Source organism: Halorientalis pallida, assembly GCF_049605515.1.
Classification (GTDB): domain Archaea; phylum Halobacteriota; class Halobacteria; order Halobacteriales; family Haloarculaceae; genus Halorientalis; species Halorientalis pallida_A.
In genome coordinates this window covers 2,960,411-3,066,988 of sequence record NZ_CP187158.1, presented here as the reverse complement: position 1 = coordinate 3,066,988, position 106,578 = coordinate 2,960,411, and the positions used below count along the sequence as shown (strand labels likewise).

The 106,578-nt window shown below is 67.8% G+C and carries 122 protein-coding genes, 1 tRNA gene and 1 pseudogene (2 of these 124 only partly in view); 65 read left to right on the top strand and 59 right to left on the bottom strand.

Translation table 11 applies throughout. The features are described from left to right. Positions 1-535: the 5' portion of a hypothetical protein gene (locus ACOZ4N_RS17500; RefSeq protein WP_424017640.1), read on the bottom strand. 65 nt of this gene lie to the left of the window's left edge; the window shows 535 of its 600 coding nt (coding positions 1-535); its start codon is at positions 533-535; the stop codon falls past the left edge of the window. Between the two features lie 98 nt (positions 536-633). Between ACOZ4N_RS17500 and ACOZ4N_RS17495 the strand changes: the two genes are divergently transcribed. The 3 genes from ACOZ4N_RS17495 (at position 634) to ACOZ4N_RS17485 (ending at position 3,436) form a co-directional block, all read left to right on the top strand. Next, complete coding sequence (locus ACOZ4N_RS17495; RefSeq protein ID WP_424017639.1) at positions 634-1,953, top strand: glucose-6-phosphate isomerase; 1,320 nt, start codon at positions 634-636, stop codon at positions 1,951-1,953. 53 nt (positions 1,954-2,006) lie between these two features. Next, on the top strand, positions 2,007-3,173 hold the full coding sequence (locus ACOZ4N_RS17490; protein WP_424017638.1) for a lysostaphin resistance A-like protein: 1,167 nt from the start codon (positions 2,007-2,009) through the stop codon (positions 3,171-3,173). Positions 3,174-3,283: 110 nt separating this feature from the next. Next, the gene (locus ACOZ4N_RS17485) at positions 3,284-3,436 is read left to right on the top strand and encodes a CopG family transcriptional regulator (protein ID WP_092691276.1); all 153 of its coding nucleotides are present in this window, start codon (positions 3,284-3,286) and stop codon (positions 3,434-3,436) included. Here ACOZ4N_RS17485 and ACOZ4N_RS17480 read toward each other — a convergent pair. Continuing rightward, positions 3,433-3,891, bottom strand: coding sequence for an NOB1 family endonuclease (locus ACOZ4N_RS17480; RefSeq protein WP_424017637.1), 459 nt, complete (start codon positions 3,889-3,891; stop codon positions 3,433-3,435). The two genes, ACOZ4N_RS17485 and ACOZ4N_RS17480, sit on opposite strands and share 4 nt — an antisense overlap. A 15-nt stretch (positions 3,892-3,906) precedes the next feature. Continuing rightward, a complete protein-coding gene (locus ACOZ4N_RS17475; protein WP_092661531.1) occupies positions 3,907-4,146 on the bottom strand; it encodes a PRC-barrel domain-containing protein in 240 nt (79 codons plus the stop codon). 165 nt (positions 4,147-4,311) lie between these two features. Here ACOZ4N_RS17475 and infB point away from each other — a divergent pair, with 165 nt between their 5' ends. Both infB and ACOZ4N_RS17465 read left to right on the top strand, forming a co-directional pair. Continuing rightward, entirely contained in the window at positions 4,312-6,126 is a 1,815-nt protein-coding gene (infB, locus tag ACOZ4N_RS17470) for a translation initiation factor IF-2 (protein ID WP_424017636.1), read from the top strand. 64 nt (positions 6,127-6,190) lie between these two features. Next, entirely contained in the window at positions 6,191-6,439 is a 249-nt protein-coding gene (locus tag ACOZ4N_RS17465; protein ID WP_424017635.1) for a hypothetical protein, read from the top strand. Here ACOZ4N_RS17465 and ACOZ4N_RS17460 read toward each other — a convergent pair whose 3' ends face one another. Further along, positions 6,440-6,802: a DUF5811 family protein gene (locus tag ACOZ4N_RS17460; protein ID WP_092661541.1), complete on the bottom strand. Its 363-nt coding sequence runs from the start codon at positions 6,800-6,802 to the stop codon at positions 6,440-6,442. It lies immediately after the preceding gene. Between the two features lie 40 nt (positions 6,803-6,842). Further along, positions 6,843-7,319, bottom strand: coding sequence for a pyruvoyl-dependent arginine decarboxylase (locus tag ACOZ4N_RS17455; RefSeq protein WP_424017634.1), 477 nt, complete (start codon positions 7,317-7,319; stop codon positions 6,843-6,845). A 263-nt stretch (positions 7,320-7,582) separates the two neighbouring features. Here ACOZ4N_RS17455 and ACOZ4N_RS17450 point away from each other — a divergent pair, with 263 nt between their 5' ends. Continuing rightward, a complete protein-coding gene (locus ACOZ4N_RS17450) occupies positions 7,583-8,224 on the top strand; it encodes a hypothetical protein (RefSeq protein WP_424017633.1) in 642 nt (213 codons plus the stop codon). A gap of 488 nt (positions 8,225-8,712) precedes the next feature. On the opposite strand, the gene ACOZ4N_RS17445 is transcribed toward ACOZ4N_RS17450, so the two are convergent. The 6 genes from ACOZ4N_RS17445 to ACOZ4N_RS17420 form a co-directional block, all read right to left on the bottom strand. Next, entirely contained in the window at positions 8,713-10,653 is a 1,941-nt protein-coding gene (locus ACOZ4N_RS17445) for a heme-binding protein (protein WP_424017632.1), read from the bottom strand. Between the two features lie 45 nt (positions 10,654-10,698). Beyond that, positions 10,699-12,525, bottom strand: coding sequence for a site-2 protease family protein (locus ACOZ4N_RS17440; protein ID WP_424017631.1), 1,827 nt, complete (start codon positions 12,523-12,525; stop codon positions 10,699-10,701). Positions 12,526-12,617: 92 nt separating this feature from the next. Next, positions 12,618-14,261, bottom strand: a complete 1,644-nt coding sequence (gene lysS / locus ACOZ4N_RS17435) for a lysine--tRNA ligase (RefSeq protein WP_424019969.1) — start codon at positions 14,259-14,261, stop codon at positions 12,618-12,620. 44 nt (positions 14,262-14,305) lie between these two features. Then, entirely contained in the window at positions 14,306-14,998 is a 693-nt protein-coding gene (gene pyrH / locus ACOZ4N_RS17430) for a UMP kinase (protein ID WP_424017630.1), read from the bottom strand. Between the two features lie 26 nt (positions 14,999-15,024). Continuing rightward, positions 15,025-16,101, bottom strand: coding sequence for an ATP-binding protein (locus tag ACOZ4N_RS17425; protein WP_424017629.1), 1,077 nt, complete (start codon positions 16,099-16,101; stop codon positions 15,025-15,027). Next, entirely contained in the window at positions 16,098-17,645 is a 1,548-nt protein-coding gene (locus tag ACOZ4N_RS17420; RefSeq protein ID WP_424017628.1) for a methyl-accepting chemotaxis protein, read from the bottom strand. Before ACOZ4N_RS17420 ends, ACOZ4N_RS17425 begins: the two co-directional genes overlap by 4 nt. A gap of 247 nt (positions 17,646-17,892) precedes the next feature. On the opposite strand from ACOZ4N_RS17420, the gene ACOZ4N_RS17415 reads away from it, so the two are divergent. From ACOZ4N_RS17415 to ACOZ4N_RS17405, 3 genes are all read left to right on the top strand, one after another. Continuing rightward, positions 17,893-18,723 (top strand): molybdopterin synthase, encoded by an 831-nt coding sequence (locus ACOZ4N_RS17415; protein ID WP_424017627.1) that lies wholly within the window; start codon positions 17,893-17,895, stop codon positions 18,721-18,723. A gap of 312 nt (positions 18,724-19,035) precedes the next feature. Continuing rightward, entirely contained in the window at positions 19,036-19,290 is a 255-nt protein-coding gene (locus ACOZ4N_RS17410) for a DUF7123 family protein (protein ID WP_424017626.1), read from the top strand. Positions 19,291-19,467: 177 nt separating this feature from the next. Beyond that, entirely contained in the window at positions 19,468-20,574 is a 1,107-nt protein-coding gene (locus tag ACOZ4N_RS17405) for a site-2 protease family protein (protein WP_424017625.1), read from the top strand. Positions 20,575-20,581: 7 nt separating this feature from the next. Here ACOZ4N_RS17405 and thiL read toward each other — a convergent pair whose 3' ends face one another. Further along, complete coding sequence (thiL, locus tag ACOZ4N_RS17400; protein WP_424017624.1) at positions 20,582-21,460, bottom strand: thiamine-phosphate kinase; 879 nt, start codon at positions 21,458-21,460, stop codon at positions 20,582-20,584. Between the two features lie 87 nt (positions 21,461-21,547). Here thiL and ACOZ4N_RS17395 point away from each other — a divergent pair, with 87 nt between their 5' ends. The 5 genes from ACOZ4N_RS17395 to hisS all read left to right on the top strand — a co-directional run bounded on the left by ACOZ4N_RS17395 (position 21,548) and on the right by hisS (position 25,729). Next, entirely contained in the window at positions 21,548-22,591 is a 1,044-nt protein-coding gene (locus ACOZ4N_RS17395) for a lysylphosphatidylglycerol synthase transmembrane domain-containing protein (RefSeq protein ID WP_424017623.1), read from the top strand. Between the two features lie 60 nt (positions 22,592-22,651). Then, the gene (locus ACOZ4N_RS17390) at positions 22,652-23,113 is read left to right on the top strand and encodes a 30S ribosomal protein S19e (RefSeq protein WP_424017622.1); all 462 of its coding nucleotides are present in this window, start codon (positions 22,652-22,654) and stop codon (positions 23,111-23,113) included. Positions 23,114-23,444: 331 nt separating this feature from the next. Beyond that, positions 23,445-23,795 (top strand): DNA-binding protein, encoded by a 351-nt coding sequence (locus tag ACOZ4N_RS17385; protein WP_424017621.1) that lies wholly within the window; start codon positions 23,445-23,447, stop codon positions 23,793-23,795. Further along, positions 23,796-24,389 (top strand): DUF7411 family protein, encoded by a 594-nt coding sequence (locus tag ACOZ4N_RS17380; protein WP_424017620.1) that lies wholly within the window; start codon positions 23,796-23,798, stop codon positions 24,387-24,389. Positions 24,390-24,427: 38 nt separating this feature from the next. Beyond that, the gene (gene hisS, locus ACOZ4N_RS17375; protein WP_424017619.1) at positions 24,428-25,729 is read left to right on the top strand and encodes a histidine--tRNA ligase; all 1,302 of its coding nucleotides are present in this window, start codon (positions 24,428-24,430) and stop codon (positions 25,727-25,729) included. On the opposite strand, the gene ACOZ4N_RS17370 is transcribed toward hisS, so the two are convergent. From ACOZ4N_RS17370 to ACOZ4N_RS17355, 4 genes are all read right to left on the bottom strand, one after another. Then, entirely contained in the window at positions 25,726-26,877 is a 1,152-nt protein-coding gene (locus tag ACOZ4N_RS17370; protein WP_424017618.1) for a hypothetical protein, read from the bottom strand. The genes hisS and ACOZ4N_RS17370 overlap by 4 nt on opposite strands. Next, positions 26,870-27,940, bottom strand: coding sequence for a helix-turn-helix transcriptional regulator (locus ACOZ4N_RS17365; RefSeq protein WP_424017617.1), 1,071 nt, complete (start codon positions 27,938-27,940; stop codon positions 26,870-26,872). Before ACOZ4N_RS17365 ends, ACOZ4N_RS17370 begins: the two co-directional genes overlap by 8 nt. A 184-nt stretch (positions 27,941-28,124) precedes the next feature. Further along, complete coding sequence (locus ACOZ4N_RS17360) at positions 28,125-28,913, bottom strand: hypothetical protein (RefSeq protein WP_424017616.1); 789 nt, start codon at positions 28,911-28,913, stop codon at positions 28,125-28,127. 174 nt (positions 28,914-29,087) lie between these two features. Continuing rightward, complete coding sequence (locus tag ACOZ4N_RS17355; RefSeq protein WP_424017615.1) at positions 29,088-29,513, bottom strand: universal stress protein; 426 nt, start codon at positions 29,511-29,513, stop codon at positions 29,088-29,090. Between the two features lie 99 nt (positions 29,514-29,612). On the opposite strand from ACOZ4N_RS17355, the gene truA reads away from it, so the two are divergent. Then, complete coding sequence (gene truA, locus ACOZ4N_RS17350) at positions 29,613-30,437, top strand: tRNA pseudouridine(38-40) synthase TruA (RefSeq protein WP_424017614.1); 825 nt, start codon at positions 29,613-29,615, stop codon at positions 30,435-30,437. On the opposite strand, the gene ACOZ4N_RS17345 is transcribed toward truA, so the two are convergent. Next, on the bottom strand, positions 30,438-31,781 hold the full coding sequence (locus tag ACOZ4N_RS17345) for a M28 family peptidase (RefSeq protein WP_424017613.1): 1,344 nt from the start codon (positions 31,779-31,781) through the stop codon (positions 30,438-30,440). Positions 31,782-31,898: 117 nt separating this feature from the next. On the opposite strand from ACOZ4N_RS17345, the gene pepF reads away from it, so the two are divergent. The 3 genes from pepF to ACOZ4N_RS17330 all read left to right on the top strand — a co-directional run bounded on the left by pepF (position 31,899) and on the right by ACOZ4N_RS17330 (position 36,478). Continuing rightward, positions 31,899-33,689 (top strand): oligoendopeptidase F, encoded by a 1,791-nt coding sequence (gene pepF, locus ACOZ4N_RS17340; protein ID WP_424017612.1) that lies wholly within the window; start codon positions 31,899-31,901, stop codon positions 33,687-33,689. A 102-nt stretch (positions 33,690-33,791) separates the two neighbouring features. Then, positions 33,792-35,012 carry a proteasome-activating nucleotidase Pan2 gene (pan2, locus tag ACOZ4N_RS17335; protein ID WP_424017611.1) on the top strand — a complete coding sequence of 407 codons (1,221 nt, stop codon included), beginning with the start codon at positions 33,792-33,794 and terminating at the stop codon, positions 35,010-35,012. A 74-nt stretch (positions 35,013-35,086) separates the two neighbouring features. Further along, positions 35,087-36,478, top strand: a complete 1,392-nt coding sequence (locus ACOZ4N_RS17330) for a PAS domain-containing sensor histidine kinase (protein WP_424017610.1) — start codon at positions 35,087-35,089, stop codon at positions 36,476-36,478. A gap of 146 nt (positions 36,479-36,624) precedes the next feature. On the opposite strand, the pseudogene ACOZ4N_RS17325 reads toward ACOZ4N_RS17330, so the two are convergent. The 5 genes and pseudogenes from ACOZ4N_RS17325 to ACOZ4N_RS17305 form a co-directional block, all read right to left on the bottom strand. Further along, positions 36,625-36,696 (bottom strand): annotated as a pseudogene (locus ACOZ4N_RS17325) (imidazole glycerol phosphate synthase subunit HisH); the annotation flags it as partial. A 105-nt stretch (positions 36,697-36,801) separates the two neighbouring features. Further along, positions 36,802-37,449, bottom strand: coding sequence for an imidazole glycerol phosphate synthase subunit HisH (hisH, locus tag ACOZ4N_RS17320; protein WP_424017609.1), 648 nt, complete (start codon positions 37,447-37,449; stop codon positions 36,802-36,804). Between the two features lie 62 nt (positions 37,450-37,511). Further along, entirely contained in the window at positions 37,512-38,096 is a 585-nt protein-coding gene (locus ACOZ4N_RS17315; RefSeq protein ID WP_424017608.1) for a uracil-DNA glycosylase, read from the bottom strand. Positions 38,097-38,147: 51 nt separating this feature from the next. Beyond that, positions 38,148-38,705, bottom strand: coding sequence for a DUF99 family protein (locus ACOZ4N_RS17310; protein WP_424017607.1), 558 nt, complete (start codon positions 38,703-38,705; stop codon positions 38,148-38,150). After that, positions 38,702-38,893 carry a DUF5786 family protein gene (locus ACOZ4N_RS17305; protein ID WP_092691192.1) on the bottom strand — a complete coding sequence of 64 codons (192 nt, stop codon included), beginning with the start codon at positions 38,891-38,893 and terminating at the stop codon, positions 38,702-38,704. Before ACOZ4N_RS17305 ends, ACOZ4N_RS17310 begins: the two co-directional genes overlap by 4 nt. A 79-nt stretch (positions 38,894-38,972) precedes the next feature. On the opposite strand from ACOZ4N_RS17305, the gene ACOZ4N_RS17300 reads away from it, so the two are divergent. After that, positions 38,973-39,584, top strand: coding sequence for an MBL fold metallo-hydrolase (locus ACOZ4N_RS17300; RefSeq protein WP_424017606.1), 612 nt, complete (start codon positions 38,973-38,975; stop codon positions 39,582-39,584). 86 nt (positions 39,585-39,670) lie between these two features. Next, a complete protein-coding gene (locus tag ACOZ4N_RS17295; protein ID WP_424017605.1) occupies positions 39,671-40,216 on the top strand; it encodes a hypothetical protein in 546 nt (181 codons plus the stop codon). On the opposite strand, the gene ACOZ4N_RS17290 is transcribed toward ACOZ4N_RS17295, so the two are convergent. Further along, a complete protein-coding gene (locus ACOZ4N_RS17290) occupies positions 40,213-40,362 on the bottom strand; it encodes a 50S ribosomal protein L40e (RefSeq protein ID WP_424017604.1) in 150 nt (49 codons plus the stop codon). The genes ACOZ4N_RS17295 and ACOZ4N_RS17290 overlap by 4 nt on opposite strands. An 84-nt stretch (positions 40,363-40,446) precedes the next feature. Here ACOZ4N_RS17290 and ACOZ4N_RS17285 point away from each other — a divergent pair, with 84 nt between their 5' ends. Both ACOZ4N_RS17285 and ACOZ4N_RS17280 read left to right on the top strand, forming a co-directional pair. Beyond that, positions 40,447-41,490 carry a hypothetical protein gene (locus tag ACOZ4N_RS17285; RefSeq protein ID WP_424017603.1) on the top strand — a complete coding sequence of 348 codons (1,044 nt, stop codon included), beginning with the start codon at positions 40,447-40,449 and terminating at the stop codon, positions 41,488-41,490. 64 nt (positions 41,491-41,554) lie between these two features. Further along, positions 41,555-41,725 carry a hypothetical protein gene (locus ACOZ4N_RS17280; protein ID WP_424017602.1) on the top strand — a complete coding sequence of 57 codons (171 nt, stop codon included), beginning with the start codon at positions 41,555-41,557 and terminating at the stop codon, positions 41,723-41,725. 1 nt (position 41,726) lies between these two features. Here the strand turns inward: ACOZ4N_RS17280 and ACOZ4N_RS17275 are convergent, their stop codons facing one another. Beyond that, positions 41,727-42,245, bottom strand: a complete 519-nt coding sequence (locus ACOZ4N_RS17275; protein ID WP_424017601.1) for a DUF367 family protein — start codon at positions 42,243-42,245, stop codon at positions 41,727-41,729. A 52-nt stretch (positions 42,246-42,297) separates the two neighbouring features. Here ACOZ4N_RS17275 and ACOZ4N_RS17270 point away from each other — a divergent pair, with 52 nt between their 5' ends. The 3 genes from ACOZ4N_RS17270 to ACOZ4N_RS17260 all read left to right on the top strand — a co-directional run bounded on the left by ACOZ4N_RS17270 (position 42,298) and on the right by ACOZ4N_RS17260 (position 44,530). Beyond that, on the top strand, positions 42,298-43,584 hold the full coding sequence (locus tag ACOZ4N_RS17270) for a redoxin domain-containing protein (protein ID WP_424017600.1): 1,287 nt from the start codon (positions 42,298-42,300) through the stop codon (positions 43,582-43,584). Between the two features lie 48 nt (positions 43,585-43,632). After that, a complete protein-coding gene (locus ACOZ4N_RS17265; protein WP_424017599.1) occupies positions 43,633-43,974 on the top strand; it encodes a nuclear transport factor 2 family protein in 342 nt (113 codons plus the stop codon). An 85-nt stretch (positions 43,975-44,059) separates the two neighbouring features. Next, on the top strand, positions 44,060-44,530 hold the full coding sequence (locus tag ACOZ4N_RS17260) for a carotenoid biosynthesis protein (protein WP_424017598.1): 471 nt from the start codon (positions 44,060-44,062) through the stop codon (positions 44,528-44,530). A gap of 9 nt (positions 44,531-44,539) precedes the next feature. On the opposite strand, the gene serS is transcribed toward ACOZ4N_RS17260, so the two are convergent. Then, positions 44,540-45,922 carry a serine--tRNA ligase gene (gene serS / locus ACOZ4N_RS17255; RefSeq protein WP_424017597.1) on the bottom strand — a complete coding sequence of 461 codons (1,383 nt, stop codon included), beginning with the start codon at positions 45,920-45,922 and terminating at the stop codon, positions 44,540-44,542. 209 nt (positions 45,923-46,131) lie between these two features. Between serS and ACOZ4N_RS17250 the strand changes: the two genes are divergently transcribed. Next, complete coding sequence (locus ACOZ4N_RS17250) at positions 46,132-46,887, top strand: bacteriorhodopsin (RefSeq protein ID WP_424017596.1); 756 nt, start codon at positions 46,132-46,134, stop codon at positions 46,885-46,887. Positions 46,888-46,969: 82 nt separating this feature from the next. Then, on the top strand, positions 46,970-49,198 hold the full coding sequence (locus ACOZ4N_RS17245) for a methyl-accepting chemotaxis protein (RefSeq protein ID WP_424017595.1): 2,229 nt from the start codon (positions 46,970-46,972) through the stop codon (positions 49,196-49,198). An 80-nt stretch (positions 49,199-49,278) separates the two neighbouring features. Here ACOZ4N_RS17245 and ACOZ4N_RS17240 read toward each other — a convergent pair whose 3' ends face one another. Beyond that, positions 49,279-49,473 carry a cold-shock protein gene (locus ACOZ4N_RS17240; RefSeq protein WP_077206686.1) on the bottom strand — a complete coding sequence of 65 codons (195 nt, stop codon included), beginning with the start codon at positions 49,471-49,473 and terminating at the stop codon, positions 49,279-49,281. Positions 49,474-49,579: 106 nt separating this feature from the next. Between ACOZ4N_RS17240 and ACOZ4N_RS17235 the strand changes: the two genes are divergently transcribed. Beyond that, a complete protein-coding gene (locus ACOZ4N_RS17235; protein WP_424017594.1) occupies positions 49,580-50,491 on the top strand; it encodes an MBL fold metallo-hydrolase in 912 nt (303 codons plus the stop codon). Here ACOZ4N_RS17235 and ACOZ4N_RS17230 read toward each other — a convergent pair whose 3' ends face one another. From ACOZ4N_RS17230 to ACOZ4N_RS17205, 6 genes are all read right to left on the bottom strand, one after another. Then, positions 50,492-50,872: a hypothetical protein gene (locus tag ACOZ4N_RS17230; RefSeq protein ID WP_424017593.1), complete on the bottom strand. Its 381-nt coding sequence runs from the start codon at positions 50,870-50,872 to the stop codon at positions 50,492-50,494. A 3-nt stretch (positions 50,873-50,875) separates the two neighbouring features. Then, positions 50,876-51,259 carry a hypothetical protein gene (locus ACOZ4N_RS17225; protein ID WP_424017592.1) on the bottom strand — a complete coding sequence of 128 codons (384 nt, stop codon included), beginning with the start codon at positions 51,257-51,259 and terminating at the stop codon, positions 50,876-50,878. Positions 51,260-51,341: 82 nt separating this feature from the next. After that, a complete protein-coding gene (locus ACOZ4N_RS17220; RefSeq protein WP_424017591.1) occupies positions 51,342-51,731 on the bottom strand; it encodes a hypothetical protein in 390 nt (129 codons plus the stop codon). 77 nt (positions 51,732-51,808) lie between these two features. Beyond that, positions 51,809-52,195 carry a hypothetical protein gene (locus ACOZ4N_RS17215; protein WP_424017590.1) on the bottom strand — a complete coding sequence of 129 codons (387 nt, stop codon included), beginning with the start codon at positions 52,193-52,195 and terminating at the stop codon, positions 51,809-51,811. An 84-nt stretch (positions 52,196-52,279) separates the two neighbouring features. Further along, positions 52,280-52,666: a hypothetical protein gene (locus tag ACOZ4N_RS17210; RefSeq protein ID WP_424017589.1), complete on the bottom strand. Its 387-nt coding sequence runs from the start codon at positions 52,664-52,666 to the stop codon at positions 52,280-52,282. Between the two features lie 70 nt (positions 52,667-52,736). After that, entirely contained in the window at positions 52,737-54,365 is a 1,629-nt protein-coding gene (locus tag ACOZ4N_RS17205; protein ID WP_424017588.1) for a methyl-accepting chemotaxis protein, read from the bottom strand. A gap of 139 nt (positions 54,366-54,504) precedes the next feature. Here ACOZ4N_RS17205 and ACOZ4N_RS17200 point away from each other — a divergent pair, with 139 nt between their 5' ends. The 8 genes from ACOZ4N_RS17200 (at position 54,505) to ACOZ4N_RS17165 (ending at position 62,847) form a co-directional block, all read left to right on the top strand. Continuing rightward, positions 54,505-56,514 carry an NAD-binding protein gene (locus ACOZ4N_RS17200; protein WP_424017587.1) on the top strand — a complete coding sequence of 670 codons (2,010 nt, stop codon included), beginning with the start codon at positions 54,505-54,507 and terminating at the stop codon, positions 56,512-56,514. 182 nt (positions 56,515-56,696) lie between these two features. Continuing rightward, positions 56,697-56,855, top strand: coding sequence for a DUF7331 family protein (locus ACOZ4N_RS17195; RefSeq protein ID WP_424017586.1), 159 nt, complete (start codon positions 56,697-56,699; stop codon positions 56,853-56,855). 69 nt (positions 56,856-56,924) lie between these two features. Further along, positions 56,925-58,508, top strand: coding sequence for a hypothetical protein (locus tag ACOZ4N_RS17190; RefSeq protein WP_424017585.1), 1,584 nt, complete (start codon positions 56,925-56,927; stop codon positions 58,506-58,508). Between the two features lie 31 nt (positions 58,509-58,539). Further along, the gene (locus tag ACOZ4N_RS17185; RefSeq protein WP_424017584.1) at positions 58,540-59,547 is read left to right on the top strand and encodes a TIGR04024 family LLM class F420-dependent oxidoreductase; all 1,008 of its coding nucleotides are present in this window, start codon (positions 58,540-58,542) and stop codon (positions 59,545-59,547) included. 121 nt (positions 59,548-59,668) lie between these two features. Further along, positions 59,669-61,354, top strand: coding sequence for an aldehyde ferredoxin oxidoreductase C-terminal domain-containing protein (locus tag ACOZ4N_RS17180; RefSeq protein WP_424017583.1), 1,686 nt, complete (start codon positions 59,669-59,671; stop codon positions 61,352-61,354). Next, positions 61,332-61,532 (top strand): hypothetical protein, encoded by a 201-nt coding sequence (locus tag ACOZ4N_RS17175; protein WP_424017582.1) that lies wholly within the window; start codon positions 61,332-61,334, stop codon positions 61,530-61,532. The genes ACOZ4N_RS17180 and ACOZ4N_RS17175 overlap by 23 nt, the downstream gene beginning before the upstream one ends. A gap of 30 nt (positions 61,533-61,562) precedes the next feature. Further along, positions 61,563-61,709: a hypothetical protein gene (locus ACOZ4N_RS17170; protein WP_424017581.1), complete on the top strand. Its 147-nt coding sequence runs from the start codon at positions 61,563-61,565 to the stop codon at positions 61,707-61,709. Between the two features lie 100 nt (positions 61,710-61,809). After that, a complete protein-coding gene (locus ACOZ4N_RS17165) occupies positions 61,810-62,847 on the top strand; it encodes a DUF4352 domain-containing protein (protein ID WP_424017580.1) in 1,038 nt (345 codons plus the stop codon). Here the strand turns inward: ACOZ4N_RS17165 and ACOZ4N_RS17160 are convergent, their stop codons facing one another. Continuing rightward, the gene (locus ACOZ4N_RS17160) at positions 62,848-63,309 is read right to left on the bottom strand and encodes a PaaI family thioesterase (RefSeq protein WP_424017579.1); all 462 of its coding nucleotides are present in this window, start codon (positions 63,307-63,309) and stop codon (positions 62,848-62,850) included. Positions 63,310-63,513: 204 nt separating this feature from the next. Here ACOZ4N_RS17160 and ACOZ4N_RS17155 point away from each other — a divergent pair, with 204 nt between their 5' ends. Both ACOZ4N_RS17155 and ACOZ4N_RS17150 read left to right on the top strand, forming a co-directional pair. Further along, a complete protein-coding gene (locus ACOZ4N_RS17155) occupies positions 63,514-64,176 on the top strand; it encodes a helix-turn-helix domain-containing protein (protein ID WP_424017578.1) in 663 nt (220 codons plus the stop codon). Between the two features lie 71 nt (positions 64,177-64,247). Further along, positions 64,248-65,162, top strand: a complete 915-nt coding sequence (locus tag ACOZ4N_RS17150) for a hypothetical protein (protein ID WP_424017577.1) — start codon at positions 64,248-64,250, stop codon at positions 65,160-65,162. On the opposite strand, the gene ACOZ4N_RS17145 is transcribed toward ACOZ4N_RS17150, so the two are convergent. Continuing rightward, positions 65,163-65,321, bottom strand: a complete 159-nt coding sequence (locus ACOZ4N_RS17145) for a hypothetical protein (protein ID WP_424017576.1) — start codon at positions 65,319-65,321, stop codon at positions 65,163-65,165. A 331-nt stretch (positions 65,322-65,652) separates the two neighbouring features. Next, a complete protein-coding gene (locus tag ACOZ4N_RS17140; RefSeq protein ID WP_424017575.1) occupies positions 65,653-66,939 on the bottom strand; it encodes an NUDIX domain-containing protein in 1,287 nt (428 codons plus the stop codon). A 77-nt stretch (positions 66,940-67,016) separates the two neighbouring features. On the opposite strand from ACOZ4N_RS17140, the gene ACOZ4N_RS17135 reads away from it, so the two are divergent. The 4 genes from ACOZ4N_RS17135 to ACOZ4N_RS17120 all read left to right on the top strand — a co-directional run bounded on the left by ACOZ4N_RS17135 (position 67,017) and on the right by ACOZ4N_RS17120 (position 71,694). Continuing rightward, positions 67,017-67,514: a metallophosphoesterase family protein gene (locus tag ACOZ4N_RS17135; protein WP_424017574.1), complete on the top strand. Its 498-nt coding sequence runs from the start codon at positions 67,017-67,019 to the stop codon at positions 67,512-67,514. Positions 67,515-67,861: 347 nt separating this feature from the next. Then, entirely contained in the window at positions 67,862-68,530 is a 669-nt protein-coding gene (locus tag ACOZ4N_RS17130; RefSeq protein WP_424017573.1) for a hypothetical protein, read from the top strand. 207 nt (positions 68,531-68,737) lie between these two features. Further along, a complete protein-coding gene (locus ACOZ4N_RS17125; RefSeq protein ID WP_424017572.1) occupies positions 68,738-70,054 on the top strand; it encodes a DUF445 domain-containing protein in 1,317 nt (438 codons plus the stop codon). Then, complete coding sequence (locus ACOZ4N_RS17120; RefSeq protein WP_424017571.1) at positions 70,051-71,694, top strand: DUF4393 domain-containing protein; 1,644 nt, start codon at positions 70,051-70,053, stop codon at positions 71,692-71,694. The genes ACOZ4N_RS17125 and ACOZ4N_RS17120 overlap by 4 nt, the downstream gene beginning before the upstream one ends. Positions 71,695-71,841: 147 nt before the next feature. Here ACOZ4N_RS17120 and ACOZ4N_RS17115 read toward each other — a convergent pair whose 3' ends face one another. Next, a complete protein-coding gene (locus ACOZ4N_RS17115; protein WP_424017569.1) occupies positions 71,842-72,168 on the bottom strand; it encodes a hypothetical protein in 327 nt (108 codons plus the stop codon). 327 nt (positions 72,169-72,495) lie between these two features. On the opposite strand from ACOZ4N_RS17115, the gene ACOZ4N_RS17110 reads away from it, so the two are divergent. Together ACOZ4N_RS17110 and ACOZ4N_RS17105 are read left to right on the top strand one after the other, a co-directional pair. Then, positions 72,496-73,248 carry a coenzyme F420-0:L-glutamate ligase gene (locus tag ACOZ4N_RS17110; RefSeq protein ID WP_424017568.1) on the top strand — a complete coding sequence of 251 codons (753 nt, stop codon included), beginning with the start codon at positions 72,496-72,498 and terminating at the stop codon, positions 73,246-73,248. Then, a complete protein-coding gene (locus tag ACOZ4N_RS17105) occupies positions 73,245-74,213 on the top strand; it encodes a 5,10-methylenetetrahydromethanopterin reductase (protein WP_424017567.1) in 969 nt (322 codons plus the stop codon). The genes ACOZ4N_RS17110 and ACOZ4N_RS17105 overlap by 4 nt, the downstream gene beginning before the upstream one ends. Here the strand turns inward: ACOZ4N_RS17105 and ACOZ4N_RS17100 are convergent. Continuing rightward, positions 74,182-74,397: a hypothetical protein gene (locus ACOZ4N_RS17100; protein WP_424017566.1), complete on the bottom strand. Its 216-nt coding sequence runs from the start codon at positions 74,395-74,397 to the stop codon at positions 74,182-74,184. The two genes, ACOZ4N_RS17105 and ACOZ4N_RS17100, sit on opposite strands and share 32 nt — an antisense overlap. A 78-nt stretch (positions 74,398-74,475) precedes the next feature. Between ACOZ4N_RS17100 and ACOZ4N_RS17095 the strand changes: the two genes are divergently transcribed. The 10 genes from ACOZ4N_RS17095 (at position 74,476) to ACOZ4N_RS17050 (ending at position 84,974) form a co-directional block, all read left to right on the top strand. Then, positions 74,476-74,724: a DUF7573 domain-containing protein gene (locus ACOZ4N_RS17095; RefSeq protein WP_424017565.1), complete on the top strand. Its 249-nt coding sequence runs from the start codon at positions 74,476-74,478 to the stop codon at positions 74,722-74,724. A 184-nt stretch (positions 74,725-74,908) separates the two neighbouring features. Continuing rightward, complete coding sequence (locus tag ACOZ4N_RS17090; RefSeq protein ID WP_424017564.1) at positions 74,909-75,871, top strand: AAA family ATPase; 963 nt, start codon at positions 74,909-74,911, stop codon at positions 75,869-75,871. Further along, positions 75,868-76,914, top strand: coding sequence for a DUF58 domain-containing protein (locus ACOZ4N_RS17085; RefSeq protein WP_424017563.1), 1,047 nt, complete (start codon positions 75,868-75,870; stop codon positions 76,912-76,914). The genes ACOZ4N_RS17090 and ACOZ4N_RS17085 overlap by 4 nt, the downstream gene beginning before the upstream one ends. Further along, positions 76,911-79,097, top strand: a complete 2,187-nt coding sequence (locus tag ACOZ4N_RS17080; protein WP_424017562.1) for a transglutaminase TgpA family protein — start codon at positions 76,911-76,913, stop codon at positions 79,095-79,097. Before ACOZ4N_RS17085 ends, ACOZ4N_RS17080 begins: the two co-directional genes overlap by 4 nt. A gap of 80 nt (positions 79,098-79,177) precedes the next feature. Next, complete coding sequence (gene yciH, locus ACOZ4N_RS17075; RefSeq protein WP_092660804.1) at positions 79,178-79,471, top strand: stress response translation initiation inhibitor YciH; 294 nt, start codon at positions 79,178-79,180, stop codon at positions 79,469-79,471. A 191-nt stretch (positions 79,472-79,662) separates the two neighbouring features. Further along, positions 79,663-81,225, top strand: a complete 1,563-nt coding sequence (locus ACOZ4N_RS17070; RefSeq protein WP_424017561.1) for a CARDB domain-containing protein — start codon at positions 79,663-79,665, stop codon at positions 81,223-81,225. A 2-nt stretch (positions 81,226-81,227) separates the two neighbouring features. Further along, complete coding sequence (locus tag ACOZ4N_RS17065) at positions 81,228-81,893, top strand: ABC transporter ATP-binding protein (RefSeq protein WP_424017560.1); 666 nt, start codon at positions 81,228-81,230, stop codon at positions 81,891-81,893. Positions 81,894-81,899: 6 nt separating this feature from the next. Beyond that, a complete protein-coding gene (locus tag ACOZ4N_RS17060) occupies positions 81,900-83,093 on the top strand; it encodes an ABC transporter permease (protein ID WP_424017559.1) in 1,194 nt (397 codons plus the stop codon). Between the two features lie 75 nt (positions 83,094-83,168). Beyond that, complete coding sequence (locus ACOZ4N_RS17055) at positions 83,169-83,405, top strand: hypothetical protein (RefSeq protein ID WP_424017558.1); 237 nt, start codon at positions 83,169-83,171, stop codon at positions 83,403-83,405. A gap of 57 nt (positions 83,406-83,462) precedes the next feature. Further along, positions 83,463-84,974: a hypothetical protein gene (locus ACOZ4N_RS17050; protein WP_424017557.1), complete on the top strand. Its 1,512-nt coding sequence runs from the start codon at positions 83,463-83,465 to the stop codon at positions 84,972-84,974. Here the strand turns inward: ACOZ4N_RS17050 and ACOZ4N_RS17045 are convergent. The 6 genes from ACOZ4N_RS17045 to engB form a co-directional block, all read right to left on the bottom strand. Next, positions 84,971-85,588: an NUDIX hydrolase gene (locus ACOZ4N_RS17045; RefSeq protein ID WP_424017556.1), complete on the bottom strand. Its 618-nt coding sequence runs from the start codon at positions 85,586-85,588 to the stop codon at positions 84,971-84,973. The two genes, ACOZ4N_RS17050 and ACOZ4N_RS17045, sit on opposite strands and share 4 nt — an antisense overlap. Further along, positions 85,585-86,001: a hypothetical protein gene (locus tag ACOZ4N_RS17040; protein WP_424017555.1), complete on the bottom strand. Its 417-nt coding sequence runs from the start codon at positions 85,999-86,001 to the stop codon at positions 85,585-85,587. The genes ACOZ4N_RS17045 and ACOZ4N_RS17040 overlap by 4 nt, the downstream gene beginning before the upstream one ends. Before the next feature lie 41 nt (positions 86,002-86,042). Then, positions 86,043-86,471, bottom strand: coding sequence for a DUF5809 family protein (locus ACOZ4N_RS17035; RefSeq protein WP_424017554.1), 429 nt, complete (start codon positions 86,469-86,471; stop codon positions 86,043-86,045). A gap of 24 nt (positions 86,472-86,495) precedes the next feature. Beyond that, positions 86,496-87,005, bottom strand: a complete 510-nt coding sequence (locus tag ACOZ4N_RS17030) for a DUF5810 domain-containing protein (RefSeq protein ID WP_424017552.1) — start codon at positions 87,003-87,005, stop codon at positions 86,496-86,498. A gap of 32 nt (positions 87,006-87,037) precedes the next feature. Continuing rightward, positions 87,038-87,511, bottom strand: coding sequence for a ribosomal protein S18-alanine N-acetyltransferase (gene rimI, locus ACOZ4N_RS17025; protein WP_424017550.1), 474 nt, complete (start codon positions 87,509-87,511; stop codon positions 87,038-87,040). Positions 87,512-87,825: 314 nt separating this feature from the next. After that, the gene (gene engB / locus ACOZ4N_RS17020; protein ID WP_424017549.1) at positions 87,826-88,443 is read right to left on the bottom strand and encodes a GTP-binding protein EngB; all 618 of its coding nucleotides are present in this window, start codon (positions 88,441-88,443) and stop codon (positions 87,826-87,828) included. A gap of 110 nt (positions 88,444-88,553) precedes the next feature. Between engB and ACOZ4N_RS17015 the strand changes: the two genes are divergently transcribed. Then, complete coding sequence (locus ACOZ4N_RS17015; RefSeq protein ID WP_424017548.1) at positions 88,554-89,849, top strand: TIGR00341 family protein; 1,296 nt, start codon at positions 88,554-88,556, stop codon at positions 89,847-89,849. Position 89,850: 1 nt separating this feature from the next. Here the strand turns inward: ACOZ4N_RS17015 and ACOZ4N_RS17010 are convergent, their stop codons facing one another. Further along, on the bottom strand, positions 89,851-90,813 hold the full coding sequence (locus tag ACOZ4N_RS17010) for an NOG1 family protein (RefSeq protein WP_424019968.1): 963 nt from the start codon (positions 90,811-90,813) through the stop codon (positions 89,851-89,853). 200 nt (positions 90,814-91,013) lie between these two features. Here ACOZ4N_RS17010 and ACOZ4N_RS17005 point away from each other — a divergent pair, with 200 nt between their 5' ends. After that, positions 91,014-92,432, top strand: coding sequence for an ATP-binding protein (locus tag ACOZ4N_RS17005; RefSeq protein ID WP_424017547.1), 1,419 nt, complete (start codon positions 91,014-91,016; stop codon positions 92,430-92,432). Positions 92,433-92,438: 6 nt separating this feature from the next. Here ACOZ4N_RS17005 and hisE read toward each other — a convergent pair whose 3' ends face one another. The 4 genes from hisE to ACOZ4N_RS16985 form a co-directional block, all read right to left on the bottom strand. Beyond that, positions 92,439-92,738 carry a phosphoribosyl-ATP diphosphatase gene (hisE, locus tag ACOZ4N_RS17000; protein ID WP_424017546.1) on the bottom strand — a complete coding sequence of 100 codons (300 nt, stop codon included), beginning with the start codon at positions 92,736-92,738 and terminating at the stop codon, positions 92,439-92,441. A 22-nt stretch (positions 92,739-92,760) separates the two neighbouring features. Next, a complete protein-coding gene (locus ACOZ4N_RS16995; protein ID WP_424017545.1) occupies positions 92,761-93,207 on the bottom strand; it encodes a bifunctional nuclease family protein in 447 nt (148 codons plus the stop codon). Positions 93,208-93,267: 60 nt separating this feature from the next. Beyond that, positions 93,268-93,852 (bottom strand): pyridoxal 5'-phosphate synthase glutaminase subunit PdxT, encoded by a 585-nt coding sequence (pdxT, locus tag ACOZ4N_RS16990; RefSeq protein WP_424017544.1) that lies wholly within the window; start codon positions 93,850-93,852, stop codon positions 93,268-93,270. A gap of 207 nt (positions 93,853-94,059) precedes the next feature. After that, positions 94,060-94,185 carry a hypothetical protein gene (locus ACOZ4N_RS16985; RefSeq protein WP_424017543.1) on the bottom strand — a complete coding sequence of 42 codons (126 nt, stop codon included), beginning with the start codon at positions 94,183-94,185 and terminating at the stop codon, positions 94,060-94,062. Between the two features lie 143 nt (positions 94,186-94,328). Here ACOZ4N_RS16985 and ACOZ4N_RS16980 point away from each other — a divergent pair, with 143 nt between their 5' ends. Together ACOZ4N_RS16980 and ACOZ4N_RS16975 are read left to right on the top strand one after the other, a co-directional pair. Further along, positions 94,329-95,060, top strand: a complete 732-nt coding sequence (locus ACOZ4N_RS16980) for a helix-turn-helix domain-containing protein (RefSeq protein WP_424017542.1) — start codon at positions 94,329-94,331, stop codon at positions 95,058-95,060. Positions 95,061-95,084: 24 nt separating this feature from the next. Then, complete coding sequence (locus tag ACOZ4N_RS16975; RefSeq protein ID WP_424017541.1) at positions 95,085-96,098, top strand: PrsW family intramembrane metalloprotease; 1,014 nt, start codon at positions 95,085-95,087, stop codon at positions 96,096-96,098. Here the strand turns inward: ACOZ4N_RS16975 and ACOZ4N_RS16970 are convergent. Both ACOZ4N_RS16970 and ACOZ4N_RS16965 read right to left on the bottom strand, forming a co-directional pair. Next, the gene (locus ACOZ4N_RS16970) at positions 96,095-96,727 is read right to left on the bottom strand and encodes a riboflavin synthase (RefSeq protein ID WP_424017539.1); all 633 of its coding nucleotides are present in this window, start codon (positions 96,725-96,727) and stop codon (positions 96,095-96,097) included. The two genes, ACOZ4N_RS16975 and ACOZ4N_RS16970, sit on opposite strands and share 4 nt — an antisense overlap. A 34-nt stretch (positions 96,728-96,761) precedes the next feature. Next, on the bottom strand, positions 96,762-97,145 hold the full coding sequence (locus ACOZ4N_RS16965; RefSeq protein WP_424017538.1) for a hypothetical protein: 384 nt from the start codon (positions 97,143-97,145) through the stop codon (positions 96,762-96,764). Between the two features lie 89 nt (positions 97,146-97,234). On the opposite strand from ACOZ4N_RS16965, the gene ACOZ4N_RS16960 reads away from it, so the two are divergent. Continuing rightward, positions 97,235-97,480 (top strand): DUF7533 family protein, encoded by a 246-nt coding sequence (locus ACOZ4N_RS16960; RefSeq protein WP_424017537.1) that lies wholly within the window; start codon positions 97,235-97,237, stop codon positions 97,478-97,480. Here ACOZ4N_RS16960 and ACOZ4N_RS16955 read toward each other — a convergent pair whose 3' ends face one another. The 3 genes from ACOZ4N_RS16955 to ACOZ4N_RS16945 all read right to left on the bottom strand — a co-directional run bounded on the left by ACOZ4N_RS16955 (position 97,481) and on the right by ACOZ4N_RS16945 (position 100,129). Further along, positions 97,481-99,322 carry a UvrD-helicase domain-containing protein gene (locus tag ACOZ4N_RS16955; RefSeq protein ID WP_424017536.1) on the bottom strand — a complete coding sequence of 614 codons (1,842 nt, stop codon included), beginning with the start codon at positions 99,320-99,322 and terminating at the stop codon, positions 97,481-97,483. An 85-nt stretch (positions 99,323-99,407) separates the two neighbouring features. Then, positions 99,408-99,710 (bottom strand): DUF7521 family protein, encoded by a 303-nt coding sequence (locus ACOZ4N_RS16950; RefSeq protein WP_092691045.1) that lies wholly within the window; start codon positions 99,708-99,710, stop codon positions 99,408-99,410. Positions 99,711-99,775: 65 nt separating this feature from the next. Next, positions 99,776-100,129: an ArsR/SmtB family transcription factor gene (locus tag ACOZ4N_RS16945; protein ID WP_424017535.1), complete on the bottom strand. Its 354-nt coding sequence runs from the start codon at positions 100,127-100,129 to the stop codon at positions 99,776-99,778. A 232-nt stretch (positions 100,130-100,361) separates the two neighbouring features. Between ACOZ4N_RS16945 and ACOZ4N_RS16940 the strand changes: the two genes are divergently transcribed. Then, a complete protein-coding gene (locus ACOZ4N_RS16940) occupies positions 100,362-100,835 on the top strand; it encodes a helix-turn-helix transcriptional regulator (protein ID WP_217630129.1) in 474 nt (157 codons plus the stop codon). Between the two features lie 132 nt (positions 100,836-100,967). On the opposite strand, the gene ACOZ4N_RS16935 is transcribed toward ACOZ4N_RS16940, so the two are convergent. Beyond that, positions 100,968-101,147 (bottom strand): HVO_0416 family zinc finger protein, encoded by a 180-nt coding sequence (locus tag ACOZ4N_RS16935; protein WP_092660755.1) that lies wholly within the window; start codon positions 101,145-101,147, stop codon positions 100,968-100,970. A gap of 105 nt (positions 101,148-101,252) precedes the next feature. Between ACOZ4N_RS16935 and ACOZ4N_RS16930 the strand changes: the two genes are divergently transcribed. Next, positions 101,253-101,576 (top strand): rhodanese-like domain-containing protein, encoded by a 324-nt coding sequence (locus tag ACOZ4N_RS16930; protein WP_424017534.1) that lies wholly within the window; start codon positions 101,253-101,255, stop codon positions 101,574-101,576. Here ACOZ4N_RS16930 and ACOZ4N_RS16925 read toward each other — a convergent pair. Next, on the bottom strand, positions 101,573-101,869 hold the full coding sequence (locus ACOZ4N_RS16925; RefSeq protein WP_424017533.1) for a hypothetical protein: 297 nt from the start codon (positions 101,867-101,869) through the stop codon (positions 101,573-101,575). The genes ACOZ4N_RS16930 and ACOZ4N_RS16925 overlap by 4 nt on opposite strands. A 95-nt stretch (positions 101,870-101,964) precedes the next feature. Between ACOZ4N_RS16925 and ACOZ4N_RS16920 the strand changes: the two genes are divergently transcribed. Further along, the gene (locus ACOZ4N_RS16920; protein WP_424017532.1) at positions 101,965-102,129 is read left to right on the top strand and encodes a hypothetical protein; all 165 of its coding nucleotides are present in this window, start codon (positions 101,965-101,967) and stop codon (positions 102,127-102,129) included. A gap of 53 nt (positions 102,130-102,182) precedes the next feature. Here ACOZ4N_RS16920 and ACOZ4N_RS16915 read toward each other — a convergent pair whose 3' ends face one another. After that, positions 102,183-102,518 (bottom strand): hypothetical protein, encoded by a 336-nt coding sequence (locus tag ACOZ4N_RS16915; RefSeq protein ID WP_424017531.1) that lies wholly within the window; start codon positions 102,516-102,518, stop codon positions 102,183-102,185. A gap of 214 nt (positions 102,519-102,732) precedes the next feature. On the opposite strand from ACOZ4N_RS16915, the gene ACOZ4N_RS16910 reads away from it, so the two are divergent. Further along, on the top strand, positions 102,733-104,004 hold the full coding sequence (locus tag ACOZ4N_RS16910) for a saccharopine dehydrogenase family protein (protein WP_424017529.1): 1,272 nt from the start codon (positions 102,733-102,735) through the stop codon (positions 104,002-104,004). 237 nt (positions 104,005-104,241) lie between these two features. On the opposite strand, the gene ACOZ4N_RS16905 is transcribed toward ACOZ4N_RS16910, so the two are convergent. From ACOZ4N_RS16905 to gnd, 3 genes are all read right to left on the bottom strand, one after another. Continuing rightward, positions 104,242-104,314 (bottom strand) — tRNA-Arg (locus ACOZ4N_RS16905). A gap of 51 nt (positions 104,315-104,365) precedes the next feature. Next, a complete protein-coding gene (locus ACOZ4N_RS16900; RefSeq protein WP_424017528.1) occupies positions 104,366-104,947 on the bottom strand; it encodes a 2Fe-2S iron-sulfur cluster-binding protein in 582 nt (193 codons plus the stop codon). A 75-nt stretch (positions 104,948-105,022) separates the two neighbouring features. Then, on the bottom strand, positions 105,023-105,976 hold the full coding sequence (gene gnd / locus ACOZ4N_RS16895) for a phosphogluconate dehydrogenase (NAD(+)-dependent, decarboxylating) (protein ID WP_424017527.1): 954 nt from the start codon (positions 105,974-105,976) through the stop codon (positions 105,023-105,025). Between the two features lie 53 nt (positions 105,977-106,029). Here gnd and ACOZ4N_RS16890 point away from each other — a divergent pair, with 53 nt between their 5' ends. Together ACOZ4N_RS16890 and ACOZ4N_RS16885 are read left to right on the top strand one after the other, a co-directional pair. Continuing rightward, positions 106,030-106,503, top strand: a complete 474-nt coding sequence (locus ACOZ4N_RS16890) for a hypothetical protein (protein ID WP_424017526.1) — start codon at positions 106,030-106,032, stop codon at positions 106,501-106,503. Next, positions 106,503-106,578, top strand: the start of a protein-coding gene (locus ACOZ4N_RS16885) for a hypothetical protein (RefSeq protein ID WP_424017525.1). It continues 416 nt past the right edge of the window; the window shows 76 of its 492 coding nt (coding positions 1-76); the start codon lies at positions 106,503-106,505; its stop codon lies off the right edge, out of view. Before ACOZ4N_RS16890 ends, ACOZ4N_RS16885 begins: the two co-directional genes overlap by 1 nt.

Sequence of the window (106,578 nt, the reverse complement as noted above, 5' to 3'; positions counted from 1 at the left end):
CGATGGCGGGTAGGGCGTAGAACAGTTCGACGAGGGGCGCGTACGCGCCCGAGACGGGCTGTTGCTGTTCCGGCGGCGTCGAGATCAGCAGGGCGAGATACAGGGTCAGCAGGAACAGGTAGCCGGCCGACGCGATGGCGGCGTCGTAGCGGGCGTTCGAGCCGATCCGGCGGTGGCGTCGCGCGACCGAGAGGACCGGAGCCAGCAACGGGAAGACGACGAGCAACCCGACGAAGATGAAGAAGGCTCGCGAGAAGGAGAACACGCCGCCGGCGGTGCCGGTCGTGCTGGCGATCACACCGATCAGTCCGAAGGTGAACAGGAGCGCGATCAGCAGTGCCAGCAGGCCGCCCACGACGGCGTAGGTTTTGAACAGCAGGGAGTCGCTCTTCCGGAAGGCGTAGGGGTAGGAGCCAAAGAGCCCGCTATAGGAGCGCTCCTCCGTGGCCGACTCGGGTTCGACGTGCTCGGGACCGCCCTCGACGGTCGGGGCGTCCTCCGGGTCCGTCCGGTCGTCGACGGATTCGCCGGTCATTGCACACGGGTAGGCGGCCGGGACCGAAAAGCCACGCGATTCCGCCCCCGGTCGGCGCAAACAGTAGCGTTTTGCGCGCCCGGTGTGGACGGACGACCATGCAAGTGGACATCGGCAACGCGCTCGCGGCCGAGGCCGACCCGGGGATCAGCCGCGACGCGCTGGAGCGACTCGACGAGGACGTGGCACGGGCACACGAACGCATCGCGACCGGCCGGGCGGACGACGAGTTCGGCTACGCCGCGCTGAACCTGCCCGAACGGACCGACGCGGCCGCGATCGAGGCCGCCGTCGAACCGCTGTCCGACGCCGAGGCCATCCTGACGGTCGGCATCGGCGGGAGCGCACTCGGCGCGGCCACCGTCTCGGAGGCGCTGGGCGGACTCGATAGCGAGGGCGAGGCCGCCGACGCCCCGCCGCTGTACGTGCTGGACAACGTCGATCCCGCCCACGTCCGAGAGATTCTGGCCGAGGTCCCGCTCGACCGCACCGCGGTCAACGTCGTCTCGCGGTCGGGTACCACCGCCGAGACGCTGTCGAACTTCCTCGTCGTCCGCGAGGCGATGGAGGCGGCTGGCGTCGACTGGACCGAGCGGACCGTCGTGACGACGGGTGCGGAGGGACCGCTCCGCGAGTTGGCCGACCGCCACGACATGCCCGCGCTCGACGTGCCGACGGGCGTGCCGGGTCGGTTCTCCGCGCTCTCGGCGGTCGGGCTGGTGCCCGCGGCGATCCAGGGCCACGACATCGAGGGCCTGCTGGCCGGGGGCCAGCGGGCCGCCGACTCGCTCGCGCCCTCGCTGTTCGACTCGCCCGCCTACGCCTACGGCGCGGTGAGCTACGCGTTGGCCCAGCGCGGGGCCGGTATCAACGCCATGGTCCCCTACGCCGAGCGCCTGGAGTTTTTCGCCGAGTGGTTCGCGCAACTGTGGGCCGAGAGCCTCGGGAAGGACGGGCTGGGCCAGACGCCCGCGCGGGCGCTCGGCGCGACCGACCAGCACTCCCAGCTCCAGCTCTACCGCGCCGGCCCGCGGGACAAGCTCGTGACGATGGTGCGCCCGCGCGAGCGAGCGGACCGGACGATTCCCGAGACCGACATCGAGGGGCTGTCCTACCTCGGCGGATCGACGCTTGGCGACCTGCTCGACGCGGAGTTCGAGGCGACCGAGGCCAGCCTCGCGGCCGCCGGCCGGCCGTCGGTTCGCGTCGAGATCGACCGGCTGGACGCCGAAAGCGTCGGCGATTTGCTGTACGCGATGGAGGCGGCCTGCGTGCTCTACGGCGAGTTGGCCAACGTCTCGACGTTCGACCAGCCGGCCGTCGAGTGGGGCAAGCGGGCGGCCCGTGGCTTGCTGGGCGGCGGGGAGTTCGAGGAGGCCGCGGCGGTCGCGGACAAGACGGAACTCGTCGTCGAGTGAGCGGTGCGCACCGAAGCACAGTCCCTAAACCGCCCGCCGCCGTGGTGCGGGCAATGGCAGCAGTAGATGCAGTCGACGCCCGCGGACCCCGGACGACCGCGGCACCGACGACGGGGCTGGTGCTGGCCGGGATCGCACTGGTCGCGAGTCTCTTCCCCTGGACCGGCGGGACCCCAGTCATCGCAGTGCCGGGCGTCGAGGGAAGCGTCGTAGGCCTCGTCCTCGGGGCCGGTGCGGCACTTACCTTCAGTTTGCGCCGACACGGGACCGTCGACCGCCGGATCGGCGCGCCCGTCGCGGGGTTTCTCTCCGGGGCGCTGTTCGGCTACGCGCTCTACCAGTTGATGCGGCCGGCCATCGGTACCGACGCCGTCCCCGAGGTGGGCATCGGCCTCCCCGTGGCAGCCATCGCAGGGCTGGGCGCGGCTACCGTCGCCATCGCGGACTACGACGCCATCACCGACGACGCGTTCTGGGGGAAGACGAAGGGGTTCGCCGTCGCACTCGTCCTCGGCGGCGGGGCCTTCGCCGGCCTGTTCGTCGGACAGGTCGTCGCTCTGATTCCGGTGTCGGTTGGGGGAGCCCTGTTGGGCGTCTCCGTGGACCCACGGACATCGACGGTCGCCCTGACCGTGTTGACGGCGTTCAGCTATCTCGGGAGCGTCGGCTTCGTGGCGCTGTATTTCTTCGGGCGTGACCTGTCGCTCGACTACCTCGACGTGTCGATGCCGTCGGCGCGTGACGTACTCGTCACGGTCGGCGGCCTGTTCGCGCTCCTCCTGTTGCTCGGGGGAATAACGACGCTGGTCCAGCAACTCGGACTCCCATCGTCGGACTCACAGATCCAGCAGCGAGCCATGGAGAACCCGACGCTGGCGCTGTACTTCGTCGCGCTCTCCTTCCTCGTCATCGCACCCGTCGAGGAACTGGCCTACCGGAACGTCGTTCAGAAGTACCTCTACGAGTACTTCACGAAGCGGTCGGCCGTGGTGCTTGGCGCGGCGGTGTTCGCCGCCGTCCACTTCAGTCAGTACCAGAACGCCAACCCCCTGGCGACGCTGACCACGCTCACCGTGATCTTCTTCCTCTCCTTGCTCCTTGGCTACGTCTACTACCGCACCGAGAACCTCGTCGTTCCCATCCTCGTCCACGGCGCGTTCAACGCCCTCCAGTTCCTCGCGGTCTACCTCCAGGCGACCGGGCATCTCCCCACAGCCTGAGCCCGCCGCCATCCGCTAGTTTCCACGCCGCACAGATAGAAACACCCCGAACGGGCGTGAGACGGTCGTCTGACGGGATTTTATACAGACCCGTGACAAATACGCGAGGTATGCCAACCCGTTTCACCGTGGTCTGTGACGACGATCTCGCCAGCGAGGTCGAGTCACTGGCCCGGGAGTACGACCTCACCGAGGAGGAAGTACTCACCCAGTTGATCGACCTGGGGTTGGACGAGGCCACCCGGACGCGAAACCGGCTCTAGGCCGGGTTCTTCCGGGTGAGATCGCTCCCGCAGACGGGACAGCGGTCGTGGTCGTCGTCGAACTCGCGGCCACAGCCGCTACACTGGAACCGCCAGTCCCGTTGCTCGGTGATCCCCTCGCGGGCGATGACCTCGACGGCCACGTCGAGTTTCTCCGCGACGTTTTGCATCGCGTAGTCGTCGGTGACGAGGTGGCCGTCGAGTTCGAAGGCGGCGGCAACCAGCCGGACGTCCGTCCGGGAGAGTTCGTCGAAGTCGCCGGTCTCGCGGGCGGCCCGCTCGATCCGCTCGACGGTCTCCTCCTCGGGGATGTGGAGGTGCATACCCGAGCCCTCCAGCGCGTCGAACCGATAGGCGCTCTCGTCTTCGAGTTCCTCCCGGACCATCGGGATCGACGCCTTGCGCTCCTGGGTGTGATACTCGTTGATAAACGCCGACGAATCGAGAATATACATCGAAAAGAGAGCGGATTATCGGTCGACGATCATGTGGTCCTTGACGGCCTGGACGCGGGGGACCGGAACCAGCAGGCGGCCGCGTTCGTCGGTGGGGAACTCCGATTCCCGGAGCATCTCGTCGGGTTCGACGACGAGGTTCTCCAGGCGGCCCGATTTGGCGTCCATCGTGATGTTGTACAGCATTCCCAGTTCTTTGCCGTCCGAACCCATGACGGCCTTCCCCGAGAGATTCTCCGCGAGTATCTCTGCCATACACGGCGTAGTGTATTCCACTCACATAAACGCCACGGGGACGTGTGACGCGGGTCTGACGCCGAGGAACCGCGCGTTCCGTGCCAGCGGCGAGGACCGAAATGGAGAAATATAAATGGGCTGGCCGGCTGGTATCGGATACGGATTCTCGAGGGTGATGTGCCAATGTCTGACTCTACAGAAGCCGACGCCGACGCCGACGGGGAGGCCACGCTCCGCACCCCCATCGTCGCGGTCCTCGGCCACGTCGACCACGGAAAGACCACGCTACTTGACAAGATTCGCGGCTCCGCGGTGAGCGAGGGTGAGGCGGGCGCGATCACCCAGCACATCGGCGCGACGGCCGTGCCGCTCTCGACCATCTCCGAGATGGCCGGCGAACTCGTCGACCCCACCGACTTCGACCTGCCCGGCCTGCTGTACATCGACACGCCCGGCCACCACTCCTTCTCGACGCTGCGCTCCCGCGGCGGCGCACTCGCCGACATCGCCGTCCTCGTCGTCGACGTCAACGACGGCTTCCAGCCACAGACCGAGGAGGCCGTCGACATCCTCAAGCGGACCCAGACCCCCTTCATCGTCGCCGCCAACAAGGTCGACACCGTTCCGGGCTGGAACCCCAACGAGGGCGTCCCGATCCAGGAGAGCATGGAGCAGCAATCGGAACGGGTCCAGGGCGACCTGAACGAACGCCTCTACGGCATCATCGGCGAACTCTCCGATCACGGCTTCGCCGCCGACATGTACTGGCGCGTCCAGAACTTCCAGAACAACGTCGGCGTCGTCCCCGTCTCCGCGATGACCGGCGAGGGCGTCCCCGACCTCCTCACGGTCCTGATGGGCCTGTCCCAGCGGTACATGAAAGACGAGATGCAGATCGACGTGGCAGGTCCCGGTGCCGGGACGGTGCTGGAAGTCAAGGAGGCACAGGGCTTCGGGACGACCGTCGACGCCGTCCTCTACGACGGGACCATCCGCGAGGACGACGAGATCGTCGTCGGCGGCCTCGAAGCCCCGATCACCACCGACGTGCGCGCACTGCTCCAGCCCAAACCGCTGGAGGAGATCCGCACCGAGAAGGCCTTCGAGAAAGTGCCCGAAGTCTCGGCCGCCGCAGGGGTGAAAATCGCCGCACCCGACCTCGACGACGCGATGGCCGGCGCACCGATCCGGGTCGTCCGGGATCGGGACCGCGGCAGCGTCATCGCCGACGTGGAACAGGAACTGGCCGAAATCGAGGTCACCACCGAGGAGCAGGGCGTCGTCGTCAAGGCCGACACCCTCGGGAGTCTGGAGGCCATCGCCAGCACCCTCGACGAGGTCGACATCCCCATCGTCCGCGCGGAGGTCGGCGACGTGGCACCCCGCGATATCCGGGTCGCCGAGACCGCCGACGAGGAGAAACACGAGGTCCTGCTTGCCTTCTCCGTCGACGTGCTGGACGACGCCCGCCGGCTGGCCGAACAGGAGGGCGTCCGCATCTTCGAGCACGACGTGATCTACCGGCTCGTCGAGGAGTACGAGGAGTACGTCGAGGAGATGGAACGCGCCCAGCAGACCCAGGTGCTCGAAAACATCACCCGGCCCGCGCGCTTCCAGATCCTCCAGGATCACACCTTCCGGCAGAACGATCCCGCCGTCGTCGGCGTGGAGGTGCTGACCGGTACGGTCAAGCGCAACTCCAACGTCGCGAAGTTCGAGGACGGCGAGTTCGAGCGCGTCGGCCAGCTCAAGTCCATCCAGGACGCCGGCGAGGACATCGACGAGGCCCGCATGGGCGACCAGGTTGCCGTCTCCATCGACGGCCCCACCGTCGGCCGCGACATCGAGGAGGGCGACGAACTCTGGATCTACCTCCCGGAAAAGCACGCCAAGATCCTCGAACAGGAACTGACCGACGAGATCCCCGGCGACGAACGCGAAGCGCTCAACCAGTACCTCGAAAAACAGCGCAATCGGGACCCCTTCTGGGGGAAGTAGCCCCGACACGGCGGGCCATTGCGGGAGTAATAATATTTAATTAGCGGGAGACAGACAGTGTCGGGTGGAGGCAACTATCTCGGAGCACCCGCTCGGATCGGTGTCACGACCCGATCTCGTGTTGTCCGCGATCCCCGGGCCAGTCGCGCTGGCGGCGGTGCTGGGCGTGTTGCTCGGCATCCCGCTGTCGCTGGCGCTGGCCGTCGGGAGCGTGCCGAGCAGTGCGGTCGTCGGGTACGCGCTGTTCTATCGCCCGCCGGTCGACGAGGAGTCGACGACCGAGAAGCCAACGACAGCGGAGAGAAGTCGGTAGCTACTGCGCCGTCGGGGAGTGGTCGGTCCCCATCGCCTGTTTCATCTGGAGTGCCGCGCTGGCCGCGAGACCCTGGGCCAGGTCCGTCTGTTCGTCCTCGCCGATGCGGAGGTCGGCGTCGTCCTCGGGCGTGTAGCCCGCGCTGACGGCGGAGCCGACGGGCGGCTGGACGGCGACGGTCGCTCGCGGGCCGTTGGCACCCTGGGCGAGTTCGAGCCCGACGGCGAACTCGTCGGGGAGGAGATCGCGGGTCTGGGCGGCGACGTTGGCGAGATCGCGGCGCAGATGGCGGCGCTGCTCGGCCGTGAGCCGTGGCGCGGCACCGTCGTCGTCTGCACCCGCGAACGGAGTGTTCCCGTACATTGATCCCCCGATAGGTGCGACCCACGTAAAAATCCGCCGGCTACTGCAGGAGTGACCGGCTCTCCCCGTACGCCGCGATCACCAGCGCCGTCGTGTACGCCTCGGGATCCGGCTCGGCCGCGACGACCAGCGAATCCTCCTCGACGAACGCCCAGTCCCGGAGGTCCTTGCCCGCCGCCAGTCCGTCCGCGATCCGCTCGCGAACGGCCGCCTCGCTCTCGCCGTCGGCCTCGTAGAAGATGCCCCGACCGGACTCGCTGCGCGCCCAGCCGATCCCCGCCGCGCCCGCCTCGCCCGGCGGCGCGGTGTGACGGCCCTGAACCACCGTCAGCCCGTCGCCGACCGCGCCGAGGTCCGGGGCCTCGCCGACGGCTTCGAGTTGCGCCTCCGCCGGAATCACGGAGGACACCTGGATCAGGTTGAAGTTGTGGACGTTGGCCTCGGCCAGGGCCGCGTCGTAGGACGCCGTGGGCGTCGGCCCCGTCGCAGTGGCCCAGACGAGCCGAATCACGCTCATACCAGCAGTAAGACGGATGGGACGGTAGAACGTTTCGAACCCACCTTTTTACTGCGGGGGGTTCGCGGTGCGAACCCCCGCTTGCAAAAACGTGGGCGAAAAAAGGCTGAATCTCGGCCTTCGGCCTCGATTCAGTGAACCGCGCTCGCGATGCTCGGCGCGGATGCTGGCACTCAGTACAGGGGTCCTGTCTATCAGCGGTTACTCGTGTCAGTAGCAAACTCAGCCATAGCATTTTGATTCTATAATCAGAGTGGCCTAATATGGGAAAGTACGAGGAATACAATTTTACGATACGACCAGACGACGAATCCGTTGATCGTGTCGCGGAGACACTCAGAAACATTCCCTCCCTTACAGAGGAAGAGATAACACCTCCCCAACGAATCACAGACGAATATTGGAGGGACGATCCGGAGTACGATTTGGACCGCCTCACTGTCGACACAAACAATGATCACGCCTTCATTGGCGGGAGAACCCACAATCCGACAAACGGTGATTTGTGGCAGTGGTTACTGTTCGATCGGTTGGACTGTGGTGGGATGATAAGTCTCATTCATCTCTTTGAAACGGATGTGACAGCGGCTGGCAGAATATTTGAGTGGAATGGGGAGCGATACGTCGACACGACCGCAGATTTGAGTTCAAAATACGGGGATCCCCTTGTCGAGCATTCACTTGGATCCGGCGCTATCGTCGCTGACAAGATCGCCAGAGAAACCGACATAACTCCCGCTCGGAAGTCTGGGTTGGATGTTTACTGGTATGGCGATGATCGGTTTGTCCCGGTTCAGTACCTCAGAGAAGGGGGAAAGCCGATCTACCAAGATACCAGTGGCCGAAGATGTTGGTGGTTCGAATGTGATCTCTCACACAGAGGCGACGTCCAACCAGTGCAGTGACATTTAAATACGTATTGCGGTAGCAGTGTGGAATATGCGTTCTATTGGAATAGGAATACGAGACTACACTAATCCCGTTCTTTCTGCAAGATGCCCGCGCTTTGTATTCAGCTAGCGCACTGATCACAGGCATCCGCGAGCGAAGCGAGCGGTTCACCGGACGCGAACGAACGCAGTGAGTGAGTCGTCCGGCAGTTTTTCCCCACGTTTTTGCGACCGAGTGGTGGCCCAGGCCACCCGAGGGAGTAAAAAGTGGGCGGGCGCTGTGCATCGGCTATTGCCCATACTCCTCGCCGAAACTAGCATCCGCCGAGCGCCGAAGGCGCGAGGCGGTTCACTCCGAGCGAGCGCGTGCGCTCGCTCGGAGCAGTTTTTCACGCACGTTCACGAGAGCGAAGCTCTCGTGCAGCCCACCAGAAATCTTCGATTTCTGGGGACGTTTTTGCAAGCGGGGGTTCGCGAAGCGAACCCCCCGCAGTAAAAAGGTGCTAGGCGAGGAAAACGTGCCGCGGCCGGTCGTCGAGCACTTCCTGCCCCCACGAGACGGTCTCGGAGAACTCCTCGGAGCGGAAGAATGCCATGGCGTCGTCCTGCGAGCGCCACTGGCTGGCGATGAACATGTCGTTCTCGTCCTCGCGGTTGACCAGCAGGGCCGTCTCGCGGTGGCCCTCCATGTCGGCGAGCAGTTCACCGACGGCGTCGAACCGCTCGGTGAACTCCGCGCGGTAGTCGGGCTTGACGGTGTAGAACATGCCCATCGTCCCGAAGCCGTCGCCCTCGCCGGCGCGGCCGACGACCTCGGGCAGGTCCGAGAGGAAGCCGGCGGCCTTCTCGGCGGCCTTCTCGGTCTCCCAGAGGGAGACGACGGCCGAGCGGTCGCTGTCCTCGGCCCGGGTGTCGTAGACGGCGGTCTTCACGTGGCTGTCGTAGTGGTCGAAGCTGTCCCGGAGGCCGTCGACTTCCTCGAAGAGCGTGTCGGCGTCGGCCTCGGAGTAGAGGACGAGGGCGAACACGTCCTCGCCGCGGGGCTGGCCGGCGTAGATGTCTTCCTCGACCAGCTGGCCGCGGATCTCGTCGTCGGTCCCGGCGGCCTCGGGTTCGTCGTCGGCGTCCTGTTCGCCGAGCGGGCCGCGGTAGCCCTCGACGATGCCCGCCAGATCGTTCAGGAACCCGGCGGCGGTGTCGGCCGCGCTTTCGGTCTGCCAGACGCTGGCGATGGCCGCCCGGCCCTCGTTGGCGCGGACGGTCGTGAGGACGTGGGTGTCGTAGTGGTCGAAGTTGCCCCGGAGGCCGTCGACCTCGTCGGCGAGGTCGCTGGCGTCGGCCTCGGAGTAGAAGACCAGCCCGTAGGTCCCCTCGTCGTAGTCCTGCCCGGGGAACAGGCCGAGGTTGGCGAGTTTGCCTTCGAGTTCGTCGTCTTCGTCGAGGTCGGCGTCGCCCGGGTCGGGGCGGCCGCCCGAGGAACTGCTGGGGTGGTCACCGCTCTCGTCGTCCGAGGCTGGCGGGTGGTCGTCGCCGTCGGCCTGGCCGTGGGCGTGGCCGTGATCGTCCGCGTCACCGTCTCCGTGGCCGTGGCCCTCGCCGTGGTGGTGCCCCGCGTCTGCGTCGGCGGCGTCGCCGTCGGTCGGGACGGGTTCGCCGGCGAGCAGGGCGTCCAGGTCTTCGGGCGGGAAGCGCTTGCCGAAGTAGAAGGGGCCGAAGTCGGCGAACTTCGAGCTGGAGGGGTCGAAGCGCATCTCGTTGAGCAGGTCCTTGATGTCGGTGGGGTCGTCGGCCCACAGCGTGATGCCCCACTCGTAGTCGTCGAAGCCGACGCTGGAGGCGATCATCTGGTTCACCTTGCCGCCGTAGCCCCGCCCGATGTCGCCGTGGCGGGCCATGTGTTCGGCCCGCTCGTCGAAGGGCAGGTCGTACCAGTTCTGCTCGGGCTGGCGGCGCTTGCTCATCGGGTAGAAACAGACGTGGTCGGCGTCGGGGATCTCGGGGTGGAGCCGTTGCTGGATGTACTGAGCGAGCCCGGAGTCGTCGTCGACTTCGCCCTCGAAGTAGTCGCGGGCGCGCTCGGTGTAGCCCGAGGCCTCGGTCACCGAGAGGTAGGAGGTCGGCTGCTCGGTGAACGCGGCGAGTTCCGTCCGCTCGAACCGGCGCTCGGCGGCTTCGAGGTGGCCGACCGTCTGGCGCAGGTGGACGATCATGAGATCGGCCTTGTGGCCGACGACGGTGAACACGGCCGTGTGGCCGCCGCCGAACTCGCCGGGGTCGTCCACGTCGTCCAGCGCGGCGTGGGACTGGAGATAGTCGATCCCTTCCTCGACGGCCCGCTGGCGACGGCGTTCGGGGGCCTCGCGCCAGGCGTCCCAGTCGATGGTTCGGAAGTCGTGCAGTGCGTACCATCCCTCCTCCGTCGGCGGCGGGTCGCGCTGAGTCATACACGCCCGTTAGGACGGCTCCGTAAGGAGGTTTCCGTTCTCCGGTCAGCCCGTGAACAGCTGTGGCCCGAAGATCATCAGGAAGAGTCCAGCGAGCATCAGGAGGCTGATCGAGACGGTGACCGTGGTCGTCAGCCGCCGACCGCCCTCGACGGGGAGCCGGGAGATGATCGCCTCCGAACTGGTCCGGAGGATGTGCCCGCCGTCCAGCGGGAAGGTCGGGACGAGGTTGAACATCCCCAGCTGGAGGTTGACCCAGGCGGTCCAGAACAGCAGGTTGGCCCCGATCAGGACGCCACCGCCCAGCCCGCCGAGCAGGCCGGTCGCCGTGTAGAAGTTGGCGATTTCGGGGACGAACCCGGCGAAGTTGTAGCCGATCTGTGGCTGGAGGACGCCGATGAACGGCATGATCAACACCATGAACACGCGCCCGAGCCACGAGCCGTCGGTCAGGCCGCCGAAGGCCTCCGAGTCACCTTGCAACAGGCCCAGGAAGTCCTCGGCGGGATAGGTCTTGATCCCGAAGTCGTTGACCACGAGACCGCTGACGCCGCGGGCGGGCGCGACGCCGACGAACCCGCCCGGCCCGTTCGGGTGTGCGTCGAGCGTGACGTTGTATCTCTCGCGCTCGAAGTCACCGTTCCGGAGGACGTAGGCCTCCACTGGGACCGTCTCGCCGGGTTGCTCGTCGCGCAGGGCCTCGCTCAGCGTCGCGGGATCGATCACCCGCTCGCCGGCGACCGAGGTGACGATCATGTACCGGTCCGTCGGTGCCGTCGTGTTCCCCAGCGGGCCGTCCTCGAAGACCCGGATGACGAACGCGCCGGTCGGGAACGTCGCGGAGCCGTTCTCTGTCTCGACCGTCGCGACGGTGTGGTTCGCGACCGCCTGCTCGAACTCGCGTTCTGTGCTGACGTTCGTCCCGTTGACCGCAACCACGTCGGTCGGACTCCGCTCGCTCCAGTTGATGCCGCTCTCGTTGCCGCGGCCGTCGATCACCTGCGGGACCGCGGCCGTGATCGTCGGCTCCCGGGTCACCTGGATCGTCCGGTCGCCGCCGTTGAGTTCGACCGCCACCTGCTGGCCCGAGATGTTCCGGAGGACGGTCTCCAGTTCACCGGGCTCGGTGATCTCGGTGCCGTTGACGGCCGTGATGAGATCGCCACGTTCGATGCCCGCATCCTGAGCGGTCGAACCGGGCAGTGACTGGCCGACCGGCGTCCCGTCGGCGACGGCGATGGAGCCGACGACGGGGCCAAAGAGCAGGGCGAACGCGATCACGGTGATCGCGAAGTTGTTCATCACACCCGCGGAGAACATCCGGGTCTGGGACCCCCGGTCGGCCTCGTTGCGGCTCTCCTCGTCGGGTTCGACGAACGCGCCGACGGGAATGAAGGCGAAGAAAGCCAGCCCCATCGAGTCGATGTCGATGTTCTCGACCCGGCAGAGCAGGCCGTGACCGCCCTCGTGGACGACGAGACCGACCAGCAGGCCGAAGACGATGCCGGGGGCGGCCGACAGCGGGAGGAACTCGTTGACACCGGGAATGACGAGGACGTTCTGGGGGTTGCGTACCTCGGAGGGCGTCGCTTCTGGCGAGAGGACGCTCCCAATGGCGGCCGTCAACACGACGAGCAGCATCGCGCCCATCGTGACCAGGGCGATCCCGACGCCGAAGTTACCGTATGCCCGCCAGAACCGCCTGGGTGCGGCGAGCCAGTTCAGGAAGGCCCGCCCGCGCTGGGTATGAACGGTCGTGATCGGCCCCGACACGCGGATGTAGCTCGGAAGCCATCCCTGCGTCCGCAATGCCATCATCGCTAGGGTGTAGAGGAGGATGCCGGCGAGTACCCACAGCCACAGGTCTGCCATCGCCCGGAGTGAGGGGCCTGTCGGTCAAGAGGGTTTGGTTCGGCACAGATGGGACGAGATCGCAGGGCGGGACGGCCAGCCGCGAACGACCCTCAGGCCTCCCGGCGCAACCGGTCGAGGACGAACGCCTCGTCCAGCGCCGCGAGGAAGGGGCCGAGCCGCGGCCCCTGATCCGTGTCGAGAAAGAGCTGGTAGCCCGCGCTGAAGAAGTCACTCACCTCGATCTCGTGGCGCTTGGCCGCCTCGTAGATCTCGCCCTGGATCTCCTCGCCGTCGTCGTGCTCGGCGACGAACTCCGCCAGGTCGTCCAGCGCGGCGGCGGTCGCCGCGTCGAAGTCCACGTCGGGCAGCTCCTCGGCCAGCCGGTAGTTGTACTCGTTGTCGGTCCGCTCGGCCCAGGCGCGGGCCTGCTCGACGCGGGACAGGGCCGCGTGGACCTGCTCGGGCGTCGCGTCGTCGGGGATATGGCCCTCCCTGCGGGCCATCGTCTCACGCAGTTCCAGGTCGTCGGTCATCCCCAGCACCGCGGCGAACGTGTAGGGAATCCGGACGGGCTGTTGTTGCGCCACCGAATCGACGACCTTGGGGTAGGCCCGCTCGACGAGTTCCGCCTCGGTCTCGTCACGGGGCTCGGCGTCGCCAAAGTAGACCCGCTCGAACCGGTCGAACTCGTCGACCAGCTGGTCCAGCGTCTCGACGTTGAAGTCCCGTTGCTTGCGCGGGTTCTTCACGAAGAAGTAGCGGAACACCTCGGGTTCGAGCAGTTCGAGGACCTCCGCGACGGTGACGACGTTGCCCGACGACGAGGAGAGCGCCTCGCCGTTCAGCGTGAACCACTCGTAGACCATCGGCACCGGCGGGGCCACGTCGAGCAGGTTCCGGGCGATGTCCTCGCCGCTGGGCCAGGAGCCCTCGGCGTGGTCCTTCCCGAACGGCTCGAAATCCACACCCAGAATGTCCCACTGCGCGGGCCACTCGAACCGCCAGGGGAGCTTGCCGTCCCGGAGCGTGGCCGTCCCCTCGTGGCCACAGCCCTGGATCGTCCGGTCGCCGGCTTCCAGGTCCGTGCAGGTGTACTCGACTTCCCCCGCGTCGAGGTCGACGCTCGTGACCTCGCCGGTGAGCTTCCCGCACTCACTGCACTGGGGCGTGAAGGGCGTGTAGTCCTCGTCGACGCTGTCCTGGTACTCGCTCAGGAGGTCGCGAGCCTCGTCGGCCCGGGAGAGGAGGTCACGAGTGATGGACTCGAACTCACCGGCCACGTAGAGATCCGTGTTCGAGACGAACTCGATGGGCACGTCCACGAGGTCGGCACTCTCCAGCAGGAGTTCGGTGAAGTGTGCGCCGTAGGAGTCACAGCACCCGAACGGATCGGGGATGTCGGTGTAGGGCTTGCCGAGGTTCTGGCCGACCGCGGCGGAGTCGACGGCGTCGTCGCCGAAGTCGACCACGTTCCAATCGAGGTCCGCGAGCGTCCGGGGAATCTTCCGGAGCGGGTCCTTGTCGTCGGTGGTGAACACCTGCCGGACCTCCCGGCCGCGGTCGCGCAGGGCCTCCGCCACGAAGTAGCTCCGCAGAATCTCGTTGAAGTGACCGATGTGGGGGACGCCGGAGGGGGAGACGCCGCCCTTGATCACGATGGGGTCGTCGGGCTCGGTTTCGAGGATGGCGTCCGCGACGGCGTCGGCCCAGAAGGCCCGCTGATCGCCCGTCCCGACCGCGTAGGGGTCGTAGATCGCGTCCTCGTCCAGATCCACGTCGATCTCGGGCACGTCACCGGTCACGCGCCATCACCCGGGACGATCTCGGTCCCGTCGTGGTGGTCGTCGAGGATCGCGCGCTCGACGGTTTCGGGGTCGGTCCCGTCCAGCACGACGGCCCGGAGGTTGGCCCGCTGGATGACCTTCGCGGCCAGCAGGTCGACGGGGGCGTTGCTCCCGGCGGCCATCTCGATGTCGGCGATCACGTCCACGAGGTCGGTGGCCGAGAGGTCGGTGTACTTCGTCGCGTCGTCGTGTTCGTTGGGGTCGGCGCTGAAGACGCCCGGGACGCTCGTGGCGTACACCAGCAGATCGGCGTTGACGTACTCGGCGAGAGCGGCGCTGACGGCGTCGGTGGTCTGTGCGGCCGCGACGCCGCCCATCACCGGTACGTCGCCACGGTGGAAGGCGGCCCCGGCGTCCTCGTACGTTTCGGGGGGCGTCGGCGCGGCCGCCTCACCGAGCGCGGCGATGAGCAGGCGAGCGTTCAGCCGCGTGACGCCGATGCCCAGCTGGTCGAGCTGCATCTCGTTGGCTCCGAGTTCCCGGGCCGAGTCGATGTAGTCGCGGGCGACCGTGCCACCGCCGACGACGACGCCGACGCGGTGGCCAGCCGCCAGCAGCGACTCGACCACGTCCGCGTAGGCGCGCACCCGCTCGGGATCGAGGTCCGGTGCGAGGACGCTCCCGCCGATAGAGACGACGACTTTCATTACGTCCCGGTTGCCCTGTTGCCGGCTTAAGGGTTGTCAAGCGGGGAGACGGAGGCGTGGTCCGTGTCCGCCGCCGGCGGCTGGCCGTCGGTCCGGGCCGGCCGGAGCCACAGTCTGACGACCGTCAGCCCGTCGTTTCGCTCGTATTCGAGGCGGCCACCAGAGATCTCGGTCACCCAGCGGACGAGCCACAGTCCGATCCCGCGGCCGTGCCGGAGTTCGGTGATCGCACTGTCCTCGAACACGGGGGCTCGTACGTTCTCCGGGATCCCCGGGCCGTCGTCGATCACCTCGACGGCGACCCGATCACCGGACGGTCGGACGGACACGTCGACGCTGTCACCGCCGTGTTTGGCGGCGTTGTCCAGCAGAGCTTCGAGGGCGGCCCGGAGCCGCGGCACGGCCACGACGGACTGCGTGTCGGGCGTGGACACCTGCACCGTCGTGTCCGGATAGGTGTGTGCCAGCGTCCCGGCGACTCTGCGACAGAGCTCCGCCACGTCTATCGGCCCGGGGTCGTGTTCGTCGAGCAGGAGGCGTTCGACGGTTCTGGCCTCCTCGCCGACGCTGGCGAGGCGCTCGGCCCGATCGACGATGGTCTCTGCGAGCGTGACGGTTTCCTCGTCCGTCGTCCGGCCCGCGATCTCGGTGGCAGTCCCCATGATGACCTGCAGATCGGTGCGGAGGTCGTGTCTGAGCAACCGGTGGACCACCTGAATGTGGCGTTCGTACCGGCGCTGATCGCTCAGATCGGTGTAGATGGCGAAGGCGTACTGGCCGCCGTCTCGCTCGTACGGAATACCTCGGTAGAGGAACTCACGTGGCCCCTGCGCCGTAACCCTCGTCACCAGTTCGGTGTTGGGTTTGTTCGCTGCCGTCCGTCGGTCGAACCGCGTCGCCTCCTCGACGCGGCCCTCGGGGACGATGAAGTCGTTGAGCGACTCGCCACGGAGCCGGTCGCGGTCGTAACCGAACACGGTCTCGAACGCGGGGTTGACCGTTCGCACGATGGGCTGGTCGTCGACGAGTTCGATCTCGACGACCGGATCGCCGATGAGTGTGAACAGGTGGCCGAATCGGTCTTCCGGTGTGGTCGCGGTCATGATCGGACGGTGTCGACACCGGGGAGTGAGACGGCGGCCCCGTCCCTGCCGGTCGGGGAGGTACGGACGTGGAGGCGACGTTCACCGGCCGACCGGGACAACTCGAACACCTGATCGGCCGCGCCGGCGTAGAACGCACCGAAGGTGTCGTCGACGGTCCCGTCGTCGACGACGTTCAGGACCGTATCCCGAGCGTCGAAGACGCCGGCGTCGTTCTCGTAGCGAGCCTCGCGTGCCCGTTGTTCGCCCAGCGTCCGGATCTCAGCCGCGACGTTGCCCACGACCAGCAGGGGCGCATCGCGGCGCCGAACGGTCCGCTCGTTGACCGTCGACAGCGAGGACGACGACAGATCGAACACGTTCCGGCGGGAACGCCAGTCGTCGAACGCGTCGAGGACGAACAGCCGGTCGCTTTCGAGTGCAGTTCGTGGCTGGCGTTCGAGCGATTCGGCCAGCGTCGCCTCGTCGAGGCCCGGCGGCGGCGTGAGCGAGACGGCGAGACCGGTATCGAGTGCCGCCGAACACAGTCCCGCGACCAGATCGGCGACCGGCCCCACGTCGTACCGGAGGACGATGCGGCCACCACGGACGAGTCCGTCGACCCGTTCGTCGAGTTCGGGGATTCCGGTCGGCACCGTCTCGACGGTGTCGGGAGCGAGCGGCGGGACGGCATCGCCGATGGCCTCGGAGATTTCACCGAGCATCGCGGTCTGCTCGGTCCGAGCCTCGCGGATGGTGGCGAGTTCTTCTTCGATGGCGTCCGTCCGCTCTGCCGCGCGCTCACACCGGTCGGCGACGCTCTCGCTGACTCTGGCTTGCTCGTCGGTCGTCGCCGACATGGCGGCCACGTCCTCCGACGTGGTCTCGACGGTCTCGGCCACGTCGGCCAGACTGTCGGCCGCTCGTTCGATCTGTCGTGCGCTCGCGGTAATCTCGTCGACGGCCTCGTCGAGGCTGGAGACGGTCGCGTCGGTCGCTTCGCGGACTTCGGTCAGCGTCGTGGCGATATCGTCCGAGAGTTGCTGTGACTCGGCGGCCAGTCCCTTGATCTCGTCGGCGACGACGGCGAACCCGTCGCTGTCACCGTCGGTACGTGCGGCCTCGATGGACGCGTTCAGCGCCAGGATGTTGGTCTGTTCCGCGATATCGTCGATGTTCCCGAGCGCACTCTCGATGCTGTCGATCCGCTGTTGGAGTCGCTGCATCTCCTCGGCGGCGGCGACACCCGTCTCACGGACTGACTCCATCCGCTCCATCGCCGCCCCGGCGGCGGCACGCCCCTCGCTCGCCGCTTCGGCCGCGCGGGTCGTCCGCTCGTCGATCTCCTGTGAACTCGCGGCCATCTCCTCTATCGTCGCACTCAGATCCGAAACGTCCGCGAGGACCGAACGCATCTCCTCGGCCTGCGTCGCCATCCTGTCGTCGATATCACCCAATCCGTCGTCGACGGAGACGGACGCCGTCCGAACGACTTTCAGAGCGCCACGTGCGTTCACGAGCGCACGTCGCTCCGGATCGGCGATGTCGGTCGCCCGTCCGGTCACGCGACACCAACCCCCAGAGCCGAGAAGTTTAGAATATCAAAAAATGATTCGATAAGCGACGTACACCATCTGTAATTATCGACTTTCATAACACGAGCATGGAGTGAGATCGGCGAGGATTAAGTATTGGGTATATTTTCATTTAACGGCCTTAATCATCACAGGCGGACGTGGAGTGGGACCACCCGGGCGGTGGCCGGTCGCTCGGTCCCGAAGGCCTATGCGCCGCGCGACCCGACCAGCAGGTATGCACGTACTCGGGGTCGTCGGGCCCTCGGACTCGGGGAAGACGACGCTGGTCGAACGGCTCGCCGACAGACTGGCCGAGCGCGGCCGCGTGGCGACGGTCAAACACCTCACGCACGCGCCCGACATCGACACAGACGGGAAAGACACCGCACGCCACCGGGCGGCCGGTGCGGAGACGACCTACGGCCTCACCGACGACGACGGGTGGTTCGCCACGGGCGAGGACCGCACGCTCGACGACGCACTGGACGCGCTCGCCCCCGACTACGACTACGCCGTCGTCGAGGGGTTCAGCGACGCCGCCATCCCGCAGGTCGTGCTGGGCGACCGTGACCACGCCGGGCCGGAACTGGCCGCCGCGCCGACGGCCGACGACGTGGATGTCGACGCCGTTCTCGACGGGCTGGCCGGGACCGAACCCCGCGAGACGCTCGAATCGCTGGTCGAGCGGGTCAAGCGTTCCCCACGGGCCGAGCGGGCGGGTGCCATCGCCACCTTCACCGGGCGCGTCCGCGCGAAGGACGCCCCCGACGACGACCCCACGGAGTACCTGGCCTTCGAGAAGTACGAGGGCGTCGCCGACGACCGGATGGAGACCATCGCGGCCGAACTCGAAGACCGGGAGGGCGTCCTCGACGTGGTGCTGCACCACCGCACCGGCGTCATCGAGTACGGCGAAGACATCGTGTTCGTCGTCGTGCTGGCGGGCCACCGCCGCGAGGCTTTCCGGACCGTCGAGGACGGCATCGACCGCCTCAAAGACGAGGTGCCGCTGTTCAAGAAGGAGGTCACCGTCGACGACGAGTTCTGGGTCCACGAACGGGAGTAGCCACCGGTCGTGGCCCGCGCGCTCGCCGGTCACCCTGGCCGCGCGCCACGGTAGTACCGGCAACATGACCCGGTAGAGGGCTGGTGTGAGACGCCCGTCAGACAGTTAGATCGAGGAGTTCGCAAGCCACCTATAACGGATTCTAAGAGCATTATAAAACGTCTCGCGTTCTCTCGAAACGTCCTGAAAAACGCGTTTCACACCGGTTTACGAACGAACAAACGCAAAGCGTCGCTAAAACCGGCGAAGTGATGCGAAGGTTCCTGCCTTTATATGGGGTCGTGGTCGGAAGGGGCGAGTGAGGTGTCAAAGATGAGCGCAACCACACAGCCCTCCACGACGGACGACGAGACCGCGAGCAAGGAAGAACGACTCAAGGCCTTCCTCGCACAGAAGGCAGAAGACGGTGAGCTGTACTTCAAGAGCAAGTTCATCGCGGACGAAGTCGGACTGTCGCCCAAGGAGATCGGTGCGCTGATGGTGAAGCTGAAAGACTCCGCCAGCGAGCTGGAGATCGAGAAGTGGTCGTACACGAGCGCGACCACGTGGCGCATCGAATCCGTCTGATCGGACACCACGCCCGCCCGACGCCCCGCCGCGAAGCCGACCGGCGTCCGGCCGAACTGTGTGAGGCCGGGCTCGGAAGTCGAGTGAAACGAGTCTGCCGGCGGTCGTTCGACGCCCTGCGAACGGCCACCACGTCGACACGAGGTTTTTACAGTACCGACCCGTAACTACTGGTCGATGGCGGCTGCCCGGACGCCGGGGGACGGCCCGCCCATCGAGGAGTTCGCGTCGGTGTTTCGCGTCCACGAGGTCCGAACCGACGGCGATAGGCTCCTCTACGTCGGCCGTCCGACCGTCTCCGCCGACGCCCTGGAACGCGAGGTCCACCCACTGTTTCGCGAGTACGGGTACGAGATCTCCCTCCGACGACACCAGCCGGCCGGCCCGACAGGACCCGGCACGTACGCGCTGGTCGCCGAACCCCAGACGGTCGGCGTCGACGGGATTCCCTGGACGAACGTCGCGCTCGCACTGGCCACAGTGGCGACCACGCTGTTCGTCGGCTCGCTGTGGTACCAAGGCAACGCCTTCGCCGATCCCGCCTCCGCGCTCCGTGCCTGGCCCTTCACCGCGGCCGTCCTCGGCGTGATCGGCACCCACGAACTCGGCCACTACGTCACGAGCCGCTACCACCGCGTGGACGCCAGCCTCCCGTACTTCATCCCCGTTCCCATCCCGCCCTTCGGCACGATGGGCGCGGTCATCCGGATGAAAGGCCGGATTCCGGACCGCGAGGCGCTGTTCGACATCGGCATCGCCGGCCCGCTGGCTGGCCTGGTCGCCACCGTCGTCGTCACCGTGATCGGACTCCACCTCCCGCCGGTCACCAACCCCTTCGGCGTGCAGTTCAACCACCCGCTCCTGTTGCAGGCCATCGCGGCCGCGACCGGCCGACAACTCGTCTACAGCGACCCCCGACTGATCTTCAACCCCGTCGTCTTCGGCGGCTGGCTCGGGGCTTTCCTGACCTTCCTGAACCTGCTCCCGGTGGGGCAACTCGACGGGGGCCACGTCGTCCGCGCGATGTTCGGCGAGCGCACCGAAACCATCGGGGCGGCCGTGCCGGCCGCGCTGTTCGGACTCGGTGCCTTCCAGTTGCTCGGCCGGAGCGGCGAGGTGACGCTGGTCTGGTTCCTCTGGGGGACGCTCGCCCTTGGACTGGCCTACGCCGGGCCGACGACACCCATCAGCGACGAGGGACTCGACCGCAAGCGGTTCGCGCTGGGCGTCGTCACCTTCCTGATCGGGCTGACCTGCTTCACGCCGGTCCCCGTCAGCGCCTGACGCACTCTTACTCCTCGCCGTGCGTGTACCCGCGATCCGGGAGCGGCACGTCGTCGAGCGTGACTTCGGGCCCCTCGGTGACGGTCCCGAGACGGGTGATCGGCACGTCACACACGTCCCGGAGCCCCGGCAGACTGTCGGGTGCCGCGGTGAACACGAGCTCGAAGTCCTCGCCGAAGAACACGCCGAGTTCGCGCCGGTCGGCGGGGTCGTCGGTCACGTCGTCCACGGCGTCGTCGATGGGCAGTGGTGTCTCGACGGCGAAGCCGCAGTCGCTGGCCTCGGCGAGCTGGTGGAGCGACCGGGCCAGCCCGTCGCTGGAGTCGATCATCGCGGTCGCCGAGGAGGAGATCGCCAGTCCGGGGACGACCCGTGGGGTGAACCGAAAGAGATCGTTGGCCCACTCGTAGTCGCCCCGCTCGAACAGGCGGATCGCGGCCCCGCTCCGGCCGAGCGTCCCAGTCACACAGAGGGCGTCGCCGGGTTCGGCACCGGAACGGCGGACGGGGTCGGCCGTGCGGCCGAGAGCGGTGGTCGCGACGGTGAACTCCTCGTGGTCGTCGAGGTCGCCGCCGACGTACTCGGCCTCGACGTAGGCACACACGTCCTGTGCGCCGCGCACGAACGCGCGCAACTCGTCGGGGTCGAATGCGGGGGCGGCGTACACCGCGACGGCGGCGGTGGCCTCGGCACCCATCGCGGCCACGTCGGACAGCGACGCGCCGACGGCCCGCCAGCCGGCGGTGTACCTGGTCGTGCCGTCGGGGAAGTCCGTGCGGTCGTGGAGCATGTCCGTCGTGAGGACCTGCTCACCGACGACGGCGGCGTCGTCGCCCGCGGCGGGGAGGTCGTCGGCCAGCAGCGACAGGGCCGCCCGCTCGTCCATAGGGTGTCATCGCACCCGCTCGTTAAGAAAACAACCCCTCAGACCGGAGTCGGAGGCTTCAAGCGACGACCGGTCCACGGGCGAGATATGGACGGGGAGCGCGGAGCGACGGCCCTCGGGTTCGCCGCCGCCATCGTCGTCCTCGGGGTCGTCTTCTGGATCGTCGGCATCGACAAGACGGTGCAGGCGTTGCGGTCCGCGAGCCTCCCCATCGCACTGCTGGTCGTGCCGGTCGCGGTCTGCTGGCTCACCATGTGGGGGATGGCGCTCCACACAGTTCTGCGGGCGCTGGGTACTCCCGTCAGCGCGCCGACGGCCGTGCTGGTGTTCGTCTCCGCGATGTTCGCGAACAACGTCACGCCGTTCGGGCAGGCCGGCGGCGAACCGCTGTCGGCACTGCTGATCTCCGAGTCGGCCGACACCGAGTACGAGACGGGGCTGGCGGCCATCGCGTCGGTCGACGCGCTCCACTTCGTCCCCTCCATCGGGCTGGCGACGCTCGGACTTGGCTACATCGCCGTCCAGACGGTGACGCTGGGCCGGAACCTGCTGTTGGCGGCGGGGGCCGTCGCCGTCCTCGCGACGGCGGTCCCGCTGGCCGCCTTCCTGGGCTGGCGCTACCGGTACGAACTCGAAGCCGCCGTCGTGCGCGTTCTCACACCGGTCATCCGCGGGGTCGGGAGTCTCGTTCCCGGGCGAGAGCCCATCGAACCCGCGGTCATCGAGCGGCGCATCGAGGGCTTTTTCGAGGCCATCGACCGGGTGGCGGCCAGTCGACGGACGATCATCACGGCGCTCGGGTTCTCGCTGGCGGGCTGGGTCTCGCTCGCCGGTGCGCTGTGGGTGGCCACCTACGCGGTCGGGGTCACCGTCCCGTTCGCCGCCGTGATGGTCGTGGTCCCGATTGGCTCCATCGCGGGGGTGACGCCGCTCCCGGGCGGACTCGGCGGAATCGAGGCCGCCTTCGCCGCGCTGCTCGTGGCGACGACCGGCATCCCCGGGTCGACCGCGTTCGCCGCCGTCTTCATCCACCGCGCCGCGACGTACTGGCTCTCGACGATCACCGGCGGCGGGATCGCGGCCGCGATCTGGACACAGCGGAGCCAGAAACGGCGGGCGAACTCGGAGTGACGCGGCCGCGACGGGACGCTAACGATGCGCTTTTATGACGCCGCGCGGAACGGAGATGCAATGACGACGCTCTACGACGCGCCCGCCGAGGATCTCATCGAGGCGGTCGCCGAGAAGCTCGCCGAGGAAGAAGCAGTGACAGAACCCGACTGGGCCCGCTACACCAAGACCGGTACCGGTCGCGAACTCCCGCCCGAGCAGGAGGACTTCTGGCAGCGCCGCGCCGCCAGCCTGCTCCGGAAGGTCGCCGTCGACGGCCCCGTGGGCGTCGAGCGCCTCCGGACCGAGTACGGCGGTTCCAAGCAGGGCTCGACCCGCTACCGGGTCCGCCCGCCGAACAGCACGGACGGCTCCGGGAAGGTCATCCGGACCGCGCTCCAGCAGCTCGAAGACGCCGGTTACATCGAGATCGCGCAGGGTGAAGGCCGCAAGGTCGCCCCCGACGGCAAGAGCCTGCTCGACGACACCGCGGGCGAGGTTCTGGAAGACCTCGACCGCCCGGAACTCGAACGCTACGCGTAAGCCGATCTTCTCAGTTTTCTCTGGGCGAGTAGCGGAGGCTGTGGCGGTCGCAGTGCGGTAGCTGTGGCGGTACGGATGCGGTGGCTGTGGCGGTAGCAATTAGCGTCCGGCGGCCAGAGGCCGCCGGTTCCTCGCGAGCGCGACCGGTGGTCGCGTCTTCTCGCGGGCTTCGCCCGCTCGAACGGTCCGCGGAACTCCGTTCCGCGCTACTCGCGCCCTTTTTTGGTCCAGCTTTTTTCGAGGAGTGGTGGCGCGCTCCGCGCGCCACCCGACGAAGAAAAAAGGTGGTCCGTTAGGGTTTTGCGGCTGACCGAGCAAGTGTCGGGTAGTCATGAGTGGCGAGCCCGACGACGAGGAACTCGAACGGCTGCGACAGGAGAAAATGGAGAAACTGCGCGAGCAGAAACAGGGGCAGGGCGGCGGAGAGGCCCAAGAGGCCCAGCGCCAGCAGGCCGAGGCCCAGAAGAAGGCCCTGCTCCGCCAGCACCTGACCGACGGGGCGCGCAAGCGGCTGAACACGGTGAAGATGTCCAAGCCCCAGTTCGGCGAGCAGGTCGAAAAACAGGTCATCGCGCTGGCCCGCAGCGGGCGCATCCAGGGCAAGATCGACGAGGAGAAGATGAAAGACCTCCTCTCGGAGCTGAAGCCCGACTCGAAGAGTTTCGACATCGAACGCCGGTAGATGGACGTCGGCGTCCTCTACAGCGGCGGCAAGGACTCGACGCTGGCCGCGCTCGTCCTCGATCCGTTCTACGAGGTTACCCTCGTGTCGGCGACGTTCGGGATCACCGACGCCGCCGATCACGCACGAGAGGCCGCCGAGTCGGTGGGCTTTCCACTGGAGACGGTCGAGCTTGACGAGTCGGTCGCTCGCGACGCCGCCGCGCGGATGGTCGAGGACGGCTTCCCGCGCAACGGGATTCAGGAGGTGCACGATCACGTGCTCGAAGTCGTCGCCGCGGAGTCCTTTTCCGCGGTCGCGGACGGCACGCGCCGTGACGACCGGGTGCCGACGGTCTCGCGGGCCCAGGCCCAGAGTCTCGAAGACCGCCACGACGTGGACTACATCGCGCCGCTGTCGGGGTTCGGTCGCGGTGCGGTCGACGACCTCGTCGACGAGCGGCTGGTCGTCGAGGAGGGACCGAGCGAGGAGATTCAGAAAGGCGACTACGAGGCGGAGTTGCGCGAAGTGATCCGCGAGGAGTTCGAGGACGGGGCCGTCGAGGACGTGTTTCCCGAACACGACCAGACGCGAGTGGTTGGGCTTCGGGAGTAACGAACAGATTCAAGCGCGCGGTGGGCAAAGCGGGGCACATGTACGACGGCCTGAAGGGCTTTCGCGATTTCTACCCCGCGGAGATGGGGCCCCGGCGAGAGGTCATCGACACGCTGGAGGCCACGGCGAAGCGGTACGGCTTCCGCGAGATCGGGACACCCGCGATGGAGCGCACCGAGATGTACGTGGACAAGAGCGGCGAGGGCATCGTCGAGGAACTGTACGCCTTCGAGGACAAGGGCGGCCGCGACGTGTCGCTCACCCCCGAACTGACGCCGACGGTCGCGCGGATGGTCGTCGCCAAGCAACAGGAACTCTCGAAGCCGATCAAGTGGGTCTCGACCCGTCCCTTCTGGCGCTACGAACAGGTCCAGCAGGGCCGGTTCCGGGAGTTCTATCAGACCAACGTCGACATCTTCGGCTCCGCGGAACCCGAGGCCGACGCCGAAGTGCTGGCCTTCGCCGCCGACGCGCTGACCAACCTCGGCCTCACGAACGAGGAGTTCGAGTTCCGCGTCTCCCACCGTGACATCCTCGGGGGCCTGCTGGAGGCGTTCGACGCCGACGTGGACACCCGCGAGGCCATCCGGGCGGTCGACAAATCCGAGAAGATCGACGAGTCGGAGTACCACGACCTGCTGGTCGAGGCCGGCCTCTCCTACGAGCAGGCCGCCGAGTTCGACGACCTGCTCGACACCGGCGAGGAGAATCTCGACGAACTGATCGAGTTCGCCGGGACCGACCGGGTGGAGGCGGCGGTGACGAACCTCCAGAACGTGCTGGCCGTGGCCGACGACTTCGGCGCGCGGGAGTACTGCACGCTCTCGCTGGAGACCGCCCGCGGGCTGGACTACTACACGGGCGTCGTCTTCGAGTGTTTCGACGCCACTGGCGAGGTCTCGCGGTCCGTGTTCGGCGGGGGTCGCTACGACGACCTCATCGAGAGTTTCGGCGGCCAGCCGACGCCCGCCGTGGGGGTCGCGCCCGGTCTCGCGCCGCTGTCCCTGTTGCTCCAGCGGGCGGGCGTCTGGCCCGACGAGGGGTTCACGACCGACTACTACGTGCTGCAGGTCGGTGACACCCGCCAGGTGGCGGCCGACATCACCCGCGCGTTGCGCGAGCGCGGCCACGTGGTCGAGACCGACCTCTCGGACCGGAGTTTCGGCGGCCAGCTGGACTACGCCGACTCCGTGGACGCCGAGACGGTCGTCATCGTCGGCGAGCAGGACCTCGAAGACGACGCCGTGACGGTCAAGGACATGAAATCAGGTGACCAGAAACAGGTTCCGCTGGCGGAGTTCCCGGGCGACCACGACCGGCCGACCTTCGACGACTTCTAGCCGTCGAACAGGCCGTCGTCGGTCGACTCGCCGCCGTCTGCCGCCTCCTCCTCGGCCGTCGCCGTGTCGTCCTCGAACAGGCCGGTGCCGTCGTCACCGGCCGAGTCGTCGGTCGGCGTCCCGGTGTCGTCGAGTAGCCCGTCGTCCGTGCCGTCGATCAGGCCGTCCTCGTCGGAGACGTTCCCGTCGAGGTTGCCCCCGAACGGGTCCTCACTGCCGTCGGAACCGTCATGTTCGGTCCCGGTCCCGTCGAGCAGACCGTCGGAATCGTTCGCGTCGTCTTCGATCACGTCGCCGAGTGCCAGCGACTCGTTGTCCGCGCCCAGTTCGTCGAGCGCGTCGCCGAGCGTCGAGTCGTTTCCTTCGAACGGCCAGTCGGTCCGGTTGGTCGGGGCGACGGTCTCGTTGAGGCCGTCGAGGATGTCCTCGGCGTCGATCCCCTCGTCCTCGTCGATCTCGTCGGCGACCAGGGACCGGCCGAGCGCCCGGAGGTCACTCCCGAGGTCGGCCGACACCGAGTCCGAGCGGTTGGCCAGCGCGCGGAACCGCTCGGCGGAGAGTCCGTACTCGCCCCTGACGGCGGCCGGGAGGGCAGCCGTCGCGCGTTCGCCGCGGTCGGCCAGCCGCCGGTTCACGGCCGCCTCGACGGAGACCGTGGCCGCGAGGTAGGCGTACGCGCCGGCCGAGACCGAGCGGTTGTCGGCCGCCGCCCGGAGGCGTTCGCGGCGCTCGCGGAGCGAGGCGAGGCGGGCGTCGGCGCGCGCTTCCAGCACCGCCAGCACCGCGGCTCGCTCCTCGGGGGAGTCGGCGCGGCCGAGTCTGACGACCAGCGTCCGGGTTTCGAGTTCGCCCGCCGCCTCGGACTGCTGGCTCCCGATGGCCCCGGCGAGTCGGGCCCCGGCCGACGCCGTCGCGTTCGCGCTACTGGCGCTGCCGCCTGCGTCACCGGTCCGGGCGGCGTCGGCACTGGCGGCGTTCTCGGCGGTCGCGGCGGTGGCGCTACCGTCGGTGGCCGCCGTGTCCGCCGTCGGGGAGTCGGCCAGCAGGCCGGCCGCCGGAACGGCGGCTCCGACGACGAGGCAGACGGCCAGCACCGCGGCGACGAGCGGGCGCAGGCGGTTCGAGAGTCGTGATTGGGTGTCAGTCATGGGTTTCCTCCGGGAGTGAGATGACGTTCTCGCGGCCGAGGCGGAACACTTCGATCTCGTCGTCGTCCCTGAGCCGGGAGACGACGCGGCTGGTCTTCGAGTCGCCCCAGTCGCAGGCGTCGGCGAGTTCCTGCTGTTTGATCCGGCCGCCGTGGTCGCGGATGGCCGACAGCGCGCGCTCGTCGTCGCTGAGCAGGTCCGCCGACGGGCCGTCTCCGGCCCCGTCGTCGCCGTCGGATGCGGCCGCCGTCCCGGCCGTCGATCCGGCCGTCGACTCGGCTACTGTCGCGCCGTCGCCGGGGCCGTCGGCCCCGTCGGTCGGCCGTCTGCGGACGTACAGCACGCCGGCGGCGCCGAGAGCGGCGAGGACGAGGACGGCGACGCCGGCCGCCAGGAACGGGAACCCGCCGGCGGTCGCCGGCTCGGAGTCGACCGTTTCGCTGGCGACGATTCGCGGGGCCGTCGAACCGAAGCCGAGTTCGCCCACCCAGGCGACCCGGTCGCTCCTGGTCTCGGTCGGTTCGGGCGTCACCCGGTCGAGGCGGTAGCCCTCGGGCCAGGCGACGGTGAGCCGCGTGTCCGGGCCGAGGTAGAAGCCGCTGATGGCGTCGCCGATCCGGAGCGTCGAGGCGTTGCCGCCGACGAATCCCGACCAGGCGAACCGGTAGGTGACGATGCCGGTCGACTGTGCGAGGCGCTGGCGGCGGACCGTCACCGTGACGTTCGAGAGCGCCATCTCGCGGCCGGTCTCGTTCTCGGCCTGCCGGACCGACGGGCGGATGTCGGCGGCGAACGCCTCGACGTAGGTCGAGCGGTTCGCCTCGATGTCCTGCCGATAGGAGGTGAAGGCCTCCCTCTCGCCGGGCTCGGTCAGGTAGAACTGGTACTGGATCTCCCAGGCGGCGGTCCCGTCGGCACCGGCGTCGATCCGGATGAGCGTGCTGTCGGGCGACAGCGACTCGTTGTCCGCGCCGGCGGACTGGGCCGCCGCCGGACCGGCACAGAGCCAGCAGGCGGCGACGACGGCCACGCCGACGAGCAGCCACCGGGATACTCGTTGCATTCCGTCTGTTGAGGGATAGGTCGAGTGATCGTAATCTATCTTCGGATGCGAACCGCGGACGGGACCCCGGGACACGAAACGCGCCAGCGGGAATGGCAGGGCGGAACATGTGAATGGGGTTCGGGTGGGTCCCGTGGGGAATCGGCTGGATGTCAGTTCGGGTGCTGGAGTTGGAGGAGCGCCGTTAGTCCTCGAGTTCGTCCTGGAGATCGTCGACCTCCCTGCTCAGTTCGTCGTTGGCGTCTGCCATCTCATCGCTGGCCTCCTCGTCGAGTTCGTCGAGCGCCTCGGAGGAGTCCTCGTTGGCGTCGGCGATCTCCTCGCTGGTCTCGTTGTCGAACTCGTCGAGTTCCTCGTTCAGTTCGTCGCGTGCGTTGTCGCGGGCGTCGTCGACGGCGGCGCTGGCGTTCGCGTCCGCCTCGGCGTCGGCTTCGGCCTCGGCGTCAGCCTCTAGGTCGGCCTCGGCGTTGCCCGCCGCGTTGGCGTTCTCGTCGCCCCGGGCGTTGGCTTCGGCCTCCTCGCTGGCGAACAGGCTCAGGACGCTCGCGACGAAGCCCTCGTCGCTGTCCGCACCGTCGTCCGCGCTCGCACTCGCGTCGGTGTTCGCGTCGGCCTGGGCGTTCCCGTCGAACGGGAGGTCGATCACGATGCCGAAGGGCAGCACGACGTTCCCCTCGGTACTCACGTCGGCGGAGCCCTCGGCGGCGGCCTCGCCGCGGTCCGCGCGGGCGTCACCGTTCGCGCTCGCGGAGGCGTCGACGGCCACAGCCGCCGAGCCGCTGGCCCCGCCGTTCGCGTCGGCGCTACCGGAGGCCGTCACCGCGACCTCGGCACCGGCCTCGGCTTCGGCCTCGCCGTCCGTCTCGTTCTCGACCTGTGCGTCCGTGCTCGCGGCCGCCGCTGCGGGCACCGTCGCGGTGAGGACCACCGCGAGCGCCAGCAGCAGCGAACCAGTTCGGGTGTTCAGGCGCATTGCATCCCCAGCTTGTGCCGGGAGGGTCGTATAAAGGGGTGGCCCTGGCGGTGTATTCCACCGGATTGGCGTCACTTGCACCGATTTTCACACCGTTGCTGTCGTGCGGTTACGGTCGGTACGCTCGAACAGCCGCGTTGAACGGTCGAAAGTTTGAAGTTGAGGTTTTCGGAGTCAGTCGTCGTCGCCGGTCGCGACGAAGACCGGTTGCTCGGCGTCGAGGAGGACGGCCTGTGTGACGCTGCCGAACAGGGCTTTGCCGACGGGGGATCGTTTCCGACCGTGGATAGCGATGGCGTCCACGTCGAGTTCGGCCGCGGTCTCCAGGATGACCGTCGCGGGATCGCCGTGTTCGTGGCGGACCCGCGCAGTCACACCGGCAGCTTCGAGCGCGTCGACGGCCGCCGTGACGCTCTCGGGCACGTCGTCTTCGTCGTAGATGGCCTCGGAGGAGACGGCTTCGCCCTCGTCGCGAACCTCGAACTGTTCGAAGACGTTGAGGACGGTGACCTCGACTTCCTCGGGATCGGCGGGGAGGTCGGTGACGGTCTCGACGAGCGGCGCGGGTTCGTCCTCCGTCGCGAGTAACACGTGATACATGGCCCCTGCTTCGAGCGGCCGGTACTTAGTTGGGCTGACCCGTTCAGTCGCGAGGCGCCCGTCGAAACGCTCATCGCGCTCGCCGAACAGCTACGATCCATGCGCGCGTACCGGGCCGCCTACGACGGGCGGCGGTTCCACGGGTTCCAGCGCCAGCCCGACGTGCCCACCGTCTCCGATACCCTGCTGGCGGCGCTCCGCGAACTGGACGTGTTGGCCGACGAGGCGGACGCACCGCCGGGCTACGCGGCCGCGGGCCGGACCGACGCCGGCGTGTCGGCGGTCGCCCAAACCGTCGCCTTCGACGCGCCCGACTGGCTGACCCCGCGGGCCTTCGACAGCGAACTCCCGCCCGACGTGCGGGTGTGGGCCGTCGCGGAGGCACCGCCAGACTTTCACGCGACCCACGACGCGACGTGTCGCGAGTACGTCTACCACCTCCACGCCCCTACGGAGTCCGTCGACGACGAGCGCGCGACGGCCGCGCTCGACGCCCTGCGTGGCGAACACGACTTCCACAACCTGACGCCCGACGACGACGGCACGGTGCGGGACCTCGACGGCGAAATCGACCGGGACGGCGACTACCTCGTGGTGCGGGTCCGGGCCGGGGGGTTCGCCCGCCAGCTCGTCCGCCGGCTCGTGGCCCTGCTCGACGAGATCGCCCGCGGCGAGCGCGATCTCGGGACCGTCGACCGCGTGCTGGCCGCGGAGCCGTTGCCCGGTCCGGCGGGCGTCCCGGCCGCGCCGGCCGAACCGCTGGTGCTGGCCGACGTGACCTACCCCGACCTGAACTTCGAGCGCGATCCAGAGGCCGCCGCGAGCGCCCGTGAGATCTTCCGGGAGCGCCGCGTCAGGCACGCGACCCGGGCGAGAGTGGCCGAGGATCTGGTCGCCGGCGTCGGGAGTGAGTCGGCCGAGTAGTCACCACTCGTCGGGCCAGATGCCCGCGGCGACCATCCCGGGTTTCGCGCCGGTCTCGACCAGTCGCTCGCGGACGGTCGCGGGGTCGACGCGGGGCGGGGCACGGCCGTCACTGGCGAGTTCCCGGACGAGCAGGGCCGTGACCATCGCGTGCTCGCGGATCGTCCGCACGTCGGCCTTCTCGCGCGTGTCGGCGCGGGTGTGGGTCCAGCCCCGTTCCCAGTGGCCCTCGTCGTCGGGGCGCTCGCTGTGGAGCTGGATCGCCGGGACCCCGCGGCGGAGGAACGGCCAGTGGTCGCTGTAGGGATGCGGGCGTTCGCTGACTTCCAGTGGGTGGTTCAGGTCGTCGACGACGCCCGCCGCGAGATCGGTCAGCGCGTCGCTGGTGTGCGTCAGCGCGCGGAGCCTGCGGAACCGACCGACGCCGTCGCAGTTGACGACCGCCCGGAGCCGGTCCGGGTCGAGGTCCGCGGCCAGCGCCTCGCTCCCGAGCAGGCCGAGTTCCTCGCTCCCGACGGCCGCGACCACGACTCGCGTTTCGAGACCGCTCTCGACGTGGCCGAGAATCCGGAGCGCGCCGAGCAGGACCGCGACGCCACAGCCGTTGTCCAGCGCCGCCTCGCCCACGTCGTGGCCGTCGAGGTGCGCCACGAGGAGGATCGCGTCGTCGGTGTCGGGCCCCAGGTGGCCGACGACGTTGCGACTCGTCCCAGGTTCGGTCTCGGCCGCGACCGAGAGCGACACCGACGCGCCCGCGTCGGCGTACTCCCGGAGCCAGTCGCCCGTTTCGGCGCTGACGCCGACGCCCGGGATCGCCGCGGCGTCGCCGAACCGGAGCGCGCCGGTCGGCGGGAGCTGGCCGGGCGCGTGGTTGGCGAAGACGAAGGCCGCCGCGCCCGCGTCCGCGGCCTGTCCGACCTTCTCCATCCGGTGGATTCGTCGGTCGGCCCCCGCCGGCGTGCCCGTACTCGCCAGCGCGACGCGGTCGCGGAGGTCGGCGTCGGCGATCTCCTCGGGTGTCCCGTGGCCCACGTCCACCAGCGGCGCGTCCACCTCGCCGGCCGGCGAGTAGGGGAGCGCGACGGCCTCGAACTGCCGGTCGAGATCGCGGTCGGGGACCCGGACCGTGAGGTCGGTCCGCCCGCGCGTCCACCGAACCATCTCGAAGGGACGCGTCTCGACATCTCTGACCCCCGCGTCACGGAGGGCGTCCCCGACCAGTTCGGCCGCGCGGGCTTCGCCCGGATGCCCGCCCAGCCGGTCGTCGAGTTCACAGAGCCGGGTCAGCAGGTCCCAGGGGGCGTCGTCGCGCCAGGCCCGACCGAGTGCCCGGTCGATGTCCATGGGCCGGCTTCGGCTGGCAACCCCAAAGGCTTGCCGCGGCCGGCACGGGCCGAGGACGAGCCGGCGGTTCCCTCCGGCGCGTAAAGGCTTACTTCGCGCCCGCACGTAGCCGTAGCAATGAGTTCGGTTCCCGAACGAAGCGACATCGACGCGGAACACAAGTGGGATCTGGAAGCACTCTACGCCGACGACGAGGCGTGGGAGGAGGCCTTCGAGGCGGTCCAGGAGCGGCTCGCGGACCTGGAGGCCTACGAGGGGCGGGTGACCGAGGACGCCGAGACGCTGCTGGCGGTGCTGGAACTCCGCGAGGAGATCATGCGAACCGTCTCGAACGTCACCTCCTACGCGCGGATGCGACGCGACGAGGACACGACCGACAGCCACTATCAGGCCCTGCTCGCGCGGGCCCAGTCGCTGTCCTCGGAGGCCCAGAGCGCCGCCTCGTTCATCGAGCCCGAGTTACAGGACCTCGACCGCGAGGAGATCGAGGCGATGGTCGACGAGGAACCCGATCTGGCGGTCTACGACCACTACTTCGACGACGTGTTGCGGATGAAAGCACACACCCGTTCGGCCGAGATCGAGAACCTGCTGGCCGAACTCGGAGAGGTCACGGGCGCGCCCGGAGAGGTGTACAACACGCTCGCCAACGCGGACATGGAGTTCCCGGCGGTCGAGACGCCCGAGGGCGAGACGAAGCGGATCACGCTCAACAACTTCACGACGCTCCAGAAGAATCCGGATCGCGAGTTCCGGCGGGACGTGTACGAGCAGTTCTACGACGAGTGGGAGACGGTCCGCAACGCGGTCGGGACGGCCTACAAGAACAGCGTCAAGACCGACAGCAAGCTGGCGAACGCACGCAACTACGACACCGCCCGCGAGGCCGCCCTCGACGGGCCGAACATCCCCGTCGAGGTCTACGACAACCTCGTCGACACCGTGCGGGACAACCTGGGCAAACTCCACCGCCACGCGGAGTTGAAGCGCGAGAGCATCGGTGCGGACGAACTCCGGATGTGGGACCTCTACGTCCCGATGGTCGAGGGCGAGAGCCCGGAAGTTCCCTACGAGGAGGCCTGCGAGTACGTCGTCGAGGCCGTCGCGCCGCTGGGCGAGGAGTACCAGTCCCGGCTGGCCGAGGGCCTGGACTCACGCTGGGTCGACGTGTACGAGACCGACGGGAAGCAATCGGGCGCCTACAGCGGCGGGACCTACGACTCCCAGCCGTACATCCTCATGAACTACCAGGACGACGTGTCCTCGATGTACACGCTGGCCCACGAACTCGGCCACTCCCTGCACACGCAACTCACCAGCGAGGAACAGCCCTACGTCTATTCGGGCTACGAGATCTTCGTGGCCGAAGTCGCGTCGACGGTCAACGAGACCCTGCTGACCCACCACCTGCTCGACACCGTCTCCGACGAACGGCTCCGCCGGCACGTCCTCAACGAGTACCTCGAACGGTTCCGCTCGACGCTGTACCGCCAGACCATGTTCGCCGAGTTCGAACACCGCGCCCACGAACTCTCGGAGGCCGGCGAGGCGCTGACGCCCGACCGGCTGGACGACCTCTACCGCGAACTGAAAGGCGACTACTACGAACCCGCCGAGATCGACGACCGGATCGCCCGCGAGTGGATGCGTATCCCGCACTTCTACCGGGCCTTCTACGTCTACCAGTACGCGACCGGCATCTCGGCGGCGGTCGCGCTGGTCGACCGGATCCTCGACGAGGGCGAACCGGCGGCCGAGCAGTACGTCGACTTCCTCCGGAAAGGGTCCCGGGAGTACCCCCTGGAACTGCTCCGGGGAGCGGGCGTCGACATGGCCTCGCCCGAACCGGTCGAGTCGGCACTCGGCGTCTACGACGACTACCTCGACGAGTTCGCTGACCTGGCCTGAACCGCCGGAAATCGGCCGGTTCGGTCGGTTCCAGCCGCGGCAGGGTAGGATAGCCGCGACCCAAAGGCCCTTTTACGAGCACCCATTAGCATCGACAGTCAGATGTCCCGGAGTCCGTCGCTCCCGGACCGGCCGCGCCTGGATCTCGATCCGGAGATGTCTCCGGAAGAGCGGCTGGATGCGTTGCGGGAGCACTTTATCAAGCTGGAACAGGTCAACGACGAGCTATCGTCGCAACTCGACTCGGCCCAGGAGCGTCGCGACAACCTCAGCGGCGAGGTCGACCGGCTGGAACGAGAGAACGAGACGCTGAAGACGTCGTCGCTGTACATCGCGACGGCCGAGGAGGTCACCGACGAGGGTGTCATCGTCAAACAGCACGGCAACAACCAGGAGGTCCTGACGGAGGTGTCGCCGAACCTCCGCGAGGAACTGGAGGCGGGCGACCGGGTGGCCATCAACGATTCGTTCTCCGTCCAGACGCTGCTGGACGCCGAGACCGACGCCCGCGCCCAGGCGATGCAGGTCGACCACAGCCCCGACGTGGTCTACGAGGACATCGGCGGCCTCGACGAGCAGATCCGCGAGGTCCGTGAGGCCGTCGAGGAGCCGCTGATCAACGCCGAGCAGTTCCGGGAAGTCGGCATCGATCCGCCCAGCGGCGTCCTCCTGCACGGTCCGCCGGGCACCGGGAAGACGATGCTCGCGAAGGCCGTGGCGAACGAAACCGACGCCACCTTCATCAAGATGGCCGGCTCCGAACTCGTCCGGAAGTTCATCGGCGAGGGCGCGCGGCTGGTCCGGGACCTGTTCGAACTCGCCTCGGAACGCGAACCGGCCATCATCTTCATCGACGAGATCGACGCCATCGCGGCCAAGCGCACGGAATCGAAGACCTCCGGCGACGCCGAGGTCCAGCGGACGATGATGCAACTGCTCTCGGAGATGGACGGCTTCGAGGACCGCGGTGAGATCCGCATCATCGCCGCCACCAACCGCTTCGACATGCTCGACCGGGCCATCCTCCGGCCCGGCCGCTTCGACCGCCTCATCGAGGTTCCCGAACCCGACGCCGAGGGCCGCGAGCGCATCCTGGAGATCCACACGAAGGATCTCAACCTCGCGGAGGAACTCGACCTGGCGGCCATCGCCGCCGAGACCGAGGGCTTCAGCGGTGCCGAGCTCGCCAGCCTCACCACCGAGGCCGGGATGTTCGCCATCCGCGACGGCCGCACCGAGGTCCGCATGGAGGACTTCGAGGACGCCCGGGAGAAGGTCACCGAGGAGGAAGGCTCCGAGACGGGCCCCATCGCGTTCTACTGACCGGGATTTTTTCACGCCGAAACGGCGCGATATTCACACGCACCCTTTTTGCCGTCGCCGGCCACTCTTAAATGATGGACTGGCCCGGCCCGGCCGAGGCGTTGCTCGAACACGCCCGGGACAAGATCGTCGTCCTCGACGAGGAGGGGACCTTCCGGTACCTGAACCGGGTGACAGCGGAGATTCTCGGCTTCGATCCCGAGGAGCTTCGTGGGGAGAACGCCTTCGAGTACATCCACCCCGACGACCGCGAGCGGATCCTGTCGCGGTTCGAGCGGGTCGTCGCGGGCCGGGAGTACGACGGCACTATCGAGTACCGACACCGGACCAGTGACGGCTCGTACGTCTGGCTGGAGAGCCGCATCGCCGAACTCACCGACCCGGAGGAGGGATACATCGTCAGCTCCCGGGACATCACCGAGCGCGTCCAGGCCGAGCGTGAACGGGACGAGACCGCCGAGCGCCTCGAAGAACTCGCCGCCAAGGCCGACGACGTGCTGTGGATGTTCTCGGCCGACTGGTCGGAGTTGCTCTTTCTCAACGCGGCCTACGAGTCGACCTACGGCCAGCCGGCCGAGGAAGTCCGGGGGGACCCCCGGCGCTTCCTCGAGGCGATCCACCCCGAGGACCGCTCGGCGGTTCAGGACGCCATGGCCCGTCTCTCGGCCGGCGAGTCGGTCGATATGGAGTACCGCGTCAACCCACAACAGGACTACAGCCGCTGGGTCTGGGTCCAGGCCGAACCGATCTTCGAGGCGGGCGAAGTCGTCCGGATCGTCGGCTTCACGCGCGACGTGACAGACCGGCGACGCCGGGAGCGACAGTTGCGCGTGATCGACACGATCCTCCGACACAACCTCCGGAACGACCTCAACACCGTCATCGGCCACGCCGAGTACGTGTCCGAACACCCGGAGGACGACCCGCCGGCCCACGCCGAGGCCATCGAGCGAACCGCCCAGGCACTGCTCCGCAAAGCCGAGAAACAGCGCCGGACCATCGAGTTGCTCACCGACCCTGTCGCGCCGTGTCGAATCGACGTGACGACCACCATCGAGGACGCCGTGGCGACGGTCGAAGATCACTACCCCGACGCCGAGATCGAGACCGACCTTCCACCGTCGCTGCCGGTCCGTGCGCTGGGCGAGATCGGGACCGCGTTCCAGGAACTACTCGGCAACGCCGCGAAACACGCGGACGACGCGCCGTGGATCCGGATCACCGCGGCGCAGGTCGACGACCGCGCCGTCGTCGAGATCGAAGACACCTGCCCCCCGATCCCCGAGTACGAGTACCGCGTCCTGACCGGCGAGCAGGAGATGGACGGCGTCACCCACACCAGCGGCCTCGGCCTCTGGCTGGTCTACTGGGTCGTCGACCTCTCGGACGGCACCATCAGCTTCGAGACCGACGAGGACGGCAACACCGTCACCGTCTCACTGCCGCTGGCCACGTCGGAACAGTAGAACGGGCAGATCGGGACGGTCTACCCCTCCGCGCAGATCTCCACGACCACCTTTTTCCCGGTCGGGTCGCCTCCGGCGACCGCTCCCGGCAAAAACGTGGGCGAAAAATGCCGGTCGCTCGCTCCGCTCGCGACCGGGACGACGGACTAGCGCTCCGCACAGATGTCGACGAAGTTCCGTAGAATCCGCAGTCCCGTCTCCCCCGACTTCTCGGGGTGGGACTCCACCTTTTTCCCGGTCGGGTCGCCTCCGGCGACCGCTCCCGGCAAAAACGTGGGCGAAAAATGCCGGTCGCTCGCTCCGCTCGCGACCGGTACGACGGACTAGCGCTCCGCACAGATGTCGACGAAGTTCCGTAGAATCCGCAGTCCCGTCTCCCCCGACTTCTCGGGGTGGAACTGCGTGCCGAAGACCGTCCCGCTCTCGTCGGCGATGATACTCGGGAAGTCGAGTCCGTAGTCGGTCGTCGCGACGACCGCCCCCTCGGCCTCGGGTTCGGCGTAGTAGGAGTGGACGAAGTAGGCGTGTTCCCCGTCAATTCCGTCGACCAGCGGGTGGTCCCGTTGCACGTCGAGTTCGTTCCAGCCCATGTGGGGCACCTTCTGGTCGCCGTGGAACCGCCGGTTGGTCCCGGGGATCAGGTCCAGCCCTTCGGCCTCGCCCTGACCCGCGTGGTCGGCCTCCTCGCTCGTGGTCAGGAGCATCTGCATCCCGAGACAGATTCCAAAGAGCGGCGTGCCCGCGTCGGCGGCGTCGGCCAGCGCCGCCCGGAACGGGCCGGCGTTCTCCATGCCCTCGCTGAACGCGCCGACGCCCGGGAGGACGATGCCGTCGGCGCTGTCGACGGCGGCGGGTTCCTCGATCAGCTCGACCGACGCGCCAGCCCGCTCCAGCCCGCGGGTCACGCTCCGGAGGTTCCCCAGGCCGTAGTCGACGACGACCACTTCGGCGGCCGTCTGGGTCGTACTCATGTGCGAGAGTTGGCGGGTCCCGGTCAAGTCAGTTCCGCTACGGTCGAACGTTGCATCGTCACTCAGAACGAGCCCAGCGTCGACTGCCCGCCCGCGCCGGTCAGGTCGGCGGCCCGCTGGATGGTCTCCTCGAAGGTCGCCTCCTGGCTCCGGTCGTACAGCGTCGCCGCCGGGTGGACCGACACCATGACGGTCCGGGGCTCGCCCGCGACGGGGCAGTCGAACGTGTCGCCGGCCTCGCCGGTCACGCCCACGTCCCGCTCCAGCAGGTGTTCGCTCGGGACCTTCCCGAGCGTGACGATCACCGTCGGATCGACGGCGTCGATCTCCCGTTCGAGGTACTCGCGGCAGTTGGCGAGTTCCTCGACCCGGGGGTCGCGGTTCTCCGGCGGTCGACAGCGGACGCAGTTGGTGATCCGCACGTCGGCCCGCGCCAGTCCGGCGGCCCTGAGCGCGTCGTCCAGCACCGTCCCGCTCCGGCCGACGAACGGTTCGCCCTGGTCGTCCTCGTTCGCGCCGGGTCCCTCGCCGACGAACAGCAGGTCCGCGTCCGCCGGGCCGACGCCGTTGACGATCCGGCTCCGACACTCGGCGAGGTCGGGACAGCGCGTGCACTCGGTCACCGTCAGGTCCTCCATCTCGCCCATGGGGTCGCTCCGGCAGGCGGAACCAAAAGTGAGTCGCCTGCACCGGGTCGGTCAGTCGGTACGGCGGAGGTCGTCGGCCCCGCGGGCGGCCAGCCGTGCGACCCGGAGCGGTTCCGGGCGGCCACCCTCCGGCGTGAAACCGTCGACGACCGCGGCCGCCGCGCCGTCGTCGAGGCCGACGGCGCGGACGAAGACGGTGTCGTCGGCGACGCCGACGCGCTGGCGGTCGGGCTGGTCGCGGTACGTCGCCAGCCGTCGGTCGAGGGCGTCGCCGTCGAACTGTTCGCGGAGTGCGGACTCCAGCCCGTCACTCTCCTCGTAGGTCACCGAAAGAACCGGTCGGTCAGTGTGGTCGGCGACCCGATGCAGGTCGACGACGTTGAACCAGGCGGGAGCGATCCCGGAGACGAGGACGTACCGCACGTCTTCGCGGCCGAGATCGTCGAACAGCGCACAGATGGCGTCCGTGGCGTCGGTCCCGCCGACGGTGCAGGTGGTAAACGCGAAGCCGTCGACGACGCGGCTCGCGCGGGTCACGACACCGGCGAGCGTGCTCCGGTCCTCGCGAAAGGACTCGGCGATCCCGAGGGCACGGACCCCTCGCTTCACGTGTTCTCGTCTTCGTCCTCTTTGATGTGTTTGAGTTTGTCGAGGAGTTCGTCGTTCGACGCGCTGAACTCGTACTCGACGTCGCCGTCGTGGGTGTTCTCGGATGTTGATACGCCGTCGTCGTCCTCAAAATCAGTGTCGTAGTCCTGATTTTCCTGTTCGGACTCGTCGTAGCTCCCGAACCCCATATGCGTTCATTTGAGTTGCAGAGTAAAAAGTATCTCGCCGCCCGGTACCCTGATACGCCCCGCGGCCGACCACGGGAACATGGACGTGTACAACGTCACGGCCGACGCGGAGACGTTCACCTGCAACGCCTACCTGGCGCTGGGCGAGCGCGCCGTCCTGGTCGACGCCGGCGCGATGGACGGCGTGGTCGAGGCGATCCGCGACCACACCCGCGACATCGACGCCGTGGTCCTCACCCACCAGCACGGTGACCACGTCGCCCAGCTGGACCCAGTCCTCGACGAGTTCGACGCCGAGCTGTACGCCTACGCCCCCCACGACCGCCGGACCGTCGAACTGGAAGACGGCGATCAGGTCATGATCGGCGACGAGGCGTTCGACGTGGTGTACACGCCCGGGCACGCCGACGACCACGTCTCGCTGGTCAGCGAGAACACGCTGTTCAGCGGCGACGTTGTCGTCCACGACGACGGCGCGTTCGACTACGGCTCGTTCGGCCGGACCGACATGGCCGGCCAGTCCCGTGAACGGCTGATCGAGAGCATCCGCGACCTCCTGGACCGCATGCCCGAGGGGGTCGAACACATGTACGCCGGCCACGGCGACACGTTCGAGGGTGACGTGCGCGACGTGGTGGCAACGGCACTGGAGCGTGCGGAGAAACGGGAGCCGAAGTACCCGGACGAGTAGGCCGCAGGAAGTTCCGATAAAAAGACGTGTGCATCCGAATCCACACGAGTTATAAGAGATTGGGGTGACACCGCCCAATACCAACCGTGGGACTCCGAGACTGGGTCTTCGGCGGCGACGAGACGCCACTCGAGACGGCCAACCGACTCCGTGGAACCGCCAAGGAATCGCCCGACGAAGTCGACGTGGACCGACTCGTCGGATTGGCCACCGAACCCGAGGAACACGCGGTGTCGCGCGCCGCGGCCGACGGGATCACCGCCTTGGCCGAACAGCGACCGGGCCGCCTGTTCGATCACGTATCGGAACTGATCGAGGCGACGACGGTCCTGGAGGGCGTCGGTTCGAGACAGCGTGGGGTGTTCGCACGGGCGCTCGAACACGTCGCCAGGGAGGACCCGAGCGTCGTCGCGCCCGAGGCGGACCGACTGGTCGCGTCACTGGAGGCCGAACTGGAAGCCGACAAGAAACCGGGGAGTGACGTGTACATCGACCCCGACAAGGCGGCCGGGCTCAGCCACGCCGCGGCCGCCGCCGGGATCGACGACGCGGAGCCGTTGCTGGAGCGACTGCGACGCCACTCCGAGCCGACGGTCAGCGACGCCGCCAGAGAGGCGTTACGAGAACTCTAGGCCGCGTTGCGTTCGCGGTTCTTCGGTCGGAGGTTCCCGTAGCCACACTTCCGGCAGCGGTCCGCCTTGTTCGGGTTGCGCGCGTTACACCGCATGCAGATCATCTTCGCCAGAATGCGGTCTTCCGCTTTCTCGAACGTAGCCATGAGCGCGTGTTTCCCGTCGTCGTGGTTAAGTGTTCCGAGACCACCGCGGACTGGCTTTTTCATCCCGCCCACCGTAGCCGGCGTATGCTCTACGACCGGGTCGCCGACCTGCCCCTTGTCGTCGAAGCTGTCGACCTGACGCTTCAGGAACGAGACACCACCAGCGGGTTCGCTCGCGCCACCACGACCGTCGCGCTCTCGGGGGAGGGCGAGACCGGGCAGGGCGAGGACGTGACCTACGAGACCGACCTCCACCACGACCTCGCCGAGGCCGGCCTGCCCGATCTCACCGGCGAGTACCCGTTCGCCGAGTTCTCCGAGCGAGTGGGCGAACTGGACCTGTTTCCGACGCCGCCCGAACGCGAGGACTTCCGGCACTACCGCCGGTGGAGCGTCGAGAGCGCCGCGCTGGACCTGGCGCTCCGCCAGAACGATCTCGACCTGGCGTCGGCGCTCGACCGGACGTACGATCCAGTCCAGTTCGTCGTCAGCACGCGACTGGGCGAACCACCGACGACGGATCGTCTGGAGCAGGTCCTCGACGTGCGTCCCGACACCGAGTTCAAACTCGATCCGACGACCGACTGGACCGCCGAGTTGGCCGCCGCCGTCGCCGACCTCGCGCCCGTCCGCATCTGTGACCTGAAAGGCCAGTACTCGGGCACCGAGGTCGACGCGCCGCCCGACCCCGACCTCTACGAACTGGTACTGGAGACGTTCCCAGACGCCGTGATCGAAGACCCGAACCTCACCGACGAGACGCGCGCACTGTTCGAGGGCCGCGAGGGTCGGGTCTCCTGGGACGCGCCGATCACCGGCGTCGAGAGCATCGAGGCCCTCCCGTTCGAGCCAGACTGGCTCAACATCAAGCCCTCCCGCTTCGGCAGCGTCGAGTCGCTGTTCGCGAGCGTCGAGTACTGCATGGACCACGATATCCAGATGTACGGCGGCGGCCAGTTCGAGCTCGGGGTGGGTCGTGGCCACATCCAGGCGCTGGCGGCGCTGTTCTATCCCGACAGTCCGAACGACGTGGCACCCGGCGGGTACAACGATCCCGACTTCGAGGGGGACCTGTCGCCGAGCCCGCTCGACCCGCCGACCGATCCCGTCGGCTTCCGGTGGTCGTGAGTCCGGATTCACGGCCGGAAAACGACCACCAGTTTTGAAGTCGGTCGCCCGACTGGACGAGCGTATGGCCCTCCAGGCCCTCCAGCTGATCTGGTTCGCGTTCGGCCTCGTCATCACCGTGAGTATCATCGCCATCGGCGCGTACATCGGTACGCTCCGCGCGCTCGACACGTTCTACGGTGATAGCGACAGTCTGTTCCTCTCCGAGGAGTTCCACGGGCGGCAGGAGCGGTGAGCTACTCCCGGTCGAGGTAGTCGTCCTGTACGTCCAGAATCTCAGCGGAGTTCGTACACTCGGCGTAGCGGCGCAACGGTTCGTCGTTGAGTTCGAGGAAGGTGTGGCCCCAGGTGAACTTCGAGAGGAGTTCCTCGGCGTGGTCGCGCTGGCCGAGGATACACAGTGCGCCGGCGAAGGCTTCGACGGTGTTCAACTCGAAGGGCGTCCCGTAGTTGACGGGATTGCCCGCGACGAGGAAGGGCAACGAGCGGTGGATGCCCTCCAGGTCGAAGGCCTCGCGTTCGGCGGTCTCCCACGAGCAGTCGAGCGCGACGAGGCGGTCGTGCCGTGCGCCGCTCCCGACGCCGTCTTCGGGCGACAGCGCCTGCTCGGCGAAGGGGTTGAGAACGATACCTGGTGGTGTCGACCGGGTGGCCCGGTGTAACTCCGCGAGGTCGAACCGCGCGAGTTTCCGGGCGCTGCACTTGTCGGGATCGTCGTCGCCCTCGTAGCGGACGTGCAGGCCGTATGCGCCCATCGAGTGGACAAACGCAGTCAGGCTTTAAGTCCCTTGCAGTAGAGTTTCGGATGTGCTATCGGAAGGGACGGTGGCCCCGACGTTTACGTTGCCCGGCGTGGTCGACGGCGCGCCGAGAGACGTCTCCCTCGAGGACTACATTGGCGAGGGGATCGTCGTACTGGCGTTCTATCCGGCCGATTTCAACCCCTCGTGTGAGGACGACTCCTGTGACCTGACGGAACTGGACCTGTTCACCATGCAGCGGGACGTGGACATCTTCGCCGTCAGCACCGACAGCGTGTTCAGCCACCGCGCGTACGCCGAGGAGTACTCCCTGTCGATCCCGCTGCTGAGCGACACCCACGGCGAGGCCATCGATGCCTACGACGTGGTGCTGGACAGCGACCAGTTGCTGTCCGAGCGCGCGGTGTTCGTCATCGACCAGGAGGGTGTGATCCAGTACGCGTGGTCGACGGCCGACCTGGCCGAGCGGCCCGACATCGACGCGGTCCGGGAGGCAGTCTCGTCCATCGGCGGCGACTCGACCGCCGTCGGGCGCTACCGCGTCGGCCACGCCCACTACATCGAGGCCCGGCGGGCCTTCACCAGCGCGATGAAGAGCTTCGAGGATCGGGACTGGCTGATCGCGCAGGGTGACTTCCAGCGGGCGATGGAGGAGTTTCAGGAGTCCGCCGACCAGTTCGAGAGCGCCGTCCGGTTCGCCGAGTCCGAACCGCTCGAACAGGGGTTCGAGCGCGCCCAGGAGAAGGCCACGGCGCTCTGGCAGGCCGCCGAGTGGCTGGCCGAATCCGCCAGCGAGTACGCCAGCGGCGACGGGAAGGAGGCCGACGAACTCCGCCAGGACGCCGAGACGCCACTGGAGACCGCCCGCGACATCGGCGAACCGCCGGACCCGGACGACATCACGCTCGACGCGGACGGCGCGGCGACCGAACAGTCCACCACGGACCCCGACGACGACGCGCTGGACGCGCCGACCGACCCCGCCGAGGACGAGGACACGTCCGAACCCGGCGGCGACGCCGACGGCGACCCCGGCGAACAGGACGACGTGGACGCCGCCGTCGAAGACGTGTCCGTCGACGACGAGGACACGACCGAGCGCGACGACGCGGATCGGACCGGCAACGGTGACACCGACGGCGTCTCCAGCGCCGTCGAGTTCGACGTGGCGGACGACGGCGTCGACGAGGGAGCGACCCCACAGGACGGGCACGACGAACCGGCGTCCGAGGAACCAGTGTCGGCGGACACGGGATCCGACGACGCGGACGGCGAGGACGCGGACGGCGAGGACGAGGACATCGAACTCGACCTGAAAGACCCGACGGAGTGAGGAAGCCGGGGCCCACACTTTCTCGGCCCCCGCCGCCCAAGGACGGGCATGGACCGCGAGGCGACCGCCCGAGAGTACTACCGGACGCTCGACGAAGACGACTACGAGACGCTGGCCGACCTGCTGGCCCCCGAGTTCGTCCACTACCGGCCCGACCGCACCATCGAGGGCCGGGACCGGTTCGTGACCTTCATGCGCGACGAGCGGCCGATGAAGGCGACGAGCCATCCGCTGGATGCTGTCTACGCCACTGCTCCCGAACGTGGCGAGAGTGAAATCGCCGTCCGCGGTCGGCTCCTCGACCCTGACGGTGAGCCGGTCGTCTCGTTCGTCGACGTATTTGCCTTCGACGGCGAAAACGTCCAGTCGATCCACACGTATACGCAGTAGCCGAGTTCGGCGGTTACGAACCGTTCTAGAAGCGGTCTAGCGTGTGTATGAAGATACTTGTACGTAAACGGTGATTTCTCGCTGTATGTCGCGCGGTCGGACGTTCGCTCTCACGGCGGTCCTGCTCGGTCTCGTGGCACTCGCGCACGCCCTCGTCACGTGGCCGGTCGCCGCGACGCTCGTCCTGTTCGGCGGGTGTGCGGCGGTCGCGTTCGTCACCGAGGCGGTCGTGATCAACCTCGACTGGCTCGAACACCACATCGGTCCGAAGCTCGGCGGTGTCCCTATCTACGTGCTGTTCGGGTGGAGCGGAGTGGTCTACGTCGCTGTTCGGCTCGCGCTACTCGTGACCCAGGGCTGGACGGGAGTCGTCGTGACCGGTCTCGTCGCGACGACGTACGACGTGGTGACCGACCATCGAGGTGTCGAAGACGGTCACTGGACTTACACCGACGACATCGCTGGTCCGCGGTATCGTGGCGTGCCGTGGTGGAACTACCTCGGGTGGTTTCTCATCAGTAGCGCGACGGCGGCGGTCACCATTCCGTTTCTGTAGTCGCTCGTCCTACTCCTTCTCGCCCGCGCCGACGGCGCTCTCGCCGACGGGTTCGTGGCCTTCGATGACTTCCTGGCCCCCCATGTACTCCCGGAGTGGCTCGGGGACGGTGACGGTGCCGTCCTCGTTCTGGTAGTACTCCATGATGGCGACCATGACCCGCGGGACGGCCAGACCGGAGCCGTTCAGGGTGTGCAGGTACTCCGCGGACTCGTGGCGCTCGGGCCGGTAGCGGATGCCGGCGCGCCGGGCCTGGAAGGCCTCGAAGTTCGACACGGAGGAGACTTCGAGCCAGCGGCCGCCCGCCTCGGGGCCCTCGTCCATGTCGTCGCCGGGGGCCCACACCTCGATGTCGTACTTCTTGGCCTGGGTGAAGCCCATGTCGCCGGTACACATCTCCAGCACGCGGTAGGGCAAGCCGAGTTCTTCGAGGACGGCCTCGGCCTCCCCGCGGAGGTCTTCGAGGCGGTCGTAGCTGTTCTCCGGGCGGACGAAGTTGACGAGTTCGACCTTGTTGAACTGGTGGACGCGGACGATGCCCCGCGTCTCCGTGCCGTGTTCGCCGGCCTCTCGCCGGAAGTTGGGCGTGTAGGCCTGGTGTTTGAGCGGGAGGTCGTCGTCCAGCAGGATCTCGTCGCGGTACATGTTGGTGACCGGGACCTCCGCCGTCGGGAGCAACCAGAGGTCGTCCTCGTCGTAGGGTTCGTCGTTGTCGCCGCCGACCCGGTAGGCGTCCTCGACGAACTTGGGGAACTGGCCGGTCCCCTCCATGGAGGCGCTGTTGACCGGGATCGGCGGGAACACGTCGGTGTACCCCTGGTCGCGGTGGAGATCGAGCATGAACTGGATGAGGGCGTGTTCCAGGCGTGCGCCGTCGCCCTGCAGGAAGTAGAAGCCGCCGCCGGAGACCTTCGCCCCGCGCTCGAAGTTCAGGATGTCCAGTTCCTCACCGAGGTCGTAGTGGGGGATCACCTCGTCGGGGAGATCGCGCAGGTCGTCGAATCCCTCGCGGGCGACCTCGACGTTGTCGCTCTCGTCGTCGCCGACGGGGGCGTCCTCGTGGGGGATCTGCGGGAGTTCCAGCAGGGCATCTTCCAGCTCGGCCTCCAGTTCGTCAGCGCGGTCCTCGACCGCCTCCAGTTCGGCTTTCAGTTCACTCGACCGGTCGATGGCTTCCTGGGCCTGTTCTTCCTTGCCCTCCTGTTTGAGCTGGCCGATCTTCGAGGAGACCTCGTTGCGCTCGTGGCGCAGGTCGTCACCGCGGGCTTTCAGCTCGCGCCACTCCTCGTCGATCTCGAGGATGTGGTCGAGGTCCACGTCGTCGACGCCCTTCGTCTCCAGGGCTTCCCGGACCGTCTCGGGGTTCTCCCGGAGGAACTGCCTGCTGATCATTTGCTCGGAATTTTTCCGTGCCGTGGCAAAACCGTGTCGCTCTCGGCGGCGCTGGCGTGTCGTCCATCGGGGCAGCAGGGGATTCGACGCGTGAAACCGACCGGGAGTTTATACGCTCGTTGATCCTTTGACCGGGCAGACAGCAGTCGACTCGTCGCTACGGACGGTGCTGTGGTCCAGCGGCGGCGACCGTCGACAGGACTGAGACGATGCTATTCGAAGAACAGACACTCTACACGGCAGTTGCCATCGTGGCGCTACTACTGACGGTCGTGCTGGCCGCCTGGGTTCGCCGATTCGAGGGCACGACGCGCCGGCACATGCTACTCGCACCGGCCGCCATGGCGTCGCTCACGGTGAGTTACGTCGGAATGGCGACCGGAATATTGCTGTTTCACGGCCCGGAGGGCGCACCGGTGTACGTCACCCGATTTCTGGACTACGGGATCATATACGCGTTCATCGCGGCGTACACCGGTCAGATGGCGAACGCCGACCGAAGGGTCATCCTCTCCGGGGTCCTCGGCCTGTGGGCGTTCTCCTTCGGGGCGATGATCCGCCATCTCGCGCCGCCGCCGTTCGGCAGCATCGCGAGTCTGCTGGTACTCAGTGGGTTCGCCTACTCGCTGTGGCTGCTACTCCGACCGTACACGCGGGCGGCCGCGTCCGTGTCCGACGACCGACGACTGCTCTTCGGCAAACTCCGGAACGTCCAGCTCATCATGCTGATCACGTATCTGCTGGTCGCGCTGACGACGCGACAGGCGCTGGGCCTGCTCGGTGCGTTCACCGGCATCTACGTCTCCGCCTATCTGGATCTGTTCAGCCACGTCGCGCTGGTCGGCCTGATCGTGCGCTCCGAGCCCGCGATCAGGTCGCTGACCGAGACCCACCCCTCGCCGCTATCGTTCCTGACGGGATCGAACACACAGCGACCCACCGCGGACGCACCAGCCGACGACTGATCATGACACAAGCCACATCGCGACGGGGGCTCGCCGGCCGTCCCGTCACTGACCGTCACGCCCTCACCGGAGGGAGCCACCGATGAACGCAGACCGACTCGTTCCCGACCGGATCAGATCACGCTACAGCCTGAAGATCGCGGCGACGCTCGCCCTGGTGTTCGCCGTCACGCTCGTGTCCGCCGTCTTCTTCTACGGCAACGTCGCGGGCGAACTCGGCGCGTCCGCCGACGCCGCACTCGCGACCGACGCGAACGAGAGCGCCGACACCGCCGCGCTGTGGATCGACGCCAACGCCGACCTGGCGACGAGCGTCGCGGCCACGGACGCCGTCGAAAGCGGCGATACGGCGCGAATCGGCGACTACCTCGCCGCGGCCGCCGCCGGCTCCGACCGGGTCGGCGCGATCCACTACGTCGAGGACGGGCAGATCGCGGCGAGTTCGCGGTCGAGCGCGGTCGGCCAGTCACTCTCGGTGGCGACACCGAGCGGCGGAGATTCGGTCGCCGTCGGTGACTCGCGGACCGCCGTGGCCGGGGACAGTTCGGTGATTCCGGTCGTCGCCCCGGCCGGCGAGAGTCGGTACGTCGTCGTGGCGGGCGCGGCCGAGACGCTCCGTGACCGACTCACGGACGGGCGCTACAACAGGACGCTCGCGGCGGAGGGCGAGGTCGTTCTCGCGACCGACGACGGGGAACGTGCCGCGGGTGCCGCGGCCCTGGCGGTGAACGGCACTGCGACCGGGACTGTCGGCGAGACCGAACTGGTCGCGACGACAGCGGCCGTCCCCGGGACGGGCTGGCACGTCGTGAGCCACGCACCAGCCGGGACGGTCTATGCCGACCGCAACGTCGCGACCGCGGCAATCGTCGCGCTCATGTACATTATCGCGTTGAATCTCGGCATCTTCGGCGTCACCATCGGCGGGAACCTCGCACTGGCGCTCCAGCGGCTGGCCGACCGGGCCAAAGAGATCGGTGCCGGAAACCTCGACGTGGAACTGTCGACCGACCGGGTCGACGAGGTCGGCGTGCTGTACGACGAGTTCGACTCGATGCGGGACTCCCTGGAGGAGTCGCTCGACGAGGCCCAGGACGCCCGCGCCGAGGCCGAGCGCGCACGCGAGGAAGCCGAACAGTCCGAGTTGCAGACCCAGCGACTCAACGAGGCGCTCGAAGCGGAAGCCGAGCGGTACAGCGAGGTCATGGCCGCTTGCGCGGAGGGCGACCTCACCGAACGCCTCGATCCCGACGCCGACAGCGAGGCGATGCGCGCCATCGCCACGTCGTTCAACGACATGATCGCGTCGCTGGAAGCGACCATCGCCGATGTCGAGGAGTTCACCGACGACGTGGCCGAATCCAGCACCGACGTGGAGGCCAGCGCGGCCGAGGTCCGGGAGGCCAGCGCGGCGGTGAACGACTCGGTCACGCAGATCTCGGCCGGCGCGCGCGAACAGACCGAAGACCTCCAGCGCACGGCCGACGAGGTCAACGACCTGTCGGCGGCCATCGAGGAGGTCGCGGCGACGACCGACGAGATCGCCACGGAGTCGGATCGTGTCGCACGACTCGGCGAAGACGGCCGCGACCAGGCAGAGCGAACCATCGCCGAGATGCGCGAAGTGGAGGGACGGATCGCCGAGGCCGTGACCGCCATCGAGGAGCTGGCCGCCGAGATCGAGCAGGTCAGCGAGGCGACGGCGTTGATCGACGACATCGCCGAGCAGACGAGCATCCTGGCGCTGAACGCCAACATCGAGGCGGCCCGTGCAGGGGACGACAGCGGGGACGCCGGCGACGGGTTCGCCGTCGTCGCCGACCAGGTGAAAGAGCTCGCCAGCGAGACCAAAGACGTCGTCACAGAGATCCAGGCACAGGTCGAGGAGGTCCAGGCCCAGGCCCACGAGAGCGCCGACGACATCCGGGCCACCGAGTCACAGATCACGGACGGCGTCGAGTCGGTCGCGGAGTTGACCGAGGCGCTGGACGAGATCGTCGACGGCGTCGACGAGGTCGACACCGGCCTCAAGAGCATCGCCCGGACGACCGACGATCAGGCCGACTCCGCGGAGGGGATCGTCGCGATGGTCGACGAGGTCGCAAGCGTCTCCGAGCAGACGGCCCAGCAGGCAGAAACCGTTACGGACGCCGCCGGGGAGGCGACCGACTCCATCGACGAGGTCTCGGAGGCTGCGGGGCAACTCGCCGAACGGACCCGAGAACTCCGGCGGATGCTCTCGACGTTCCAGGTCGACACCGCCGAGCGGGCGGCGGACGCGACCGTCGCCGACGGTGGCCGGGAGCAGTGAGCAAGGGGCAGCAGAGCGGCGTCCGGACACAGCCGTCGCTCACCGGAAAGCGTCACTGAAAAATCGCGGTCCGAATCCGTTCAGTTACGAACGAGGTTCGTCGCGCGGGGGCCCTTGTCGGCCTGTTCGATGTCGAATTCGACTTCCTGTCCTTCTTCGAGATCCGGGCCGCCGACGTCTTCCATGTGGAAGAACACGTCCTCGTCCGCGTCGTCAGTCTCGATGAAACCGTAGCCGCCTGTGTCGTTGAAGAAATCGACCGTACCGTTTGCCATTGCCTCTGTATACAACCCGGGTGGATGGATAAAGGTGGCGAGAGTCGGGTTACCACGACCCCCGGCCGCCGGAACGGCTTTGCACCGCGGGCGTCAGACTGTCGCCATGGCAATCGGTGACTCCTTCGACGTGACTGTCGGCGGCGTCGATGGTATCTCCTACGTCGATACGGGCATGTACGGCACCGCGGAGTACGGCGCGGTGTACGTGGTCGAGGGCGAGGACCCGGCCATCGTCGACTCGGGCATCGGCACCAACTACGGGGCGATCCTCGACGGCCTCGCCGAGAAGGGGATCGCACCGGAGGACCTAGGGACCATCGCGCTGACGCACGTCCACCTCGATCACGCCGGCGGCGCGGGCTATCTCGCCGAGGCCTGTCCCAACGCCGACGTGGTGGTCCACGAGCAGGGCGCGCGCCACCTCGTCGACCCCTCGCGGCTGGTCGCGGGGACGAAACAGGCCGTCGGCGACCAGTGGGAGTTCTACGCGGACCCGAAGCCGATCCCCGAGGACCGCATCCGGGAGGTCACCGGAGGCGACACCGTCGACCTCGGCGACCGCGAGCTACGGATCCACCACACGCCCGGGCACGCGCCCCATCAGGTCGTCTTCGAAGAGTCCGACGAGTCGGTCGTGTTCACCGCCGACGCGGCGGGGATCTACGTCCCCGAACTCGACAGCGTCCGCCAGACGACGCCGCCGCCGAACTTCGACCTGGAGCAGTGTCTCGCCGATCTCCACACGATCCGGGACTGTGACCCCGCCGTCCTCTGTTACGCGCACTTCGGTCCGGCCGCAGCCGACGACCGATTGGGCGAGTACGCCGACGCGCTGACGGAGTGGGTCGGGGCGGTCGAGCGGAAACGCGACGAACTCGGCGACGACGACGCCGTGATCGAGTACTTCGGTGAACACACGTCGATGATCGAGACCTGGGGCGAGCGGAAAGCGACCGCAGAAGAGCGGATGAACACGCGTGGCGTGCTGTCCTACCTCGACAGTCGGACGGCGTAGTTACCCGGACCGCCGGCTGTCGAGCAGTTTCTCGGCCTCCTCGACGGAGTCGGCTTTGGCGACCGGATACTCCTCGGCACCCTCGCCGGCCCGGTCGAACTGCATCTGGCCCGTCGCGGACTCGGAGACGACGCGACAGACGGCCGCCACGCCGTTCTCGACGATGCCGCGTTTGCCGCGCTCGATATGTTCCAGCGCCGCCTCGTCGGTCGTCTTGAACGTCCGCATGTCGTTTACCTCGTCGAACCCCGGCTCCAGCCGGCCGGACTTGGCGATCACTTCGTCAGCGGCCGCCTCGGCCTCCGCGACGCTCAACTGACCGTCGAGCGTGAGGTAGAGCCGGTTTTTCGCCTCGTCGATGCGCACCTTCCAGTCGCTCACGAGTCAGGCCTCCTGTGAGCGCTTGTCGAGCAGTTTCTCGGCCTCCTCGACGGATTCTGCCTTCGCGACGGCGTAGGATTCCTCGCCCTCGCCGGCCCGGTCGAACCGCATCTGTCCGGTCGTGGACTCGGAGACGACCCGGACGGCCGCCGCCATACCGCCTTCCGCCAGCGCCCGCTTCCCGCGTTCGGTCTCGCGCATGGCCTCCTCGTCGGACGGCTTGAGCGTCCGCATGTCGTTGATCAGGTCGAATCCCTCGTCGAGTCGTTCGGCGGCCCGCTCACAGGCGTCGGCGGCCTCGGCGTGCCCTTCGGGGCCGAGTTCGCCCGCGAGTGTCAGGTAGGCTCGCTGTTTCTCCTCGTCGATCTCCATGTCCCAATGTGCCATACCCGGAGTTGACACCCAGCGCCGCTTAAGAATTACCGCGGCGTTTTCAGCACTGATAGTCGACTGCGCCGCCAGCGACGGATTACTGCGACGCCTGTTCGCGGCGCTTGTCGAGTAGTTTCTCGGCTTCCTCGACGGACTCGGCTTTGGCGAGTTCGTAGTCTTCGGCGTCTTCGCCGGCCCGGTCGAACTGCATCTGCGTGACCGTCGACTCGGCGACCACGCGGACCGCGGCGCCCATGCCGTTCTCGGCGAGGCCGCGCTTGCCGCGTTCGACTTCCTGCAGGGCCTCCTCGCTCGTGGGCTCGAAGGTTCGCATGTCGTTGATCAGGTCGAACCCGTCGTCGAGTCGCTTCGCCGCGTCGATACAGGCGTCCGACGCCGCGGCCTGTTCCTCGACGGAGAGGCCGCTGCCCAGTTTCAGGTAGACGCGCTGTTTCGCTTCGTCGACTGTTACGTCCCAGTTCGCCATGCCCGTTGATCGTTACCAACCCACAATAAGAATTACCGCACGGTTTTCACGGTTGATAGCCAGGCAGGAACGATCCGTCACTGCGAGGCCGCCCGCTTGTCGAGCAATTTCTCGGCCTGCTCGACGGTATCGGCCACGGCGACGGCGTACTCCTCTTCGTCCTCGCCGACGCGCTCGAAGTGCATCTGACCCGTCGCCGACCCCTCGCCCATCACGCGGACGGCCGCCGCCGCACCGTTCTCCCGGACGGCCTTCTTGCCCTCCTCGATGTACTTGACCGCCTCCTGGTCGCCCGGCATGAACTCCGAGATGTCGGTGATGACCTCGAATCCCGGATCGAGTCGTTCGGCCGCCGCCTTGACCGCCTCCGAGGACTCCTTGGCCATCTCCGGATCGTGACTCCCGACGAGTTCGATGTACAGTCGGTTCTGTGCTTCGTCTACGTCGACACTCCAGTCCGCCATACTTCAGGTTTGTTACCAATCCACAATAAGAGTTGTCGGCTGGTTTTCACGGTTGATAGCCGGGGCGCTCGCGGTCGAACCGTGTTACTGCGAGGCCGCCCGCTTGTCGAGCAGTTTCTCGGCCTCCTCGACGGTGTCTGCCATGGCGACGGCGTACTCCTCTTCGTCCTCGCCGACGCGCTCGAAGTGCATCTGACCCGTCGTCGAGCCCTCGCCCATCACGCGGACGGCGGCGGACGCCCCCGCCTCGCGAACGACCTGTTTGCCCTCCTCGATGTACTTGACGGCGTCCTGATCGCCCGGGACGAACTCCGAGAGGTCCGTGATCACCTCGAACCCCGGATCGAGTCGCTGGACCGCTTCCTTGGTCGCCTCGTTGGCCTTCTTCGCCTCCTCGGGGCCGAAATGGCCACCCAGGTCGAGGTACAGTCGGTTCTCTGCTTCGTCCACGTCGACACTCCAGTCCGCCATGTCGTGAACTGTTCTCACGGACCACGATCAATATTTGCCACCAGTTATCAAAGTTTAGAACAGACGGGTCTCAGGTTCCGTCGTGAACCTGCGCGTCGTCCCAGGACAGTTCGTCGTCACCGTCGTCGTCGCCACCGTCGGTGTCCTGGTCCGCACCGTCGTGGACTTTCGCGTCGTCCCAGGACAGCTCGTCGTCACCGTCGTCGCTCTCGTCGTCCCCACCGTCGTGGACTTGCGCGTCGTCCCAGGACAGTTCGTCGTCACCGTCGTCGCTCTCGTCCTCGTAGCCCGCCAGCAGGTCCCGGAGGGTGTTGGCCTGGTCTGCCAGCCGGTCCATCTGGACGGCCACTTCCGAGAGCATCGTGGTCTGGGTGCCGGTCGCCTTGGAGACGTCTTCGACCTCGGCGGCGGTCTCCTCGCTCAACTCGGCCACGTCCTCGACCATCGCGACGACCTCCTCGGTACTCGCTGCCTGCTCGTCGCTGGCGTCGTTGATCGACTGGACGCCGTCGTTGGCCTCCTCGACGCGGTCGGCGATCTCGTCGAGCGCCGAGAGGGCGTCCTCGACCGTCTCGGTCCCCGTCGAGACGCGGTCGCCCATCTCCCGAACCTCGTCGACGGCCTCGCCCGTCTCCTCTTGCACGTCCTCGATCATGTCGCTGATCTCCTCGGTCGCCTGGCCCGCCTCCTCGGCCAGCTGTTTGACCTCGTCGGCGACGACGGCGAACCCCTCGCCGGCCTCGCCCGCGCGGGCGGCCTCGATTGATGCGTTCAGCGCCAGGATCGAGGTCTGGTCGGCGATGTCGTCGATGACCTCGACGACGCCGCTGATGTCCTCGATCCGGGATTCGAGCGAGGACACCTGATCGATGGTGGTGTCGGCGTGGGACTCGATGTCGTGCATCTCGTCGAGAGCCTCGGTGGCGGCGTCACGGCCCTCTTTCCCGTGTTCGGCCGCCTCCTGGGAGATGGTCGCGACCTCGTCGGCCGAGGAGGCGATCTCCTCGACCGTCGCCGAGAGGTCCGTCATCTCGTTGGCGACGCGTTCGAGCAGTTCCTCCTGCTCGGCGGCGTTCTCGGTGATCTCGTCCATCGAGGAGTCCACGTCCTCGCTGGCGTCCCTGACCTCCCGGGTCGCGGCGCTCATCTCCTCGGTCTTGTCGTCGACCTCGTCGGCGAACTCGTCGAGGTCGTCGACCGTCTCCGAGAGGTCGGCGAGCAGTTCGTTGAACGCGGTCGCGGCCTCGGCCATGGCCTCGTTCTCGCGGTCGGTGTCGAGGCGCTGGCCCAGATCGCCGTCGGCCGCCGCCTGCATCGCGTCCCGGAACTCCCGTGCCGTCGCTTCGAGCGGTGCCGTTGCGGCCTGTGCGCCCCCGTCCGCCGCGACCGACTCGGGTTCCTCCTCGGCAGATTCCGTTTCGGCTCCGCCCGCGTCGGCATCGTCCTCACTGGGTTCTGTTTCGACCCCGCCAGCGTCGGGTTCGCCCTCGCCGGGTTCGGTCGCCGCGTCTCCGTCCTCCGGCGCTGTCAGTACCGACTCGTCGCTCTCGGCCGCCTGTCCGTCCGTCTCCGTTTCCGGATCCCGTTCCGCCGTCTCCGCGCGTCCCGTCGCTCCGTCGGTCGCCCGCCCACCGTCCGGGTCGCCGGATTCGGACGTGACCGACCGGAGGAGCGCCGAGACACGGCTCGCGAGGCTCATTATCGTGTTTTGATACAGAACGGCATAAATAGGTGCGGGTGAAATTATCGTCGCCGATACTGTGGCTCTCGCGGGGCGGGACGGCGGTTTCGGCGGCGGTGAGTGAGTGCGTTTAAGCCCCGTGCGTTCGTCGCCCCGGGTGCATGGAGGGTTGGACGTGGCCGCCGGCGAGATAATTCCGCTGGTCGCCGCTATCATCGGGCTCGGCGTGGGTGCGCAGTTACTCGCGGCCCGGTTTCAGGTCCCGAGTATCATCTTTCTCATCTCCGCGGGCCTGATACTCGGGCCGCTGTCGGGACTGCTGTTCGGGAGCCGGATCCTCTCGGCGGCGACGTTCGGCACGGAGGCGCTCCCGGCCATCGTCGGCCTCTCGGTCGCCATCATCGTCTTCGAGGGGGCCTTCCACCTCCGGATCGACCGCATCAAGGAGGCTCCCGCGGCGACACTCCGACTCGTCACGGTCGGGGCCGCCATCGCCCTCGTCGGAACCGCCGTGACGATCAGGTACGCGCTGGGCCAGCCGTGGGACCTCTCCTTCCTGATCGGCGCGCTGCTGGTCGCGACCGGCCCGACGGTCGTCACCCCGATCCTGCAGGTCGTGCCGGTCCGGGACCGGGTGGCCGCCGCACTCGAAACCGAGGGGATCATCAACGACGTGTCGGCGGCGATCATCGCCGTCGTCATCTTCGAGGTCATCATCCTCGGGGACCAGGCCGGGGTCGCCTTCCTCCGGGATTTCGCCTCCCGGCTGGGGATCGGCCTCCTGGTGGGGCTGGTCGTCGCAGTGATCGTCTACTACCTGCTCCGGTACGTCGACCTCTCCCCCGGCAACGCGCCCCGAAACGCCCGGTTGCTCACCTTCGCGGGCGCACTGGTCGCCTTTGCGGCCGCGGACACCATCGCCAGCGAGGCCGGCGTCGCCGCGGTCGCCACCGCCGGCCTGGTGCTGGGCAACCTCGACGTGCCCTACGAGGACGAGATCGAGGCGTTCAAAGGCGACGTGACGCTGATCGTCCTCTCGTTCGTCTTTATCGCGCTGGCCGCACTCCTGCAGATCGAGGATCTGATCCGACTCGGGCTGGCGGGACTGGTCGTGGTCGCGGCGGTCATCTTCCTGATCCGGCCCCTGCTGGTGTTCGTCTCGGCCCGGGGCGACCGGTTCACGCGCTCGGAGAAACTGTTCATCAGCTTCGTGGGCCCGCGCGGGATCATCCCGGCGTCGGTCGCGACGCTCTTTGCCGTCGAACTGCAGAGCCACGCCAGCGAACTCCGAGCGGAGGCGGCCGAACTGGTCGGCGGCGGGGTGTCTGCCGGGACGGTCTGTGGCCCCGCAGTGACGGGCGAGGCGGCACAGCTCTGTGCCGAAGCGGCGACGTTCAGTAGTCAGGCACAGATCCTGGTCGGGACGGTCTTTCTTGTCATCTTCGCGACGGTCGCCATCGAAGGCGGCTTCGCGCGCTACATCGCGGAATACCTGGATGTGATACCAATGCGAGTCATCATCGTCGGCGGCGGTCAGGTCGGCCGTGCGCTGGCCGAACGGCTCGAGGATCGCGGCGAGAACGTCGTGATCGTCGAGGAGGACGAAGAGGCAATCGAACGCGCCCGCAACGAGGGCTACTCCGTGGTCTGGGGCGACGGCACCGACACCGACGTACTCCGGGAGGCCGGGGCCGCCAACGCCAAGACCGTCGTCGCCGCCACCGGGGACGACGACGCGAACCTACTGATCGCCCAGCTGTCGTCCTCGAAGTTCGACACCAGCCGGGTGATCGCACGCGCGAACAACCCCGACAACGTCGAGGCCTTCGAGGAACTGGGCGTCCGGACCATCTCCTCGGCCATGGCCACCGCGTGGGCGATGGACAACCAGATCGAACGCCCCGCGCTGGCTCACTGGATGACCGACGTGGGCCGCAAAGGCGACGTGCAGGAGGTCGAAGTCTCCCCCGACGGCGAACTCGCGGGCCTGACGGTGAAAGAGATCGGCCCGAAACTGCCCGACACCTGCCTGATCGCCCTCGTGGATCGGGACGGCGAGGTCGAGGTCCCCGGGCCGGACTTCCGCATCGAAGCCGGCGACCGGGTGACCCTCCTCGGCAAGCGCGAGGCCGTCCGGGACGCCATGAAGATGTGCGACCACGAGTAGCGACCGGCGCGCAGTCCCCCGGTTTTACGTCCGTTTCGAGTGCCCGACGACGTTTTACGACGTTTCACGACGTTTCGAACCGGTTCACCGGCAGTTCAGCGACGAACGCGCGTTAAATGGCCTGTAACGAACGATACGGTCTCGGGTTTATACGTGGCTGGGGTGGCAAGAGTGAAGCGAAGATGACCCAGCCTGAAACGGACCCCGCAGACGACCGTGACGAACCGCGGCGCAGATACGGGCAGTTCACCGCGGGCGACGCCCTCGTCGTCTACGACCGCGAGGACACCGCCCGGTGGCTCCAGTCCGAACTCGTCGTCTCGCTGGCCGACATGCGGTGAACGGGTGCCCCGATCTAGACATCCAATAAACACGAAGAACTAACACGTTCTGCAGTCTCGTTCCACCCGATGAGCCGGTGGCGTCCGGAACGAGCAGTCGGGTCGGTCGTGTCCGATCCGCGGCTGTTCGGGTACGCCTGTATGCTGGTCACCGTGGAGACGCTCGTCCTCGTCGCCGCGACGCGCGGACTGGATCTGGGTGGCCTCCCTGGCCCGGCCGAGAGCTGGCGGGTCCCAGCGGTCCTGCTGGGCTGGGCGCTGTTTGCGAGCGTCCCGGCCGCGCTGGTGGCAGAGCAGTTCCGGCAGCAGAGTGTCGACGGGACCCACGAATCCGGGCCGTGCCTGCCGGCACTCCGGCGGACCGTCGCAGCGACGGTCGTCGCCCACCTCGTTCTCGTCGCATGGTGGTTCTCCCTCACCGTAGTGACACTTGTCACCGTGGTCTTGGTCGGCACTGCGGCCGACGTGACGCTCGGCCACGCCTCGCTCGTGATGTGGCGACACGGACTGAAGGCCGTCGCCTGGGTGCCCTTTCTCGGAACCCTCGCCGCGGTTCCCCTCGTTGGATTCGCTGGCCAGTTCGCCCGGACCTGTGACGTTTCGCCGCGTCGAGCCTGGCGCGAGAGCCTCCGATCACGGCTGTCGTCGCGACAACGAACGTTCGCGTACGCGCTGGTACTGTTCTCGGTCCTCTGGCTCCCGCTTCTCCTCGTGGGGCTGGCACTCCTGACTGGGAGCGGGCCGCTGGGCTATCTCGGTGGGGCACTCGTTTTGTTGCTCCCGCGACTGCTCGCAATCTCGCTTCGAGTCACGCAATTCGAAGCAAGGAGGAACGAACGGCAGGACTCCCAGCCGGTGGGAGCGATCCGGGACTGGCTCGCTGGTATCGGGGGCGTGGCCCTGGCCGTCCTCCTCCTGTCGGGAAGCCTCCTCGGCGTCGTTCGCGTGGCCGATGTACACGTGACTGGTGACGAGACGGCAACGGTGGCAGTCGAGGGGAAATCGGCCGACGAACTGATCGTGACCGCCACCGAGACGCTGGATCGCGTCGATCATCGGGTCGTCGTCACCGGTCCCGACGACGACCGGTCGCTCCACCGTTACGACCACGACGACGAGCAGGTGCTGATGGTCCGAAACGGAACCGGACCGGAGGGACGGACCGTCGGCGTGTTCTACGGCGACGAGAACACGTTCGCGTCCTGCTATCAGGAGACGACAGGATTCAACCCGGCTCCCGAGGCCTGCCGGAGTATCGACGTGCAGTCGTTCGACCTCGGGGACGTGACCGGGAACTGGACGGTCGAAACCGGTCCGGGCTACCGACGTATTACCGAGGAGTGGGAACTCCGTCCGCCCGTACTGTCGAATCGAAGTATCGACTGGCGGGTCCAGACCCGTACGGACGAGCGACTGGTGCTCGTCGCGGAGAACCCGTCGGTCCTGCGGTGGACCGAGGGTGCCCGGGTGGTCCTCGACCGCGAGACAGGGTATCTCAGACGACTCGTCACGACCCGACCGGACTCGTTCGTGAACGGGACCGACCGGACCGTCTACCGGTTCCGCGACTACGGCGACGTTGACGTGTCTCGCCCCGTGGACGTGCCCCGGACCGGGCTCGCCAGCCTCTACTGGGACCTCGCCACGTACTGAAGGTTAAGTGCCGACCGGGAGAGTGGCCGGTATGAGCGCACCGACCTGCGACCTCGTGTTGATGAGCCGCGACCACGACAGCGTCGACTCGCTGGCCGACCAGGCCCAGCGCGCCGAGGAGTACGGCTTCAGCCACGTCACGATGGGCGAGACGACCGGCTACAACATCGTGTCCGTCCTCACCGTCCTCGCCGAGCGCACCGACGACATCGGCATCACCGACGACGTGATCTCGCCGTACTCCCGGGCCCCGACCGTGCTGGGCCAGACCGCGCTCACGATGCACGACGTGAGCGACGGCCGGTTCCGCATGAGTCTGGGCACGAGTTCCCCCGCCATCGCCGAGCGCTGGCACGGCCAGGAGTTCGACCGGCCGCTGCGCCGCCTCCGGGAGACCATCGACGTGATCCGGCAGGTGTGCGACGGCGGCGACGTGGACTACGACGGGGAGTTCTACGACCTCGGCGGGATGAGCTACGAAGGGAAGGTGCCGGAGGACCCGCCAGCCATCGACGTGGCGGCGCTGGGCCCCAAGGCCGTCGAACTCGCTGGCCGATTCGCCGACGGGTGGGTCCCCCAACTGTTCACCCTCGACGGCCTCGACGAGCGCATGGACGACCTCCGGCGCGGGGCCGACCTCGGTGATCGGGACCCCGACGAGTTGCGGGTCAGCCCCATCGTGCGCTGCTGTGCGACCGAGGACGGCGACACCGCCCGCACGATGGCCCGCCAGATGATCGCCTTCCTGATCGGCGCGTACGGCCCCTTCTACGGCGACTCCATCGCCGAACAGGGGTACGCCGACGAGGTGGAGGAGATCCGCGCCGCCTGGGAGGACCGGGACACGGCGGCGATGGCCGACGCACTCCCCGACGAGTTGCTCGACGCCGTGGCCGCGGTCGGCACGCCCGAGGAAGTCCGCGAGAAGGTCGAAGCCTTCGCCGCCGTCGACGGCGTCGACGCCGTCCGGGTGGGCTTCGTCTCCGGGATGAGCCAGGACCACAAGGAGACGACGATGGCCGCCGTGACCGAGGACTGATCGACCGGACCGACCGATGTAAGCCAGAAGCAGGATTTCGCTTTCCACACGGAAAGTCGGTTAAAAGCATCCGTGTCCAGTGGCTATTGATTTATTAGGCTGCCAGCCATTGCCACATCCAATGATACACGGGAAGGGTCCACTGCTGACAGTGGACGTGGGAACCCAGGAGACCGAGACGGAGAACATCGACGACGTGCTGGAGTCGTTCATCGGCGGTCGCGGCGTGGGCACGAAACTCGCCCACGAGCGGATTCCGTTCGACGCGGACCCGTTCGGGCCGGAGAACTCGCTGTTTTTCGCCACCGGGCCGCTCCAGACCTCGACGATGAGCTTCACGGGCCGGATGAACTGCACCGGCCTGTCGCCGCTGACCGACGGCCTGCTGTCGAGCAACGCCGGCGGGTTCATGTCCCGGCCGTTCGCGGACACGGGCTACGGTGCCATCGAGATCACCGGCGCGAGCGACGAGTTGGTGGGTGTCCACATCTCCGACGAGGGCGTCACCTTCGAGGCAGTCGATGACCTCGAGGGCGCGACGATCCCCGAGACCATCGAGTACCTGGAGGCGGAGCACGACCTCGGGAACGAGCACGCGGCCATCGCCGGCCCGGCCGGCGAGAACCTCGTGCGGTTCGCCTCGATCATCACCTCCGAGTCCCGCGCGTTCGGCCGCGGCGGCCTCGGCGCGGTGCTGGGCTCGAAGAACGTGAAGTTCCTCACCTTCGACGGCGACTCCCGGCCGGAGATCGAACTCGACGACGAGGTGACACAGGCGATCCACCAGGAGGCCGCGACCTCCGACAGCCCGATGAAAGACGCGGGGACGGTGTCGGTCTCCTCGTTCGCCAACGCCGTGGAGGCCGTCCCGACGAAGTACTTCGAGGAGCTGTCCTACGACAAACTCGAAGACATCGGGTCGTCGGCAGTCATCGACCACAAGTACAAGAAGGGGACCTGCTCGTCGTGTGCGTTCGCGTGCAAGCTCCCCACGAAGGACGAATCGGACGGCTTCACGACCGAAGGCCCCGAGTGGGAGACGGTGATGGCCTTCGGGTCGAACGCGCTGGTCGACAACTTCCGGACGATCATGGAGGCCAACGAACTCTGTGACCGGTACGGGCTCGACACCATCTCCTGTGGGGACACGGTCTCGGCGTACCTCGCCGCGAACGACGAATTCGGCAACGAGGAACTCATGCTGGAACTGGTCGAGAAGATCGCTCGCCGCGAGGAGGAAGGCGACATGCTCGCGGAGGGGATCGACCGCATCCACGACGAACTCGGCGTCGAGAACTGGACGATGAAGGGCATGGAGTTCGCCGCCCACGACGGCCGGACGCTCAACGGGCAGGGCCTCTCCTACGCCACCTCCAACCGCGGGGCCGACCACATGTACTCGGTCGCCTACGACTACGAGTACCCGCTGGTCTCGCCCGCCGAGGCGATGGACAAGGAGGGCGTCGACGGGAAGTCGGAGAAGATCATCGAACTGGAGAACCTGAAAGCCGTCAGGGACAGCGGCGTCCTCTGTCAGTTCTCCTCGTCGTACACCGAGGAGGAACGCTACGAGAAGGTCTTCCAGACCGACTACGAGCAGTTGATGGACGTGGGCAGTCGGATCGTCGAGATGGAGCGGCACTTCCACAACCAGCGCGGGAAGGATCGCAGCGACGACGAGGCGCTGCCCTACGACCTGGACGGGCTCTCGGACGAACTGGACAGCTACTACGAACAGCGCGGCTGGAACGACGACGGGACGGTCCCCGACGAGAACGTCGAAGGTGCCGAAGCCGCTGGGGACTGAGGACGCGACCGGAGGGAGCGTCCTCGAACGAGTGAGCGGCGACGAATGGAGCCGTGAACAGGACGGCGCGACTGTAAGGAGCGCCGTCGAACTGGCGAGCGGGCCAGAGGCCCGCGAGCCTGCTGACGCGACCGGGGCGAGGACGACCGAGGGGAGTCCGCGGACAGTCGAGCGGTGAAACCGCGAGACAGGGAGCGTCCTCGAACGAGTGAGCGGCGACGAATGGAGCCGTGAACAGGACGGCGCGACCGTAAGGAGCGCCGTCGAACTGGCGAGCGGGCCAGAGGCCCGCGAGCCTGCTGACGCGACCGGAGGGAGGACGACCGAAGGGAGTCCGCGGACAGTCGAGCGGTGAAACCGCGAGACAGGGAGCGTCCTCGAACGAGTGAGCGGGCCCTCGTCCTACGGTCCCAGGTCAGGAAGCTTATGCCGGGGGTCGGCGTAGCGCTCCTACCATGACCGACGACCGTCTTTCGCGACGTGCGTTGTTGGGTAGCGGTGTGGCCGCGGGCACGTTCTTGCTCGCCGGTTGTTCCGGCGGTGGCTCGACGACGCCCACGGGACAGTCGACGTTCCCCGGCGGGGCCGTCGGTTCGGGGAGTCCCACCACCGACGACGGTAACACGAACGGCGAGGAACTGGACACCGAACACCCGTCGGTCGTCGTCGGCCAGCGGATTCTACGCGATTCGGTCGGCGTCCTCGTCGAGGGGGCCGCGCGCTACCAGCAACTCGGTGGCCGCGGGGCGGCACCCAGCGGCCGGGAGTACCTCGTCGTGGTGCTGTCGGTCAAGAATCTGGGTGACGACGATCTGGAGATGGAGGACCTGACCGACTTCCGGCTGACCAGCGGCGACGTGACGCGGGAGCGGCTCGATCTGGTCTCACAGACGGGCAGCCAGTTCACCGATGGGTTGCTCGTCCCGGGGGAGACGATCCGGGGGTTCGTCGCCTTCGAGGTCGCGGCCGGGAGCCAGGGCTGGTCGTTCCACTTCGACGTGGACGCCGACGAGACGGAGGTCGAGCGGGTGACGGTCGATCTGGCGGCGGAGCCACAGCAACCCGAGTCCGTGTTCCGACAGTCCTACCGCGTCCCGGTCAACGACGTGGGCGAGAGCGCCAGCGCGGCGGACCTGACGGTGACGGTGACGGACGTGCGAACCGCCGACAGCGTCGGGAACGCCTCGGCCGGCGGGGACCGGGAGTTCGTCCTGCCGACGGTCCGGGTCGACAACGCGAAAGACCGGACGGCCTACCTCGGGCTGACCGGACAGACGCTGTTGACCGGGGGCCGGGGAACGCCCCAGGCCCTCGATCTGGGGGCCCAACAGCAACTCGAGGGCTCGTTCCCGCTGAATCCGAACGTGCCGTCCGGCGAACACGTCGAAGGGGAGATTCCCTACGTCGTCGACGCCGGGGCCAGCCCGCTGTATTTCGCCTTCGATTTCACCTCGAACGGGGCCGAGCAGAAGTCGATCTGGCAGCTCCGCTGATCAGTCGTCGCCGGCGTCCTCGGGGACGTCTTCCGGCGCGTCGTCACCGCTACGGACCCAGGGGGTGCCTTCGCTGTCGCCGCCCGTTTTGTACACGCCACGGGCCGAGGCGACGTGGTGGTCGTCGGCGTCCCAGACCTCGATGTCGGTGACGGCGACGCTCCCGCCCATCCGCATGACCTCCGCTTCGGCGTGGAGGTCGTCGGTCGCGGGCGCGAGGTAGTCCATGCGCATGTCGACGGTGGGAGTCACGTCGTGGGCCAGCGAGATGACGGCCGCGCCGCCGACGGTGTCGGCCAGCGAGTAGGTGACGCCGCCGTGGGCCACGTCGCCGCCCGGGACCGAGGCGAGTTCTTCGCGCATCTCGACGCGTCCTTCGGCGTAGCCGTCCTCGGCCTCGGTCAACTCGATGCCGACGAGGTTCGTAAACGGCATGTACGAGAAGATTTCTGTTACGTCCATACGCCTCCATACAACCACCGCAAAATAAGGGTTCAGAAGCAAAACGACGGGAGTAGATACGCGGTCGGATCCAGATCGCCGCGTCCCGTTAGGGGGGCAGTGCCGAGAGATGATCACGCAACACCTGACATACGACGTTCGACCGCTCGCCGACCACGCAGTAACCGCCCAGGAATCACCGGATCAGACGGGGTGTCACGGCCGATGATGCGCTACTTTACGTTCACGCTCGTCCCGCTTGCCGACCGGTACTTCCACCCGTCGCTGGTCGCTGCGCGGGAACACCCCGACATCACGCTCGAACAGATGAAGTACATCAACCTGTTCGAGGACGATACCGGCGTCGTCCTGCTGGGGGGCCGTGGCGATCGGGAGGCCGCCGCGGAGGTCCTGGACTCCGTCGAAGACGTTATCGACTGGGAGCTGATCCCCGGCAACGACGAGGACGGCTACTACGCCTACATCCACTTCGAGGGGCGCGAACCGGCGGTCGGCCTGCTGAAACTGCTCGACGAGTACCGTCTCGTGCTGGAGCTCCCACTGCGGTTCACCAGCGAGGGGTACCTCCGCGTGACCGTCATCGGGAGCGACGAGAACATCCAGCAGGCGCTCCGGAACGTCCCCGAGACCATCGACGCCCAGGCCACCCAGATGGGCGAGTACAACCCCGACGACGAGCGCGCCATCGCCGGCCTCACCGAGCGCCAGCGCGAGGTCCTGGAGGCGGCCGTCGAGATGGGCTACTACGAGGTCCCGCGACAGGCCACCTACGAGGAGATCGCCGAGGCCTGTGACTGCACCGTCGGGACCGTCGGCGAACACCTCAACCGCATCGAGTCACAGATCATCCACGCCGCGATGGACTGAGCCGGCAGTTCCCGCCGCTTTTCTAGAAGCGTAGTACGAGTGATTATAACCCGTACCGGAGTCGAGAGCGTATGGGATCTGACGATACCCGACGCAGTCTGTTGCGGCGACGAAGTGTTCTCGCGGGCCTCGGTGGGCTCGCACTGACAAGCGGTGTCGCGGGGGCGACTCCCGGACAGGGACGAAACCGAGGTGGTCGAGGGTCGGGGTTCCCGCCGGCGGGAATCACCACATGGGCGACCGACGAGGACGGCGACCGGTACACGGCGTCGGTCGGCGACGGCGAACTCTCGACGTTCGCGTCGGTCACCCCCTCGGGACGGCCGAAGTACCTCGGCGTCCACCTGACGCGGGACGCGCTCTCGGGCCTGCCGTCGGCGGCCGAACTCGAAGCGAGCGGCGAGGGACTGACCGTCCACGGCGCACAGTCCGAGGAGTTTTTCGTGCCGTTCCCCGAGGCCGCGCCCGATCCGTTCACCTTCCTCGGATTCTACTGGAACCCGGAGGGCCACGTGCCGCCGGGAGTCTACGACCTGCCCCACTTCGACGTGCACTTTCACTTCCAGCCCGAGTCGGTCGTGGAAGCGATCCAGCCGGGGACCCCCGAGTACCCGATTCCCGACGCCCGGCTGCCCGAGGGGTACGTCCGCCTGGCCAACCCGGCCGGCGAGTTCGACACCGTGATCCACATGGGCGAACACCTCGGCGATCCGACGGCGCCGGAGCTGAACGGCGAGACGTTCGAGAACACGCTGATCTGGGGTGCCCACGACGTGGACGACGACGGCGTGGGTGAACTCACGTTCGTCGAGCCGATGGTGACCGTCGACTACCTGTCGTCGCTCGGCGGCGTGGATCGGCGAACCATCGCCCAGCCCACGGTCTATCCACAGGACGGCTGGTATCCGACGAGCTACACCGTTCGCGACCTGGGCGCGGACGGCGTCGCGGTCGTGCTGGAGAAGTTCCGGCGGCAGTCGGCCTGATCAGCCGACGAGGCCGGCCCAGTCGCAGTCGGTGCAGGCGAGCAGGCCCTGCCCGTCGACGACGGTCGCGTCGCAGGTCGGGCAGGACGTGACGTGTGTCGACACTGTCTCGTGGTCGCTCCCGAATCGCTCCTCCGGTGTCGGTTTGTGCTGTAGCATGGTTCACTCCGGTCGGGCGGTCGCGCTCGCGGGTGCCCAGATCGCCGGCCGTGACACGCACCCGGTCGCGTCCCTCCCCTCACGCGAGCCGCCTGGCCGTGCGGTTAATTACGACCACTCCCTATATAGAGATAGCCCCTTTTACGTGCGAAATCGCCGGACGGGGTGGGGGCGACAGTAGCACCTTATACACATATCAATGCGAGCGCGATCCGCGGCCGTCGCCGGGCGCGTCGGAACGGGCGGCTCGGAGAAAATCTCTCGTCACACGGGGCTCGGAGGGGGTAACCCTTCGTCACTGCCGCCCGGGCGTGACTACCCGACCCCGCGGCTAAGCCTTTGCGTTCCAGTCGGCGAGGTCGCGGTGCTCGTCCGCGAGCGCGCTCACCTCGTCGGCGTCGAGCAGGCCGTCCTCCGTGACGAGGCCGGCGACGAGATCGGGCGGTGTCACGTCGAACAGCGGGGCCGCGACCGAGAGGGCCGCGTCCCCGTCGTAGACCGTCGCCGGATCGACGGTTTCGAGATGGGGGCTGGAGTCGGGACTGATCTTGTCCCGGGCCGCGACGACGTAGAGGGGCACGTCCTCGCGTGCGGCGGCGAGTGCGAGCGCGCGGGTGCCGACCTTGTTCACCACGCGCCCGTCGGCGAGGACGGTGTCGGCCCCGACCAGCGCGGCGTCGTAGTCCCCGTTGGCCAGGAGCCAGGGGAGCGCCGCGTCCGGGGCCAGCGTCACGTCGTCGCCGGTCTCGACCCGCCGCTCGGCGACACCGACCCCCTCCCCGCCGGGCCGGGATTCGGCGATCAGCAGGCGTTCGGGATCGGCCGACGACAGGGCGCGCTCGACCGTGCCCGACCGGGAGAGCGTGACGATGGCGGCACCGGCCACCCGCTCAGCGGCGCGGTCCGCGGCGGCGGCGTCGGCGTCGAGGGCCGTTTCGATTCCTTCGTGGGCAGCATCTTCGACCGCCGTCGGGGTCCGGTCGTCGGCCCCGGACATGGCCCGGTTGACGCGGTTGCGGACGACGGTCATCGACGGCCGCGCGGCCAGCAGGTCGCGGGCGCGGTCGGCGAGGGTGGCCCAGTCGCCGGCGTCGCGCTCGGCGGCAAGGGCGGCGGCGTCCCGGAGGACTTCGAGGGCACGCACGGAGAGATACGCGGCACCGTGGTCGCGGTCGTCGGCGACGGTTTCGACGGTCGGTCGCACCCGGTCGTAGGAGGTCCATAGTTTCGGGACCGTCGGGCGGCGCAGGATCTCGGTGGGCGACACCCACTCGCACTCGGTCGTCTCGTCGTCGAGGGTCACGTCCCGCGACGAACAGTCGAAGACGTACGGATGGACCAGCCAGCGCCGGTCCAGGTCCGCGTCCTCGACGGGAAACGGGTCGCCGCGGCGGACGAGGGTCACGGCGTCGGCCAGGCCCGTCTCCTCGTCGATCTCGCGGCGCGCGGCCGCGTCGGGCGTCGAGTCGGGATCGGTCGCCGCCGCGGAGTCGCGGGCGACGTGGCCGGCGACGCCACCCCACTGGCCGGTGTAGGAACCGACCGCGTCGCTCCGACGCAGGAGCAACACGTCCCCCCGGTTGCGCAGGAAGCAGGTGACGACTGGCGTCTCGTCCATGGTGTCAGTGGGGTCGGCACGGTCAAAAACCCGCGCCCGACGGGACGGTTTTTGTCGGTGTCGCCGCAAGTCGACCCATGGAGGTCGCCATCGTCAGCGACACACACGTTCCCTCCCGAATCGACCGTATCCCCGACTGGGTCCGCGACCGGATGCGGGCGGCGGACCACGTCGTCCACGCCGGGGACTTCGACTCCGCGGACGCACTCGCGACCGTCGAGGACATCGCCAGCGGCCTGACCGCCGTCTCGGGGAACACGGACGTGGGGCTGGGCCTGTCCGCGGTCGAGACCGTGACGCTGGGCGGCGTCGAGTTCGTCGTCACGCACGGGACCGGCAGTCCGGTCGGGTACGAGGAGCGAGTCGCCGGGACGGTCCGGGAACACGCCGGCGACGGCCCGACGGTCGGCGTCGCCGGCCACACGCACAGAGTCCTCGACACGGTGACCGACGGCGTCAGGCTCCTCAACCCCGGGAGCGCCACCGGCGCACCGCCGGCGACACAGGTGACGATGCTGACCGCGACCGTCGATCGGGGAGCCCTCACCGTCAGAGTTCACGAACGTGAGCGGTGATCTTTTCTTACCTTCGTAGGAACAAAACTCCGCAAATAGCGCATGTGAGCCTCTGACAGGGTATTTAATGGAACGCACATTTATGGCACCAGCTAAATAGGGGAAAGAAACGTAGTTATCCGTGTACAGGGAATGTTGGACGCAGTCGGTGGAACGGAGTGGTGTTCGTCTCGCCCGGGGCGACCGTCAGCGTCGACGTGGACCGACCGACGCCGGGGCGACTGGCGACGGGTCGTCACCCCGGGGCCCTGTGGGGGTAGAGACGGTGGATGGACCACGCGAGGAGACTGTCGGCGACACCAGTCCGACATTCCGGTGGCAACCAGCGACATGATGGAGGTAACACAATGAGCGAAGACGACAACTCACCGATCAGCACGATCTTCGAGGTGCAGCGTCGGACAATCGAGACCGGACAGGACGTCATCGAGCAGACGCTCAAGGTCCCGAAGGCGGCCAACGAGTCGCTCCACGGCACCATCGGCGACCAGAAGAAGGCCCAGCAGGACACCGTCAAGTTCGTCCAGGACACCATCGACCAGCTGCTCGACACCGTCGAGTCGGCCACGCCCGAACAGGGCGAGCAGACTGTCGAGGACATCCGCGAGGCCGTCGACGAGGGCTTCGAGGAACTGCTCGACCAGCACGAGCAGGCACTCGACAGCATCGACGAGAGCTACGAGGACACGCTCGAACTCTACGAGGAACAGCTCGACCAGACCCTCGAGATCATCGACAAGCAGTTCGAGGTCCTGATCGACGCCAACGAGACCGTCGAACAGCAGACCATCGACGCCCTCGACGAACTCATCGACCAGTTCGAGGAACTCCAGGACGAGGTCAGCGAACAGGCCGAGGATCTCGGCGGCCGCTTCGAGGAGCAGGCCGAGGAGTTCGAGGAAGCGCTGGGCGACCAGATCGACCGCTACCGTGAGCAGGTCGACGACCTCCAGGAGCAGTTCGAGGAACTGCCCGACGAGGTCAGCGCCGACGACGACGAGACCGCCGAAGCCTGATCGGCGACCACGCGGCACCGCGCCGCATCGTTTCCGAACTCGAAGGGGGAGTGCGGATGCAGGGGTTTCACATACGTCCACAGAGATGATGCTGGCACGAGACGGATGTGGGGGAGTCACAGACGACGCGGGAGTCGGGCGTGTATCGTGCGGTGGGGGCATCGACGGGACGGCCGGCCGCCCCGAGAGAGCGGCGGGTGACTCGCGATGACGCTATCACTCGACTGGGTGCTGGCGGCGCTCCCGCCGCTCCAGTGGAATCTGGTACTCATCCCGCCGATCACCGGGATCATCGGGTACATCACCAACTGGGTCGGGATCCGGTTGCTCTTTCACCCGCTGGAGTTCCGCGGGTTCAGGATGCCGGGGCTGAAGCAGCTGGCTCCGATGCTCCCGATGAAGATCCAGCAGATCCCGGGCGTCATGGACGGGAAGATCGGCTGGCAGGGGATCATCCCGTCGCGGTCGGCGAAGATGGGCAGTGTCGCCTACGACGCCTCCATCGCGAAGATCGCGAGTCAACAGGAGTTCTACGAACGGCTCGATCCCGACCGGATCGCCCAGCACATGGTCGAGCAGTCCCGAGACAACTTCCACGCGTACGTCGACGACCTGCTGGACCGGGAACAGCCGGTCGTCTGGAACTCCGTTCCGGACGGGGCACGGCAGTTCATCCACGCACGGATCGAACAACAACTCCCGGAGGTCGCCGACCGGATCATGCAGTCGACGGCCAAGAACATCGACGAGGTACTGAGCCTCAAGCTGATGGTCATCGACTACCTCGACAACCACCCCGAGTTGCTCAACCGGATGTTCCTGGAGGTCGGCGAGGAGGAACTGAAGTTCCTCGTCAACTCCGGCTTTTACTTCGGGACGCTGCTGGGCGTGTTCTCGATCCCGCTGTTCCTGTTTTTCAACAAGGCCTGGTGGGTCCTGCCGGTCTCGGGCGTCCTCGTGGGTTATTTCACCAACTACATCGCGATCAAGGCGATCTTCAACCCGCAAGAGCCCGTCGAGATCGGCCCGTTCACGCTCCAGGGCCTGTTCATCCAGCGCCAGGAGGAGGTGGCCGAACGGTACGGCGAGATCGTCGCCGAGGAGATCATCACCGTCGAGAACGTGGCCCAGAACCTGCTGTACGGGAAACGCTCCGACCGGACCCGGCGGATGATCGAGGAGGCGATCCGCCCCTCGCTGGACGAGGCACTGGGGATGGCCGCGCCGGTCATCCGTGTCGCGACGGGTGATCGGCGGTACGAGGAGATCCGCGACGCCCTGGCGACCGAGGGCGTCGAGTACGCCCTGGAGCCGTTACAGGACACCGACTTCAACCGCGAGCGGTCGATTCCCGTCAAGGAACTGATCGCGAGCCGGATGCAGGAGTTACCCCCGCAAGACTTTACCATGACGCTGCGTTCTGCTTTCAAAGAAGACGAGTGGCTGCTCATCGGTATCGGGGCAGCCCTCGGGTTCGTCGCGGGGTGGGTCCAGCTACTGGTGGTGACCACAGTACCAATATGAGCGAGTTCAACGACAGCGAACGGACATCGGGCGACGCCGCGCCGGGCGGGGGCGACAGCGACGACTGGGTGTCGGAGATCGCACGCGAAACGGAGGGGACCGCCGACACCGCAGACGCGCTCGATCCGGAGTCGGTCGTCCGGCTGTTCGACATCCTCGACGTGGCCACGACCGAGCGCGATCTCGGGCAGACCCAGGTGGAGCAACTGCTGGACGTGCTGGAGGCGTCCATCGTCACGCCGACGCCGCTGGACACCGACGAGACCGAACGACTGCTCTCGGTGCTAGAGTCGACGGTCGTCGATCCGGTCGATCCCGACGCCACCGAGGAGGCCCTCTCCGTGCTGAACACGGCCATCGTCGACCCGACGGGTGCCTCGGCGACACGGACCGATGGGGTCCTCTCGGTGATCGAGTCCGCGATGACCGATCCGACCGTCGCCGAGGAGGGCATCGAGGAGGCCTTCACCATGTTCGACGCCGCGCTCGCGACGCTGACCGATCCGTCCGGGGACTCCGAGGAGGTGTTCTCGACGCTGGACTCGACGGTCACGAGCCTGCTGGACCCGTCGGTCGACACCGACGAACTGGTCGGCTCGCTGGACGAGGCCGTCGCCGACATGGCGGACCCGGCGACCGACTCGGGCGACGCGCTCTCGTCGGTCGACAGGGTCATGTCACACCTGCTGAATCCCGGCGAGACCGAGGAGGACAAGTTCTCGCCGCCGGACCTGGAGGAGAGCGATCACCCGTCCCTGTCGACGACGCCGGGTGACCTCGACGATTCCTTCCGGGTCGCCCGGATCGGGGCGGCCGCCCTCCAGCGGTCGACGGGCTACTCCGTCCGGTCGGGCGTCCGCACCGGTCCGCGGCTGGTGCGGGCCGCGGCCACCTCCGAGTCGATGGTCGACATGGTCGAGGAGGTGCGGTCGATCACGCTCGACGAACTGGACCGGCTGGGCATCGAGACGCCCGCTGAGAACGACGAGACGGATGTAGACCGGCCGACGTCCTCGCTCCCGGCCGACAAGGACCGACTGCAACGGCGCGGCGCGCGGCTGATGGAGGCATCCGCCGACGTGGACTACGTCGAGGAAGTCCACCCGGCGTACGCGTCGATCCTCGACCAGGTGGCCCCCGACGAGGTGCGCATCCTCCGCCTGCTGGCCACCGAAGGCCGCCAGCCCTCGATGGACGTGCGCGACGTGGGCTGGGTGCCGATCAACTCCGAACTCGTGGCGGCGGGGCTGACGATGATCGGCAACGAGGCGGGCTGTCAACACCTCGACCGGGTTCACGCGTACCTGAACAACCTCAAGCGACTGGGGCTGATCTGGTTCTCCGACGAACCGGTCGAGGACCTGAACGAGTACCAGATCCTGCAGGCCCAGCCGGACGTGCAGGACGCCATCGAGGAGGCCAAGCGCGCCAAGCTGATTCGCCGGAGCATCCATCTGACGCCCTTCGGCGTCGACTTCTGTCGGGAAGTGCTTCCCATCGAGGTCGTCGTCGAGACGGCCGCCGGCGTCTACGAGACACCGGAAGCGCCCGCGTCGCGGGAGGCACCCGAGCGACCCGAGATGCCCGAGGACGTGCCGAGCCAGGCGCTCGACGAGTCGGAGTCGACCGAACAGGACTGAGCGTCGCTGGGGAGCGGTCGATTCGAGAGTGAGAGACGGGAACGCTTGTGGGGGGAGCGTTCCGTCGGGGGAGCGTCGGTCGTCGTTCCGTGGGGAACGCGTGTGGTGTTGGGAGCGTTCTATGGGAGTGTTGGGGGAGGGGAGTGATCAGGTGGCCGACGACGACCCGAAGACCCGCTTCCCGGCCGCGCTGGTCATGTAGCCGACGATGAGTACGTCGACCGGCGCCATGAACAGCGCGTAGAACAACAGGAAGTTGCTCATGGGGGCCAACAGCAGGAACGGTAGGTAGACGAACCGCGCGAAGAACAGCACCATCCCCACCATCGAGAGCGCGAGCGACTCCTCGACGGCGTACGCCAGCAGGAGCAGGTTCATCGGCGCCATCCAGATGAGCGGGAGGAGTACCGACCGCGCCTGCGTCGCCAGGAACCACACCTCCGCAGCGATGAGCACCACTGTCGGTACGAACACCGTCAGGTCCACCCTCGGCAGCCATCGCCGCGTCCGGGTCGTGGTCGCCATATCGGTCACCCCATCCGTTCGTTTCACGCAATGCCACTTCAAACATTCGCCTCGATCTGATATATCCCCCTGCGTAGATAGCCGGTAGTTTAAGTTAGTATTTAAAAATAGCCGAATATCGGGGTATGTATGTAAACTGGTAGGTTTTCCGGAACACTCCGGCAGTTTAAGTCAGGGCGGCGAGTCGGTGGCGCGGTCGACGACGGGTGCGTCGGCGATGGTGGCCGGCCTTGCCAGTGGCGCGTCCCTTTTTGTCGGCCACCCCACAGTGGGGGTATGGAGGTGTTCGCGGTCCCGGGACTGCCGGAGATTCGGCCGGGCGACGACCTGGCCGGGTTGATCGAGCGCCAGGTCCGGCTCCGGCCCGACGACGTGGTGGTGGTCGCCAGTACCGTCGTCTCGAAGGCGGCAGGGCGGACGGCCGCCCTCTCCGATTTCGAGCCGAGCGCACGCGCCCGGGAAGTCGCCGAGCGCCTGACGGACCTGACCGGCGAGGCGAAAGACCCCCGGTTCGCGCAGGCGGTCATCGAGGAGAGCGAGTCGCTCCTCTTGTCGGCCCCGTTCCTGCTGACGAAGACTCGGTTCGGCCACGTGACGGTCAACGCGGGCATCGACCGCTCGAACGTGCCGGACGCCGATCTCCTCTTGCTGCCCGAGGACCCCGGTGCGAGCGCGCAGGCACTCGCCGAAGCACTGGACCGCCCGGTGATCGTCTCGGACACGTCGGGCAGACCCTTCCGGCACGGCCAGCGCGGGGTCGCGCTCGGCTGGGCCGGGATGCCCGCCAGCCGTGACTGGCGGGGCGAACCCGACCGCGACGGCCGCGAACTCGACGTGACGGTCCAGTCGGTGGTCGACGAACTCGCGGCGGCGAGCAACCTCGTCGCGGGCGAAGGCGGCGGCGGCACGCCGGTGACCGTCGTTCGAAACTGGCAGTTCGGCGACCACGACGGCAGCGACGAACTGTTCCGGAACCGGGCGGACGATCTGGTCCGCCAGGCACTGGAAGCGTGGGACTACGACTCATGAAGGCAATCGAACTCACCCCCGAGCATCCGGTCGAAGAGATTACCGAACTCGCAGTCACCGCCGAACGGGTCGGCTTCGACACCGTTCTGGCGTCGTGTCACTACTTCAACCGCGATCCCTACGTCGCGCTCTCCCGGATCGCGGACGCCACCGACGAGGTGGCGCTGGGTCCCGCGGCGGCCAACCCGTACGACACACACCCCGTCGCGCTGGCCTCCCGGGTCGCGACGATCCAGGAGGTCAGCGACGGCCGGGCCGTCTTCGGCGTCGGCCCCGGCGACCGTTCGACGCTGTCGGCGCTGGGCGTCGAGCGCGACAGCCCGCTCCGGCGCGTGCTGGAGACGTTCAAGGTCGCCCAGGACCTCTGGGCCGGCGAGTCCGTCGACGCCGACGGGACGTTCCGGGCGGCCGACGCCGACCTCGAATACGAGGTCGAGGGGGAGATCCCGGTCTACGTCGGCGCGCAGGGCCCACACATGATCCGGATGAGCGCGAAACACGCCGACGGCGTCCTCTACAACGGCTCACACCCCCGCGACATGGCGTGGGCGGCCGAGCAGGTCGAACAGGGCCTCGAAGACCGGCCCGACGAGCGCGGGGACTTCGACTTCGCGGCCTACGCGAGCGTCAGCGTCGCCGAGGAGGAAGCCGCCGCCCGGGAGGCCGCCCGGCCGCCGGTCGCGTTCATCGCCGGGGGGGCGGCCCCGCCCGTGCTTGATCGCCACGACCTCGACCGGGAGCGCGCCGAGGAGATCGGCGCGGCTATCGAGGCCGGGTCGTTCAGCGAGGCCTTCGGACTCGTGACCGAGGCGATGATCGACGCGTTCTGTATCGCGGGGACACAGGCACAGGTCGAAAACGAGGTCGAGGCGGTGATGGAGTACGCGGACAGTTTCGTCGTCGGTGCGCCGCTGGGCCCGGATCTGGAGCGGGCTATCGAGCTTGCGGGGGCCGTCCTCCGCTGAGGTCCGGGACCACCGCGGAGGCGAGGACGCCCAGCAAGAGATAGCCCGTCAGGCCGACCGTCCCGGCGATCAGGAGGCCGCCCATGGTGATCAGGACGGCGCTGAGCGGGTCGGAGAGGGCGATCTCGCTGATGCTCCGGACGAGTTCCGGGATACTGGTGACGATATCGGCGAGTCCTGCCATACCTCAACGTTGGGGGGCTGGTACTTGTGTGTCGTGGTTTGGCGAAGGTCTAAGACGGCCGAGACCGGACGCGGTCACATGGACGACGCCTCGCTGGACGAGTTCGCGGACGCTGGGGGGGACAGTGATGCCGACGCCAGCGACGGAACGGACGGCGACAGTGCCGCCCCGGCCGAGCCCGCGACCGATTCGGACCCGGTCGACCCGGCCGCCTCGACGTACGCCTGGAGCGAGGCGGGTGCGGTGTGTACGGCCTGTGGCGAGTCGGTTGCGCGGCGCTGGCGGGACGGTGACGACCTGGTCTGTGCCGACTGCAAGGAGTGGTAACTGATCAACTATCCGATACAGCAATATTAGGTGGGACCGGTCCGTACCACGCATGTGAACGCTACCGACGGTCGCGGTCTCGCCGGGTGCAGTGTCCGAGGCCGCGGTTCGGTCGGCCGAGTGGACAAGACACTTGCCGGTCGGCGGTGCAGGACCCGTTACTCGCCCACTACCCCCGCTACCCATGACTGACGCAGACACATCGACGCTAGGATCGGAGTCGGACGAGAGCGTGGACGCGGCTGGCGCCCTCGCTCGCCGCGTCGCCGAGAACGTCGGCGAGGTGATCGTCGGTCACGACGCGGAGATCGAGCACATCCTCACCGCGGTGCTGGGTCGGGGGCACGTCCTGCTTGAGGACGTGCCCGGCGTCGGCAAGACGATGCTCGCCCGCTCCATCGCGGCCTCCTTCGACGGCTCGTTCAAGCGCGTGCAGTTCACGCCGGACCTGTTGCCCTCCGACATCACCGGCGTCAACGTCTACAACCAGAAGACCGGCGAATTCGACTTCCGGCCCGGGCCGGTCTTCGCCAACGTCGTGCTGGGCGACGAGATCAACCGCGCGCCGCCGAAGACCCAGAGCGCCCTGCTCGAAGCGATGGAGGAACAGCAGGTCACGGTCGACGGGGCGACCCACGAGATGCCCGATCCCTTCACCGTCATCGCGACCCAGAACACGGTCGAGCGCGACCGGACCTACGAACTCCCGATGGCCGAACTCGACCGGTTCATGAAGAAACTCCACCTGGGGTATCCCGACTCCGAGGACGAGGCGGAGATGCTCGGGCGCGTGGTCGGGAACCACCCCATCGAGGAACTCTCGCCGGTGGCCACGCTCGCGGACCTCCAGGCCGCGCGGACGGCGGTCAGCGAGATCACCGTCGAGGAGCCGATCCGGGCCTACGTCACCCGGCTGGCGGAGTACACGCGCGAGCAGGCCCAGCTGGGGGTGAGCCCGCGTGGCTCCATCGCCCTGTTGCGGGCCGCCCAGGCGCGGGCGGCGCTCGCGGGTCGGGACTACGTCGTTCCCGACGACGTGCAGACGGAGGCGCGGGCGATCATGCCCCACCGGGTCCGGACGGCGTCGGCCGACCGAACCGGCGAGGAGATCGTCGGCGAGGCACTGGAGACCGTCGCGGTCGAATGAGACCGACCTGGCGCACCGTCGGCGTCGTCGGCGTCGCCGTCGGCTCGATCCTGATGGCCGCCGCGTCGGGCGCTCGCGCGCTGAACGCACTGGCCGCGCCCGCGCTGATCGCACTCCTCGTGAGCGTCGTCCAGGTGTTTCTCGCCGGCCGGCCCGAAATCGACCGCGAGGACCCCGTCCCCGGCCATCCCGGCGAGTCCCGCACCGTCGAGTTGACCGTCGACGGCGGCGCGCTCGCGCGCGTGACCGACGCCGTCCCGCCCGGCGTCGCGGCCGAGGGGTACGACCGCCGGGTGACGCTCCCGGCGACCGTCGCGTACGAGATCGAACTCGGCGCGCGGGGCGCGTGGGATCTCGGTCCGCCCCGCGTCGTCGTGACCGACGTACTCGGCCTGTTCGTCCGATCCTTCGAGCCCGAGGGGACGGCGACGGCGCTGGTCTACCCGCCGCTGGTCGACCTGCGCGAGGACGACGCCGTCGCGCGCCTGCTCGGCTACGACACCGCGACCGACCGGCAGGCCTTCGACACGATCCGCGAGTACGCCCCGGGGGACCCGTTGCGCGATGTACACTGGAAGTCCAGTGCCAAGCGAAGCGACGACGACCTCGTGGTCAAGCAGTTCGTCAGCGAGCAACGGGAGTCGACGCTGACCATCGCGGCGGGAGCCACGCCGGGCCACGACGACGCGATGGCGTCGGCCGCGGCCAGCCTCGCGGTGCTTGCGATGGACGCGGGCCTCTCCGTGGGTATCACCTGCCCCGCCGGCGAGGTGCCGACCGGCCGCGGGCAGGCCCACCGGCGACACGTCCTCGACCTGCTCGCGCGCACCGGCCCGGGACAGCCTGCCCGCCCGGCCCGCGAGGGCGCGGACGTCGTCCTCACCGCCGACGAAGACGGCGTGACCGCGACCATCGACGGCCAGGACCACCACCTCTCCGTCGGTCCGACGCCGCCGGAGCCGCCCGAAGGTGACGGCGAACGGGCGCGGGCAGTCGTCGGGTCCAGCGGGGACGCCTCGGCCGAGCAGGAGGTGTCGCGATGAGTGCCGAAACTGGCGGCCCGGCGGAGCGGGCCGTCGACGCGGCGAGACGGCCCTGGGCGGCGCTGTTCGAGCCGCGCGGACTGGCCCTGCTGTCGGCGGGACTGATGCTGTTTTCCTTCACCTTCCCGCTGTACGGGATCATCGACGTGGTCGGCGATCCCAGTACGTTCCTGCTGGTCGTCGCGGTGACGCTCGTGCTGGCGACGGGGCTGTCGCGGGTCGTCGGCGCGTGGACGGCGCTGCCCGTCGGGCTGGGGCTGCTGGTGCTGGGGCTCTGGATGTACGCCTCTGCACTGCCGGCGGACGTGGTCGCCCAGCAGGACCGCATCCTCGGCGACGTGGTGTCGCTGTTCATGGGCCTGTCGGTGTTGCGCCTCCAGATGATCGAACTGTTCGCGCTGGCGTACACGCCAGCGCCCGTGTTCCTGACGTGGTATCTGGCGCTCCGGCGGCGATACGTCGGGGCGGCGCTCGTCGGCGGGGCCGCGCTGACGTTCTTCGTCCTCACGGGCGACGTGGACACGCTGGTCGCGTTGCTCGGCGCGCTGGGTGCGGTCGGGACGGTCGGATTCGGCCGGCTCGAACGGTTCGGCGGGGCCGACCGGGCCGTCGAGACGATGGCCGTCGTCCTCGCGGCGATGGTGGTCGTGACGATGCTGGTCAGCGTCGTCCCCGGCGGGACCGGGACGCCGTTCGGCCTGTTCGGGACCAGCGGCACCGAGACCATCGAGGGGAGTCTGATCAACTCCGATCAGCGCGTCTCGATCCAGGGATCGATCAGCCTCTCGGAGGAGGTCCGGTTCACCGTCGAGAGCCCGCGCGAGGCCTACTGGCGGACCGGCGCGTACGACCGCTACACGGGCGACGGCTGGGTCCGGACCGGCTCGACGCTCGACTATCGGGGCGAGATGAGCGGGCCGCGGGGCGAGAGCCGGATCGTCGAGCAGGAGGTGACCATCGAGTCGGAACTCGACGCCATGCCCGCGGCCTGGAAGCCGGTCAGCGTCAGCGAGAACGTGGCCGGGGACACGTCGGTGACCTCGCTGGGCGGGCTCCAGCCCGCGGCGGCGTTCGCGCCCGGCGACAGCTACACGGTCGTCAGCCGCCAGCCCGTGGTGTGGCCGGGGCGACTCCAGCGGGCCGGTGACGACTATCCCGGCCGGATCGAGTCGCGGTACACGAACCTCCCTGCGAGTACGCCCGACCGGGTGGCGACGCGCACCCGCCAGATTCAGGACGGGGCCGGGGCCGACACGGCCTACGAGACGGCCAGAGCGGTCGAGTCCTATCTGGAACGGGAGAAGGGGTACTCGCTGGCGGTGGACCGCCCCGACGGCGAGGTCGCCGACAGCTTCCTGTTCGAGATGGACGAGGGGTACTGCACGTACTTCGCGACGACGATGGTGACGATGCTGCGAACCCAGGACATCCCGGCCCGGTTCGTCGTCGGCTACACGACGGGCGAACAGGTCGACAGCGGGACCTATCAGGTCCGCGGACTGGACTCCCACGCCTGGGTCGAGGTCTACTTCCCGGACGTGGGCTGGGTGCAGTTCGACCCGACGCCGGCCGGGCCGCGACAGGACGCCGAGCAGGAACGGATCGAAGGCGGCGGCGGAGACCTCGGGAACGTCGACGACGACCCCGAGCCGACGACCGAACCACCGTCGACGCCGGACCGGACGACGAGGAATCCGACCCCGGAGACGCCAGGGTCGACCGTGGAGACGATCCGGACGCCGACGACCGGCGGGGACGCGGTGCGGACGGCGAACGACGAGAGCGGTGGCATCCCGCTGCCCGAACCGCCCTCGCGCGAGGAGGCGGCGCTCATCCTCGTGGTGCTGGCCGGGGCCGCTGCGGGCGCACGCCGGCTGGGCCTCCACGAGCGTGCCTATCGTGCCGTGTGGGTCCGCTGGCAACCCCGGGCCGACCCGGCGAGCGACGTACAGCGGGCCTTCGAGCGCGTCGAGTACGTCCTCGCGCGCGAGGAACGGCCACGCCGGGACGGCGAGACGCCCCGGCAGTACCTCGCGGCTATCGACGCCGACGAGACCGTCGAACGGGTGTATCGGCTCCACGAGCGGGCCCGGTACGCGGGGGAGGTGACGGGGAGTGTCGCCGACGACGCCGTGGCGGCGGCCGACGAGATCGTCCGGGAGCGGACGGGGCCCCTGAGCTGACCGCCGAGAACGGCTTGCAAGGCTTGCTTCCGCGGGTCCCGAAGGTGTTTAATACGTCGGTTTCGTAGGCCCGACTTGTAATGTCGGAAGTCTGCTCGACGTGCGGGCTGCCCGAGGAGCTCTGCGTCTGCGAGGACGTCGCCAAAGAGTCCCAGGAGATCAGCATCCGCATCGACGAGCGCCGATACGGTAAAGAGGTAACGGTCATCGAAGGGTTCGATCCCAACGACGTGGACATGGACAGTCTGTCCTCGGACCTGAAATCGAAGTTCGCCTGTGGCGGCACGGTCGAGGACGGACAGATCGAGCTCCAGGGCAACCACACCGGACGCGTCGAGGATTTCCTCCGCGACAAAGGCTTCAACGTGGCGTGACACCGAACCCATCCTGACGGAGGTTCGGACGGACCAAGAGCGGCCGTCGGGCCATTCTCCGACCGTCTCACCCGCCAGCCACGCGTCTCGCGTGGCCACCTTCGTTCGCCACCTCGTGCAAAATTTTAACAACGCTTTTAGTTGGAAAGAATAAACGAGTAGATACGCGAACAGCGGGGGATGGAGACCGAATGGTCAACGGGGGACACACACTGGCGGTACTGGTAGTGACGGGCCTGCTCGCGGTCGCAGGCGCATCGGTCGCGGCGGGTGACGCGCCGGCCGCGACACAATCGGACAGCGACGTGCCCGACGCTCGACTCGTCGTCGAGGAGGTGTCGATCTCGCCGACGACGCCGCTGGTCGGCTCGCCGGTGACGGTCAGCGTGTCGGTGAGCAACTCCAGGGGGAGTACGTCGGCGGCCCGGATCGACCGGATCGAGTTACAGTACCGCAACGGGGAGTCGCTGGTCGAGGCCTCGGACGTGGGCTCGCTCTCGGCCGGTGACGACCTCACCGTGCCGCTGACGACGACCTTCGCGGAGCCGGGATCGAAAAACGTCGAGGTGGTCGTCGCGGGCACCGACGCCGACGGCGACGAGGTCCGGATCGCCCGTCCGGTGCGCCTGGTCGTCGAACAGACCGATCCCATCGTGGAGCTGGACGTGACGGACCCGACCGCCGGCGTCCGGACGAACGCGACGGTGACGGTCTCGAACCCGACCCAGGGGCCGATCAGGAACGTCGTGACGACGGTCGCTTCGGGGGGCTTCGAGCGTCTCAGCCGACAGTCCGCGGTCGCCGAGCTCGACGCCGGCGAGTCGACGACGCTCGACGTGGGCGTCAGGCCCGAGCGGGCCGGCGACCAGCGGTTCGCGGTCGACGTGTCCTACACCACGGGGGCCGGCGTCCAGCGGACGAAACGCGTCGGGCGGACCGTCTCGGTCTCGCCGCTCGTGACCGACGTGGGCGTGCAGGTCACCCAGGTCGTCGGGCCGCCGCCCGGCGAGCAGGCACAGGACACGCTCGCGTCGCTCGTGGGGAGCGGGTCCGATTCCGACGAGGAGGAGGGGCCCAAACCGCCGCGGGCGCGGGTCCGCGTGACGAACTTCGGCAACGCGCCGGTCCAGGACGTGGTGGTCGTCCCCAACGCGTCGGGCGCGTCGTTGTCTCGCCAGCGGGTCGCGGCGACGCTCCCGGTCGGCGAGAGTCGGTCGGTGACCGTCGACCTCTCGGCGCTGTCGGGTCCGACGGATCTGGCCGTCGCCGTCGACTACCGGGTCGGCACCGAGTCCGGGACCGAGCGGGCGACCCTTCCCTACCGGCCCGAACGGGGTCGCATCCGGCTCACCGGGATCAACGTCACCCAGACCGGCGAGGACACGGTCACGATCTCGGGCAACGCCGGCAACGTCGGGACGGGGGCCATCGCCGGGCTCGTCGTGCAGGCGGGCAACGGCTCCGGCGTCGTCCCCGCCGACCAGAAGGGGCGGTACTTCGTCGGCCCCATCGAGTCGGGGCAGTTCACGCCCTTCGAGGTGCAGGTGACCGTGACCGACGAGAACCAGACCAGCGTGCCGCTGAACCTGACCTACCGCGTCGACGACCGGCTCCGGACCCGGACGGTTCGACTCGGATTCGACGACCGGATCGTCAACGCCAGCGAGGAGGCGACGGGCGGCGGCTCGGGCTTTTTGCTGGTCGGACTGCTCGCGGTCACGTTCGCGCTGGTCGGCATCTACGTCATCAGGTGACCATGGCGGCGACGACACCCCTGGAACTGGACGGCGCAGTCAAACGCTACGAGGGAGCCAGCGGCACCGTGACCGCGCTCGACGGCGTCGACTTCCGGGTCGGATCGAACGAGTTCGTCTGCCTGTTCGGCCCCAGCGGGAGCGGCAAGAGTACGATGCTCAACGTGCTGGGCCTGCTGGACTCGCTGACCGACGGCACCCTGCGCCTGGACGGCGAGGACGTGACCACGCTGTCTATCGAGGAGCGCACCGAAGTCCGCCGTGAGTATCTGGGCTTCGTCTTCCAGGACTACCACCTCGTCCCGACGCTGACCGCCGTGGAGAACGTCGAACTGCCGACGGTGTTCGACGGCCGCGCCGAGCGCGAGCGAGCCAGAGAATTGCTCGACCGGGTGGGGCTCGGGGACCGACTCGATCACAAACCGCCGGAACTCTCGGGCGGGCAGTGCCAGCGGGTCGCCATCGCCCGGTCGCTGATCAACCGGCCCTCGGTCCTGCTGGCCGACGAACCGACGGGGAACCTCGACCGCGAGACGGGGAAAGTCATCCTCGACGAGTTCCAGCGTATCAGCGACGCGGGGGTCAGCGTCGTCGTCGTCACGCACGATCCGCTGGTCAGCGACTACGCCGACCGACGGCTCGACCTCGTCGACGGCGAACTCGGGTGATCGCGCGTGGGCCTGCTACCAGCACACCGACTGCCGGTCGTCCGGATCGCCGTCCGGAACCTCGGCCGCAACCGATTGCGGACCGGGCTGGCGACGCTGGGCATCGTCATCGGCGTGCTGGCCATCGCGACCCTGGGCATCCTCGGCACCGTGTTACAGCTGTCGGCCACGAACGCGTTCGGCGGCGTCGGCACCCAGGTCGTCGTCACGCCGGGCGGGAGCGGTGGTGGCGGGGACGGCAGTACGCTCGACTCGCTCAGCGCCGTCACCGGCGGCGGGAGTACGGAGGGGTTCTCGCCCCGCGAGGTCCAGCGCATCGACCGCATCGCGGGGAAACACGGGAGGGTCGTCCCGCTGGTCACGGCCGCCGGGACCGTCAGCCGCGGCCAGGGCGAACAGATCGGCGTCCTCGTGGGGACGGACGACCCCCGGACGCTGTTCTCGGCGGCCGAGGGCCGCATCCCCCGGAACCACCGGCAGGGCGCGCTCGTCGGACACGACCTCGCCGAGAACCTCGAACTCCGGGTCGGCAGTACCGTCGAGATCGACGGCAACAGCTACCGCGTCCTCGCGCTGCTGGAGGAGGGCGGCCAGTTCCTCCCCATCGCGACGGGGAACGCCCTCGTCCTGCCCGAAGACGAGTTCACCGAACCCTACAGCCAGATCATCGTCCGGACGGACTCGCCCGAGAGCGCCGCCACGGTCGCGAGCGAACTCAGGTCGGCGTTCAACGGCCGCGGGAACCGCATCACGGTCGTCGAGTTGTCCTCGCTGCTTGACCAGATCCGGGAGTACTTCGGACTCCTCAACGCCGTGTTGCTCGCCATCGGGTCGATCTCGCTGGTCGTCGCCGGCGTCAGCATCGTCAACGTGATGTTGATGAGCACGAGCGAGCGCAGCGAGGAACTCGGGATGCTCCGGGCGGTCGGCGTCGACCGGACGACGGTCATGCGGATGATCGTCGCCGAAGCCCTGCTGTTGGGCGTTCTCGGTGGTCTCGCCGGCGTGGCGTTGAGCCTGCTCGCGGCCGTCGGCCTCTCGCTCGTGACGCCCATCGGCCTGGAGTTGCTCTTGCACCCGCGCAACGTCGGCTTCCTGGTCCTGGCGTTCTGTTTCGGCGTCGGGACGAGCCTCCTCAGCGGCCTCTACCCCGCCTGGAAGACGGCCAACCGACGGCCGGTCGAGGCGCTGAACGGATAGTCACAGCAACTCCAGAGTTAATTCAATACGTTCTCATAGTAAAGTTAATGGGGCTGATCGAACAATTGGCTGACAATGAGCGGGGGATGCTCTGTCAGGTGGGGAATCGGTAGTGCAATCGCAGCGGTGCTGTTGTTGTGGCTCGCCACCGGTCCCGCCCTGGCGGCGCCGGCCGGGGTACTCCAGCTGGGCGGTCTGCTGGGCGGTGACTTCGCCAGTCAGCTGAAGGGACTGGTCGGCACGCTCGAACAGTTCGCGCGACTGCTCGACCTGCTGGTGGCGCTGCTGCAGAACGGCCTCGGTGGGCTGTAACCGCTCGCGGTCGGCCGACCTGCGTGGCGGCCACTGAGCGGATCAGAGGGATACCCGATGGGATCGTTCCGAATCTACGGTGGGGGGCCGACGCTCGCGTATCCGTCGAGTGCCGACGCGGCCTTCGTGGACGCGACGGTGAAGGCACTGCTGGACAGCGACCGGACCACCGCCGTCGTGGTCGACCGCTCGCGCGTGCTGTATCTCTTTCTCGGCCGCGATCCGACCGACGAAGGCGGGGGCTGGCAGCGGTACGTCGCCGAGTACGTCGCCGACGACGAACCACCGGCCGCCGCGCTGGCGGCACTGGAGCGTGAACTCGCGAAACTCCGGCTCGACGACTGGGGCTGGGCGTGTCACCCCCGCGACGAGGCGTGGCTGGACGCGCTCGGTCGCGCGACCGCCGCGTCCAACGACGACGTGGCCGTACTCGCGCGACTCGCGGGCGGCGGCGAACCGCCCCTGTCGTTCGGCGTGACGACGGCCGACCGGGCGGTCGCCGTCGCGACTGCGCTGGCGCGAGCGGACGTGAGCGCCGCCATCGTCGACGGTGACGGGACACCGCCCGCCACGGCCGACGTGATCCTCCGGCCGGGCCACGAGGCCGACTTCGTTCCGCTCTGTGATCGCAGCGAGGAACTGTGGGAGTGGAAACGCGACGACGCCCCGTCCGGGCGCGGGTCCGACACCAGCGAGGGGGCCGGAGCGACCGTCGAACACACTCCCACGCCCGCGGCCGAGACAGATACGACCGGGCGCGGTGGCACCGGATCGGGGGCACTCGCCGACACGGACGAGGGGGTCGCGACCGACGGAGGCGGCCTCGCGGCCGTCCTCGGTCGGACGGGCGCGGGGCGACACCGCCCGTCGATCACCGCCCCGAGCCGGGTGACTGCGACCGCGCTGGGGCTGGCGCTGGTCGTGGTCGCCGGACTGGCCGTGGCGACGACCGCGGTCGTCGGTGCCGGCCCGTTCGCCACCGGGACGGGCGGATCGCTCGACGGTGCTGGGAGTGCTGGCCCGGCCACTGCGACCGAGACGCCCACGGCCGCGGAGTCGGTCGTCACGCTCTCGGCGTCCGTCACCGGCCGGACGGTCACCGTCCGGGGCTGGGGCGCGAGCGACGGGTTGACGGTCGCGCTCGTAGACGGAACCGGCGAGACGGTAGCGAGTCGGCAGGTCGAGGCCGGTACCGGCGGGTTCCGGGCGCGGCTCTCGGCTCCGGGGCCGGGACCGTACCGCGTCGTGGCCCGGAACGACGGGACGACGGTCGAGAAAGACGTTCGGGTCACGGCCGAGGGAACCGCCGACGCGGCGTTCGGACTTGACACGCCGGAACGGGGCGCGACGGTCCGGTCGGGGACGCTCCGGGTCAGCGGCCGGAGTCCGACCGACTCGGTCGTGGTCCGGATCGCCGACGCGACGGGGACGCGCGTCCTGCGGACGAACACCTCGGTGTCCGGCGGCGAGTTCGAGACGTGGATCACGGGTCTGCCGGACGGGCAGTACACGCTGACCGTGGCGGCCGCGGGCGACCGGCGCACGACCCGGACGGTCGCGTTCGACTAGAGCAGATCGTCGGCCTGGGCCAGCAGGATTCCCTCGATAGTGGCGTCGTTGGACGGTTCCTGTCGCGCCACCTCCAGGGCCTCGTCGACGGGGACGGTCGTCACGCTGAGGAACTCGTTGTCGTCGAGGTCTGCGTCGACCGGTTCGAGGCCCTCGGCGAAGACGATGCCCCGGCGGTGCCGGAGGACGCCGGTCGAACACCAGAACTCCTCGATCAGGGAGACGCCGGCGGCGTCGAACCCGGTCTCCTCGCGGAGTTCCCGGCGGCCGGCGTCGGTGTAGCTCTCGCCGTCCTCGACGATGCCCGCGGGGAGTTCGAGACACTGCTCCTGGATCGTCGGCCGGTACTGATCGACCATGACGAGGTGGTCGCCGTCGCCGTCCCCGACGACGTGGCCCGGTGCAACGGCCACGACGACGGCCGCGGCGGGCAGGTCCGCCCAGTAGTAGCGTTTCTCGGAGCCGTCCGGCTGGCCGACGCGGTCGTAGCCGCCGGTGTACCAGCCGGTCTCGTACTCGACCGCCGACTCCAGCACGGGCCAGTCGAACTCCGCGGGTTCGCGGACGGGGTGGCTGTCCGGGTCGAACCGTCGGATCGTCGGATCGTCGGTCATGGGGTCTGTGTCACCTCCAGGCGGTAAACGGTGCCGTTCTCGCGGACGAAGACGGCACTGTCGGTCGCGGCGGACGTGTTGCGCTGTCTGATCGCGTCGAACTCGTCGAACGGCGAGTGGGTGAACGCGCCTTTCAGTCCGACGGGGCCCTTCCAGTACGGCTCCGACCGACCCGTCGCGTTGGCGGTTCCGTCGCCGGCCGCCGCGGTCGCGTTCGCCAGCGCGGCCGCCGTGTAGGGATAGCGGTCGGGCGAGAGCGAGTCGGCCGGGATCGCCGTCCGGTCGTCCGTCGCCGTCGCCGTCATGTAGTAGGGATCGCCGCTTTTCAGGTAGCCCGGGAGGGCACCGAGCGCCAGCAGCAAGACGATGGCGGCGAGGAGGGCGAGCGTGACCCGACGCGTGATCTGTCGCATGGCCACTACTCGGTGGGCCGGCCGAAAAACGATAGCGGATCCTACTGGTCGCCGGTGACGACCTCGCGATAGGCGCTGCCGAATGCCTGCCGGCGGAGGGTGCCGACGGCCGCGTCCTCCCGTTCCTGGAAGGTGGCGGCGACCACCGTCTCGGCGAAGGGGACGGCGTGCCAGACCACCCGGTCGACGTTCTCGCTCCCGATCATCTCGCGCTCGTAGTCCGGATGCGCCTCACACCAGTCCTCGAACTCGGCGTCGGTGCCGACGGTCACTTCGAGCATGGAGGCGAAGATGGCCTCGTGGGCGGTCGCGACGACCGAACCCGTCACCCGGTCCTCGTACTCCTCGCTGTCGAAATCCATGGCCTTCGCGACCTCACGGACGCTCGTCTGTGCGGCCGGGCCGACGGCCGCGTACAGCTCGCCTGCTTCCGCCGCCGTCTCGGGCGCGAACACTCCCTCGGTGTGCATGTCCGGCTCTGCGGGCCGCTCCGGTTACTCGGTTTCGGAGTCTGCCGCGTCGGCGTCGCCCTCGGCGTCTGCATCCGAATCACGTGGCTCGCTCGCGGGTCCATCCTCCCCGCTCACGAAATCCGAGGACTCGCTCCGCTCGCCCTCTCCATCCCGCATCCGCCGGGTCATCTCGCGGGCTTCCTCCAGAATCTCCTCGTCCTCGTCGTCGAGGCCAGTCAACTGACTGGCGCGCTCGCGGCCGCGCTCGACGGCCCGGGCCTCGTCGTCGAACAGCGCACCCGACCGCTCGTGGTCGTGGTCGTGGTCGTGATCCACTGTATCCTCGAAGACCTGCGGGTAGTCGGTCTCCTCGGCGATCTCGGTGACGGTCGCGGCCAGGGCGTCGGCGTCGGCCTGATCCCAGTCGGGGGCGTGTTCGTCGAGCCAGGCCTCGTGGTCGTCGTCGCCGAGCAAGGCCGTGAAGGCGAGGTGGTTCGCCAGGTGTTCGGCGTCGGCCTGTGGGTCCTCACACACCGGGCAGGCGTATCCCATGTCCGGACCAAGCGGGCGCGGACGGATAGACCTTACAGGTCCGCGACCATCACCAGCGCGTTCTCCCCGTCGTCGTAGTAGCGAGGCACCGTTCGCCGGTGATCGAACCCGAACGAGTCGTAGAGGTCCCGGGCCGTCTCGTTGCTCTCCCGGACTTCGAGTTTCACCTCGGCGACCCCCTTGGCGCGCATGACGCCCAGCGCCCGCCGGAGGAGGGTGGACCCGACGCCCTGGCCGCGCTGGTCGGGATGGACGGCCAGGTCCTTGACGTGGCCCAGCGGCCGGCCGTGGTTGGGCACCGAGTCGGCGACGATGTAGCCCGCGACGCCGGCGCCGACCTCCGCGACGAGAAAGCCCGGTTCCCCCACGTACCGCTGGAACGCGGCGAAGGGCCACGGCTGGGGGAAGGAAGCCTTCTCGATGCGATACACCGCGAGCAGGTCCGCCTTGACCGCCTCCCGGACGGTCGGCGCGGGCGTATCGGAGTCCGATGCGGGCGTGGTCACGACTGCCACTTGCGGGCGACCCCACTAAGCCCTTTCACCGCCCCGCACCGAGTCACACCCCGCCTCGACCCGGCCTCCAGTTCGTGTCTGTCTCCTGCCACGAGGATCGCCAGTCGGAAGGTTCATTATTATCAGGCTCTTAAGCTCAGGCGCACCCAATTTTCGGGTGCCACCCCCCAACATCCCCCTCTACCCCCCGTTTTCTACTGTACCACCGATAAACGGCGGTTTCGGCCGCCGGATAGCCACTGGACTCCCCGACCAGTCGGCCCACGGCCGTTTTTCACGGACGATAACCGACTGGAATTAACCTCTCAGAAAAAGGTGAACAGGTCGTCGCGTTGCTGTTCGTGGAGGTGGTGTCGGACCGCCTCGGTCATGGGGTCGATGGAGCCGCGTTTGGCGGTGATCGGGGCGATGGTCTCCTGCCACTGTTTCCAGGGCGGGAGCAGTCCGAGCCGGTCACAGAGCGCGTTCAGGCGCTCGTCGCGGTCGTCGACCTTGTCCATCTTGTTGACCGCGACGACGACGGGGATGCCCATGTCCCGCAGGAAGTGGAACATCTCCACGTCGTGTGGGATCTCGTCGGGGCCGGAGTGGCGGTCGATGATGTCGATCACGGCTTTGCCGTCGACCACCAGCACCGCGACGAGGATCTGCTCGGCGTAGGTCTCCAGATACGCGACGATGTCGTCTTTGATCTCCTCGCGAACCTCGTCGGGGACGCCCTTCATGAACCCGAATCCGGGGAGGTCGGTGAGGACGAAGTCCTCGGCGTTCCAGTCGTAGTGGTTGGGCTGGCGCGTGACGCCCGGCCGCTGGCCCGTATCGAACGTGTGGCCGGTCAGTTCACGCATCAGCGTCGACTTGCCGACGTTCGAGCGCCCCACGAGAACGACCTCGGCGCTCCGGTCCGGCCGCGAATCGAACATGGAGGCGTCTAGACGACTGGGGCGGATAAGCGTCGCTGTTTCCGGCCGCGGCGGGATCGAGCGACGACTGGCCCGCCACGTATTTCCCGGACCCCCGCGGAATGTCCGGTGTGCGACTCCTCCAGGTGACCATCCCGACGGGGAAACGCGAGACGGTCCTCGGTGCCCTCGACGACGAGGGCGTCGACTACGTCGTCACCGACGAGACCAGCGGTCGCGAGTTCACGGCCATCGTCTACGCGCCGCTGCCCAACCCCGCGGTCGAACCCGTCCTCGAACGGCTCCAGGACGCGGGGATCGACGACGAGGCCTACACCGTCGTCGTCGAGGCCAGCACGGTCGTCTCCCGACGGTTCGACGAACTGGAGGAGCGATACGCCGAGCAGGAGGAAGTCGACGAGGGCCGGATCGCCCGCGAGGAACTCCAGAGCCGTGCCGAGGAACTCGCCCCGTCGCTGCGGACCTACGCCACGATGACGGTCATCAGCGCCATCATCGCCACCGCCGGCCTGTTGCTCGACTCGCCGGCGGTCGTCGTCGGCTCGATGGTCATCGCCCCCCTTATCGGCCCGGCGATGGCCGCCAGCGTCGGCACGGTGCTGGACGAAGACGAACTGTTCGTCCGCGGCGTCAAACTGCAGGTGCTGGGCATGACGCTCGCAGTCGTCAGCGCCGCGGCCTTCGCCGTCTTCGTCAGGTACGCCCGGCTCGTCCCGCCGGGCATCGAGATCACCGAGGTCCCCGAGATCCGCGAGCGACTGGCCCCCGACTTCCTCTCGCTGGCGGTCGCGCTCGGGGCCGGCGTGGCCGGCGCGCTCTCGCTGTCCTCGGGCGTCTCGGCGGCCATCGTCGGCGTCATGATCGCCGTCGCGCTGATCCCGCCGGCCGCCACGGTCGGCATCGGCGTCGCCTGGGGCCTCCCGATGGTCAGTGTCGGCTCGGGCGTCCTCGCGCTGGTCAACGGCCTCTCGATCAACGTCGCCGCCATCGCCGTCCTCTGGTACAGCGGCTACCGACCCCACAACTGGTTCCAGCTCGACCAGGCCCGGAGCGCGGTGTTGAAACGCGTCGCCGTCCTCGCGGTCGCCATCGCCGTCCTCTCGGTCTTTCTGGGCGGCGTCACCTACAACTCCTTCCAGAACGCCGCAAGCGAGGAGGACATCCGCCAGGGCGTCGAGGGCGTCGTCGCAGACAGCGAGCGGGCGACCCTGCTGAACACCGAGGTGCAGTTCACCGACGGTATCCTGTTGAGCCAGTCGGATCGCGTGGTCGTGACAGTCGGCGTCCCCCCGGGGAACGGCGAGTCGGTCGGCGGCCTCAGCGAGCGGATCGACACCGCCGTCGACCGCGCGGCCGGCCACGACGTGGAGACACAGGTCCGCTACGTCACCATCGAGGACGCCTGACCTACTCGTCGTAGGGCAGTTCCGGCTCGTAGCCGACCGCCTCGACCGCCGCGTCGAGCGTCTCCTGGACGTTCTCGCCCTCGGTGACGCTCATGTACAGGTCGGCCTCCACGTCGGTCGAGCGGTCGCTCTTGTTACACACCGTGAGGACGGGCACGTCCGCGAACCGGGCCGCCAGCGCGTCCCTGAGTTCGAGTTGCACGTCGAGGGGATACCCACACTCGCCGCTGGCGTCGACCATCACCAGCACGGCGTCGGCGAGGTGTTCCAGCGCGCTGACCGCCTGGGACTCGATCTCGTTGCGGTCCTCCGGCGGCCGGTCGAGCAAGCCAGGCGTGTCCACCAGTTGATAGCGGATGTGGTCGCGCTCGATGTGACCCACCCGAATCTCGGTGGTCGTGAACGGGTAGGACGCGGTCTCGTTGCGGGCGTTGGTGACGGTATTCACGAAGGAGGATTTTCCCACGTTGGGGTAGCCGGCGACGACGATGGTCGGCTCGTCGGGTCGGATGTCCGGCAACTCCCGGAGGGTGTTGCGGGCCTCGTTGACCGCCAGCAGGTCGTCCTCGACCTCCTCGACCACGTCGGCGATGCGGGCGAACGCCTGCTTGCGGAGCTTCTTGGCCCCGTCGGCGTCGACGTTGCGGAACCGGCCCTGGTACTCGTCGCGGATGTCGCTGGCCTTCCGGCTGGCCCAGCCGATCTCCGAGAGGTGCTGGCGCAGGTCGTCGACCCCAACGAGGGCGTCGATCATCTCGCGGTAGAACGGGTCGAGTCCGTCGATGTCGGGCCACGCGGTGACGACGTTCTCGAGGTTGTCCGAGACGACGTTCGCGGCGGTCTGGAGCATCGACTGCTGGGCCTCGAACCCGGATTTGGCCCGGCCCGCGCGGGCCGCCCGGGAGAACGCCTGGTCGATCAGCTCCTCCGACGTGGGCGTCGTCGGGAGGTCCTCGAGAATCATGTTGGCGTCCGTAGACGGTTCGTGCATAAAAACGCGTCCTTTGGCACGCACCCGATCAGCCGGCCGTGCCGTTCCGACCGATCGTAAAAAACCACACCCTGACTACAAAATATATATATATGCTCGCGGGCTCGGTTGGCTTCTGAGCGCGGTCTAAATAATCATAAATTGATAAGTGAGGGAAGTACGTATGGTAGTCAATGGTTGACGGGAGTGGGCCACCGACGTTGCTGGTCGCCCCAGAGCCGGATCCGGACGCGCTACGTGACGAACTGGCCGAGACGGCGGAGGTGTCGTCGGTGGAGACGGCTGAATACGGCGCGACGGCCCTGGAGATGCTGGAGGACGGGCCCGTCGGTGCCGTGCTGAGCGCCGCCGACCTCGCGGACATGGGTGGGGTCGACCTCCTCCAGCAGGCCCGGTGCGAGCGGCCGACGGTCCCGTTCGTGCTGTTCTCCCGTGACGGCGACGAACGCCTCGTCAGCGAGGCCCTCTCGGTCGGCGTGACCGAGTACGTCCCCGTCGAATCGAATCCGGACGCGGACATCCTGGCCGACCGGTTGACCGACGCGCTCGCCCGCGTCCGACCGGACCTGACCGGCGAGGAGGAGTCGGCTGGGCGGTTCGAGCAGCTCGTCGAGTTCTCGACGGACATGCTCACCATCCACCGCCGGGACGGGACGGTCCGCTACGTCAACCCGATCATCGAAGACATCATGGGCTACGCCCCGTCGGAGTTCGTCGGCCACAACCCCATCGACCGCATCCACCCAGAGGACCGGGACGACGTGCTGGAGTTTTTCGCCGATCCGAAGGACTGGCTGGGCGAGCAACGAGAGGTCACGTACCGGATGCAGACCGCGGCCGGTGCGTGGCGAACCCTGGAATCGATCGGCCACAACCGGCTCAAAGACCCCGCGCTGGCCGGCGTGGTCGTCAACTCCCGGGACGTGACCGAGCGCCAGCAGTACCAGCGGGAACTCGAACGGCAGAACGAACGGCTGGAGAAGTTCGCGAGCGTCGTCTCCCACGACCTCCGGAACCCGCTCCAGGTGATCCGCGCCCGCGTCGAGGCCGCCCGGGCCGACAGCCAGAGCGAACACCACGCCCACATCGAAGACGCCGTCGACCGCATGGAGACGTTGATCGACGACGTACTCACACTGGCCCGGGAAGGGCAGGTCATCGGCGACCTCGGGGAGACGGCCCTCGACGACTGTGCCCACGCCGCGTGGGCCCACGTCGACGCTCCAGAGGCCACGTTTGCGTGTCGGACCGACTGTGCCATCGAGGCCGACGCCGACCGACTGGTGGAACTCCTCCAGAACCTCTATTCGAACGCCGTCAGACACGCCGGTCCCGACGTGACCGTCCGGCTCGGCCTGCTCGACGAGGACGGGTTCTACGTCGAAGACGACGGCCCCGGCATCCCGCGCGACGAGCGGGACCTCGTGTTCGAGTACGGCTACACGACCGGCGACGGAACGGGCATGGGGCTGGCCATCGTCAGAGAGATCGCCCAGGCCCACGGCTGGGACGTGACGCTGGCCGACGATGCCGACGGCGCCCGCTTCGAGTTCACCGGCGTCACCGTGTGTCCGGACTCCGCCGGGGAGTGAGAGCGACTACCGTCGCTCGCGCAACTCCGCCCGCAAATCGGCCACGTCCATGTCCTTCATCGCGAGCAGGACCAGCAGGTGGTAGACGATGTCGGCGGCCTCGTGACCGATCTCCTCGTGATCGTCGTCTTTGGCCGCCAGTACGAGCTCGGTCGTCTCCTCGCCGAGTTTTTCGAGGACGGCGTTCTCGCCTTTCTCGTGGGTGAACAGCGAGGCCGTGTAGGAGTCCTCGGGCAACCGTTCCTTGCGGTCCTCGATGACCGCGAACAGTTCGTCGAGGACGGCGTCGGTGTCGGTGTCGTCCATGCCCGCCCTTCTCGCCGGGCGACTAAACTTCCATCACTTCGCGGATGTCGTCCATATCCTCGAACTCGTCGGGGTCGCGCCGCCCCTCCTCGAAGACCGACTCGTCGACCGCCAGTGGCGCGTTCGTCCGGGCGGCCAGCGCCAGCGAATCGCTCGGCCGCGCGTCGATCACTGTCGACTCCCGCGGGGTCGCCAGGTGGAGGTCCGCGATGTACGTGCCGTCCTCGACATCGCTGACGACGACGCGCTCGATCCGCCCGCCGAGTTCCTCGACCAGATCCAGCGTGAGGTCGTGAGTGAGCGGCCGCCCGACGTCCTCGGCGTCGAGCCCACGGGCGATGCTCGCGGCCTCGTCGAACCCGATGAAGATCGGCAGCAGGTCCGGCTCGCCCTCGACCGCGAGCAAGACGACCGGCACCGGTCCCGTCGGCGTGCCAGCGACCCGCACGGCGTCGATAGCTGCGTCCATACCCGGCCCGAGGGCGTGAGTGGGCAAAAACCCCGGTACCGGCGTCCAGACCCACCGGGATCAGTCGTCGGCGAAGAAGGCCAGATCGTGAATCCGCGCATCGTCGGTCAGTTCCGGGTGGAACGAGGTCCCCACGACCGGCCCGTCCTGAATGGCGACGGGCCGCCCGTCCCACTCGGCCAGCACCGCGGCGTCGCCGACCGATTCGATCAGCGGCGCGCGGATGAACACGGCGTGGAATGGCTCGTCCAGCCCGGCCACGTCCAGCGGAGCCTCGAAGCTGTCTTTCTGCCGGCCGAAGGCGTTGCGCTCGACGGTCGCGTCCACCAGACCCAGCGTCTCGACCCGGTCGTCGTTGGCGTCCGTCGAGAGGACGATCAACCCCGCACACGTCGCCAGCACTGGCTTGCCCGCCTCGACGTGGGCCCTGATTTCGGGGGCGATCCCCTCGCGGTGGAGCAACCGCGAGATCGTCGTCGACTCGCCGCCGGGCAACAGGAGCAGGTCACACTCGGGGACGATCCCCGACTCCCGGATCTCCCGCACCTCGGCGTCCCGCCCGTGGGACGCGGCGGCGCGCTCGATGGCCGCGGCGTGTTCGCTCACGTCGCCCTGCACGGCGACGACGCCTGCAGTCACAGTCATTACCCACCGTTGGGACCTGCGCGGAAAAACGTCTGCGTTCGGCGTCCGAGCGGTTCCTTCGTTCTCGCGGGCATTGCCCGCTCGAATCGAGGTCGAAGACCTCGCTCTCCCCGCTCGCATAGACAACGGCTCTCACTTCGTCGCCGGCGCATCGCGGGTCGTTCCTCCCCGCTCACGCGTTCGAGGGCGCTCCCTCCGGTCGCGCCCTCAGTCGTCCGCCGTCGCCGTATCCCCGTTCTCCGCGGCCGTCACCGCCTCGACCGCATCCTCGTCTTCGTCGTCTGTCGGCGGAGCCGAGTACATGATCCCCCGACTGGCGCTGTAGCGTGTCATTACCAGTCAGTGACCGACACGCACGTAAAACGGTGCCCCTTAAACGAAATTATACTGTTTAATCATCGGGGTAGTGGAGGAATTACTCACAGGCATCGTCGCGGTCCGACACGCACATGGGGCGGGGCGGGAATCTGTCGGGCATGGGACTGGTCGCCGAATTCGAAATCGCCTGCGAGGCGCTCCCGCTCGTGGAGGTGTCGAAGGCCGTCCCCGAGGTGCAACTGGACCTGAAGATCCAGTACAATCACGGGAACTGGCCGCTGTTCATCGCGTACGTGACCGGCGGGCAACCCGACGAGATCGAGCGGGCCTTCGAGTCGGCAGCGTTCGTCGCCGACTACACGCTCGTCGGGCAAGCGGGCGAGACACGGCAGTACCAGACGGTGCCCGCGACGAGTCTCGAAGGGACGCTCGGCGACGCCATCGACGACCTGGACGGCCTGCGCGCGCTGGCGACGACCGACGCCCTGATCGAACGGATCGAAGCCACGCCGACCGGCTGGATACAGGCGGGGTGGTTCGCCGACCGCGACGCCTTCGACCAGTTCCGCGAGTTCTGGCAGGAAAACGCCGGCTTTCGGCTCCGGCGGCTCACCCGCGACGGCGAACCCGAGGCCCCGGGCGAGGGCCTGACCGACCGCCAGCAGGAAGCGCTCCGGACTGCCTACGAGATGGGCTACTTCGAGATTCCGCGGACGGCCTCGCTGGAGGACGTAGCGGCGGAACTGGGGATCACCACCTCCTCGCTGTCCGAACGCCTCCGGCGGGCCCAGACCCACGTCATCGAGACGACGGTCGCTTCGACCTGGCCCCCACTACCGGGAAACGAGGGAGGCGAACCGTCGCCCGACGGTCGGGAGGCAAAGCGTTAGGTGCGAGTCACCCGACCCACGGATATGGACGAGGAACGGGACCCGGTCCAGTCGATGGACGACGGGTCGATGGACCTCTACGAGATTTCGGAGTGGGAGACACGGTCGGGACTCGACCGGTTCGCGCAGGGACTCTATCACGCCGCCATCGTCGGAGTACGCTGGACCGTCATCGTCGTCGCGGTTCTCATCCTCGGTCTCCAGCTGGCGCTCGGCGGGTTCGGGCTGCTGATCGACCCGCGTGTCGGCACCTTCGTCGCGCTCTCTATCGTGCCGGCGTTCGTCCTCGCGGCGTACCTCTGGCGCGCCGACGTGACGACCAGCGAACCGCTCGAAATCCTGGTCGTCACCTTCCTGCTCGGGATCCTGTTCGCGAACTTCGCGGGGATCCTCAACGACACGGTCGGCCAGGTCGTGCGCGTGGTCGGCTCCGGGTTCGGTCTCGTCCCGATTTTCGGCCTGCTCGCGCTGTACTTCCTCGTCGTCGGTCCCGTCGAGGAGGCCGTGAAACTGCTCGCCGTCCGGATGTACGCCTACCGCATGCCGGCGTTCGACGCAGTGATCGACGGCGCGGTGTACGGCGCGGTCGCCGGCCTGGGCTTCGCCACCATCGAGAACGCCCTCTACATCACCAACACGCTGGAGACGGTCGCCCCGGGGATGAACCTGATTCGGGCAGGCTCGGACATCGCCACGATCCGGGCGCTGGCCGGCCCCGGTCACGTCATCTACTCGGCCTTCGCCGGCTACTACCTCGGCCTCGCCAAGTTCAACCCCGACGACGCCGGCCCCATCGTCGTGAAGGGGCTCCTCATCGCCACGCTCGTCCACGCCACCTACAACACCTGTGCGACCGTCCTGGTCCCCGTCGTCGCCAGCGTGACCGCCGTCGACACGTTCGTCGTGTTCCTGAGCTTCGTCGTCCTCTACGACGGCCTGTTCGTCTACCTCCTGCTCCGGAAGCTCTCGAAGTACAACGACGCCTACCGGCGAGCCAATCACAGCGACGAGCCGACGGACAGTCCCGACCTGAGTTAGTCCTCGAACCGCTCGGCGTAGGGGGTCTGGGTCGCCGTCAGGTCCGCGTCGGCCGCCAGCAGTCGCTCGACGTATTTCGCCACCACGTCCACCTCCAGGTGGACCGGATCGCCCACCGACTTCTCGGAGAGCGTCGTGATGTCGTAGGTCGCCGGGATGACCGCGACACCGAAGTCCGCATCGGAGAGGCTGGCGACGGTGAGACTGATCCCGTCGACCGTCACCGACCCCTTCTCGACGAGATAGCGCTCCAGCTCGCCGGGAATGGAGAACCGGAACTCCCAGTCGTCGTCGATCTGTTCTACCGCCGTTACCTCGGCGGTGCCGTCGACGTGGCCCTGCACGACGTGGCCGTCGAAGCGCCCGTCGGCGGGCAGTGCCCGCTCGACGTTCACGAGGTCGCCCTCGGTCAACTCGCCGAGGTAGGTCCGGTCGAGCGTCTCCGCGGAGAGAAACAGGGAGAACCACCCGTCGCCGAACTCCTCGACTGTCAGGCACGCGCCGCTGATGGCGATGCTCTGGCCGTGGTGCAGGTCGTCGAGGTCGGCCGCGACCGTCAGCCGGCGGCCCCCTTCGTCCTCGGTCACGTCGGTTATCTCGCCCGTCCGCTCGACGATGCCGGTGAACATACCCCCCCTAGGGAAGGCGGCCGCAAACCCGTTTTCATTCCGCGCTGGCGTCCTCGAACAGCGACGACTCGTAGTAGCCCTGCACGGCCTCGACGACGAACAGCGCGATCAGCAGTCCCACACCGATCACCTGCATCGCCGTCCGGCCCGACGGGTCGACGCCCGCGCCCGCCAGGCAGAGGGTCCCAGCGATCCCGAGCCCGGCACGGAGGTGCCACTTGCGCATGTCCGGATCGTCCGTCCTCCGGGCCAGGTACAGCTGTGGCACGAGCAAAGCGAGCCCGGGGAACGCGATCAGGTACAGGATCGCAGTTCCGGACGGGACCGCTTCGGGGAGGTTCAGGGCGAGACTCACGGCGACGACGACGGCGGCGACCGAGAGGGCGGCGAGGGTGACGCGGCTTTCGCGGGAGACCATACGCGACTGGAGACACGGCGAGACGAAAAACGTGTCGTGGAACCGAACACCCACCGCTTTTGTCCGGTGGCCTCCAAGGCGCACAGGAGATGGGACTGGGCATCCTCGATACGTTCGGGCTGATGGGCGCGGTGATACTGGCCGCACCGGTCGCGCTGTTCGGTCTCGACACGTTCCTCAGCGGCAATCGCCTCGTCGGCGGCGGGTTCATCCTCGTCGCCGTGCTGATGATCGCCGCCGAGGAGTACGTCACCAAGCCGACCGACGTGGCGGCCGACGCCGCACAGGACGTGGCCAGTTCCGTCGTCGAGACGCCCGAGGACGACGAGGAGTAACTACTGCACCGCGACCGCGTTTTTCGCTTCGTCGAGCAACTGGTCGACGGTCTTGTCCGATGGCTTGTTCTCCAGCAACACGTCGATGGGCAGTGTCGGCGCGCCGTCGACGAGGTTCTCCAGCAGGACCAGCCGTTCGCGGGCGCGGGACATCCCGACGTAGAACACGCGGCGCTCGTTGTCCGTCAGCGTCGGGACCGGATCGGTGTGCTTGGTGAACTCCTCGACACCCTCGACCTCGCGGCCCTCCTGTTCGACGGTCGCGGCCATCTGCTCGACGACCTTCTCCGTGAGGTCGGTCGCGAGGAACACGTGGTCGGCCTCGCGACCCTTCGCGGAGTGGATCGTCCCGACCCGCACCGCGTCGGTGTCCATGCCCTGATAGTCGCCCGAGAAGTAGGCGTCGACCGACCGCTCCTGGAAGTTGGTGACCTTCCGGAGCATGTCCGCCGCCGACCGCGGATCGGGCATGAACGGCGCGTACTCGCGGACGAAGTCGGGTTCGACCGTGATCTCGGCGAGGTCGTCGGTGTCCGCTTCCTCCTGGACCTCGTCGATGGCGTCGAAGAAGTCGTCGCGCTCGCCGGTGCCGAAGGCCGAATCCGCGAGCATGTCCGCCAGCCGCCGGGCCTGCAGGGCAGTGACGGGCTCGTCATCCGACAGTCCCTCGACCGCCCGGACGTACTGGGTCAGCCGGTCGGTCCACATGCGCTGGTCGGTCAGACACTGGAAGGGAATCCCCTCGCCGATGAACTCGTCGATGAACTGGAACATCTGGTAGCGCGCCCGGAACAGGATCATCGACGTGCTATCTTCGTCCTCTTCGAGCGTGGCCCGGACGTTCCGGACCAGATCGAGCATCGAGGGGCGAGGCGGGGCCTCGACGCGGCCGCCCTCCTTGCGCGGTTCGAGGTCTTTCTCCTGGCGTTTCTCGATGTGGCTGATCTCCTTGTTGACGACGTTGAGGATCTTCGAGGGAAGTCGGTAGGAGTTGGGCAACACTTCGTCCTCGGTCACGTCCTCGTCCAGCAGGAGGTCCGGGTCGGCACCCTGCCAGGCGTAGACGACCTGGTCGTCGTCGCCCGCGATCAGGACCCGCTTCATGTGGGGTTTCCACTCCTCGTACACGTCGTACTGGAGGGTCGTGATGTCCTGGAACTCGTCGATCACCAGGTACTCCACGTTGGGGAGGAGCGAGCGCTGTTTGACGCGTTCGAGCATGTCGGCGAAGCCGACGAGCCCGTTCTCGCCCTTGTAGGCACGCCAGGCGCGGATGGCCTCGGGCACGTCGATCCGGTCGTCGTCGGAGGGCCAGGTCGGCGTGTACTTGTTGCCGGTCTGGGAGTTGGGGTCTTCCTCCGGAGGGAGTCGGACTTTCTCGACGTTCCACTGGAAGGGCACGTCGTACCAGTCGGCCACGTCCCGGCGGGTGCGCTGGAGCCACTGGCTGGTCGCGATGACCTTGTTGCCGATGGTGGTCGAGCGGGCGCTCCGGCGGCGCGCGCCCTTGTTCTCGTCCTCGTACTCGATGCCGTACTCCTCGCAGAACTCCTCTTTGTCCGATTCGCTCACCACGTCGCCACGCGAGAGGTTGAGGAGTTCGTAGGCCTTCGCGTGCATCGTACAGACGTTGCCCCTGAGGGCCCGGGGCGTGGTGTCCAGTCGTTCTGCGAGGCGTTCGCGAATCTCCGCGGCCGCCGCGCGCGTGTACGAGACGACGAGAATGTCACGGACGTCTGCTCCCTCCTCCTGTAACTGTTCGACCCGGTCCAGCAAGGCCGTGGTCTTCCCGCTCCCCGGCCCCCCGAACAGGCGAACCACTTCGGGCGTCGTGTCGGTCATTAGACCACTAATGGACCTACACACTCATAAGCAACGTGGCTTCGATTCCAGTGCTGGCCCACCCGAATTTTTCCCTCGTCGGCAGTCACCGGTACAGCGAGAGGTAGAGCATGGCGAATCCGATGATGAAGGGGATCGTCTCGGTCATCTGGAGGAAGATGAACTGGAGCGAGGAGGTCCCGCCGCCGGCACCCAGTTGCGTGATGACGTTGGTGATGGCCACGCCCATGCTGATGAAGGCGAAGCCGATGAACGCCGACTGGAGTTTCTCCGACTGCTTTTTTCGGTACGCCTGAAAGCTGATCAGGGTGATCCCCAGCGTCAACCCGAACGTGATGAGCCGCAGCAGAATGAGAACGCCGCGTGCGATAGCTACGGTCTCGACCATGGCCGCCACTGCTCACGCACTGAACATAAAGGTACGTCGGACGATTCGGAGCGGCAGGACGGGACCTACTCCGGATTCAGCTCGTCCCAGAGCTGACTGAACCGGTCGGGGAGGTTCTCCTCGCGGTAGATCCGCACCCGGTACTCCCCTTCTTCCTCCAGCGAGATGACGGTGCTGTCGAAGTTCGACTCGTAGATCTTGTAGTGGTTGCCGTCGTCGGCCACCAGCGTCCGGTCTTTGACGAGTTCGTGTTCCTCGAGGATCTCGATGCGCCGGTAGACAGTGGGAAGCGACAGGTCACACTCCTCGGCCAGTTCCTTGGCCGAGCGCGGCTCGATGCTGATCGCCGCGAGTATCTCCCGCGCGTTCTCGTCCCCGATCGTGTCGAGGACCTCCTCGATACTACGTTCCTCTGCCACTATCCCGTATAGAATCCACCAGTGTAAAAAGATATTGCGGGGAGTATCACCGATGAGAAAGGCCAGTCGGCCACCAGTCGTGCCCGATCCGGAGGGGGTTCTTTCAGCGCGTGAAAACGCCTTTATATACCTATTTTCATTCTCGGAAACCGGGGGAGAGGCATTATATATCCGTGGTAGAGAGGAATGGGTGTGGATCGAGTCCAAGTGATTGCCAATGTCCGGAGATAACGTGAGTACGAGTCCGCTGGTGAATACGTTGATACAAGAACTTTCGGCCGGTGACGACCTGGAGGCGGCCTCACCCGACGCCCCAGGTACCGGTCAAGAAGGCGACCCCGAGCAGGTGTTGTCTTCGGTCATGGAACGGCTGGCAGTCGAGGAGTCGTTCGAATTCGACGACGAGATCGTCAAACAGAATCTGGACGAGATCCTCATCGCGCTGATCGCGTTGCGGGATGGCACCCACGGGAAGGCGCTGATCGACGACCTGTCGCGGCTGTTCGACGCGCAGTTGAGCCCGGGAACGGTATACCCACGACTCCACGATATCGAAGGCGACGACGTGTTGTCGATGCACGAGCTGGTCCGAACGAAGGAGTACTCCGTCGCAGACGAGGACGCCGCCCGGTCGCAGATCGAGCAGGCGATGTACCACCATCTGGCACTGGGACTGTTCCTGCACGACTCGCTGGACGAGCTGTAGCCGACCACCCGTTCACCCACCGACCCGAGCAGGGCTCCTCACTCCTGCCGGACGCTCTCTTTCGAACGGTTTAGCGGCCACTACTCTACCGAAACGTCGAGAAAAATCTCTGCGCGCCGCCGCCTGCGGCCGTCAGTTGCCCGGTCCCCACCCGCACACCGAGCACTCTGTCGCCGCGGTGTCGTGGAGGCCACCGCACTCCGGGCACTGCTTTTTGTTGTAGCTCCGGTCCCAGCCGACCTGCTCCGTCTCGTGCCCGCGCTCCGTGAGGAACTGATCGAAGATCTCGTCGTCGCTCGGTGCTGACGCCATACATGACATGGTATACCACACCACTATTTAGCTCTATTGGTCGGACACAAGTCTCACCGGATCGGGACGATGGGCTTTAGCCCGCGCCGTGTCTACGGTCAGACGATGGTCGAGGAGCTTTCCCCGTCGCGGTTACAGGAGAAACTCGAAGACGGCGCGGACGTACAGGTCGTCGACACCCGTCCGCCCCGGCAGTACGCGACCGGCCACATTCCGGGGGCGCTGAACGTCCCCTACGGCCAGCTGGCCGGCCGGATCGACGAGATCGACTGGGGCGACGAGGTCGTCATGGTCTGTAAAGAGGGGATCAGCTCGGTGCAGGCCGGTCGGTTGCTCGAATCCTACGAAGGCATCGACGACGACGCCACCGTCGCCAGCCTCGCGGGCGGCTACGACGCCTGGGAGTTCGACCTCGAAACCGAGGATTAGTCGCGTCGCCGCTCGAAGACCTGCAGTTGCAGTTCCAGGTCCTGGATCACGTCCTCGGAGACCAGCAGGTCGACCTCCATCCGTTCGCCGACGTGGTCGCTGGCCTCGTCGGTGAACTCCCGGGCTCGCTCGGGCGGCATCGACAGCGGGAGACGCACGTCCCCGCGCATCCCGGCCAGTTGCGCGGTCAGTAGTCCGACCACGGCGTCCGAGGAGACACCACCGTCCTCGGCGGCCGCGAGCAGTTCCGTCAGCTCCGCCCGAAACGCCTCGACGTCGTCGATAGACTCCATACCTCGCGTTGTGACTGCGACGAGCAAAACCGTGCCGCTCCGGGACGGGCGCGGAGTTAAGCCGCCACGGCCCGTACGTCCACTGGTGTCCCTCGATGGGCGTGTTCGACACACTCAAAACGGTATTCTCGCCGGACTACGAGGCCGTCCACTATCGGTGTCCACGCTGTGAACGCAGGTTCGCGTATCGGGCCGACCTCACCGATCCGACCTGCCCGTACTGTGACAGCGGCGATCTAGACCCCGTCGAACCGCCGTAGTCACGTCGGGACGAGCCCGCCACCGACACGGTACTCCCGGCCGGCGGGACTGCTCACCCGCCGTATCCGCTGCTGTCTTCCTCCTCACTGATGAGGAACCCGCCGGTGAGCAGGAAGGCCAGCACCGCGATGGTCCCGACCAGGAACCGACCACCGGGCAAGGGACCGAACAGGCCCATCTCGATGACGATCCCGAGAACGAGCAAGGCGATCCCGCCGACGCCGAGCGCCGTCGCCGGCTCCGACGGCGACAGCCCCGCCAGTACCGGTGGGAGGAATTCCGGCGTGTCCATCCCACGCACGTCGATTATTACCTCCACGATCGACGCCAGGATCAGCGACACGATAGCCGCGTCTAACAGCACGCGGGCGATCAGACTCTCAACCATCTGCCCCACCTCGTCGCTCACCGCACGTGTCGCCCCCGTCTGTCCGACTCTCACTGTAGGCGTGTTCTTGCATCGTCGTTCCCCCAGTCTGCTTGTTACGAGTGTTTTACGCAATTATGAATGTTTGGATGCGAGGAAGGAACACACGTGCCAGTGAACCACACGCAATGGCAAACACTTGAGCCTGTGGCCCCACTACCGAACGTGAATACCCGTGTCGAACGCTGACCGGCAACACGATCTCGTCGTGTGGGGTGCGACCGGCGTGGCCGGCCGCCTCGTCGCCGAGTACCTCACCGAACAGTACACGCCCGACACCCTGTCGCTGGCCCTCGGGGGTCGAAACGAAAACCGCCTGCAGGCCCTCGAGTCCGACCTCGTCGACGGGAACGACGACTGGGGGTCGATCCCCGTCGTGATCGGCGACGCGACGGACCCGGAGACGCTCCGCGAAATGGCCCGCGGCACGCGCGTCGTCTGTACGACCGTCGGCCCCTACACGAAGTACGGCACCCCGCTGGTCGAGGCCTGCGTCGAGGCCGGGACCGAGTACTGCGACCTGACCGGCGAAGTGAACTGGACCCGGGAGATCGTCGACGAGTACCACGACGCGGCGGTGGACGCCGACACCCGGATCGTCCACAGCTGTGGCTTCGACTCCGTCCCCGCCGACCTGGGCACCCTGCTCGCCCAGTCGTTCGCGATCGAGGAGTTCGGGGCCCCCTGTGACCGCGTCCGGATCTACGTGGAATCGGCAAGCGGCGGCGTGAGCGGCGGCACGCTGGCCAGCGCGGCCGAACTGTTCGAGGCCGCGTCGAACGACCCCGAGGTCAGGAAAGTACTCGGAAACCCCTACTCGCTGGCCCCGCCCGGCGAGCGGGAAGGCGTCGATCCCGGCGAACAGCGCCTCCCCCGCAAGGACCCACTCCGGTCGTCCTGGACGGCCCCGTCGCCGATGGCCCCGGTAAACGAGCGCGTAGTGCGACGTAGCAACGCCCTCCTCGAGTACCCCTGGGGCCGTGGCTTCCGCTGTACCGAGGTCCTCCCCACCGGTCCCGGACTCCGCGGCGCGGCGACCGCCGGCCTCGTCTCCGGCGGGCTCGGCTTGTTCACGCTCGCGCTATCCTTCGGCCCGACCCGCTCGGCGCTCAAGCGCTTCGTGTTTCCCGACCCCGGCGAAGGCCCGAGCGAGGAACAGATGGCGAAGGGGCACTTCCGGGTCCGCGTGCGCGGCCAGGGGACCAACGACGACGGCCCCTTCACCGTCGACGCTGTGATCGGTGCCGACCGCGACCCGGGCTACGGCGGCACCGCGCGCATGCTCGGCGAGTCCGCGATGTGCCTGGTCGAAGACGACACCGACTCACCGCTGTCCGGCGGCGTCCTCACCCCCGCGTCGGCCATCGGCGAACCGCTGGCCGAACGGCTCCGCGCCGTCGGCTTCACCGCGAGCGCGAGCGTAGCGGGCGGGGACGCGGATTCATAGCGGGGCGACGAGGGATTTGAACTACGTCCGAGAACCTGCATTTCGCGCAGAATCTCGACCTCATTCAAACCCTCCGGCCGCTTTTCACTCACAGCGCTCGTCGCTGGCGCTCCTCGCGTAGTATCGTGAAAAGCGGGCGGCGAGGGATTTGAACCACGGTCGTTCCGCTTCGCTCCACTCCCTGATTCAAATCCCACGTGCCGATTGCTGTCGCTCACGGATTGTTCGCGACAGCAACGGGCGGCGAGGGATTTGAACCCCCGACCATCTGGTCCGGAACCAGGCGTTCTGTCCGCTGAACTAGCCGCCCTCGAACAGTGCTACAGCAGGCGTGGGTATAACGGTTATGAACCGCAGAGGATCAGGGCTGCTCGCCGGTCTCCAGCGTGAACGAGTCCGTCGGGTAGGCCGTGCAGGTCAGACAGTACCCGTTGTCCATCTCTTCCTCGTTGAGCGTGTCGTTGTTGCTGTGGCGGATGTACTCGTCGGCCGGCCCGTCCTCGATGTGGCCGGCACAGGAGAGACACGAGCCCTCGCGGCAGGCGTAGGGCAGGTCCCAGCCCTCGTCCTCGCCCACGTCGAGGATGTTCTCGTTGTTCGCGACCTCGATGGTCTCGCCCTCCTTGGCGAACTCGATCTCGTAGGTCTCGACCTCGTCGTCGGCGATGGCGTCGGGATCGAAGCCCTCGTCTGCTTCGTCCTCGCCGCCCTCGGCGAGTTCACCCTCCGATCCGCCGGCGACCGCGCCAGCCGCGACGCCGCCACCGCCGATGGAGCGGTTCATCGGCTCCGGGAACTCCGTCTCCGGGACCGACTCGGCCCGCTTTTCCAGAACCTCCTGGGAGATGTCCTCGTTGGCCTCCCAGCCGGTGCCCTTCGAGTAGTGAAGGGCGACCGCGACGAGCGTCAGAAACGCCCCGAGCAGGATGCCTGCGCTTACCATATCGCGGGCTACGGAATACGGGTTTATCTAAGTGACGTTCTCCGAGCCAGCGCGACCGGTGGACGACCCGCTCGATCACTCCTCGCGGCGCGCAACCTCGTGTCGTCCGAACCCGTACCGCAGTCGGTTCGCCAGCCGCCGCGAGAACCGCCCCGGCTCCTCGTCGGTCGCACGCGAGTCGAACCGCTCGCTGAGTGCCTGGTAGATCAGCGGCACCGGCACCTCCTGTTCGAGCGCCTCCTGGACCGTCCAGGTCCCGGTGGAGCCGCCCGCGACGTGGTCCGCCACCGTCCCGAGGTCGCTGCCTTCCTCGCGAAAGGCCTCCTCACAGAGTTCCAGCAGCCACGAGCGGATCACCGCGCCGTTGTTCCACGTCCGCGCGACGGCTTCCAGGTCGAGGTCGTAGCGGCCGTTCGCCAGCAGTTCGAACCCCTCGCCGTAGGCCTGCATCAGCGCGTACTCCACGCCGTTGTGGACCATCTTCACGTAGTGGCCCGACCCGGCCGCGCCCATCCGGTCGTGGCCGTCCGGCCCCGTCGCGACGGCGTCGAAGACCGGCACGAGTTCCTCGTAGGCCCACTCCGGACCGCCGATCATCAGGGAAAAGCCCAGTTCCGCGCCCGCGGGGCCGCCAGAGGTACCGCAGTCGAGGTAGGCCGCGTCCGTTTCCTCCGCACGGCGCACGGAGTCTTTGAAATTGGAGTTGCCGCCGTCGACCACCACGTCGTCGCCGTCGAGGTGGGGTGCGAGTTCGTCCAGCGCGGCGTCGACCGGGTCGCCCGCGGGGACCATCAGCCAGATGCGTTTGTCCCCGCCCAGTCGCTGTGCGAGGTCGGGGATCGACTCCGCCGGGGTCGCGCCCGCGTCGGCCGCGTCCGCGACGGCTTCTTCGTCCACGTCGAAGGCAGTCACGTCGTGGCCCGCGTCCAGCACGCGGTCGACGACGATCCGGCCCATCCGCCCGAGTCCGATAACGCCGAGTTCCATACCTCTGCTCTCCCCGCGGGCGAGGTATGGGTTGTGGTTCACCGCGAACGAACCGTTCTTTACCCGAGGGTGTGAGACACCGGTACCGCGGACCAATGCGTACCAGTCTGAGACTGTTCGGCATCGTGCTGGTGGGCCTGCTCGTGCTCGGCATGGGGAGTCACTACGACGCGAGCTACGAGACCCACTGGCCGTATCCGACGGGGGACGCGCTCGAAACGGACTACGAGTCACACGTCGGCGACCGGACGTTCCTGTTCGGGACCGTCCGAACGGTCGACCGCGAGAACGCGACGGTCGAGATACTGGTCGGGACCGAGCAGGGACAGCTCCCGCTGACGGTCGGTGGCGTGGAGCGTTCGGTCCGGCCCGGCGGCGCGTTGCAGGTGTACGGCACGGTCGAACCCGACCGCCACCTCGCGGCGGACCGTGTCGTCGTCGTCAACCCAGCCGGGAGTTCCAAGATCTTCAAGTACGGCGTCTCGGTCGTCGGTGCGCTCCTCGTGGTCGTCCTGTTTTTCAGACGCTGGCGTTTCGACACTGACGGCGTGGGGTTCGAGGTGCGATAATGGCGGAGTTACTGACACACGTCCTGCTGGCGTACGTCCTGCTGACGGTCGCCAGCTGGTGGACCGACGCGGTCA

What these genes read in the sequence shown, in the direction of transcription:
- ACOZ4N_RS17030 (WP_424017552.1), bottom strand. Translation starts at nt 87,005, where the DNA reads ATGGGATACGCCTGCCCGGTGTGTGAGGACCCACAGGCCGACGCCGAA.
- ACOZ4N_RS16935 (WP_092660755.1), bottom strand. Translation starts at nt 101,147, where the DNA reads ATGGCGTCAGCACCGAGCGACGACGAGATCTTCGATCAGTTCCTCACG.
- ACOZ4N_RS17365 (WP_424017617.1), bottom strand. Translation starts at nt 27,940, where the DNA reads ATGCAACGAGTATCCCGGTGGCTGCTCGTCGGCGTGGCCGTCGTCGCC.
- ACOZ4N_RS17370 (WP_424017618.1), bottom strand. Translation starts at nt 26,877, where the DNA reads ATGACTGACACCCAATCACGACTCTCGAACCGCCTGCGCCCGCTCGTC.
- ACOZ4N_RS17385 (WP_424017621.1), top strand. Translation starts at nt 23,445, where the DNA reads ATGAGTGGCGAGCCCGACGACGAGGAACTCGAACGGCTGCGACAGGAG.
- ACOZ4N_RS17450 (WP_424017633.1), top strand. Translation starts at nt 7,583, where the DNA reads ATGGGAAAGTACGAGGAATACAATTTTACGATACGACCAGACGACGAA.
- ACOZ4N_RS17250 (WP_424017596.1), top strand. Translation starts at nt 46,132, where the DNA reads ATGCTATTCGAAGAACAGACACTCTACACGGCAGTTGCCATCGTGGCG.
- ACOZ4N_RS17010 (WP_424019968.1), bottom strand. Translation starts at nt 90,813, where the DNA reads ATGATTCTCGAGGACCTCCCGACGACGCCCACGTCGGAGGAGCTGATC.
- ACOZ4N_RS17005 (WP_424017547.1), top strand. Translation starts at nt 91,014, where the DNA reads ATGGTTGACGGGAGTGGGCCACCGACGTTGCTGGTCGCCCCAGAGCCG.
- ACOZ4N_RS17180 (WP_424017583.1), top strand. Translation starts at nt 59,669, where the DNA reads ATGATACACGGGAAGGGTCCACTGCTGACAGTGGACGTGGGAACCCAG.
- ACOZ4N_RS17130 (WP_424017573.1), top strand. Translation starts at nt 67,862, where the DNA reads ATGAGCGAAGACGACAACTCACCGATCAGCACGATCTTCGAGGTGCAG.
- ACOZ4N_RS17205 (WP_424017588.1), bottom strand. Translation starts at nt 54,365, where the DNA reads ATGAGCCTCGCGAGCCGTGTCTCGGCGCTCCTCCGGTCGGTCACGTCC.
- ACOZ4N_RS17185 (WP_424017584.1), top strand. Translation starts at nt 58,540, where the DNA reads ATGAGCGCACCGACCTGCGACCTCGTGTTGATGAGCCGCGACCACGAC.
- ACOZ4N_RS17045 (WP_424017556.1), bottom strand. Translation starts at nt 85,588, where the DNA reads ATGACCGACGATCCGACGATCCGACGGTTCGACCCGGACAGCCACCCC.
- thiL (WP_424017624.1), bottom strand. Translation starts at nt 21,460, where the DNA reads ATGGACGAGCGGGCGGCCCTGTCGCTGCTGGCCGACGACCTCCCCGCC.
- ACOZ4N_RS17225 (WP_424017592.1), bottom strand. Translation starts at nt 51,259, where the DNA reads ATGGCACATTGGGACATGGAGATCGACGAGGAGAAACAGCGAGCCTAC.
- serS (WP_424017597.1), bottom strand. Translation starts at nt 45,922, where the DNA reads ATGATCAGCAGGCAGTTCCTCCGGGAGAACCCCGAGACGGTCCGGGAA.
- ACOZ4N_RS17415 (WP_424017627.1), top strand. Translation starts at nt 17,893, where the DNA reads ATGCACGTACTCGGGGTCGTCGGGCCCTCGGACTCGGGGAAGACGACG.
- ACOZ4N_RS17260 (WP_424017598.1), top strand. Translation starts at nt 44,060, where the DNA reads ATGTCGCGCGGTCGGACGTTCGCTCTCACGGCGGTCCTGCTCGGTCTC.
- ACOZ4N_RS17285 (WP_424017603.1), top strand. Translation starts at nt 40,447, where the DNA reads ATGCTCTACGACCGGGTCGCCGACCTGCCCCTTGTCGTCGAAGCTGTC.
- ACOZ4N_RS17460 (WP_092661541.1), bottom strand. Translation starts at nt 6,802, where the DNA reads ATGTACGGGAACACTCCGTTCGCGGGTGCAGACGACGACGGTGCCGCG.
- ACOZ4N_RS17090 (WP_424017564.1), top strand. Translation starts at nt 74,909, where the DNA reads ATGACTGACGCAGACACATCGACGCTAGGATCGGAGTCGGACGAGAGC.
- ACOZ4N_RS17445 (WP_424017632.1), bottom strand. Translation starts at nt 10,653, where the DNA reads ATGACTCAGCGCGACCCGCCGCCGACGGAGGAGGGATGGTACGCACTG.
- ACOZ4N_RS17355 (WP_424017615.1), bottom strand. Translation starts at nt 29,513, where the DNA reads ATGTATCACGTGTTACTCGCGACGGAGGACGAACCCGCGCCGCTCGTC.
- ACOZ4N_RS17105 (WP_424017567.1), top strand. Translation starts at nt 73,245, where the DNA reads ATGAAGGCAATCGAACTCACCCCCGAGCATCCGGTCGAAGAGATTACC.
- ACOZ4N_RS16960 (WP_424017537.1), top strand. Translation starts at nt 97,235, where the DNA reads ATGGGACTGGGCATCCTCGATACGTTCGGGCTGATGGGCGCGGTGATA.
- hisE (WP_424017546.1), bottom strand. Translation starts at nt 92,738, where the DNA reads ATGGACGACACCGACACCGACGCCGTCCTCGACGAACTGTTCGCGGTC.
- ACOZ4N_RS17110 (WP_424017568.1), top strand. Translation starts at nt 72,496, where the DNA reads ATGGAGGTGTTCGCGGTCCCGGGACTGCCGGAGATTCGGCCGGGCGAC.
- ACOZ4N_RS17360 (WP_424017616.1), bottom strand. Translation starts at nt 28,913, where the DNA reads ATGCGCCTGAACACCCGAACTGGTTCGCTGCTGCTGGCGCTCGCGGTG.
- ACOZ4N_RS17160 (WP_424017579.1), bottom strand. Translation starts at nt 63,309, where the DNA reads ATGGACGTAACAGAAATCTTCTCGTACATGCCGTTTACGAACCTCGTC.
- ACOZ4N_RS17120 (WP_424017571.1), top strand. Translation starts at nt 70,051, where the DNA reads ATGAGCGAGTTCAACGACAGCGAACGGACATCGGGCGACGCCGCGCCG.
- ACOZ4N_RS17195 (WP_424017586.1), top strand. Translation starts at nt 56,697, where the DNA reads ATGACCCAGCCTGAAACGGACCCCGCAGACGACCGTGACGAACCGCGG.
- ACOZ4N_RS16995 (WP_424017545.1), bottom strand. Translation starts at nt 93,207, where the DNA reads ATGGACGCAGCTATCGACGCCGTGCGGGTCGCTGGCACGCCGACGGGA.
- ACOZ4N_RS17490 (WP_424017638.1), top strand. Translation starts at nt 2,007, where the DNA reads ATGGCAGCAGTAGATGCAGTCGACGCCCGCGGACCCCGGACGACCGCG.
- ACOZ4N_RS16930 (WP_424017534.1), top strand. Translation starts at nt 101,253, where the DNA reads ATGGTCGAGGAGCTTTCCCCGTCGCGGTTACAGGAGAAACTCGAAGAC.
- engB (WP_424017549.1), bottom strand. Translation starts at nt 88,443, where the DNA reads ATGTTCGATTCGCGGCCGGACCGGAGCGCCGAGGTCGTTCTCGTGGGG.
- ACOZ4N_RS17050 (WP_424017557.1), top strand. Translation starts at nt 83,463, where the DNA reads ATGGGATCGTTCCGAATCTACGGTGGGGGGCCGACGCTCGCGTATCCG.
- ACOZ4N_RS17055 (WP_424017558.1), top strand. Translation starts at nt 83,169, where the DNA reads ATGAGCGGGGGATGCTCTGTCAGGTGGGGAATCGGTAGTGCAATCGCA.
- ACOZ4N_RS17315 (WP_424017608.1), bottom strand. Translation starts at nt 38,096, where the DNA reads ATGGGCGAGATGGAGGACCTGACGGTGACCGAGTGCACGCGCTGTCCC.
- ACOZ4N_RS17040 (WP_424017555.1), bottom strand. Translation starts at nt 86,001, where the DNA reads ATGCGACAGATCACGCGTCGGGTCACGCTCGCCCTCCTCGCCGCCATC.
- ACOZ4N_RS17275 (WP_424017601.1), bottom strand. Translation starts at nt 42,245, where the DNA reads ATGGGCGCATACGGCCTGCACGTCCGCTACGAGGGCGACGACGATCCC.
- ACOZ4N_RS17220 (WP_424017591.1), bottom strand. Translation starts at nt 51,731, where the DNA reads ATGGCGAACTGGGACGTAACAGTCGACGAAGCGAAACAGCGCGTCTAC.
- ACOZ4N_RS17070 (WP_424017561.1), top strand. Translation starts at nt 79,663, where the DNA reads ATGGTCAACGGGGGACACACACTGGCGGTACTGGTAGTGACGGGCCTG.
- ACOZ4N_RS17485 (WP_092691276.1), top strand. Translation starts at nt 3,284, where the DNA reads ATGCCAACCCGTTTCACCGTGGTCTGTGACGACGATCTCGCCAGCGAG.
- ACOZ4N_RS16925 (WP_424017533.1), bottom strand. Translation starts at nt 101,869, where the DNA reads ATGGAGTCTATCGACGACGTCGAGGCGTTTCGGGCGGAGCTGACGGAA.
- ACOZ4N_RS17380 (WP_424017620.1), top strand. Translation starts at nt 23,796, where the DNA reads ATGGACGTCGGCGTCCTCTACAGCGGCGGCAAGGACTCGACGCTGGCC.
- ACOZ4N_RS17395 (WP_424017623.1), top strand. Translation starts at nt 21,548, where the DNA reads ATGGACGGGGAGCGCGGAGCGACGGCCCTCGGGTTCGCCGCCGCCATC.
- ACOZ4N_RS16950 (WP_092691045.1), bottom strand. Translation starts at nt 99,710, where the DNA reads ATGGTCGAGACCGTAGCTATCGCACGCGGCGTTCTCATTCTGCTGCGG.
- ACOZ4N_RS17425 (WP_424017629.1), bottom strand. Translation starts at nt 16,101, where the DNA reads ATGACCGCGACCACACCGGAAGACCGATTCGGCCACCTGTTCACACTC.
- ACOZ4N_RS17035 (WP_424017554.1), bottom strand. Translation starts at nt 86,471, where the DNA reads ATGCACACCGAGGGAGTGTTCGCGCCCGAGACGGCGGCGGAAGCAGGC.
- hisH (WP_424017609.1), bottom strand. Translation starts at nt 37,449, where the DNA reads ATGAGTACGACCCAGACGGCCGCCGAAGTGGTCGTCGTCGACTACGGC.
- ACOZ4N_RS16985 (WP_424017543.1), bottom strand. Translation starts at nt 94,185, where the DNA reads ATGACACGCTACAGCGCCAGTCGGGGGATCATGTACTCGGCTCCGCCG.
- ACOZ4N_RS16975 (WP_424017541.1), top strand. Translation starts at nt 95,085, where the DNA reads ATGGACGAGGAACGGGACCCGGTCCAGTCGATGGACGACGGGTCGATG.
- ACOZ4N_RS17150 (WP_424017577.1), top strand. Translation starts at nt 64,248, where the DNA reads ATGGGATCTGACGATACCCGACGCAGTCTGTTGCGGCGACGAAGTGTT.
- ACOZ4N_RS17300 (WP_424017606.1), top strand. Translation starts at nt 38,973, where the DNA reads ATGGACGTGTACAACGTCACGGCCGACGCGGAGACGTTCACCTGCAAC.
- ACOZ4N_RS17235 (WP_424017594.1), top strand. Translation starts at nt 49,580, where the DNA reads ATGGCAATCGGTGACTCCTTCGACGTGACTGTCGGCGGCGTCGATGGT.
- ACOZ4N_RS17475 (WP_092661531.1), bottom strand. Translation starts at nt 4,146, where the DNA reads ATGGCAGAGATACTCGCGGAGAATCTCTCGGGGAAGGCCGTCATGGGT.
- pdxT (WP_424017544.1), bottom strand. Translation starts at nt 93,852, where the DNA reads ATGACTGTGACTGCAGGCGTCGTCGCCGTGCAGGGCGACGTGAGCGAA.
- ACOZ4N_RS17330 (WP_424017610.1), top strand. Translation starts at nt 35,087, where the DNA reads ATGGACTGGCCCGGCCCGGCCGAGGCGTTGCTCGAACACGCCCGGGAC.
- ACOZ4N_RS17410 (WP_424017626.1), top strand. Translation starts at nt 19,036, where the DNA reads ATGAGCGCAACCACACAGCCCTCCACGACGGACGACGAGACCGCGAGC.
- yciH (WP_092660804.1), top strand. Translation starts at nt 79,178, where the DNA reads ATGTCGGAAGTCTGCTCGACGTGCGGGCTGCCCGAGGAGCTCTGCGTC.
- ACOZ4N_RS17140 (WP_424017575.1), bottom strand. Translation starts at nt 66,939, where the DNA reads ATGGACGAGACGCCAGTCGTCACCTGCTTCCTGCGCAACCGGGGGGAC.
- ACOZ4N_RS16920 (WP_424017532.1), top strand. Translation starts at nt 101,965, where the DNA reads ATGGGCGTGTTCGACACACTCAAAACGGTATTCTCGCCGGACTACGAG.
- ACOZ4N_RS17265 (WP_424017599.1), top strand. Translation starts at nt 43,633, where the DNA reads ATGGACCGCGAGGCGACCGCCCGAGAGTACTACCGGACGCTCGACGAA.
- ACOZ4N_RS16980 (WP_424017542.1), top strand. Translation starts at nt 94,329, where the DNA reads ATGGGACTGGTCGCCGAATTCGAAATCGCCTGCGAGGCGCTCCCGCTC.
- ACOZ4N_RS17290 (WP_424017604.1), bottom strand. Translation starts at nt 40,362, where the DNA reads ATGGCTACGTTCGAGAAAGCGGAAGACCGCATTCTGGCGAAGATGATC.
- ACOZ4N_RS17480 (WP_424017637.1), bottom strand. Translation starts at nt 3,891, where the DNA reads ATGTATATTCTCGATTCGTCGGCGTTTATCAACGAGTATCACACCCAG.
- ACOZ4N_RS17100 (WP_424017566.1), bottom strand. Translation starts at nt 74,397, where the DNA reads ATGGCAGGACTCGCCGATATCGTCACCAGTATCCCGGAACTCGTCCGG.
- ACOZ4N_RS17215 (WP_424017590.1), bottom strand. Translation starts at nt 52,195, where the DNA reads ATGGCGGACTGGAGTGTCGACGTAGACGAAGCACAGAACCGACTGTAC.
- ACOZ4N_RS17240 (WP_077206686.1), bottom strand. Translation starts at nt 49,473, where the DNA reads ATGGCAAACGGTACGGTCGATTTCTTCAACGACACAGGCGGCTACGGT.
- ACOZ4N_RS17455 (WP_424017634.1), bottom strand. Translation starts at nt 7,319, where the DNA reads ATGAGCGTGATTCGGCTCGTCTGGGCCACTGCGACGGGGCCGACGCCC.
- ACOZ4N_RS17405 (WP_424017625.1), top strand. Translation starts at nt 19,468, where the DNA reads ATGGCGGCTGCCCGGACGCCGGGGGACGGCCCGCCCATCGAGGAGTTC.
- ACOZ4N_RS17345 (WP_424017613.1), bottom strand. Translation starts at nt 31,781, where the DNA reads ATGGACATCGACCGGGCACTCGGTCGGGCCTGGCGCGACGACGCCCCC.
- ACOZ4N_RS17155 (WP_424017578.1), top strand. Translation starts at nt 63,514, where the DNA reads ATGATGCGCTACTTTACGTTCACGCTCGTCCCGCTTGCCGACCGGTAC.
- ACOZ4N_RS17095 (WP_424017565.1), top strand. Translation starts at nt 74,476, where the DNA reads ATGGACGACGCCTCGCTGGACGAGTTCGCGGACGCTGGGGGGGACAGT.
- ACOZ4N_RS17440 (WP_424017631.1), bottom strand. Translation starts at nt 12,525, where the DNA reads ATGGCAGACCTGTGGCTGTGGGTACTCGCCGGCATCCTCCTCTACACC.
- ACOZ4N_RS17125 (WP_424017572.1), top strand. Translation starts at nt 68,738, where the DNA reads ATGACGCTATCACTCGACTGGGTGCTGGCGGCGCTCCCGCCGCTCCAG.
- pepF (WP_424017612.1), top strand. Translation starts at nt 31,899, where the DNA reads ATGAGTTCGGTTCCCGAACGAAGCGACATCGACGCGGAACACAAGTGG.
- pyrH (WP_424017630.1), bottom strand. Translation starts at nt 14,998, where the DNA reads ATGAAAGTCGTCGTCTCTATCGGCGGGAGCGTCCTCGCACCGGACCTC.
- truA (WP_424017614.1), top strand. Translation starts at nt 29,613, where the DNA reads ATGCGCGCGTACCGGGCCGCCTACGACGGGCGGCGGTTCCACGGGTTC.
- ACOZ4N_RS17190 (WP_424017585.1), top strand. Translation starts at nt 56,925, where the DNA reads ATGAGCCGGTGGCGTCCGGAACGAGCAGTCGGGTCGGTCGTGTCCGAT.
- ACOZ4N_RS17210 (WP_424017589.1), bottom strand. Translation starts at nt 52,666, where the DNA reads ATGGCGGACTGGAGTGTCGACGTGGACGAAGCAGAGAACCGACTGTAC.
- ACOZ4N_RS17495 (WP_424017639.1), top strand. Translation starts at nt 634, where the DNA reads ATGCAAGTGGACATCGGCAACGCGCTCGCGGCCGAGGCCGACCCGGGG.
- ACOZ4N_RS16900 (WP_424017528.1), bottom strand. Translation starts at nt 104,947, where the DNA reads ATGGTAAGCGCAGGCATCCTGCTCGGGGCGTTTCTGACGCTCGTCGCG.
- ACOZ4N_RS17085 (WP_424017563.1), top strand. Translation starts at nt 75,868, where the DNA reads ATGAGACCGACCTGGCGCACCGTCGGCGTCGTCGGCGTCGCCGTCGGC.
- ACOZ4N_RS17390 (WP_424017622.1), top strand. Translation starts at nt 22,652, where the DNA reads ATGACGACGCTCTACGACGCGCCCGCCGAGGATCTCATCGAGGCGGTC.
- ACOZ4N_RS17165 (WP_424017580.1), top strand. Translation starts at nt 61,810, where the DNA reads ATGACCGACGACCGTCTTTCGCGACGTGCGTTGTTGGGTAGCGGTGTG.
- ACOZ4N_RS16955 (WP_424017536.1), bottom strand. Translation starts at nt 99,322, where the DNA reads ATGACCGACACGACGCCCGAAGTGGTTCGCCTGTTCGGGGGGCCGGGG.
- ACOZ4N_RS16890 (WP_424017526.1), top strand. Translation starts at nt 106,030, where the DNA reads ATGCGTACCAGTCTGAGACTGTTCGGCATCGTGCTGGTGGGCCTGCTC.
- pan2 (WP_424017611.1), top strand. Translation starts at nt 33,792, where the DNA reads ATGTCCCGGAGTCCGTCGCTCCCGGACCGGCCGCGCCTGGATCTCGAT.
- ACOZ4N_RS17245 (WP_424017595.1), top strand. Translation starts at nt 46,970, where the DNA reads ATGAACGCAGACCGACTCGTTCCCGACCGGATCAGATCACGCTACAGC.
- ACOZ4N_RS16965 (WP_424017538.1), bottom strand. Translation starts at nt 97,145, where the DNA reads ATGGTCTCCCGCGAAAGCCGCGTCACCCTCGCCGCCCTCTCGGTCGCC.
- hisS (WP_424017619.1), top strand. Translation starts at nt 24,428, where the DNA reads ATGTACGACGGCCTGAAGGGCTTTCGCGATTTCTACCCCGCGGAGATG.
- ACOZ4N_RS16970 (WP_424017539.1), bottom strand. Translation starts at nt 96,727, where the DNA reads ATGTTCACCGGCATCGTCGAGCGGACGGGCGAGATAACCGACGTGACC.
- ACOZ4N_RS17280 (WP_424017602.1), top strand. Translation starts at nt 41,555, where the DNA reads ATGGCCCTCCAGGCCCTCCAGCTGATCTGGTTCGCGTTCGGCCTCGTC.
- infB (WP_424017636.1), top strand. Translation starts at nt 4,312, where the DNA reads ATGTCTGACTCTACAGAAGCCGACGCCGACGCCGACGGGGAGGCCACG.
- ACOZ4N_RS16915 (WP_424017531.1), bottom strand. Translation starts at nt 102,518, where the DNA reads ATGGTTGAGAGTCTGATCGCCCGCGTGCTGTTAGACGCGGCTATCGTG.
- ACOZ4N_RS17135 (WP_424017574.1), top strand. Translation starts at nt 67,017, where the DNA reads ATGGAGGTCGCCATCGTCAGCGACACACACGTTCCCTCCCGAATCGAC.
- ACOZ4N_RS17080 (WP_424017562.1), top strand. Translation starts at nt 76,911, where the DNA reads ATGAGTGCCGAAACTGGCGGCCCGGCGGAGCGGGCCGTCGACGCGGCG.
- ACOZ4N_RS17145 (WP_424017576.1), bottom strand. Translation starts at nt 65,321, where the DNA reads ATGCTACAGCACAAACCGACACCGGAGGAGCGATTCGGGAGCGACCAC.
- ACOZ4N_RS17305 (WP_092691192.1), bottom strand. Translation starts at nt 38,893, where the DNA reads ATGGGGTTCGGGAGCTACGACGAGTCCGAACAGGAAAATCAGGACTAC.
- ACOZ4N_RS17065 (WP_424017560.1), top strand. Translation starts at nt 81,228, where the DNA reads ATGGCGGCGACGACACCCCTGGAACTGGACGGCGCAGTCAAACGCTAC.